107 protein-coding genes and 3 pseudogenes (2 of these 110 cut by a window edge) are annotated in these 115,343 nt (G+C 43.0%); 45 read left to right on the top strand and 65 right to left on the bottom strand.

Translation table 11 applies throughout. From position 1 onward, the window contains the following. The 9 genes from ACQQ5U_RS11830 to ACQQ5U_RS11790 form a co-directional block, all read right to left on the bottom strand. Window positions 1-485 carry the beginning of a protein kinase domain-containing protein gene (locus ACQQ5U_RS11830; RefSeq protein WP_437397750.1) on the bottom strand. It extends 2,284 nt beyond the left edge of the window, so only the first 485 of its 2,769 coding nucleotides appear in the window; it begins with the start codon at window positions 483-485; its stop codon lies beyond the left edge, outside the window. Between the two features lie 47 nt (window positions 486-532). Next, the gene (locus tag ACQQ5U_RS11825) at window positions 533-1,306 is read right to left on the bottom strand and encodes a tetratricopeptide repeat protein (RefSeq protein WP_437397749.1); all 774 of its coding nucleotides are present in this window, start codon (window positions 1,304-1,306) and stop codon (window positions 533-535) included. Between the two features lie 177 nt (window positions 1,307-1,483). Next, window positions 1,484-2,014, bottom strand: a complete 531-nt coding sequence (locus tag ACQQ5U_RS11820; protein WP_437397747.1) for a hypothetical protein — start codon at window positions 2,012-2,014, stop codon at window positions 1,484-1,486. Window positions 2,015-2,090: 76 nt separating this feature from the next. After that, a complete protein-coding gene (locus ACQQ5U_RS11815) occupies window positions 2,091-3,206 on the bottom strand; it encodes a hypothetical protein (protein WP_437397746.1) in 1,116 nt (371 codons plus the stop codon). Window positions 3,207-3,208: 2 nt separating this feature from the next. Beyond that, the gene (locus ACQQ5U_RS11810; RefSeq protein ID WP_421810694.1) at window positions 3,209-3,769 is read right to left on the bottom strand and encodes an RNA polymerase sigma factor; all 561 of its coding nucleotides are present in this window, start codon (window positions 3,767-3,769) and stop codon (window positions 3,209-3,211) included. 19 nt (window positions 3,770-3,788) lie between these two features. After that, window positions 3,789-4,643, bottom strand: a complete 855-nt coding sequence (locus tag ACQQ5U_RS11805) for an LEA type 2 family protein (RefSeq protein WP_437397744.1) — start codon at window positions 4,641-4,643, stop codon at window positions 3,789-3,791. 10 nt (window positions 4,644-4,653) lie between these two features. Beyond that, complete coding sequence (locus ACQQ5U_RS11800) at window positions 4,654-6,996, bottom strand: FHA domain-containing protein (RefSeq protein WP_437397742.1); 2,343 nt, start codon at window positions 6,994-6,996, stop codon at window positions 4,654-4,656. Between the two features lie 13 nt (window positions 6,997-7,009). Continuing rightward, window positions 7,010-7,840, bottom strand: a complete 831-nt coding sequence (locus ACQQ5U_RS11795) for a M48 family metallopeptidase (protein ID WP_437397740.1) — start codon at window positions 7,838-7,840, stop codon at window positions 7,010-7,012. A gap of 461 nt (window positions 7,841-8,301) precedes the next feature. Then, window positions 8,302-9,129 carry a universal stress protein gene (locus ACQQ5U_RS11790; protein WP_437397738.1) on the bottom strand — a complete coding sequence of 276 codons (828 nt, stop codon included), beginning with the start codon at window positions 9,127-9,129 and terminating at the stop codon, window positions 8,302-8,304. Between the two features lie 280 nt (window positions 9,130-9,409). On the opposite strand from ACQQ5U_RS11790, the gene ACQQ5U_RS11785 reads away from it, so the two are divergent. The 24 genes and pseudogenes from ACQQ5U_RS11785 (at window position 9,410) to ACQQ5U_RS11670 (ending at window position 32,873) form a co-directional block, all read left to right on the top strand. After that, window positions 9,410-10,276 carry a helix-turn-helix domain-containing protein gene (locus ACQQ5U_RS11785; RefSeq protein ID WP_437397737.1) on the top strand — a complete coding sequence of 289 codons (867 nt, stop codon included), beginning with the start codon at window positions 9,410-9,412 and terminating at the stop codon, window positions 10,274-10,276. Window positions 10,277-10,342: 66 nt separating this feature from the next. Beyond that, window positions 10,343-11,659 (top strand): TolC family protein, encoded by a 1,317-nt coding sequence (locus ACQQ5U_RS11780; protein ID WP_437397735.1) that lies wholly within the window; start codon window positions 10,343-10,345, stop codon window positions 11,657-11,659. A gap of 21 nt (window positions 11,660-11,680) precedes the next feature. After that, window positions 11,681-12,748: an HlyD family secretion protein gene (locus ACQQ5U_RS11775; protein ID WP_437397733.1), complete on the top strand. Its 1,068-nt coding sequence runs from the start codon at window positions 11,681-11,683 to the stop codon at window positions 12,746-12,748. A 1-nt stretch (window position 12,749) separates the two neighbouring features. Further along, the gene (locus ACQQ5U_RS11770; RefSeq protein ID WP_437397732.1) at window positions 12,750-14,357 is read left to right on the top strand and encodes an MFS transporter; all 1,608 of its coding nucleotides are present in this window, start codon (window positions 12,750-12,752) and stop codon (window positions 14,355-14,357) included. Between the two features lie 603 nt (window positions 14,358-14,960). Continuing rightward, the gene (locus ACQQ5U_RS11765; protein WP_437397730.1) at window positions 14,961-15,845 is read left to right on the top strand and encodes a helix-turn-helix domain-containing protein; all 885 of its coding nucleotides are present in this window, start codon (window positions 14,961-14,963) and stop codon (window positions 15,843-15,845) included. 168 nt (window positions 15,846-16,013) lie between these two features. Continuing rightward, entirely contained in the window at window positions 16,014-17,417 is a 1,404-nt protein-coding gene (locus tag ACQQ5U_RS11760) for an aldehyde dehydrogenase family protein (protein WP_437397728.1), read from the top strand. Window positions 17,418-17,461: 44 nt separating this feature from the next. Beyond that, window positions 17,462-18,556 (top strand): NAD(P)-dependent alcohol dehydrogenase, encoded by a 1,095-nt coding sequence (locus tag ACQQ5U_RS11755; RefSeq protein ID WP_437397726.1) that lies wholly within the window; start codon window positions 17,462-17,464, stop codon window positions 18,554-18,556. An 843-nt stretch (window positions 18,557-19,399) separates the two neighbouring features. Further along, window positions 19,400-19,990 (top strand): DUF6134 family protein, encoded by a 591-nt coding sequence (locus ACQQ5U_RS11750; protein WP_437397725.1) that lies wholly within the window; start codon window positions 19,400-19,402, stop codon window positions 19,988-19,990. Between the two features lie 489 nt (window positions 19,991-20,479). Continuing rightward, a complete protein-coding gene (locus tag ACQQ5U_RS11745) occupies window positions 20,480-20,905 on the top strand; it encodes a MarR family winged helix-turn-helix transcriptional regulator (protein ID WP_437397723.1) in 426 nt (141 codons plus the stop codon). A 265-nt stretch (window positions 20,906-21,170) separates the two neighbouring features. After that, window positions 21,171-21,872, top strand: coding sequence for a dienelactone hydrolase family protein (locus tag ACQQ5U_RS11740; protein WP_437397721.1), 702 nt, complete (start codon window positions 21,171-21,173; stop codon window positions 21,870-21,872). 25 nt (window positions 21,873-21,897) lie between these two features. Then, entirely contained in the window at window positions 21,898-22,941 is a 1,044-nt protein-coding gene (locus tag ACQQ5U_RS11735) for an NAD(P)-dependent alcohol dehydrogenase (protein WP_437397720.1), read from the top strand. 15 nt (window positions 22,942-22,956) lie between these two features. Further along, a complete protein-coding gene (locus tag ACQQ5U_RS11730; RefSeq protein ID WP_437397718.1) occupies window positions 22,957-23,730 on the top strand; it encodes an SDR family NAD(P)-dependent oxidoreductase in 774 nt (257 codons plus the stop codon). A gap of 233 nt (window positions 23,731-23,963) precedes the next feature. Next, window positions 23,964-24,965 carry a bestrophin family protein gene (locus ACQQ5U_RS11725; protein WP_437397716.1) on the top strand — a complete coding sequence of 334 codons (1,002 nt, stop codon included), beginning with the start codon at window positions 23,964-23,966 and terminating at the stop codon, window positions 24,963-24,965. Between the two features lie 117 nt (window positions 24,966-25,082). Further along, on the top strand, window positions 25,083-25,958 hold the full coding sequence (locus tag ACQQ5U_RS11720) for a helix-turn-helix domain-containing protein (protein WP_437397714.1): 876 nt from the start codon (window positions 25,083-25,085) through the stop codon (window positions 25,956-25,958). A gap of 107 nt (window positions 25,959-26,065) precedes the next feature. Further along, complete coding sequence (locus tag ACQQ5U_RS11715; RefSeq protein WP_437397713.1) at window positions 26,066-26,812, top strand: SDR family NAD(P)-dependent oxidoreductase; 747 nt, start codon at window positions 26,066-26,068, stop codon at window positions 26,810-26,812. A 40-nt stretch (window positions 26,813-26,852) separates the two neighbouring features. Then, the gene (locus ACQQ5U_RS11710) at window positions 26,853-27,608 is read left to right on the top strand and encodes an SDR family NAD(P)-dependent oxidoreductase (RefSeq protein WP_437397712.1); all 756 of its coding nucleotides are present in this window, start codon (window positions 26,853-26,855) and stop codon (window positions 27,606-27,608) included. A gap of 71 nt (window positions 27,609-27,679) precedes the next feature. Further along, window positions 27,680-28,435, top strand: a pseudogene (locus tag ACQQ5U_RS11705) (SDR family NAD(P)-dependent oxidoreductase). 180 nt (window positions 28,436-28,615) lie between these two features. Continuing rightward, entirely contained in the window at window positions 28,616-29,380 is a 765-nt protein-coding gene (locus ACQQ5U_RS11700) for an SDR family NAD(P)-dependent oxidoreductase (protein WP_437397710.1), read from the top strand. A 249-nt stretch (window positions 29,381-29,629) separates the two neighbouring features. Beyond that, entirely contained in the window at window positions 29,630-30,049 is a 420-nt protein-coding gene (locus tag ACQQ5U_RS11695) for an Ohr family peroxiredoxin (RefSeq protein ID WP_437397709.1), read from the top strand. Between the two features lie 86 nt (window positions 30,050-30,135). Beyond that, complete coding sequence (locus tag ACQQ5U_RS11690) at window positions 30,136-30,582, top strand: DoxX family protein (RefSeq protein WP_437397707.1); 447 nt, start codon at window positions 30,136-30,138, stop codon at window positions 30,580-30,582. Beyond that, window positions 30,575-31,015 (top strand): MarR family winged helix-turn-helix transcriptional regulator, encoded by a 441-nt coding sequence (locus tag ACQQ5U_RS11685; protein ID WP_437397706.1) that lies wholly within the window; start codon window positions 30,575-30,577, stop codon window positions 31,013-31,015. Before ACQQ5U_RS11690 ends, ACQQ5U_RS11685 begins: the two co-directional genes overlap by 8 nt. Window positions 31,016-31,251: 236 nt before the next feature. Beyond that, window positions 31,252-31,601: pseudogene (locus ACQQ5U_RS11680) on the top strand (aldo/keto reductase). Continuing rightward, window positions 31,555-32,187, top strand: a complete 633-nt coding sequence (locus tag ACQQ5U_RS11675; protein ID WP_437397705.1) for an aldo/keto reductase — start codon at window positions 31,555-31,557, stop codon at window positions 32,185-32,187. Before ACQQ5U_RS11680 ends, ACQQ5U_RS11675 begins: the two are co-directional and overlap by 47 nt. Window positions 32,188-32,240: 53 nt before the next feature. Further along, the gene (locus tag ACQQ5U_RS11670) at window positions 32,241-32,873 is read left to right on the top strand and encodes a nitroreductase family protein (RefSeq protein WP_437397703.1); all 633 of its coding nucleotides are present in this window, start codon (window positions 32,241-32,243) and stop codon (window positions 32,871-32,873) included. 91 nt (window positions 32,874-32,964) lie between these two features. On the opposite strand, the gene ACQQ5U_RS11665 is transcribed toward ACQQ5U_RS11670, so the two are convergent. The 7 genes from ACQQ5U_RS11665 to ACQQ5U_RS11635 form a co-directional block, all read right to left on the bottom strand. Continuing rightward, window positions 32,965-33,909: an NADP-dependent oxidoreductase gene (locus tag ACQQ5U_RS11665; protein ID WP_437397702.1), complete on the bottom strand. Its 945-nt coding sequence runs from the start codon at window positions 33,907-33,909 to the stop codon at window positions 32,965-32,967. A 12-nt stretch (window positions 33,910-33,921) separates the two neighbouring features. Further along, the gene (locus tag ACQQ5U_RS11660) at window positions 33,922-34,401 is read right to left on the bottom strand and encodes an SDR family oxidoreductase (protein WP_437397700.1); all 480 of its coding nucleotides are present in this window, start codon (window positions 34,399-34,401) and stop codon (window positions 33,922-33,924) included. Further along, on the bottom strand, window positions 34,308-34,676 hold the full coding sequence (locus ACQQ5U_RS11655) for an SDR family NAD(P)-dependent oxidoreductase (protein WP_437397699.1): 369 nt from the start codon (window positions 34,674-34,676) through the stop codon (window positions 34,308-34,310). The genes ACQQ5U_RS11660 and ACQQ5U_RS11655 overlap by 94 nt, the downstream gene beginning before the upstream one ends. Window positions 34,677-35,057: 381 nt before the next feature. Beyond that, a complete protein-coding gene (locus ACQQ5U_RS11650; RefSeq protein WP_437397697.1) occupies window positions 35,058-35,849 on the bottom strand; it encodes a TolC family protein in 792 nt (263 codons plus the stop codon). Between the two features lie 807 nt (window positions 35,850-36,656). Beyond that, window positions 36,657-37,244, bottom strand: coding sequence for an HD domain-containing protein (locus ACQQ5U_RS11645; RefSeq protein ID WP_437397696.1), 588 nt, complete (start codon window positions 37,242-37,244; stop codon window positions 36,657-36,659). Window positions 37,245-38,334: 1,090 nt separating this feature from the next. Then, the gene (locus ACQQ5U_RS11640; protein WP_437397694.1) at window positions 38,335-39,153 is read right to left on the bottom strand and encodes a universal stress protein; all 819 of its coding nucleotides are present in this window, start codon (window positions 39,151-39,153) and stop codon (window positions 38,335-38,337) included. A gap of 1,013 nt (window positions 39,154-40,166) precedes the next feature. After that, window positions 40,167-40,367, bottom strand: a complete 201-nt coding sequence (locus tag ACQQ5U_RS11635; RefSeq protein ID WP_437397693.1) for a hypothetical protein — start codon at window positions 40,365-40,367, stop codon at window positions 40,167-40,169. Window positions 40,368-40,880: 513 nt separating this feature from the next. Here ACQQ5U_RS11635 and ACQQ5U_RS11630 point away from each other — a divergent pair. Next, the gene (locus ACQQ5U_RS11630) at window positions 40,881-41,489 is read left to right on the top strand and encodes a glutaredoxin family protein (RefSeq protein ID WP_437397691.1); all 609 of its coding nucleotides are present in this window, start codon (window positions 40,881-40,883) and stop codon (window positions 41,487-41,489) included. A gap of 34 nt (window positions 41,490-41,523) precedes the next feature. Here ACQQ5U_RS11630 and ACQQ5U_RS11625 read toward each other — a convergent pair whose 3' ends face one another. Beyond that, a complete protein-coding gene (locus ACQQ5U_RS11625) occupies window positions 41,524-42,627 on the bottom strand; it encodes a hypothetical protein (protein ID WP_437397690.1) in 1,104 nt (367 codons plus the stop codon). 311 nt (window positions 42,628-42,938) lie between these two features. Here ACQQ5U_RS11625 and ACQQ5U_RS11620 point away from each other — a divergent pair, with 311 nt between their 5' ends. After that, entirely contained in the window at window positions 42,939-43,367 is a 429-nt protein-coding gene (locus tag ACQQ5U_RS11620) for a hypothetical protein (protein WP_437397688.1), read from the top strand. A gap of 388 nt (window positions 43,368-43,755) precedes the next feature. On the opposite strand, the gene ACQQ5U_RS11615 is transcribed toward ACQQ5U_RS11620, so the two are convergent. Then, window positions 43,756-46,035 carry a patatin-like phospholipase family protein gene (locus ACQQ5U_RS11615; RefSeq protein WP_437397686.1) on the bottom strand — a complete coding sequence of 760 codons (2,280 nt, stop codon included), beginning with the start codon at window positions 46,033-46,035 and terminating at the stop codon, window positions 43,756-43,758. Window positions 46,036-46,761: 726 nt separating this feature from the next. Between ACQQ5U_RS11615 and ACQQ5U_RS11610 the strand changes: the two genes are divergently transcribed. The 9 genes and pseudogenes from ACQQ5U_RS11610 to ACQQ5U_RS11570 all read left to right on the top strand — a co-directional run. Further along, entirely contained in the window at window positions 46,762-47,088 is a 327-nt protein-coding gene (locus ACQQ5U_RS11610) for an integrase core domain-containing protein (protein WP_437397684.1), read from the top strand. Between the two features lie 148 nt (window positions 47,089-47,236). Continuing rightward, window positions 47,237-47,545, top strand: a complete 309-nt coding sequence (locus ACQQ5U_RS11605; RefSeq protein ID WP_437397682.1) for a hypothetical protein — start codon at window positions 47,237-47,239, stop codon at window positions 47,543-47,545. Between the two features lie 287 nt (window positions 47,546-47,832). Beyond that, window positions 47,833-48,348: a hypothetical protein gene (locus tag ACQQ5U_RS11600; protein WP_437397680.1), complete on the top strand. Its 516-nt coding sequence runs from the start codon at window positions 47,833-47,835 to the stop codon at window positions 48,346-48,348. 533 nt (window positions 48,349-48,881) lie between these two features. Continuing rightward, complete coding sequence (locus tag ACQQ5U_RS11595) at window positions 48,882-49,496, top strand: helix-turn-helix domain-containing protein (protein ID WP_437397678.1); 615 nt, start codon at window positions 48,882-48,884, stop codon at window positions 49,494-49,496. Between the two features lie 100 nt (window positions 49,497-49,596). After that, the gene (locus tag ACQQ5U_RS11590) at window positions 49,597-51,531 is read left to right on the top strand and encodes an oleate hydratase (RefSeq protein ID WP_437397676.1); all 1,935 of its coding nucleotides are present in this window, start codon (window positions 49,597-49,599) and stop codon (window positions 51,529-51,531) included. Window position 51,532: 1 nt separating this feature from the next. After that, window positions 51,533-52,429 (top strand): 3-hydroxyacyl-CoA dehydrogenase, encoded by an 897-nt coding sequence (locus ACQQ5U_RS11585; protein WP_437397674.1) that lies wholly within the window; start codon window positions 51,533-51,535, stop codon window positions 52,427-52,429. Window positions 52,430-52,723: 294 nt separating this feature from the next. Then, window positions 52,724-53,122, top strand: coding sequence for a hypothetical protein (locus tag ACQQ5U_RS11580; protein WP_437397673.1), 399 nt, complete (start codon window positions 52,724-52,726; stop codon window positions 53,120-53,122). Beyond that, a complete protein-coding gene (locus ACQQ5U_RS11575; RefSeq protein WP_437397855.1) occupies window positions 53,098-53,355 on the top strand; it encodes a hypothetical protein in 258 nt (85 codons plus the stop codon). Before ACQQ5U_RS11580 ends, ACQQ5U_RS11575 begins: the two co-directional genes overlap by 25 nt. Next, window positions 53,328-53,495, top strand: a pseudogene (locus ACQQ5U_RS11570) (ATP-binding protein); the annotation flags it as partial. The gene ACQQ5U_RS11575 and the pseudogene ACQQ5U_RS11570, both read left to right, overlap by 28 nt. A 16-nt stretch (window positions 53,496-53,511) precedes the next feature. On the opposite strand, the gene ACQQ5U_RS11565 reads toward ACQQ5U_RS11570, so the two are convergent. Together ACQQ5U_RS11565 and ACQQ5U_RS11560 are read right to left on the bottom strand one after the other, a co-directional pair. Further along, complete coding sequence (locus ACQQ5U_RS11565; protein WP_437397672.1) at window positions 53,512-53,757, bottom strand: hypothetical protein; 246 nt, start codon at window positions 53,755-53,757, stop codon at window positions 53,512-53,514. A 167-nt stretch (window positions 53,758-53,924) separates the two neighbouring features. Further along, window positions 53,925-55,373, bottom strand: coding sequence for a hypothetical protein (locus ACQQ5U_RS11560; protein ID WP_437397671.1), 1,449 nt, complete (start codon window positions 55,371-55,373; stop codon window positions 53,925-53,927). 500 nt (window positions 55,374-55,873) lie between these two features. Between ACQQ5U_RS11560 and ACQQ5U_RS11555 the strand changes: the two genes are divergently transcribed. From ACQQ5U_RS11555 to ACQQ5U_RS11545, 3 genes are read left to right on the top strand one after another with little or no spacing between them, the layout of a single operon-like run. Next, entirely contained in the window at window positions 55,874-57,223 is a 1,350-nt protein-coding gene (locus ACQQ5U_RS11555; RefSeq protein ID WP_437397669.1) for an autotransporter outer membrane beta-barrel domain-containing protein, read from the top strand. 23 nt (window positions 57,224-57,246) lie between these two features. Continuing rightward, on the top strand, window positions 57,247-58,326 hold the full coding sequence (locus ACQQ5U_RS11550; protein WP_437397667.1) for an imelysin family protein: 1,080 nt from the start codon (window positions 57,247-57,249) through the stop codon (window positions 58,324-58,326). Window positions 58,327-58,342: 16 nt separating this feature from the next. Beyond that, window positions 58,343-59,755: a di-heme oxidoredictase family protein gene (locus ACQQ5U_RS11545; RefSeq protein WP_437397665.1), complete on the top strand. Its 1,413-nt coding sequence runs from the start codon at window positions 58,343-58,345 to the stop codon at window positions 59,753-59,755. 15 nt (window positions 59,756-59,770) lie between these two features. On the opposite strand, the gene ACQQ5U_RS11540 is transcribed toward ACQQ5U_RS11545, so the two are convergent. From ACQQ5U_RS11540 to ACQQ5U_RS11400, 29 genes are all read right to left on the bottom strand, one after another. Beyond that, a complete protein-coding gene (locus tag ACQQ5U_RS11540) occupies window positions 59,771-62,767 on the bottom strand; it encodes an efflux RND transporter permease subunit (protein ID WP_437397663.1) in 2,997 nt (998 codons plus the stop codon). A 1-nt stretch (window position 62,768) separates the two neighbouring features. Continuing rightward, complete coding sequence (locus ACQQ5U_RS11535; protein ID WP_437397661.1) at window positions 62,769-63,683, bottom strand: efflux RND transporter periplasmic adaptor subunit; 915 nt, start codon at window positions 63,681-63,683, stop codon at window positions 62,769-62,771. Between the two features lies 1 nt (window position 63,684). Next, window positions 63,685-63,996 (bottom strand): hypothetical protein, encoded by a 312-nt coding sequence (locus ACQQ5U_RS11530; RefSeq protein ID WP_437397660.1) that lies wholly within the window; start codon window positions 63,994-63,996, stop codon window positions 63,685-63,687. Further along, the gene (locus tag ACQQ5U_RS11525) at window positions 63,981-64,961 is read right to left on the bottom strand and encodes a TolC family protein (protein WP_437397659.1); all 981 of its coding nucleotides are present in this window, start codon (window positions 64,959-64,961) and stop codon (window positions 63,981-63,983) included. The genes ACQQ5U_RS11530 and ACQQ5U_RS11525 overlap by 16 nt, the downstream gene beginning before the upstream one ends. Before the next feature lie 128 nt (window positions 64,962-65,089). Then, window positions 65,090-65,665 carry a phosphatase PAP2 family protein gene (locus ACQQ5U_RS11520; protein ID WP_437397657.1) on the bottom strand — a complete coding sequence of 192 codons (576 nt, stop codon included), beginning with the start codon at window positions 65,663-65,665 and terminating at the stop codon, window positions 65,090-65,092. 18 nt (window positions 65,666-65,683) lie between these two features. Continuing rightward, window positions 65,684-66,343 carry an HD domain-containing protein gene (locus tag ACQQ5U_RS11515; protein WP_437397655.1) on the bottom strand — a complete coding sequence of 220 codons (660 nt, stop codon included), beginning with the start codon at window positions 66,341-66,343 and terminating at the stop codon, window positions 65,684-65,686. Next, entirely contained in the window at window positions 66,340-66,918 is a 579-nt protein-coding gene (locus ACQQ5U_RS11510; protein WP_437397654.1) for a phosphatase PAP2 family protein, read from the bottom strand. The genes ACQQ5U_RS11515 and ACQQ5U_RS11510 overlap by 4 nt, the downstream gene beginning before the upstream one ends. A gap of 98 nt (window positions 66,919-67,016) precedes the next feature. After that, window positions 67,017-67,919 carry a diacylglycerol/lipid kinase family protein gene (locus ACQQ5U_RS11505; RefSeq protein ID WP_437397652.1) on the bottom strand — a complete coding sequence of 301 codons (903 nt, stop codon included), beginning with the start codon at window positions 67,917-67,919 and terminating at the stop codon, window positions 67,017-67,019. Further along, the gene (locus tag ACQQ5U_RS11500; protein ID WP_437397650.1) at window positions 67,919-69,895 is read right to left on the bottom strand and encodes an LTA synthase family protein; all 1,977 of its coding nucleotides are present in this window, start codon (window positions 69,893-69,895) and stop codon (window positions 67,919-67,921) included. Before ACQQ5U_RS11500 ends, ACQQ5U_RS11505 begins: the two co-directional genes overlap by 1 nt. 94 nt (window positions 69,896-69,989) lie before the next feature. After that, complete coding sequence (locus tag ACQQ5U_RS11495) at window positions 69,990-70,517, bottom strand: hypothetical protein (protein ID WP_437397648.1); 528 nt, start codon at window positions 70,515-70,517, stop codon at window positions 69,990-69,992. Window positions 70,518-70,666: 149 nt separating this feature from the next. Next, complete coding sequence (locus tag ACQQ5U_RS11490; RefSeq protein WP_437397646.1) at window positions 70,667-71,134, bottom strand: PepSY-like domain-containing protein; 468 nt, start codon at window positions 71,132-71,134, stop codon at window positions 70,667-70,669. A gap of 121 nt (window positions 71,135-71,255) precedes the next feature. Further along, the gene (locus ACQQ5U_RS11485; RefSeq protein WP_437397644.1) at window positions 71,256-73,667 is read right to left on the bottom strand and encodes an outer membrane beta-barrel protein; all 2,412 of its coding nucleotides are present in this window, start codon (window positions 73,665-73,667) and stop codon (window positions 71,256-71,258) included. Between the two features lie 65 nt (window positions 73,668-73,732). Continuing rightward, a complete protein-coding gene (locus ACQQ5U_RS11480; protein ID WP_437397643.1) occupies window positions 73,733-74,986 on the bottom strand; it encodes a sensor histidine kinase in 1,254 nt (417 codons plus the stop codon). Between the two features lie 2 nt (window positions 74,987-74,988). Then, entirely contained in the window at window positions 74,989-75,663 is a 675-nt protein-coding gene (locus ACQQ5U_RS11475) for a response regulator transcription factor (protein ID WP_437397641.1), read from the bottom strand. A gap of 298 nt (window positions 75,664-75,961) precedes the next feature. Next, window positions 75,962-76,393: a putative quinol monooxygenase gene (locus ACQQ5U_RS11470; protein ID WP_437397639.1), complete on the bottom strand. Its 432-nt coding sequence runs from the start codon at window positions 76,391-76,393 to the stop codon at window positions 75,962-75,964. A 104-nt stretch (window positions 76,394-76,497) separates the two neighbouring features. Further along, window positions 76,498-76,857, bottom strand: coding sequence for a helix-turn-helix domain-containing protein (locus tag ACQQ5U_RS11465; protein WP_437397638.1), 360 nt, complete (start codon window positions 76,855-76,857; stop codon window positions 76,498-76,500). Between the two features lie 14 nt (window positions 76,858-76,871). After that, window positions 76,872-77,855 carry an aldo/keto reductase gene (locus ACQQ5U_RS11460; protein ID WP_437397636.1) on the bottom strand — a complete coding sequence of 328 codons (984 nt, stop codon included), beginning with the start codon at window positions 77,853-77,855 and terminating at the stop codon, window positions 76,872-76,874. A gap of 145 nt (window positions 77,856-78,000) precedes the next feature. Further along, window positions 78,001-80,235: a molybdopterin cofactor-binding domain-containing protein gene (locus tag ACQQ5U_RS11455; RefSeq protein ID WP_437397634.1), complete on the bottom strand. Its 2,235-nt coding sequence runs from the start codon at window positions 80,233-80,235 to the stop codon at window positions 78,001-78,003. Between the two features lie 39 nt (window positions 80,236-80,274). Next, on the bottom strand, window positions 80,275-82,536 hold the full coding sequence (locus ACQQ5U_RS11450; protein ID WP_437397633.1) for a molybdopterin cofactor-binding domain-containing protein: 2,262 nt from the start codon (window positions 82,534-82,536) through the stop codon (window positions 80,275-80,277). 19 nt (window positions 82,537-82,555) lie between these two features. Then, window positions 82,556-83,017 (bottom strand): (2Fe-2S)-binding protein, encoded by a 462-nt coding sequence (locus ACQQ5U_RS11445; protein ID WP_127137635.1) that lies wholly within the window; start codon window positions 83,015-83,017, stop codon window positions 82,556-82,558. Between the two features lie 92 nt (window positions 83,018-83,109). Further along, on the bottom strand, window positions 83,110-83,709 hold the full coding sequence (locus ACQQ5U_RS11440) for a flavodoxin family protein (RefSeq protein ID WP_437397631.1): 600 nt from the start codon (window positions 83,707-83,709) through the stop codon (window positions 83,110-83,112). 19 nt (window positions 83,710-83,728) lie between these two features. Next, window positions 83,729-84,214, bottom strand: coding sequence for a cupin domain-containing protein (locus tag ACQQ5U_RS11435; RefSeq protein ID WP_437397630.1), 486 nt, complete (start codon window positions 84,212-84,214; stop codon window positions 83,729-83,731). Next, window positions 84,204-85,280, bottom strand: coding sequence for an alpha/beta hydrolase (locus ACQQ5U_RS11430; RefSeq protein ID WP_437397628.1), 1,077 nt, complete (start codon window positions 85,278-85,280; stop codon window positions 84,204-84,206). Before ACQQ5U_RS11430 ends, ACQQ5U_RS11435 begins: the two co-directional genes overlap by 11 nt. Window positions 85,281-85,298: 18 nt before the next feature. After that, on the bottom strand, window positions 85,299-85,967 hold the full coding sequence (locus ACQQ5U_RS11425; protein ID WP_437397627.1) for a carboxymuconolactone decarboxylase family protein: 669 nt from the start codon (window positions 85,965-85,967) through the stop codon (window positions 85,299-85,301). Between the two features lie 231 nt (window positions 85,968-86,198). Then, window positions 86,199-88,349 (bottom strand): outer membrane protein assembly factor BamB family protein, encoded by a 2,151-nt coding sequence (locus ACQQ5U_RS11420; RefSeq protein ID WP_437397625.1) that lies wholly within the window; start codon window positions 88,347-88,349, stop codon window positions 86,199-86,201. A gap of 35 nt (window positions 88,350-88,384) precedes the next feature. Continuing rightward, on the bottom strand, window positions 88,385-90,013 hold the full coding sequence (locus ACQQ5U_RS11415) for a carboxylesterase/lipase family protein (protein ID WP_437397623.1): 1,629 nt from the start codon (window positions 90,011-90,013) through the stop codon (window positions 88,385-88,387). Window positions 90,014-90,117: 104 nt separating this feature from the next. Beyond that, the gene (locus tag ACQQ5U_RS11410) at window positions 90,118-90,567 is read right to left on the bottom strand and encodes a nuclear transport factor 2 family protein (protein ID WP_437397621.1); all 450 of its coding nucleotides are present in this window, start codon (window positions 90,565-90,567) and stop codon (window positions 90,118-90,120) included. A gap of 61 nt (window positions 90,568-90,628) precedes the next feature. Continuing rightward, entirely contained in the window at window positions 90,629-91,690 is a 1,062-nt protein-coding gene (locus ACQQ5U_RS11405; RefSeq protein WP_437397619.1) for an alpha/beta hydrolase, read from the bottom strand. A 25-nt stretch (window positions 91,691-91,715) separates the two neighbouring features. Beyond that, window positions 91,716-92,570: an aldo/keto reductase gene (locus ACQQ5U_RS11400; protein ID WP_437397617.1), complete on the bottom strand. Its 855-nt coding sequence runs from the start codon at window positions 92,568-92,570 to the stop codon at window positions 91,716-91,718. Between the two features lie 139 nt (window positions 92,571-92,709). On the opposite strand from ACQQ5U_RS11400, the gene ACQQ5U_RS11395 reads away from it, so the two are divergent. Further along, window positions 92,710-93,621, top strand: a complete 912-nt coding sequence (locus ACQQ5U_RS11395) for a helix-turn-helix domain-containing protein (RefSeq protein ID WP_437397616.1) — start codon at window positions 92,710-92,712, stop codon at window positions 93,619-93,621. 27 nt (window positions 93,622-93,648) lie between these two features. Here the strand turns inward: ACQQ5U_RS11395 and ACQQ5U_RS11390 are convergent, their stop codons facing one another. From ACQQ5U_RS11390 to ACQQ5U_RS11340, 11 genes are all read right to left on the bottom strand, one after another. Next, on the bottom strand, window positions 93,649-94,437 hold the full coding sequence (locus ACQQ5U_RS11390; RefSeq protein WP_437397614.1) for a DUF4138 domain-containing protein: 789 nt from the start codon (window positions 94,435-94,437) through the stop codon (window positions 93,649-93,651). A 2-nt stretch (window positions 94,438-94,439) separates the two neighbouring features. Further along, a complete protein-coding gene (gene traM, locus ACQQ5U_RS11385; protein ID WP_437397612.1) occupies window positions 94,440-95,351 on the bottom strand; it encodes a conjugative transposon protein TraM in 912 nt (303 codons plus the stop codon). Further along, on the bottom strand, window positions 95,332-95,958 hold the full coding sequence (locus ACQQ5U_RS11380) for a conjugal transfer protein TraK (protein WP_437397611.1): 627 nt from the start codon (window positions 95,956-95,958) through the stop codon (window positions 95,332-95,334). The genes traM and ACQQ5U_RS11380 overlap by 20 nt, the downstream gene beginning before the upstream one ends. A 10-nt stretch (window positions 95,959-95,968) precedes the next feature. Further along, window positions 95,969-96,808 (bottom strand): hypothetical protein, encoded by an 840-nt coding sequence (locus tag ACQQ5U_RS11375; RefSeq protein ID WP_437397609.1) that lies wholly within the window; start codon window positions 96,806-96,808, stop codon window positions 95,969-95,971. Next, window positions 96,808-97,413, bottom strand: coding sequence for a conjugal transfer protein (locus ACQQ5U_RS11370; protein WP_437397608.1), 606 nt, complete (start codon window positions 97,411-97,413; stop codon window positions 96,808-96,810). The genes ACQQ5U_RS11375 and ACQQ5U_RS11370 overlap by 1 nt, the downstream gene beginning before the upstream one ends. Before the next feature lie 7 nt (window positions 97,414-97,420). Continuing rightward, on the bottom strand, window positions 97,421-99,820 hold the full coding sequence (locus ACQQ5U_RS11365) for a TraG family conjugative transposon ATPase (RefSeq protein WP_437397606.1): 2,400 nt from the start codon (window positions 99,818-99,820) through the stop codon (window positions 97,421-97,423). Next, window positions 99,813-100,091, bottom strand: a complete 279-nt coding sequence (locus tag ACQQ5U_RS11360; protein WP_437397605.1) for a hypothetical protein — start codon at window positions 100,089-100,091, stop codon at window positions 99,813-99,815. Before ACQQ5U_RS11360 ends, ACQQ5U_RS11365 begins: the two co-directional genes overlap by 8 nt. Next, window positions 100,091-100,378 carry a hypothetical protein gene (locus tag ACQQ5U_RS11355; protein WP_228237712.1) on the bottom strand — a complete coding sequence of 96 codons (288 nt, stop codon included), beginning with the start codon at window positions 100,376-100,378 and terminating at the stop codon, window positions 100,091-100,093. Before ACQQ5U_RS11355 ends, ACQQ5U_RS11360 begins: the two co-directional genes overlap by 1 nt. A gap of 295 nt (window positions 100,379-100,673) precedes the next feature. Further along, window positions 100,674-101,333, bottom strand: coding sequence for an ATPase (locus tag ACQQ5U_RS11350; protein ID WP_090297690.1), 660 nt, complete (start codon window positions 101,331-101,333; stop codon window positions 100,674-100,676). Beyond that, window positions 101,330-101,869 carry a hypothetical protein gene (locus ACQQ5U_RS11345; RefSeq protein ID WP_090297693.1) on the bottom strand — a complete coding sequence of 180 codons (540 nt, stop codon included), beginning with the start codon at window positions 101,867-101,869 and terminating at the stop codon, window positions 101,330-101,332. The genes ACQQ5U_RS11350 and ACQQ5U_RS11345 overlap by 4 nt, the downstream gene beginning before the upstream one ends. A gap of 1 nt (window position 101,870) precedes the next feature. Next, a complete protein-coding gene (locus ACQQ5U_RS11340) occupies window positions 101,871-102,149 on the bottom strand; it encodes a helix-turn-helix domain-containing protein (RefSeq protein WP_437397603.1) in 279 nt (92 codons plus the stop codon). Window positions 102,150-102,601: 452 nt separating this feature from the next. On the opposite strand from ACQQ5U_RS11340, the gene ACQQ5U_RS11335 reads away from it, so the two are divergent. Beyond that, on the top strand, window positions 102,602-103,498 hold the full coding sequence (locus ACQQ5U_RS11335) for an NmrA family NAD(P)-binding protein (RefSeq protein ID WP_437397601.1): 897 nt from the start codon (window positions 102,602-102,604) through the stop codon (window positions 103,496-103,498). Between the two features lie 8 nt (window positions 103,499-103,506). After that, window positions 103,507-104,418 (top strand): helix-turn-helix domain-containing protein, encoded by a 912-nt coding sequence (locus ACQQ5U_RS11330; RefSeq protein WP_437397599.1) that lies wholly within the window; start codon window positions 103,507-103,509, stop codon window positions 104,416-104,418. Between the two features lie 82 nt (window positions 104,419-104,500). On the opposite strand, the gene ACQQ5U_RS11325 is transcribed toward ACQQ5U_RS11330, so the two are convergent. Next, window positions 104,501-105,340 (bottom strand): RteC domain-containing protein, encoded by an 840-nt coding sequence (locus ACQQ5U_RS11325; RefSeq protein WP_437397598.1) that lies wholly within the window; start codon window positions 105,338-105,340, stop codon window positions 104,501-104,503. Between the two features lie 12 nt (window positions 105,341-105,352). After that, a complete protein-coding gene (locus ACQQ5U_RS11320) occupies window positions 105,353-107,758 on the bottom strand; it encodes an aminotransferase class I/II-fold pyridoxal phosphate-dependent enzyme (RefSeq protein ID WP_437397596.1) in 2,406 nt (801 codons plus the stop codon). Between the two features lie 197 nt (window positions 107,759-107,955). Here ACQQ5U_RS11320 and ACQQ5U_RS11315 point away from each other — a divergent pair, with 197 nt between their 5' ends. The 4 genes from ACQQ5U_RS11315 (at window position 107,956) to ACQQ5U_RS11300 (ending at window position 110,166) form a co-directional block, all read left to right on the top strand. After that, entirely contained in the window at window positions 107,956-108,330 is a 375-nt protein-coding gene (locus ACQQ5U_RS11315) for a DUF7793 family protein (RefSeq protein WP_437397594.1), read from the top strand. A 57-nt stretch (window positions 108,331-108,387) separates the two neighbouring features. After that, window positions 108,388-109,314, top strand: coding sequence for a helix-turn-helix domain-containing protein (locus ACQQ5U_RS11310; RefSeq protein ID WP_437397592.1), 927 nt, complete (start codon window positions 108,388-108,390; stop codon window positions 109,312-109,314). Window positions 109,315-109,410: 96 nt separating this feature from the next. Then, window positions 109,411-109,860 (top strand): MauE/DoxX family redox-associated membrane protein, encoded by a 450-nt coding sequence (locus ACQQ5U_RS11305; protein WP_437397590.1) that lies wholly within the window; start codon window positions 109,411-109,413, stop codon window positions 109,858-109,860. 60 nt (window positions 109,861-109,920) lie between these two features. Beyond that, window positions 109,921-110,166, top strand: coding sequence for a DUF6520 family protein (locus tag ACQQ5U_RS11300; RefSeq protein WP_437397588.1), 246 nt, complete (start codon window positions 109,921-109,923; stop codon window positions 110,164-110,166). A 117-nt stretch (window positions 110,167-110,283) separates the two neighbouring features. On the opposite strand, the gene ACQQ5U_RS11295 is transcribed toward ACQQ5U_RS11300, so the two are convergent. The 3 genes in view from ACQQ5U_RS11295 to ACQQ5U_RS11285 are tightly spaced (at most 44 nt apart) and all read right to left on the bottom strand, a layout consistent with a single transcriptional unit that may run on beyond the window. Continuing rightward, window positions 110,284-112,596 (bottom strand): zinc-dependent metalloprotease, encoded by a 2,313-nt coding sequence (locus ACQQ5U_RS11295; RefSeq protein ID WP_437397586.1) that lies wholly within the window; start codon window positions 112,594-112,596, stop codon window positions 110,284-110,286. A gap of 44 nt (window positions 112,597-112,640) precedes the next feature. Next, complete coding sequence (locus ACQQ5U_RS11290) at window positions 112,641-114,074, bottom strand: RagB/SusD family nutrient uptake outer membrane protein (RefSeq protein WP_437397585.1); 1,434 nt, start codon at window positions 114,072-114,074, stop codon at window positions 112,641-112,643. 15 nt (window positions 114,075-114,089) lie between these two features. Beyond that, on the bottom strand, window positions 114,090-115,343 hold the final stretch of the coding sequence (locus ACQQ5U_RS11285; RefSeq protein ID WP_437397584.1) for a SusC/RagA family TonB-linked outer membrane protein. It continues 1,770 nt past the right edge of the window; the window shows 1,254 of its 3,024 coding nt (coding positions 1,771-3,024); its start codon lies beyond the right edge, outside the window — the gene reads right to left on this strand; it ends in the stop codon at window positions 114,090-114,092.

Genomic DNA, 115,343 nt, shown 5'->3' with positions numbered 1-115,343 from the left:
ACTTTGTTTCCTTTGCGGTCCTTGGAAAATAGTACGTTCCCAGGTTTTAAATCCCTGTGGACAATGCCCTGTTTGTGCAGATAATCCACCGCTTGGGCCACCTCCACGATAATGTTCTTTCCTTCTTCCAAAGAGAGCTTTCGGTGTATCGCATGGCCCAAGGTTCCTTCCCCGGCATACTCCATGATCAACACAGGATAATTCACGTTTCTGCCCATGGCATCCGTGTGGGTAATGTATTCCAGACCATAATAGGTGATAAGGTGGGTATGTGACAGCCCATCTATTTTGGAAAACTCCTGTTCCAAGCTGTATTTTTTCTGTCCGGTACTTCCCGAGGTACCCCTGGAAACAGCTTCTTTGTAGATTTTGAGGGCCACATATCTTCCTTCGGCATTGAGGTCCTTGGCCCTGAACACTTCGGCGAACCCGCCCTCAGCTATAAGGTCTTTTTCTGGATCCCACTGGTAATGTGATAGTTTCATGATGGTCGGCGTAGTTGAATTTGGTTGCTGATTGATGTTGATTTTAATTAACTTGCCTGTTGTATGTGGGTCACCATTTTGCAGGCATCGGCATTTCCCTGATCGCAGGCCTTTTTGTACCAAGCCTCGGCCTTACCAAGGTCTTTGGTCACTTCACTGCCATTGTAATAGAGGTTTCCCAGTGTTACATTGGCATCCATATATCCCAATTTGGAGGCTTTTCTCAGTAATTCCATGGCCTTGTCCACATTTTTCTTGGTACCCTGGGCCGAGAGATGCATGACCCCAAGGTTGAATACGGCCGGACCATATTCTTTTTTGGCCGATTTTTCAAAATAGCGCATGGCCTTTGGGTAATTTACCGGAGTGTTTTTACCAAAGTAATATTTACATCCTTGGGCAAAAAGAGCTTCTTTATTCTTTGGGAAGAACCAAATTATGGCCAGAACGGCAAGCAGTATCCATAGGGCATATCCCCATAGCCATTCGGTGAATTCTATTTTATAGGGCGGAAGAGGGGTTGGTAAAGCTCCGCTGGCCTGGAATTTTTTTATCTGCTCTTCATCCAGGTCATAATAGGTGTCGATACTTCCTTTTACCCCCAAAACATAACCATCATCCGTCATGTAGGCTCCCATAAAAATGTACAGGGATGTTGTTTTGTGGGCCAGGTAAAGGTCTTCGCCATTGGCACCTTTAATATCGACGTCAGTAATTTTATGGATTCGTTCGCTTTTTCCAAAAAGTCCTCCGATACGTCTTGCGGATGCAAGGTTGGGAACCAAGGAAAGCAAGGCGATCAGTAGTAGTAATTTTTTCATTTTGTGATGAGGTGTTAAGGTTGAAATTAGTGTTATATCTTCTTGTACCTGAACCTATTCGGCAGTCAGCATTAAAAATAGGTATATGAAACTTTTTATACCAACATTTTTAGACCTTGGTGTCAAATATGTTTTGGATTTATGAAATAGCCATATCGTGACTGGGTTATTTACGGATTATTCAGCCTCGGTTGGCAGTCTAACCGCAATGTTGTTTTCTCCCATGGAGGTTACCTGAAAAGGGTCCCTTACATTTTGGGATAACTCTTGCCAAATGGTACCCGCATTTTGTTTGGATTCAATTTGGATGGTAAGAATGCCATTCGAAAATGTTTTGGAGGTTTTTTTCGTTCCATTTTTCTTGGAGAGTTCATGGTACAGGTTTTCTACATTTTTGTCCCCATAGGTAACAGTGGCTATGGAAATCAATATTGTGTTCTTGCTTTTTTCCTTCTTGGAGCCGAACAAAATGCTCCCCACCTTTTCAACGGTTTCCTTGGCACCTTCAATGGTGCTGTCAATGCCCTCCACCGTTTGGTCAATGTCTTTGTTGGTTTTCTGGACAATTTGGTCCACTTGATCTACTCGTTCCGCAGTCTTAGCGGTCGTTCCCCGGCTCCCTCTTTTTGTGGCATCTGGATTTTGGGCATTTACAAAACCACAGAACAAACCAATTAGAAGAATTGTGTGTACTTTTTTGGATGTCATTTTTAATCGTTTTGGTTATACTTTCTATGGGTATATAACCGCAGATTGGCGAGGTCATCTTTTTTGGTGATTTTTTCTAAAAAATTATTTCGTAAACACCTTTCGGAAAGGATGGCCGGTCCATGAACATACGGGTTTCATTATTTTTGGTAAAATCGATTTGTTCTAGTGAGGTGGTTTCAGTAGCGTCAATGTTTAGGGGATAGAGCTCATTTTTATGAATAAGGTAATAAGAGTTCCCTTCGCTTTTTGAAACAACCATGACCGTAATGGAATCAATATCCATATTGGCATCAATGACCAACTGTTTTTTTTCATTCTGTTCCAAAAAGAAATAATTTTTATCCATGGATGAGTTCTCCGTAAGTGAAACGGTAAAACCGGAATAGGGCTGCGAATTTGCAATGAGGGGCATGACTTTCACTTGCACGCTCTCATCTTGAATTCCCCCAAAAGTGTATCCTTCTTGGACTTCTTCCAATGGATTTATGGTCGATGAAATGGCCAGATTGAACAATTTATCCCCATATTTTAAGTAATAGTTGTCTTTTTGATCTTTACCCATTTGTAATTGAAGGCCTGAAATCCCTGAATCCTCATATAAGACCAGTTCTTGGCCATTAAAAGTGTAGGTGAGCGATGAGGGCTGTCTAACCAGACGTATGGATTCCGATGGAAGTGATTTTCCGTTGGAGAAAGCAAATTGTGTTTCGTCTTGCGGGCTGCCACCCAATTCATCTTCGGGCAGTTCTTCTTTCTCTGTAACTTGGGTGTCGTTCTTTTTCAAAATGAGACTATCCACTGGCTGCGTTCGAACGGAGTCCACATCAACCACGTTGGGGGTGTCATTGCCAATAGGGTCGTTACCAGTTGATCTGAAGACGTAGAACAGGGTTCCCAACACAATACAGGCTGCCACGGCCCCGCTGTAGATGATCAGTCTACGGTATAGCCCTTTGGGCTTTTGCTCTCCAGACGCCTTATATTCGGCATACAAAAGGTCTAGCTTGGCCCTTAGTTTTCGGTCCTCCTTTGATTCAATGCCCTTGTAGATCTTTTTATATACCTCAAGCTCCTTTGCAAATTCTTTGTTTTCAGCTAACAGCTGTTCCACCTCACTTTTTTCATCATCATTAAGATGGCCGGTCAGGTGTTTGTCAATCAAATCAATATATCTCAATTCTTCCCTCATGGCTATTTTAAACGGATTATGACATCATAGGAGACTTCACCCCTTAGCTTTTGAAGACACCGTAATTTCTGTTGGCTGGCGGAACGGGCACTGGAGTAATTGAATCTTTCGGCTATATCCTCCATGCGCATCCCCAAAAATATGGTGGCCTCCAAAACAGATTTGCAGGGGTCCCCGACCTTTGCTAGAGCTTTTTCAAGGTATTCCCGGAGGTTTGGGCCCTTTCGGGTGATTTCCGGATCTATGGATTCATGGCCTTCTTGTGAAATACCAATCTCACTTTGTCTATTTTCATATTTTTTTCTACGGTTGAGTTGGTTGAGCCACTGTCGTTTCGAGATTTCAAACAGATAGGTGCTTATTTTGCTTCGGAGTTCATAGTTTCCGGCCATCACATTTTTATAGAATACGATAATGGCTTCCTGAAAAACATCCAAAGCATCATCTTCATTGCCGTTGTTCTGTCCTACCCAACTTTTTACCATGCCCATATGCTGGTACAGTTGCTGCAGACAATTCTCGTTCCCTTTCTTTAATTGGTCTATCAGTTCTTGGTCGGTCATCAAGGTTTTTCTGAAATGGCTATAATCCTATTTCCACACGGTCCTTTATGGGCACGTTGAATTCATACTCCTGAATTTTTATTTGGGCCTCGCCTAAAATAGTGAAATTCGCTTTTTGGTCGGTCAGCCAAGAGAACTTCATCTGTTTTAAAATATCAAAATTGCTCAAGGTAACATCAATGGGAATGGTAGTGGATTTTAGTGCTTCTTGGTAAAATGGTTCATCCATGGTCCACTCTGCCACTTTCCCTTTATTTTCATCCAAATAGAATTCAAGTTTCATGGTATTGATGGTATAGGCAATGGGCAATCTGTTCAGGGTCTCAACACCTAATTTTAACCGTGTTTTGCTCAGTGAGGGCAATTCATTGCTGGAAATGGACCGAATTTTAAAATTATTGCCGTAATCCAAATTTTTGCTGATTTCCTCCAAAATGGCCTTTTTGGTGTTCAGATGTATCTTGTCATCCAGTGCAATGGTGAAGGAATTCAGCAGAAAGCTCACCTTTCCATTGCCCTTGAGGGCAAATTCGGTGGAATCTGATGCCAATAATTCAGGATAAAAGGCATTAAGATTTTTGAGTGCTATCTCGCAGGTTACCGGTATTCGTATGGTATCATTGGCGGCGAGACTCATTTGTTCGTTTAAAAACCCTTTTCCTACCAAAGAATCCTTATAAAAAATCTCCATACTGGATTGCCTCAGTTTTGTTTTTACATTGTTGGGGTTGTATACCACGTAATCCAATCCCACCACCAATGCATCTTCCGTGAGTCCTTTAATGGTAACATGGTCTATGGCAACAAATTCTGGTTTTTTGCTACATGAGGTAAACAAAAGAAGTACTCCAAATACTAGTGTTATTTTTTTCATAGTGGTAGTTTTAAATACTGTCCTTCTTTTTAAGTGAAACATAGATCAAGACATAAAACATAACATTGAGTGCTGCGATGACCACCACGTTCATATCAAAACTGTTGAAGACATCACCGATCAACGTTCCATCATCCACCAACTTTTCATTGTACAGGTCGAGGAGTTGCACTGCTGAGGTTGAGGTGGTCTGTGTACCGACTTCTGGTGCAGGTAATGGCACAGAGGTCAAAACGGCTTGAACGGTGTCTGGATTGAATTCAGAAGCGGGGGAAGCATTGTCCTGCAAACGGGCAAAGCCCTCGGTGCCCCATCGGCCCAAAGTGAAAAAGCTCAAGATTTCCACCAAGGTATTGTTGATTTTTGTCATTACCCCGGCCAACATGATCTGTGGCATCAGTGCAATGGGCACTACGGTCATTACTTTCTCTGTGGTATTGAAGGCTGATGAAAGCCACAATCCAATCAGGGAGGCAGAAACCGAAATATAGAACATGAACAGCATGCTCTGGCCAAAAGGACGTAGGTACACTTCCTCAAAACCTTCATAGGTGTTTAATTTGAAATTGAGGTAGATGATGCTCACAAACAATACGGTCTGCACCAGGGCAATCAAGGAAAGTACCAGCCATTTGGAAAGGATGTAGGTATTGATGTTCAGGTTGAACATTCGCTCCCTTTTGTATACCGTAAGCTCACCAACAATCTCTTTTGCGGCATTGCTCACCCCAAACCAAACGGCAGAAATGGCCATCAAGAACATGACCCCAATCTGAAATTTGTTGAATACCAAGCAGACCAATGCCGCAATGATCACGGGTTGTGCCAATAACAGGGCCAAATTTCCCTTGTCATTGAGTTTGATGTTGAAATATCTTGAAACCAACCAATACAATTGTAGCCAGTACGAGTCGGGTTTTTCTTTTTTTACGTCTGGGTTGTTAACGGCCTTATATCCAACTTTGCCGGGTTTTTGGTAATAGGAGGTTACCGTGCCGATATCACTCATTTTACTGTAGACCTCTACAATGTTCTGGGCTTCAAAATGGGAAGTCAATAGGCTGGCCGGGCCTTGAAATACCTTGTGCCCCTGAACACCCAAAAATATGGCTTGGTCCACATAGTTGAGGTCTTCCGGTTTGTGGGTCACCATTACAATCGTGGTTCCAGAGTGGGCCAATTTTTTAAGGCTCTTCAGAAAACTTTCAATGGTCTCGGGATCTAGGGGAGAAGTGGGTTCGTCCAAAAACAGAATGGTGGGCTCGGTCAAAAGTTCCACCGCAATGGACACACGTTTGCGCTGTCCACCAGAAAGATTGCCCACTTTTATGATCCTGATGTCCTTTTCCTTGTCTTGGTCCAAATTGAGGTCCTTGATGACCTTATCAATCCTTTGGTTGATCTCTGATACGGCAGTATCATCCGGCAAACGTAGCTTTGCCGCGTAGAACAAAGTCTTGTATACCGTCAATTCTTTGTGGATGATATCGTCTTGGGGGACATAACCTATTTTCTTTTTGATGAGGCTGAAATTATCGGCCAATGACAATCCATGGATGAATACTTCCCCCGCCGTGGCCGGATTCTCCCCGTTCAAACATTTCAACAAGGTGGATTTTCCACACCCTGACGGTCCCATCAATGCCACAAAAGTGGAATGGGGAATGTTCAGGGACATGGCCTGCAATCCAATCTTGTTGTTGGGATATTTTTTTTGAATTGCCAATGCTCTTATGGCACTGCTTTCTTTCCTTAGGTCCTTGGCCCCGTCTTTAAGGGTAATGGTGTAAAATGATATGGTGACCGTATCACTGTCCTTGAACTTGGCCTTGGATTTCAACTCCTTTCCATTGAGATAGGTCTTATTGGTGGAGCCGAGGTCCTCGATCCAAAATTCACCCTGCGAATAGGAAATTATTGCATGTTCCCGGGTCACCGTGGGATCATCCAAAACAATGTCATTATTCTCGAGTCTACCAATTTTATAAGCTCCTTTGGATACAATTTTCTGTTTGAAGCCTTTGAACTCCTTTTGGGGTTCCGAGGATTTTGGAGCCTTTTCTTTTTGACCTTCAGCGGCTACTTTTAGTTTTTGTGATGCTATGGTAAAAACATCATCAGGTAACATCTTGACCCATGTATTTGGGGTGATCGGCTGTTGCCCAACCATGGTCCCATTGGAGCTTTCAAGGTCCATGATGTAGATTCCGTCCATCCTTGCTTCAATTTGGGCATGTTTTCTGGAAGCAAGTCGGCTGTCTATCTCAACATGGGCACCATGGCCTTTTCTCCCAATGGTGATAATTTCATTTTTAGACAGGGGAATGGACTGTCCGTTCCAGATGAGGTGCATTTCCGGTATCATTTTATTGGTCGATATAGGATTGGATGCATTTTTTGCGATGTTCCGCAAAAGGATGCGTAGAAGTCAATTTTGTAAGGAGATCTTGCTTTTGGTAGCGTTCCAATTTTTTGAAGAAATCCGCAAATCGGTTCACATCATATCCGGCGGCCTTGGCCAATTCAAACCCGACCTTGTCGGCTTCATATTCATCAATTTGATCAAATGGAGGGGAAAGGGTACTATTGATCTTATTGGCGATATCGGTGAAACCTTCCATACGGGTCATTCCCTCAAGGTCTGTGGAGAGCGTAAGTTTGGTTACTTTCCTTTGGGTGTGGAGTTTGTCCTCATGGGCCACTTCATGTCCTATGATGAACGCCAATTCATCGTACGAATCAATGAAGTTTAGCAGCCCAGTGGTAATGTATAGGTAACCGCCCAAGGTGGCAAAAGCATTTATTTCCTCGGATTTAAGGATGTTTATTCGGTAGGATATATCCTTTCGGGACACATTTTTAACGATACGTTGAAGTATTTCTTCAACTTTTGGTTTGGCAAAATGGTTGTTGTCCAATTGGCCAAGGGTAACATACCTGTTGTACATATCCCTTCCAATATTTTTTTTGGAATCACTGGAGATGTTCAGTGCAAAGTCCAACCAATTGTTCTCCACCTGTTTGTAAAAAAAAGCGGGTCCATCAAAGGCATGGCCACAATCCTGGAGCACCGTGGCATGTTCTATTTTTGTCGTGTAATCAGAAAGGGCCTCTTCCAATTTTTCAACGGAGATTTCCTGGGCCAAAGAAATCTGTAAAAAGCAGCAGCAGAAAATGGCCGATAGTGTGTGTCTCATGATGTTTTTAGTGTATATAACCAAAAATAACAAATGTCATCTTTTTTTTGTCAAGCATTTTAACTTTGTGCTTTCAAACGTGGTATTGTACTTCAGCCCAGCCAAGTTCTTGTCCTGGAAAAACCTTCCTCCATTGGAAAAGCTCTTAATTTAGGTACGGGAGCAAAGTACTGTAAAAGCTAATTTCGGTGTACTTATTGAGTAGGTCCATCCATGCCACTAAATAGTTATGAGATTCACAAAAAAATACAGTATTCAGAAATAACACTGCACTTTAGGATCAAGGGGGGATTAAATTAACACATGTTTCAAAGTATGTGCCACAAGGCCAAACTTCCTAAATCCAGAAGTTCGGAAAGGATTCTTTCCAGAAACCCACCATTTATGACAACTCCCCAATTAATATTCCATATGTAGAAACCATGAAATCCATTTAAATAGATATCACTATTTGGGAAGGCCTATTGATAAATACTTGTGTGTGCATAGGTCAACACAGGAATATCCGTATTCTCAATAATTCTTTCGGCACTTAAATGCGTATCCGTAATGTGGATTTTGTCACTGGATTTGTTGATCTTGATGGCTATTAAGTCAACCTTGGTTGTCATCAGTTTGTCAAGTACTCCAAGTTCAACGGTTTCATCATTCACAATATCCAATGCGGTATTCTTTAAATCATGGGTCTTACAAAAAACCTTCATTTTATTATGGGTATCTTTTGTGGAAAGCCAATTTTCTCGTGTATTGATATATAGTAAGTCTAACCTGGCGTTATTTAACTTTTGTAATAAAATTATATTTTCCATTGCCTTAGCCGGAACTCCGGTGAAATCAGTGACCAGGAGAATATTTTTAATCGATTTCAAGGGCAATTCGTTTTTTAGGCAAAAAATTGAGCCATTAGCATATCTCAATAAATCCCTGGTCGTAGAACCAATTTTATCTGGAATCATTCGCTTTTTAAACCCCATGATGGTATAGCGAATGTCCCTTTCGAAAGTTGCCTTGAGAATATTTGCTGATGCAGATCCTTCATTTATTTCAATATCGACATCGACCAAACGGTCATTCAACCCTTTAACGATGCTCTTCAACGATATCATTGCCTCCTGTGACAAGTCTTTGCGAAATGCCTTGATCTTGCCGGGGTCACCATATGAGAAATCTGGAAGATTGAGACAATGGAGTATTTTCAATTTATAATTCAATTGGTTTGCCATCTCACTCCCCAATCCCAGTGAATGTAATGCTTCTTCCGAAAAGTCAAAAGGAACTAAAATTTTCATAACCTATTACCTTATCAAACCAAAATTAAGTGTTATTGCCAGAAATAAACAAATAATGCCAAGAATAATCAAAGGAACCTACGTTAAGGTTAGGTTACTGAATGGTTGATTAAAATCTCCTTCCTTGTCCTGATTATGAAATCAACGGTCCTCATTGATTTATAATATTTAGCCATCTACAGTTTAAGACTTATGGATAATGTTTTTTATCAAGTAATTTAGTAGGTTGCAGATAAACTTCACTTCCACTTTTTCAAATTGTCTTATAACAAGTTTCAATATGCCCAATACCATCAACAACCAGGTTCGCTACATTAACGAAAAAAATCTACTCGACTATATTGGAAAAGGTAGGTCCTATCGGTCTACAAAAACATCCATTGTAATCGTTAGGAAAGGCCGCATTAAATTTATGAAATCGTTTGAAACAGTAACTCTTGCGGGGGGAAACATTTATTTTTTGTTTCCAAATGGTTTTTTTGAATTAAAAGAGACCAGTACAGACCTTGAAATTACCATTGTATCCATTGATATTGAACTTTTTTCGCAGCTTTCTTTTGAATTCAACAGACTTGAGGTATACCAATTTTTAATTTCCAATTATTCCAATAAGTTTATTATTTCCGAATCCGTAGTTACCGAATTAGACAAACTGACCGAAATATTACGACTCAATCTCCATAAAACGGAAAGTAAGTTCAGTTCCACCATCCTTTTAAATTTATTGAATGTTCTCGTTTATACTGTGTTTGAAGCTATCAATGCCCTCCAGAACTTTACAGGTTCGGGAATAATGGACCGAAAACAGGAATTGGTATTTGAATTCTTAAAACTGCTCTCCAACAATTATAAAAGGGAACGTAAGGTTTCATTTTACGCCCATAAGCTATCTGTAAGTTCGAGGTACCTGTCATCCACTATTAAAAGTGTTACCAAAAAAACGGCCAATCAAGTGATACACCAATACATTATTTCAGAAGCCAAGGTTTTGCTGACCTCATCAAATAAGAAAATTACTGAAATTGCTTCCGAGCTGAATTTTAACGATCAGTACTACTTTAGCAACTTTTTTAAAAAGCACACGGGATTGAATCCGTCCGGATTTAAAGAAAAAAACAAAAAAGAGTACAATTACACATCAATTTAGTTCTATTTACTATTTTTTTACCTTTATATAGGTTTTATTTTTGCAGAATATTATAAATTTATTATTATGCATAGCATAAAATACATCCTAAATCTCCTCTTCATTGCAACATATAGTGCGGGATTCACCCAAGAGGTGGTTCCAAAAATGTATACCGTTGATGAAATCGTCCAATTAGCTTTGGATAACAACCAAAAACTAAAGGTTTCGAAAAAATCAGTGGATATTGCACAACAGCAAACCAAAATTTATAGGCAGCTTCAATTACCTGATGTGTCTTTTGGCTCTACTGCCATGTACCTCGGTGATATTGCAATACTGGATAAGGATTTTTCCAAGCAAACCACAGTGGACATGCCACACTTTGGCAATACATTTTCCTTTCAGGCACAACAACTCATCTTTAAAGGAAACACTGTAAAAAACACCATAAAAATAGGCGCCTTACAGGAACAATTGGCCCTTTTGAATGCGGACAACGATGCACTTGACATAAAATTTTTAGTGATTTCAAACTATTTGGACCTATACAAGTTGTACAACCAAAAACAGGTGTTTGAAGAAAACATTAAATTGGCACAAAAACGGATTGACAATGTGACCAGTTTATACGATCAAGGTATGGTAACCCGCAATGAGATAGTACGTGGGGATTTACTTTTGGCCACCTTGAACCAGGCAGTTGTCACCATAGACAACAATATATCCATTTTAAACAACCAATTGACCTTTGCATTGGGACTGACACAGGACACCATCATCATTCCAGATGAGCAAACTTTAAAAACGGATTTTGCCATACAAGCCTTCGATAGCTATAAAGAAGAAGCATTGGCCAATCATCCATTGGTTAGATCTATACAATTACAAAGTGAAATGGCCGAAACAAGTTTGGCTATTACAAAATCTGAAAAATTACCTGTTTTGGCAGGGATAGCAGGGTATAACATGCAACGCCCGTTAACCAATTCCTTCCCAATAAACGATGTATACTTCAACAATTGGCAAGTGGGCATTTCGCTGACCTATAACATAGAATCCCTTTATAAAAATAACAAAAGGTCCGGATTGGAAAAACTTAAAATGGAACAGGTGTCAGAGGTAAAAACCTTAACGGAACAAAATTTGCATGTTGCGGTCAAAGCAGCTTATTTAAAATACAATGAAGCCATCTCGCAAAGGACCACTTATATGGAAAGTAAACACTTGGCCGAAGAAAATTATAAGATCATTGAAAAAAAGTACTTGAACCAGCTGGCCCTGATAACCGATATGCTGGATGCCAGTAATTCAAAATTGGAAGCCGAACTCCAATTTGTCAATTCAGAAATAAACATCATTTACGCCTACTACAACATTCTAAAGACAGTGGGAAATCTATAACCATTACAAATAGAGCATAAAATGTCCGATAGCAAAAAACAATCCAAACAAAAGGTTGGCAAAAACAAAAAAATAGTCTTTTTCACCAATCTCCTTATATTCACAGTCGCTCTGGTAGCACTATTTTTTGTTGTTAAATACTATTTCCACATTGGGGACAAAAATTTCACCAATGATGCACAAGTAGAGGCCTACATCAACCCAATCAACACACGGGTTTCTGCCTATATCAAAGAAATACGTTTTGAGGAAAACCAAAGAGTCAAAAAAGGGGATACCTTGGTCATATTGGATGATAGCGAAATAAAAGCCAAGCTGGCTCAGGCGGAAGCAGCTTATTTGAATGCATTGGCCGGTGAAAAAACCACCAAGTCATCGGTCAACACCATTGCGAACAACACATCGGTCATCGATGCCAATATTTCTGGGGCAGAGTCCAACCTTTGGAATGCCGAACAAAACCTTAAACGTTTTGAGGCCTTATTAAAGGACGAAGCCGTTACCCAACAACAATATGATGGGGTAAAAACACAATATGATGCGGCCAAAGCGCAATATGAATCTTTGTTGGGGCAACGCAAATCCATAGATTATTCACTCCTTGAAATGGATGGGAGAATAGAAATGAGCCAGGCAGGAATCAAGCAGGCAGAGGCAGCCCTTGAACTGGCAAAACTAAACTTGTCCTATACCATTATAACAGCTCCTTATGATGGGTATATGGGGCGTAGAATCATAAATGAGGGACAATTGCTGAATCCGAGCCAGCAAGTGGCAAGCATCGTTACAGATGACAAAAAATGGGTAATAGCCAATTTTAGGGAAACACAGATGGAAAATATCACTCTGGGCAGAAAAATGAATATTGAAGTGGATGCCTTGGGAGGTAAAAAATACCATGGCGTCGTCACTTCGATTTCCGCGGCAACAGGCTCTAAACTATCTTCCATTCCAGTGGATAATTCCACAGGCAACTTCGTAAAGGTTCAGCAACGCATCCCTGTTCGTATTGACTTTACAAAAGGTAATACGGAAGAAGATTTGGACTTGCTCAGAGTAGGTATGAACGTAGAGATTACCATAAAGTAGTATGTACAACAAAGGACTTTTTAAAGATTGGGTGCCCAAACCCGTTATGTTACTGCTCATTGTTCTTTACCTTTTCCCACTATTGGTGGTAAGCGGGATCTATACTGCAAACTTCAACGAAATGATGAATGATTTGGGGATCTATTCCGAGTATCTATCTTGGGCAAATTATGCATCGTTTATTGGAATGGGTGCCGCTTTACCCCTTTTATTGCGTTTCAAGATGCGTTTTAGAAGCAAGGAGCTCATGATAACCAGTTTATTGATGATTTCCCTGTTTTCCATGGTCATAGCAACCGTATCTAATCCTTATGTCATAATATTTTCAAATTTTGTGATCGGATACTTTAAAATCATAGCTCTTATTGAGCTTATCCTTCCCTTATTATTCATTCTAAGTCCAGATGGAAACAGGACCAAGTTTTATTCCGTTTTTTATCCTTTAAGTATCTCAACGGCCCAATTGAGTTCCTATTTATTTTCAACGATTGCATATAATTTGGAATGGCAAACAGTTTATGTCATCATGACAATCGTTTTATTGGTGTTGGTATTATTGTCCGTTGTTTTCATGCATGATTTACGATTTTCCAGAAAGCTCCCTCTATATTATATTCATTGGCCGAGCATTTTATTGTATGCGGTTTCGTTTTTTCTCCTAAGCTATGTGCTTGTTTTTTCCAAACAACAAGGTTGGTATACCTCACCCAGTATTCAGTACGCAACCATGGGCTTTGTTCTCTTTTTTGCCCTTTTCCTGTTCAAACAAAAAAAATTGAAACGACCTTTTGTTCCCCTAAGTATTTTTAGAAGTAAAAATTTTATCCAAGGATTTACCTTGCTAATGGGCTTAGGTATGTTTTTGGCATCGGCATCAATTCAAAACACATTCACGGTTGGTATTTTAGGTTATAATTCAACCACTAACAATTTATTGAACTATGCCATGGTCCCAGGAATCATATTAGGTGGTTTCTATGCATTTTACTGGTACAAAAAAAAATATCCGACAAAATTTTTAATCTTTTCGGGCATACTGTTCTATACACTGCACTTTGTGTTAATGTACTTTTTAATAAGCCCCCAGATAGAAATATCATACTTAGTGCTACCACAAATAATGAGGGGATTGGGTATGACCATACTGTTCATCAGTATATGGTACTATGCCTTGGATGGTTTCAATATGGATGAGACCTTAGCGGCCGTTGCGTTGACCATTGTTGTCCGTTCCGTTGTAAGTGTTGCTTTTGCCGGTGCCCTATATTCCTGGGCCTATTATAAATTACAACTACAGGGATTTGATAATTTAGCACATCATTTGGATGCCATAACATTGTCTCCGAGAGGTGGCGGTTTGGCAGTATATGGCAGGGCAAAACTACAGGCTATCCTGACCGCATCAAAAACATTGTATGGATATTCCATTATCGCGGGCATGATCCTTATGATCTATACCTTGGCACTGCGATTTGAAAACACACATTATCGCAGATTGATCTTGGTTCGAAAACTTGTAAAAGGAGAATCCATTAAAGGGTATAATGCGAGCGGGAGAAAGAACACGATCGAATCCATTTCCACAGGAGCCGGACCTATAACGGTATAAAGAATGTATAATATAATGTGATTTGAAATTCAAACAATTTTCTGTCCATAAAGTCAAACCAATGTGGTTTTATCAAGGAAATCACATGCTGTATGTGATGGATTCGGACAAAAAGATAGTAAATAAAAAAGCCTATCACCGTTAAAGAAGTATCAGAATGGATAAAATGGATTGATTTACGTTAATGTTGATTTCGATTGTTTGGAAATTGGTAACTTAGGAATCAGGACGTGCAAATCAATGGGTTTAGAAGAAATTTGAATGGCAAATGGATAAAATAACGAGATTGTAAAAAGTAGATCAATCCGTAAGGCATCCCTATTGTTATTTGCTTAAAACAGCAGTACTATGCAGAGCCTATCCAAAAACTATTCCATGTGGATATCAAATATTACGACCTAAATGGTTTTGAGCACTTTAGTTTCCCATTCAAGGGCAGTAAGACAAATAAAAGGTCAAAATCAATTTGAAGTATCGATGACATTTAGTTGCTTGTTCAACTTTTCGTTTTTTCAGCCTTTGGTAAAATAGGCCAAATGGAGAAGATCGATACTTAAGAAAGTGGTAATGAATCATTGAAATCTTTATTGTCCTAAATGCAACATGACACCAACTTATCGTATCAGGGAATTAATTGAATTTTGGGCCATAGAATATAGTGCTCAGGATGATTTTGTCTTTATAACCGAAGTGGATATAAATGAACAAACATTTCATTTCATACCAAATTACTACGCCTTTGGATTGGTCAAAGAGGGACTTTTAGAACTGGAAATCGATAATGTGTTCTATCAGGTTAAGCAAAATTCCCTATTCATCCATCGTCCCAACCAACTTATTGGAAGTGTGAAAATTTCAGAAGGCATTAAAATGTTCATTGTTTGTTTTAAAAAGGACTTTTTTGACAGCCTTAACGAAAATATTTTTACCGTAAAAAACCATTCTTTTTTAAGTGATGGCATTGCATCCTATATTCTACTTGAAAAAGAGGACAGGGATTCCTTGCTGCAGATTTATGGACATATTTTCCATCTGTACAAAAGTTTGCCAAAGAACAACGAAAAATACATAGCCAGAAGCCTTACTTCCGCACTGATCTATGAAACGGACAATATCCTTGCCAATTATATTGATTATTCCACTGCGGTTAGAAGCGAATCAGAAAAACTAACGCAAAATTTCAAGAATTTGGTTTATGAAAATTGTTTAAAGCACAGAAAAGTGTCCTTTTATGCCTCCAAACTGAATGTAAGTCCCGGTTATCTGTATTCCATTTTTAAGCGTACGACCAATAAATCCCCTTCCAGATTTATTCAATTACAATTGCTCAGTGAAGCCAAAAAGGAATTGAACACATCAGGGTCATCAATAACAGATATTGCTTCCCACCTCAACTTTAGTGATCCCTATTCTTTTAGCAAGTTCTTTAAAAAACATGTTGGATGTTCCCCTACGGAATATAGAATGAGATGTAATCAAAATAAATGATTTAGACATCCAAATACATGATTTGAACATTTCCTAACGCCCTTTAGGTCCTTACTTTTACATTAATCAATTTATTGTGTGTTTTTTGACAAATATGTAAAATCATAGGTTTTACAATGTCTATTTCACAGTTATAAAGAATTAACCCCCCTAAAGTATCAATAGATAATGAAAGCACAAGTATTACCATCAGTGGATATTGTTTCGGTCTTTAATCAGCAAAAAGCATATCAATATACACAAAGGATCACTACCGCCCGGGAGCGGATAGACCAATTGAGAAAATTGCAAAAGGGTTTAGGGACAATCCAATACGAATTGATCGAAGCAATGAGCAAGGATTTGGAACGGCCAGTTTTTGAAACAGTGGTTTTTGAACATTTGGGGCTAATCAAGATTATAGATGAGACTTGCGAAAATCTTGAGAAATGGATGGAACCGGAAATCAAACCTTCTTCCATTAAATCCGATGCGAACATTGAAATCAGGTATGAGTCCCGGGGGGTCGTTTTGATTATTGGCCCTTGGAACTTTCCATTTCTCTTGGTACTTGAGCCTTTGGTCGCTGCCATTGCCGCCGGTAATACCGTAATTGCCAAACCATCTGAAATGACCCCCAATGTGAGTAAAGTTGTTAAGAACCTTATCTCATCTGTTTTTGAACCCAAATTTGTCGCCGTTATAGAGGGTGGAATTCCAGAAACCACGGAATTATTGGCACTCCCCTTCGATCATATTTTCTTTACCGGTAGCCCAACAATCGGAAAGATCGTAATGGCTGCTGCAGCCAAAAACCTGACTTCGGTAACACTCGAACTGGGTGGTAAAAACCCTTTTATTGTGGATGCGGAGGCGAACTTGGAAAAAGCCGCTCAAACCCTTATCCACAAGACCACCATCAATGCAGGGCAACTTTGCCTGTCACCTGATTATGGTTTGATTCACCATAGCCAAGTGACCCAATTTGTGGCATTGGCCAGGAAAGCCATCAAAAAAATGTATTATAGCGAAGGAAAGTATGCGGAGCAAGATTCCTCAAAGATTATTAACCAAAAGAATTACAATCGTTTAAAATCCTTATTTGGTGATGCCGTTGAAAAAGGTGCCACCATTGTTGCAGGTGGAATTTTTGATGACCAAAAACTTCGAATAGAACCAACCCTTCTCACCAAGGTGGCGCCGAACAGCAAAATTTTGGAGGAAGAAATTTTCGGGCCGATATTCCCCATCCTGACCTATGATACCATTTGGGAAGCCATTGAATATGTAAACAGTAAACCAAAACCACTTGCGCTGTACCTGTTTAGCGATATCGAAGAAAATACGGAAAATGTAATAAAGATGACTTCCTCTGGAGGCGTCTGCATTAACGAGGCATTTGTTCATGCACTGGACTACCGCCTTCCTTTTGGTGGCGTAAACAATAGTGGTGTGGGTTCATATCATGGTAAATTTGGATTTATGGAATTGAGTCATGCAAAGAGTATTTTTTACGATCAGAGTAAAGAAGCCGACACCATGATGGCCCCACCATTCGAAGGAAAATTGGAACAACTGACCAATGCCCAATAAAACGAATAATTATCTAAACAATAGAATGTACAAATTAAAGCAAAATGGAAATAAAGGCAGCCGTCCTTTCAGGACTTAAAGAAGAATTTAAGGTGCGAGAGGTTCAACTAGACAATGAACTTCAGTCCAATGAAGTATTGGTTAAGATTGCTGGCTCTGGCATTTGTCATACAGATTTGGCCGTTCGAGATGGTTTTTTACCGTTTCCCACACCATCCATATTAGGACATGAAGGCTCAGGCATTGTAGAAAAGATAGGAAGTGCGGTATCGAAGGTCCAGATAGGTGATCATGTGGTGATGGCGCCTGCTTCCTGTGGCAGTTGCGAACCCTGTAGGTCCGGTCATCCATCTTATTGTGTCAATTTCTTACCGTTGAATTTTGGCCCTGGGAGAGTTGATGGATCCTGTCCTTATCATGACCATACCGGCCAAAATGTGAATGGAATGTTTTTTGGACAATCCTCCTTTGCAACATATTCCTTGGTAGCGGAAAGCGGTGTGGTAAAAGTGACCAAAGATGTTCCTATCGAATTATTGGGCCCATTAGGCTGTGGAATACAGACAGGGGCTGGAAGTGTATTGAACATTTTAAAACCTAATCCCGGAGAGAGCATAATCATCTTTGGTGTTGGTTCAGTTGGGTTATCGGGAATCATGGCTGCAAAAGCAGCAGGATGCACTACCATCATTGCAGTCGATCTATACGAAAGCAGGTTGGAAATGGCCATGGAGCTAGGTGCCACACACATCATTAACGCAAAGAACGAGAAGGCGGCCGATGTGGTTTTGAAAAGAATCATGCCCGGGGGCGTTCACTATGCCTTTGATACTACGGGAATCAACAGTGTTATCGTCGATGCCCTTTCCTCCTTACGATCCTTGGGCAAATTAGCCCTCGTAATTGTAGCTGGTGATAAACTTGATATAGACAATATGGTCCTAATGGGCAAATCCATTCATTACTCCATAGAAGGCGATAGTGTACCGGATGTGTTTATTCCCAAACTCATCAATATGTATCAAGCAGGTATATTCCCCTTCGATAAATTAGTGAAATATTATGACCTTGATGAAATCAATCAAGCCATTCATGATGCTGAGAAAGGGACCACCATTAAAGCAATATTGAAGATGTAACTTATTTCACCGTATAAAAATAGAAGAGTTTTCGACAGGGGCATGGGTTCAAAACAAGACTGGCTCAATGATCATGGATGTTCAAAAGAAATGAACAATGGATAAGGAAAAGCATTAAAAATGAATAGTATTTGACATTACCGACCTTTGGTGACAGGCAACTGGAGCGCACTGTTCGGTTTAAGGCTATAATCAAAATATTCAATCACCCATAACTATAGGTCCATCCTACCCCAAGAAAGGGTTCGGAAATATCTTTCATATAGAACGAGGTTGGGCCAACCCCTCCATTGGATACATAAGCAGGGGACCTTTCCATTCCTACAGTTTTCAAACAGATTCCCTGTCCCTGGACGCAATGAGCAAACTTCCATCCTACAATTAATGGATAAACTCACCGTTATAATTTTGGGGATATTAACAATTATCCATTAAAAATACGAATCAATTATATAAACATCATTTTACCATGGTCTAAAACCTAAATCAAGGCAAAGTCAATAAATCAACAACGAATTGTCCGAAGCTTTTCAGGTGATATTAAGAGTCTGTTTTTACCGTTGGATTCAAACAATCTAGATTACCCAATATAGGAATAAACTCAAATCGGCTTTTAAGACCTATTTGGATAAACCATAGGATACGGTCTATCCATTGGAATAACTCTATTTAAGGCCTCATCCATGCATACTTAAAAATCAAAGAATGCAACAAAAAAGCAGGACCAGCCAACAGGGAACAGAAATCAACAAACTGTGGCGAGCCATAATTATCCATCGGTTACATACAGCGTCTTTGGGCGATAATAATTAAATTGTAAACCGATTCAAAAATTCACATGATATGTCCGCCCGCTTTATTATAATCTTTTTCTTTTTAAGTGTCTTTGGCCATCAACCCGCCGACCATAAAACCCTTTATTTTGACATCTATTTTAAAGACGATTCTGTCGGTACCCTTAGAGCAACCCTAGACCCTAAGGGTTCAAAGGTCCAATATACCAGTATTACTTCGGTAAGCATCAAAATAATCAAACAGTTAAAAGTTGATTATGAGTATCTGGTTACCTTCGAAGATGGCTATCTTTCTGAGTCCAATGTGGATGTTCTGATAAACGAAAAAACACATACAGAAGCCTTTACAAAGTGGACGGGAAATCAGTATAAATTTGTTAAGGACCGAAAAAATGAAGCAATTATGGAAGAAAAGGTCCCATATTCCACCATTTTACTTTTCTTCAGTGAACCCAATAATGTGGAACAATGTTATTCTGAAATGGATGGCAGCATCAACACCATCGTTCCTTTGGGTGATCACCGGTATAAGAAAATCAACTCAAAGGGCAAGGAGAATATTTATCAATACCACAATGGGACATTGACGGAAGCCACCATCGATGGGATTGTTGATTTCAAGATCGTTAAAAGGAACTGAACCAACAATTCCATGGCGGGATGCAAAGAAACAAACTATACCGACATGTATGGTCCTCCTTTAATTTCAAGCCATGTAAAACAAATACAATCCTTAGACTTGAGAAGCCAGGCAACTTCCTAATAACCAATTTTCACAATACCATTCATCACTTATGATATGACCCCAGGAACGCTCGCCTCCCAGGGTCTCTATATTTTCGTGACCTTTACCTGTTTCAAGCGATCCTTCTGTCTTAAATCCATGGAATAATTTGTTGAAAATGTGTGCAAATCATACAATTAGTGCCATAAAATTATATCCTTCTATTTCTCTGTAGATTTTTTATTTCTTTTGAGGTCAAAAAGATGTAGTTAAATGTTTGTGCAGAAAAGGTAGGTGATGGCATACCCTATCCTATTTCAGGATAAATTTAAATCTATTAAATTGTATGCAGTTAAATTGTACACAATTTAGATTACTATATTTGTACGCAGATAGCAAAGTAAAATGACTAAAAAACCTTCATTAAACGAGCAGTTGTGCTTTAAACTATATGTATTATCGCGAAAGATTACTTTTTGTTACCAACCCGATTTTGAAAAGCTGGGAATTACCTATCTACAATATTTAATATTCCTGCTCTTTTGGGAAGCACAGGTCTGGAGTGTTAAAGAGCTGGGACAAAGACTGTCTCTTGACAGTGGCACGCTAACCCCTTTGCTGAAAAGGATGGAAGAGAAAGGCTGGGTCACCAGAGAAAGAGACACAAAAGATCAAAGAAGCGTAAAAATAGAACTTACGCCCGAAGGCGAAAAGATTCAACAACAGTCCGCGATTGTCCCGGAAAATTTAAAGAAGACCATACAAATACCCGACGAAAAAGTAGATGAGATCAAAGCACAATTGGATTATCTATTGACAGAGTTAAATTAAAATAAACCATATATCAAAAATCAGTTAAAATGCTATAAGAAATCTATAATACCGAGTTTGATATTACCATAGAAGTTGCTCTTGCTGGTCTCGATATGGAAATTGCAGAAGAGGTGATAAATCAAGCCCACCGGATGTATCCGTATTCCAACGCTACACAAGGAAAGTGGACCTGATGGTAAAAGAACTGGTAGAAAAATACATTATCTATTTTATAATCCTAAATAGAGAGCGGTAAAAAAATCTGATTATTTAAATTGAAGAAATGAAAAATCACGGTTTCAACACCCTTCAAGTTTCAGATGGTACCGAGGAAGATGCATATTTTGCCATCCCTGAAGAGGGCGAAAATTTTCCTGGTATCATCCTGTTACAAGAAGCTTTTGGCGTAAACCACCACATAAGAAGCGTGGCCGAACGCCTTTGTGTGGAAGGCTATGCAGTAATTGCACCTGATCTTTATCACAGGACGGCTCCCCGACTGGAAGTGCCGTACAGTGATTTTTCAGAGGCAATTGCCCATTACCAGTCTATCACCAAAGAAGGCCTTAAGCAGGATCTACAAGCGGTGTATGAATGCTTTCAGCAGATGAAAAACATCCGTAAAGACAAGATTGGCAGTATCGGTTTTTGTATGGGAGGCCGTGCATCTTTTCTGGCCAACGCCAGTTTACCGCTGGAAGCAGCGGTTTCCTATTATGGTGGCAGTATGCATCAATGGGCAGATGAGGCCCCCAATTTACACGGCGACCATTTGTTTTTTTGGGGCGGTATGGATGAGCATATTGCCACTGAACATATAGAAACCACCATTTCGGCGGTCAAAAATGCCGGAAAACCATATACCAATGTATTGTTTTCATATGCTGATCACGGTTTTCATTGTGATGAAAGGGAAAGCTATCATCCATTGGCAGCAAAAGAAGCCTGGGCCATGACCCTTGCCTTTTTCGATTCCAGATTATAATAATAAATATTAAAGAATAGCAGTTATGATTGCAACAAAAGGTTATGCAGCACCCACAGCCACTGAAACACTGAGTGCATTTGATTTTGAAAGACGAGAAGTGGGTCCCCACGATGTGCGTTTTGAAATCCTGTACTGTGGGGTGTGCCACAGCGACATTCATCAGGCCCGAAATGAATGGGGAAATACCATTTATCCTGTGGTACCCGGTCACGAAATCGTAGGCCGTGTGACCGAAGTGGGGGCACACGTTTCCAAATTTTCAATGGGAGATCTTGTAGCCGTAGGATGCCTGGTAGGTTCCTGCCGGGAATGTGACAATTGCAAAAAAGGATTGGAACAATACTGCCGTGTTGAGTCAGTATATACCTATAATTCAGAAGATAAAATTTCGGGGGGTGTGACCTATGGAGGGTATTCCAATCAGATTGTGGTGGATGAAAATTATGTTTTAAAAGTATCTGACAAGCTGCCTTTGGCCGGGGTGGCACCTTTACTATGTGCAGGTATCACGACCTATTCGCCTTTAAGACACTGGAAGGTGGGCAAAAGGCATCGGGTAGCGGTTGTAGGTCTGGGCGGTCTGGGCCATATGGCGGTAAAATTCGCAGCTTCATTTGGTGCTGAGGTCACGATGTTAAGCAGGTCTGCAGAAAAAGAAGAAGACGCCAAAAAATTAGGAGCCAGCCATTTTGTACTCACCAAAGATCCTGAACAAGTAAAAAAGATCAACAAAAGTTTTGATTTTATCGTGAATACTGTTTCTGCGCCACACGATTACAATATGTACCTCAACATGCTGGATACCGATGGCCTGATGATCTGCGTGGGTGCTCCACCCACTCCTATGCAAATAATGGGTTTTGGGTTATTGGGAGAACGCAGAAGTATTGCGGGCTCTGGTATTGGCGGAATTCCCGAAACGCAGGAAATGCTGGATTACTGTGCCGAACACAATATTACTTCTGAGGTGGAAATTATCCCGATGGATTATATCAACGATGCCTACGAACGCATGCTGAAAAGTGATGTGAAATACCGCTTCGTCATAGATATGGCAACCTTGTAACTCGGTGATTTTATTATGGAAAATTTATTTCTCAAAAATAAAAATGCGCTTGTCACAGGAGCCGGTACTGGGATAGGCCGGGCTATTGCAAAACGTCTTGCTGCAGAAGGTGCCCTTACGGCAGTGCACTACAGCAAAAGCAAGAAGGAAGCCGAAAACGTGGTTGCTGAAATTGAACAGGCCGGCGGAAAAGCTTTTACCGTTCAGGCAGATGTGCGTTCTGTAGCTGCTATTCAGGAAATGATGAGTCAGCTCATACAAGAATTTGCCAACCGGACAGACGATGCCCGGTTGGATATTTTGGTTAACAACGCTGGGGTTCCTTCCTTTTCTAATTCTATTGAAGAAACAACTGAAGCGGAATTTGATAATCTTTTTGCCGTGAATACTAAAGGGTTATTCTTTGTGACACAGGCAGCACTGAAATATATTCCTAAAGGTGGTCACATCATTAACATTTCTTCCTTAACGACCCGTGGAGCAAGTCCGGCACGTGCTGCTTACGCAGCCTCCAAGGCAGCTGTTAATTCGCTCTCCCTTTCTATGGCAAAAGATCTGGGTGAAAAGAAAATTTCGGTCAATGCCATACTTCCCGGATTTACGGAGACAAACCTGACTAAGGAACTTGTTGAAAACGTGGAAATAAAAAAATCCCTTGTGGCTACTACTGCTTTTGGCAGGGTGGGGCAACCGGAAGATATCGCCAATGCCGTGGCTTTGTTTTTATCACCGGATGCCGGCTGGATCACCGGACAACTTATAGATGTTAACGGAGGTACTAAACTTTAAGGGTGTATCCCAATCAGGACAATACTTATTTCCTCACTTTTCATATTGTTTGCTTTTTGTTACAACCTAGTTCTTAGTGATTATAATAGAATAAAAGCGGCATTTTATTTTTTCCCTTAGGATGCTGTATGTAATAATGGTTAGAAAAATTTTGAAAACTAAATCAAAATCAGATATTGTTGTTTTATAGGAAATAAATTATGATCATAACAAAAAGTATTAGTTTTAAAAGAATGCTTAAAAACACCGGGCATCATTTTTTATGGCTTATTCCATTAATGACGGGCATAGCCTTATTGTACCGTTTTAATATTATTAACTTTAAAATACCTTGGGTTCCAGTTTCGGTTATTGGCACGGCAGTGGCATTTTATGTAGGTTTTAAAAATAACCAATCCTATGATCGCTTATGGGAGGCCAGAAAAATTTGGGGTGGTATTGTGAACGATAGCCGGGCCTGGGGCATGATGGTTGATGGATTTATTACCAATTTATTTACAGCATCTAAATTGACTGAAGCAGAAATTCATGAAATCAAGCGGCGACTGATTTATAGACATATAGCTTGGTTATATGCACATAGAAGTCAATTATTGGTAAGTACATCCTGGGAACATATCAATCAATCCGGTATCCACGTTAGACGTGCAAAACGCTATCAGAATAAATTTGGTGTTGGTCTTATAGACGATAGCGAAACACGTAACCATTTAGAGGAGTTTTTGCAACCTGATGAACGGGAACGGTTGATCAATAATGCAAACACAGCCACCCAAATTATTAATGAACAGTCAAGGGATTTGACTAATTTAAGGGGGCAAGAAGTAATAGATGACTTTCGCCATGTGGAAATGGAAAACGTATTACGTACAATGTATGAACTGCAAGGGAAAAACGAGCGTATAAAAAAATTTCCACTACCAAGACAATATGCCAATATGAGCCGCTATTTTATTGGGATATTCATTGCTTTTTTACCTTTTAGTATGGTACCGGAAATGATTAATGTTGGTCAGTTGGGTTTTTGGTTATCTGTACTGGTGGTGTCATTGATAGGCTGGATTTATATTGCGATGGAATTAGTGGGTGATTATTCTGAAAATCCATTTTCAGGTATGCCTAGTGATATACCCATGTTATCGTTGTGTAGGATAATTGAAATTGATCTTCGTGAAATGTTGAATGAAACTGATTTACCTCCAAATATTAAAGCTAAAAATGGCGTTTTAATGTAGTATACCCTGTAGCAGGTGAAATTGAGTGAAAAAGACATTAAAATATCACTGTGGCAAAAATGGTTAAAAATAAGTAATTTACAGTGTTTAGCAATTTCGGAGCCAAAAAGCTTAACTATGATCACAGATTATTCCATCAAGGATATCATATCCTATAGAAAATTGGTTTGGTCAAACCAAAATGATTTTTTTTATTTAACTCATATTCCCAATAGTTTTGAAGCTTTTTCTTACCAACCGGATTTTTATTTATTCGGCATATTGGATGAGGGAAGTATTACAATCGAGATAAATTATACAACCTACACAGTAAAACCCGGATATTTATTGGTATACAAGCCTGAACAAATAATCAAGGTTCATCACATATCAAATAATACTAAGGGTGCTTTCTTTATGTTTACAAAAGGCTTTATAGAGAAAGATCATTTTCACAAAACCCGTCTTTCTTTTTATGATGTTGAACTATCAAATCCGTGTTTTGAGTTAACAACAAACGATTACGATTTTCTTCAAAAAATTTATGATCCCATAATTCAACTCTTGGGGAATTTATCTTCTAAGGTATGGAATGATTCGGCTAATAATTTGCTTGTAACATTACTATTAGAGTCAAATGCCCTTATTAAAAATTATACCAACTATTCCTTTGAGTTAATAACCGCTGAAGTTCAGATTTATAATAAGTTTAAAACATTGGTCTTAAAGCATTTTAAACAATACAGAAAGTTAAATTTCTATTCATCTTCATTAAATATAAGTGTAAACTACCTTTACAAGGTTGTAAAAAGACAATCCGGCTCTTCCCCTACTGAAATTTTAAATAAAAAGTTGGTGTCAGCTGCTCAAAACCTACTTCAATATTCTTCACAAACTATAAGCGAAATTGCCTTTGAATTTCATTTTGCAAGCTTGCAGTCTTTCAGTAAGTTTTTCAAGCAGCATACTAATTATTCGCCATCTTCCTATAGAATCTACGCTAGAAGCTTATAAATCTTTATTAATGTCAACTATTGGATAAGGTTTATAACAATATGGATAATTCTTAATTTTTTAAATATTCATAATTTAGAATCGTTTTTTTAAATAAATCACAAATTATGGAAAGATTAAAAGATAAAATTGCAATTATTACGGGTTCAGCACAAGGCATGGGAGAATCTCATGCTAGAACATTTATAAAAGAAGGGGCTAAAGTGGTCATGACCGACATAAACGAAGAGCGGGGACAGGAAATTGCAAGTGAGCTTGGCGAAAACGTCCTATTCATTAAGCACGATGTCACTAAACCTGAAGAATGGGAAAATGTAGTCAAGCGGGGCGAAGATAAATTTGGGCCCATCAATGTTCTGGTTAATAATGCCGGTATTCTAGGCCCTATTGCTCATACTAAAGATCTTTCACTGGAAGATTATAAAAGGGTATGCGATATTAATCAATATTCTGTTTTTTATGGAATGAAATTTACATTACCCTCCATGCTTAAAGCAGGAATTGGGTCAATAGTAAATATTTCCTCAATTGCTGGAATCGTGGCGATTTACGGGTATCCCAGTTTAGCATATATGGCGAGTAAATTTGCAATTAGGGGCATGACCAAAGCCACTGCCGTTGAATATGGCCCTAAAAATATTCGAGTGAATTCCGTTCATCCTGGTTTTATAAAGACACCTATGATGTCTGAGGCAACTAATGAAGAAGGAGGGGACGCTACTGCCATGATTCCTTTGGGAAGATTAGCTGAGACAGAAGAAGTAAGCAACCTGGTACTCTTTTTAGCATCAGATGAATCTTCTTATATGACCGGGACAGAACAGATTATTGATGCCGGTATGAGCATTCAATAATTTCAACAAAGATTTATCCAAATTAAACAACATAATAAAAATGAAGAGACTACAAGATAAAGTGGCTATCATCACCGGTGCCGCCAGTGGAATGGGTGCAGCAGAAGCTAAATTATTTGCCCAAAAAGGGGCGAAGGTACTTCTTACGGATATTCAGGAAGATAAGCTGAAACACGTAACACGGGAAATTCTGGATGAAGGGTTTACAGCAACATATATGGTGCAGGATGTTACTTCTAAAGATGGATGGGCAGAGGTGGCAAAAAAGGCATTGGAAAAATATGGCACCATAGATATATTAGTCAATAATGCTGGTATTACCGGGCCAGTTGGTGATTTTATGGAATTTACCTTTGAGGATTTTCAAAAAATTCTTGCCGTCAATTTACATAGTCAATATCTGGGCACCATGGCCGTTGCTCCCATAATGAAAGAGAAGGGCAAAGGATCGATAGTAAATATTTCATCCGTTACTGCCATGATTGCTTTTCCCAATTTAAACCCGGCATATCCTTCCTCAAAAGGGGGGGCTTTAATGTTAACCAAACAATCTGCAGCAGAGTTGGCCAAATATAACATTCGGGTAAATTCCATTCATCCCGGAATAATTCAGACACCCATGGCAAATTATCTTATTACAAGTCCGGATGCCGCAAGGGATGAATATGGGATTCCCCTGGGAAGGTTTGGAAAACCGGAAGAGGTAGCTAACGCGGTTCTCTTTTTAGCATCTGATGAAGCATCATTCGTAACAGGTGCAGAACTTGTTGTGGATGGAGGCCAGATAATTATATAATTCATTAGGTTCAGGATGTGAGGGAAATACAAGCTCAGCAAAAAAACTCAATATTTCAAAATAAGTATATAATGAAAAAATTCAAAAATAAGGTAGCGTTTATTACAGGAGGTGCTTCAGGTATTGGTAAAGCTTCGGCTATTGCTATAGCTAAAGAGGGTGCAAAAGTTGTAATCGCAGACTTGGAGCAGTCTAAACATGAAGCAGCATTAAATGAAATAAAACAAGCCGGCGACGGGGATGCCTTATTTATTGCAGTTGATGTTTCTGATGCAGAACAGGTAAAAAAGGCCATTGCTAGAACTGTTGAAACCTATGGCAAACTGGATATTGCTCTAAATAATGCAGGTATATCTGCAAATGGAGTTGCCTTTGCAGAAGATACGCCAGAATCCTTTGAAAAAGTAATGCAGGTTAACCTTAATGGTATAGCAAATGGTATGAGGTACCAGATAGCGCAGTTTCTTAAACAAGGGGGCGGAGTTATTGTAAATATGGGGTCAGCGATGGGCTCATTGCTCAACAAAATAATTCAGCGTACGTTTCTTCAAAGCATGGCGTACATGGCCTAACTAAAGCGGCTGCTGTTGAATACGGTAAAAAAAAACATCCGCATTAACGCAATTGCACCAGGTTATATCAATTCCCCTTTGTTAGAAAAACATTTTTCTGCTGAACAAATGGATAATGTTATAGCCCAACATCCAATTGGCCGATTGGGATCACCCGAGGAAATTGCGAATGTGTTTTTATTTTTGGCCTCTGACGATGCCAGTTTTATCACGGCAACAATACTATCTGTTGACGGCGGTTTAATAGCTTGGTAGCAAAAAGAGATTTCCTCTGGGATCTGCCTTGGAAAAGAAACCTTAGAAACAGATATCCTACCTTATGCCGGTTTGGATATGAAAGCAGGATAAAGAGGTATTTTGAAAATAAAGTAACGTGTACAAAGTGGTAATAAATGCTTCTACTTATTAAAAGGATAAATTAAAAAACATAATAAAATGAAAAAATTAGAAAACCAAGTGGCCCTTATAACAGGAGGAGCATCAGGCTTGGGTAAAATGCAGGCAGAACTATTTGCCAAAGAAGGTGCAAAAATAATCATTGCTGACCTTGATCCCGAAAAATCTGAAAAAACTGCCGAAGAAATCAATCAAAACGGAGGACAGGCAATAGGCGTAAGAGTCAATGTTACTGACAGTAAAAGCGTTGACCGACTGGTTGAAACAGCCCTTAAAGAATTTGGAAAAATAAGTATCCTTAGCAATACAGCTGGGGTCTTTGACAATTATAGCCCATTGACCCAAACGAGTTTTGAGGATTTTAAAAAGGTAATGTCAGTCAATGTTGATGGTATGTATATTGTCACCAAAGCAGTATTGGAAAATATGATTGGCAACAAACACGGAATCATCATAAATATTTCATCCGGTGCAGGCCTCATAGGTGGTGGTGGTGGCATAAGTTATACCACCTCAAAACACGCTGTTATCGGGTTTACCAAACAACTTAATGCCGAATTGGGACAACAGGGTATACGGGCAAATGCCATTGCACCCGGGTTAATACAAACCCCTATGGTCCAGGATTTAATAGATGATGAAAATTCCGGGATTATGGAAACCTTAAAAAAAATCCCTGCCGGAAGATATGGCCAACCGAAAGAGGTTGCTGATACGGCCCTATTTCTGGCCTCTGAAGATTCCAAATACATTTATGGGGCCGTTATCCCGGTAGATGGCGGTTTATTATCCACTTTGAGATAAATAATAGCAAACAACTTCTTACTGGTATTTATTACCTGCCAGGACCGGCATTATAAATTCTTTTGTATAGGAATAAAAGAATAATGAACAAAAATGTTTATATTTACATCGTGCACGATTTAGTTGTTTAAAATTTAAATTAAACAAAAAGCTTCTATTGCCACTGGCCAGAGTAGTAGATAGGAGACACAGAACGGCATAAGTTTTTAGCCTATTAATTAATATAAATTCAATAATAAATTCTAAAAAATGATTAAAGAAATCTATACCACCCGCGCTACGGCCAAGGGAGGAAGAGAAGGACATGTAAAATCTGAAAATGGCGAACTGGATGTAGATGTACGTGGCCCAGGTTCACCGGGCAATTACCTAAATCCTGAAATTATGTTTGCAGGAGGCTTTGCGGCCTGTTTTGACAATGCTATTATTGGTACCCTGAAAATCAAAAAAATAAAAGGAGCCACGCACGAGACTACAGTACAGGTTACCATTGGCGAAATTGAAAAGAATCAATATGGTTTTGAAATTACCATTGAGGTCGCTTTTGCGGGTCTGGATATGAAAACAGCAAATGAAGTTGTAGAGTATGCACATCAGATGTGCCCCTATTCCAACGCTACAAGAGGCAATGTAAAAGTGGATTTAGCGGTAAAAGAGCTAGTGAACTAAAACATCTCTAGGAAATTTAAAAACGATGTCGGGCAATGCTGCTCGACATCATTTTTTAAGATTATAATTTTTTAAAAAAATATTTAATGAAACCTTCAATTACAACAACCAAAACCCAGAATATTTTTAGAATTATCTTGGGAAGTTTTATGGTATTTGCGGCCATTGGCCATTTTACTTTTTTACGAGTTGAATGGCGGTCTCAAGTACCCAATTGGGTTCCCTTAGATAAAAATCTAGTGGTAATCCTTTCGGGAATAGTAGAACTCACGCTAGGTTTATCTATGCTATTTTTAACTAAGTATAAATCCTATGTGGGTTGGGCACTGGCACTTTTCTACCTATTGATATTTCCGGGGAATATTGCACAGTACATAAATAAAGAAGATTTTGCGGGCCTAAATTCAGATACTGCTAGATTTATCCGCCTATTGTTTCAACCTGTATTAATCGCTTGGGCCTTATGGAGTACGGGAGCCTGGAAAGCCTGGAGACAAAGCAGGTCGATCAAAAAACACAATCCGTATGAGTAAAGAACAATTAAAACTGGATAACCAATTTTGTTTCCCTATATACGCCGTTTCCCGTCTTATTACTAAAATATATAAACCTTTTTTGGATGATCTGGGACTCACCTACACCCAATATTTGGTAATGATGGTGTTGTGGGAAAAAGAAGGGGTTGCAGTAAACGAAATTTCCGAAAAGCTATTACTTGAATCCAATACCTTAACACCCGTCCTGAAAAGAATGGAAACAAATGGATTGTTGCAGCGAATCCGTTCCCGTAAAGATGAAAGGATGGTAACCTTAATACTCACGGAAAAAGGAAAAGACCTCATGCACGCTGCAAGTACAATTCCCGATCAATTAATTGCCAGTTTTGAAAGTGAAAATATAAACAAACAAGATGTTCTTAAAGTAAAGGATACCCTATGCGAATGGCTTGAGCATTTAAAAAAGTAACAATATCTTAGGCAAACCCAACATTAAAAATCTGATTACTAAAAATCAAATACCTCGGGGCTATCCCACGAGGTGAAAACAAAAAATCATTTTTCAGTCGAGGCATCCCATACGTATCGGAACAGGGAACTAGACCCTCTATAGGGATTTAAAATGAGTTATTGTGAAGAATATAGAACAAGTAAAAGTAGGAAGTCAGGGGTTGACCGTACCTGCCATAGGTCTGGTAGGTAGTAATGACGACTACTGCCGGAAATAATGTTTATGGTCAGTCAAACGAAAAAGAATTCATTGCCACCATTCATCGCTCGTTTGAGTTAGGGGGCAATTTGTTGGATACGGCAGATTTATATGAACCCTTACTCAATGAACGGTTGGTTGCAAAAGCCATTAAAGGCAAGAGGGAACAGTATATCATCGCCACAAAGTTTGGTTTTGAGATCAACGATGACGAGCAGCTAACGGGCAGGATCAATGGAAGCAAGAACTACGTTAGAAGGCGTTAGAACGTTCACTAAAAAATCTATCTACCGATTACATTGATCTGTATTATCTGCACCGTTTTGGATTCCCACACGCCCATTGAGGAAACTGTGGGTGAAATGGCTGCATTGGTCAAAGAAGGAAAAGTAAGGTACATCGGCCTTTCCGAAGTAGGATCGGAAACCATAAAAAAGGCACACGCCGTACATCCGCTTACTGCCGTACAGAGTGAATATTCCCTCTTCGAAAGACAAATTGAAGAATTGGGCATTATCAATACCCTAAATGAATTGGGGATTGGTCTTGTTGCCTACTCCCCTCTGGGCAGGGGCTTTTTGAGCGGATCAATCCAATCCCCTGATGACTTTGCCGATGATGATTTTAGAAAACAGATCCCTAAATATCAAGGTGCGCAATTTTTTAAAAATTTAGATTTGGTAAATGAAATCAAAAAAATGGCGACCAAAAAAAACAGTACTGCGGTACAACTGGCCATTGCCTGGATTATTGCCCAAGGACATTTGCCTATCCCGGGCACAAAACGCGTAAAATACTTAGAAGAAAATATTGACGCTACAAATGTAGTGCTTGCCCAGGACGATTTGGACCGTTTAGAAGCCATAATTCCTTTAGGAACAGTAACAGGGGCAAGATATGACGAAGCAGGAATGAAAGGCGTAAATGTTTAAAAACCAACTTTAACAAGAGATGTAAAAAACACATCAATAAATCAATATAAACTATGGAATTACTAAATAAGCTGAATTGGCGGTATGCCACCAAGGCAATGAACGGCCAAAAAGTACCGCAAGAAAAAATCGAAAATATTATTGAAGCTATTTCGCTAGCCCCAACTTCAAGTGGGTTACAGCCCTTTGAGGTCTATGTGATTACGAATCAAGAAGTAAAAGAAAAGATTAAACCAATTGCCTGGAATCAATCTGTGATCACAGATTGCTCGCATCTATTTGTGTTTGCTGCCTGGGATACCTATACTGCCGAGCGAATCAATAAACAGTTTGATCTGACCAACACCATTCGGGGATTTAAAAACGAGGGTTGGGAAAATTATCGCCAGCAGTTATTGAACAGTTACCCGCAAAGAGATGCAGAAGAAAATTTTCATCATGCGGCCAAACAAGCCTATATTGCGTTTTCTCAAGCCATAGCCGCCGCTGCTTTTGAAGGGGTTGACAGCACTCCGTTAGAAGGTTTTGACCCAGCAGCATTAGATGAAATTTTGGGTTTAAGGGAAAAGGGATTGAGAAGTTGTGTGATGCTTCCCGTGGGTTATAGACAGCCCGATAAAGACTGGTTAGTAAACCTCAAAAAAGTTAGAAAAAGCAGGGAAGATCTAATCACGGAAGTTGATTAGTAGATATTCTGAAAATCAAGAACCTGAGGATTGAACATTTACCCAATGTATAGCGATAGCCTTTAGTTTACAGGCTCTCGCTATACATTTTTTATGCGCTCTTGCTGATGTTTAAAACCACTTTCCCCCCCGGCTTTCCGTGCTCCTGATATTCCAATGCTTCCCGGGCCTCGTCTAAAGTAAACGTCTTGCTTATGTACGGGGACAGTATTTTTTTCTCAATAAAACCCTTCACGGCCTCCAATCGTTCTGTAAAGGGAAAACCTAAAATAAATTTTGCATCTACGCCATACTTTTCCATTAGTCCTTTATCGGGTTGTTCTGTCACAGAGGTCATAATAGCTCCTTTTCGAAGAACGGAATACGCCAGCTTGTATTCTTTGCCACCTACAGTATCTACCACCAGATCGTAATCTTTTAACAAATCGGGAGCCTCGTTTCTAGAACTGTCTATTACTTCATCTGCTCCGATTTTCCTTACCACATCCATATCTTTAGTATGCACCATGGTTGCGACATAGGCACCCATACTCTTGGCTAATTGTATAGCGGCCCGACCAATTCCGCCGGCACCACCTATAATCAAAACTTTACTGCCGGTTCCCAGATTGCCTACTTGAAGGCATAAGTAGGCACACACACTTACCGTAACAGAAGCCGCGGCAATTGCAGGACTTGTATTTTTTGGCATCAATGCAACGTTTTTTGATGGTGTAACCACATACTCTGCAAAAGCCCCGCTCCCTCCCAGTGAGGGGATAGCGCTACCAAATACTTCATCACCAATTTTAAAAGCGGTCACATTTTTGTCCTTTTCAACGACTACACCACAGAAATCACAGCCCAAGGTGGCCGGGAATGACAGGGACAGCATTTTTTTCTGACTGCCTCCCCGCATTTTCCAATCTACCGGATTTAATGCTGCATGATAAACTTTTACCAATACGCTACCTTCTTTTAATCCAGGTACAGGTGCATCTTTTGAGATCACCGTTACATCATTGTTTCCGTATCCCGTAATTTGAAGTGCTTTCATACTTATTTTGCTCTATTTTGCTGTAAGTCCGCCATCTGTAGGAAAGGGCACGCCCGTAATCAGGGAAGACTCATCCGAACATAGCCACAATGCGGCATTGGCCACCTCTTCGGGTTTGCCAAAACGTTTCATTGGCTGGTTGGCCCGGTATTGATCTAAAAATTTTGCAAACTCACCTTCTAAAAGTTCTGGAGTTTCGATAGCACCTGGGCAAATTGCATTTACACGTATCTCTTTTTCCGCATATTCTATGGCAGCTGTTTTTGTCATCCCTACCACCGCATGTTTGGAGGCAGAATAGGCAATCATATGAGGAGTGGCATCCAATCCTGCTGTAGAAGCCATATTTACAATAGAGCCTTTGCTGCCCTGTTTTAAAAATTGCTGCAGTTCATATTTCATGCATAAAAAGACACCTTTTTGATCGATAGCAACGGTACGGTCATATATATCTTCGGGAAATTCATGAATAGGAGCAGTGGTTCCCCCCACACCGGCATTGTTGAAAGCGGCATCCAAGCGGCCATAAACTTCAACTGTTTAGCAACCATTTGCTGAACGCTGTCGGTATCAGAAACATCAGTTTTTACAAACGTCGCTTCCCCGCCGGATTTCTTGATTTTCTGTACCATTTCATTACCGCCTTTTTCATCAAAATCGGCCACAACAACGCAAGCCCCTTCTTTGGCAAACAACAGTGCTGCAGCTTCCCCAATACCTGAGGCGGCTCCCGTTATAATAATAATTTTATTTTCTAATCTTTTCATAGCTAATTAATATCTACCTTCAAGTGATAACTACAATACGAATTAAGATCACTGGGGCTCCTCCCTAGTGATTGTTCAAGTGCTAAATTTGTTCTGTAAAAAAATATAAACACCCCACCAAGAGCAAAGGTACCAAATAGAAGCTTTTCTGAAAGCAGGTAAAAAGAAAAGTAAAATAGCTTTATATCCTTAAGATTGTTTTATAAAAAGTCATCGGCTTTCTGGATATAAGAAGTTTTACCACAATTATGAAAAATTTCAGCTCAAAACTAAAATTGTTACAAAAGTCAAATTAATCATCTTCTTTGTAAACATAATTATGGATAAATTATTTATAAACAAATTATTGGCAACCTTATTAATCTTATTTACAAAATTAAACTATTGTTTTAACTGACTATTGTTTTCCAAGATTTGGCCAAGGTCTTTTCCTAAAGGGATTTCCGGTTCGGTGAGCGCAATCGGCTCGGTCAGTTTCAAAATGTCCCGCTCGTCAAGTCCCAATAACAATTTCAAGGTGTTGGCCAAGGGGATGATATTGCTACGCGCTTCCAAAAGGTTGTTCTTGGCCGTGGCCACCTGTACTTTGGCAGCGGTGATATCGTAGTCAGTGAGGGTGCCCTGTTCGACCCTTTTTTGGATGTCGGCCACCGTCTCCTCGGCATTGCTCAAACGCTCTTGTTGTACCCTGACGATTTCCTGGGCGATGGCATAGTTGAAATACGCCTTTTTGGTGTTTTTTTCCACGGAATGCCGTATACCACGCGCCATCTCTTTTTGAAGGTCATTTCTTGTCCGGGACAGACGTTTATTGGCAAAGTTGAAGTTTGAGTATACAGGCAGCGACAGGCTGAGCGAACTGCTGTAATCGTTGTCAAAGCCAAGCTTTGTGGGACCACCGGTACCAAAAGGTTCCGGCAGAAAAATGACCTGTCTATCGATATTGCGGTTATAGCTTGCGTTCAATGACAGTTTTGGCAAAAAATTGCCCCTGGCCTCCCTTAGGGCAAATTCCGACGCCCTGCCCTGTTCCATGGCAATATTGACATCGGTGTTTTTTTCCAGTGCCATTTCAAGGGCATCGCCGAGACTGAGGGGAATACTGTCCTGTGCAAGGATTCCTTGACCCCAAACGAATGTAGTGAGCACAAAGAAAAGTTGATGTACCTTCATGTCTGTCTTTGTTTGATGGACCAAAATAATCCTTTCCCTTGGCAATATTTATGACTACGATCATCTTGTCACGGTATTCCACTCCCTTTCTTTCAATCAAGAAACAGGACTTGATTTTTTGATTGTCGAATCTCCGATGTGCCTATGTGCAAATCTTTAATTAAAAGTGGATTGAACTTTATTTAAAACTATGGACCTGGTGGATTTGCCTCGATATCACTGTTGCTCACGCCCTTGGTATCGAGTGACACAAACATAAATAAAGATGCTATGGCCCATATTTCCATGTTTGGGCACGATTTATGGGGTTGAAGTTGGCGTTTCGTTCCCTCGGCACCTGTATCGAAGGTAGTACGGAATGGCCATTGCGCGGTGTTTCACCATCGAGTCGTTGTCAAGCACACTGTCAAGCATCTTCTCGGTGCTGCACTCATGTATTTCCCTCAAAAAAACTTGACCTCGTCACAGGTCTTGCACTACTTTGAAAATCATTATTGCACAATTTTCTTAAATTCATATGTTTTATGCCATAGTCCTTACTTTAGATTGAGCCCAATGTTCGATCAGAAAACAGTCCGCTCATCAATATCTCCGCTTGTTTTAGCATTCCGGATAGATTTGGTTTACCATTCCATTTGTTGTTTGGGATACTTCTTTGTTCCATGTGCATCCACAAGGGACTTGAACATTGTTCAAAATTAACTCCTAACAATCCACAAGAATGATTAACCCTTCAATAAAGGAAATCCTACTCCCCCGCCTGCACAGATATTGGGGCTATACATTTTTAGTGATCTTTTGCCAAAATCATCTGTCCATCAAAAGGCTTTTAATGTTATTTTGTTTTATGGGATCCCAATTTTGTAGTGCATAGGATGTATAATACTGGTGTTCGTCCCGAAGAACTTCAATATTCCGTTGTGACCATTCCCCAAAGGAATATTCAACCACGCCACGTTTGGCAAGTTCTTGTCGAAGAGATTCAGCAGTTTCCCGATAACTTTCTTGACCGAAGTGCGAGCAGTCCGCATCTCGAATGATCTCTTCCAAAAGCCCCATCGGTTCATATCCCATTTTGGTGGCAGCAATCAAGGTTTCTACTTTTTTGATTTGATCCTCGGGATAATTGTGCTCCTCCAAAAAGACACGGGCCATTTCAATACTGGCATCCTCGTGCTTTTCCGGGTTTCTGATGTAACCAATGTCATGCAGCCATGCAGATAACAACAAGACTTCGGTATCCAAATCCGAAAGCGAGTAAAATTCCACCAGCTTCTTTACCGATTCAACTACATGTTGGGTATGTGTCAAATTATGGTACTTAAAATTAGGGTCCAAACTTGCCGTAAGTAGATTCTTGGCATGGTTTTCGGTCTGGCAAAGAATATAGGACATCGAAATCATATTTTGGTCTAACTTAATATTTCACAACAACACATTAAAGGACATTTTTTAACGGTTCAAACACATTGAGAAAAAGGATTCCTCGATTCTCTCGGGTGTTTGGGATAATTTAACAATTAATCTCCGGCATGTCAAACAGATATATTGGAAAAAAACAATCAGATATTTTCTTTTAACTAAAAATATTGGATTTTATTGCCCGAGAACTTTTCACCCATTTTTACAAATCTCAATTCAAACGACCATTATCCTTACTTTCCTTTTATCAAGTTCCCAACTCTTTCGTACAATGTAGTTCAAGTTAAAAATTGTGTCTAAAAATTGAGATATTCTATCGAAGAATTGTTTTACCTCAATGATAACCGTCATCCATGGCTGTCATAGGGCTATCTAAAATCCTAACGATAGTCCCATATGACATATTTTCAACTATTCCCTTTCCTCTACAGATTCTGTGGATTTCAGTTTGAAACCTTCAAAATACTTGAACAAATCCTAAAAAATTTGGTTCATATATAGGAGGTGCAGTTTTGTGACGAAACTCAACTTGTTCTCGATAAACTACAAATTTGATTTTCAAATACACAGATAACCCATAGAAGTTCCATTTTCATAAATGCGATTGGATTTTGATATCACAAAAGTATAGGTTGATCAGGTTCCATAAAATGATTTAGATCACTATGTAATTATCTTTATGGCCATACAAAATATAACTATAAATTTAATGCAGAGAAGTAGATTTATTTGAATATCAGGCGGTTGTGACGTAAAATCATGCAGCATCCCATCTAAGAAAACACTTGAACCGATTGGAGTTAGCCCAACACATCAATCCATGTCTTTTGAAGAAAAGGATAATTGGATCCAAATCATGATATTACCTATGCCCCATGGTCAAGGTCTTTAGGTTTTGCAACTACCCTATTCTTTCACGTTCCATAAAGGTAAATGGGTCCGGATATCCCCGAAGGCTCCTTCAAAAATAAATGTTTGATGAGGATTTCCATACCTGAGCTATGGATTATCATACATAAAAACCGGATAAACCGCCTTCCGTTTAATTTAAGACAGAAATCTTCTATAAGGGAATGGAAAGTAATGGGATATCCAGACCCGACGCCATAATACGTGTTTTGCTACGGTGCACAATGGATTCCCAAAATCCATACTGTTGGGGTACCATGATCAAAATATCAGCTTGAAATTCTTTTATCTCCTTTTCGATTTCCTTGATTACGTCATTCGACCTTACATTTTTGTAATAATAATTAATCCCTTGGAGTTGTTTGTCTATTTCATTGGACATAGACGAATCGGCATTTTCAGTTTTCAGTTCTTTAATAGTGGAATCAACGTTGAATATCTCAACTACCCCATTGAGTTTTTCTGCCGCTCCCCTAATCTTCGACAAAACCCTTTCAGGGATTTCCCGCTCTGAATCACAAGCAAATAACAGTTTTTGGGTGCCTTCAAATTTAGCATTAATAGGTACAGCAAGTATCGGTATATGAATCTTCTTGATAACCGATGTTGTAGTGTTACCCATAAGATCCTGTTCGAGCGATTTTTCATTCATTCCCAAAACGATCAAGCTTGCTTCTTCCTCTTTGATCAATTGCTTCAATCCATCCTCAATAATGGAAAAGAAAGATTCGAATTTAACTTCGATTTCATATTGTTTGGAAACTTGAATGCATCGATTCTTAAGCATTTCATCATTTTCATCCAATAACTTCTGAAAACTTTCGGCAGAGAGTTGAGAGTTAGCAGCATGGATGGGTAGCTTAAATGAATTATAAAGTACCAGTCTGGCACCTGCAATTTTTGCAATGGCTGCGGCATAATCCTCTGCGTTCTCTGCCAATTCGGAAAAGTCCGTTGCAACAATTATTGTCATGATGGATAGTTGATTTGTTTTTTGAAAAGTATTTTATGTTATAGTATTGTCTGTCAATGATTTCCGATTAATATAATATTCAAGTTGTTCATTACCAAAAGGCTTGGTCTCATATCCATTTGATCCAAAAAGGCCTATTCATTCCTAAACCTAAATGACCTACCTTCACCCTGGCGAACAGTAGCTTCATTTTTACTCTTTCAATTCTCTTGGCCTGAATTTTCTTTGTGAAATTCAATTGGAAAGAAGAGTCATTTCTTTAACATAGGAAAAATTATCTTCCGTACTTCACCCAGATTGAATTTGGTTTTCATGTACATGTTCAACTAAACCTGCAGAGTCAACATTGTTTCAGCTTTCCAATCCAACACCCTTCCCTCTTAATCCTATAAATTTAAAGCTTTTCGATATCTTTTTATCGTTCTCCGTGTACTTTAACAATGAATGTGGCATCTATATTGGGGTGGGAGTGGAAAAGTTCATGGAAGAAAGGATGAATGCCAGACTTTAGGCGAATATGACTTCCCCACTTTTATGGGGAAAACATCTATCACGAATCTAGTTGAGTTTCAAAAGCGCCCTTGGGGTCATTCCCATGGAGAGAATCCGTTCTTTTCGTGTGTTCCTGTCAAATTTCCAAATAAATCGGGTTCAAGGCAAAATTAAAATAGCTTAGGGTTTCCGCAAAAGAACAGGAAAGGTATGATACGTATTTTTCACTTCAACCTAAGCTAACCGACCATACTCCTTTTCTTTTTATGGATATGGCATAATCCACCCTCTTAATCTCGAACACACAATTATCATTCTTGTCCATTTTTCAAGGGTCAAGAACGAGGGGGCTTCCGTGAAGATTGAATGGCTGCCTTCGATTTTGGTCAGTCGATTTGTTGTACCAAAGTACGAAAAGTCATTGATTCAATGGCTTGGAAAGCTCTCGGTATATAAAATCCTGCTACATTCCATATCCCATGAACGTGAACAATCAATGCTTGTTCAAAATATAGCAATCATCAATCCGAAATATGCCTTCCGGTTTTCATGCTACAAGGATAGAGCGAGCATTTTAAACTATAAAAGGAGCCGATCACCAAATAATTATCGTCCGTCCCGAAAGCTTTTTCATATGGAGCATTCAAAAAGACTCCCAAGATGAGGATTCTTCTTTCAAGAGTTCGTCCTCCGAAATTCTCAAATTCCTTTTTGATAAACATGGGTTTATATTTCATAATCCGGCAATCAATTTCTCCCTCGATTTCTAAGACAATCCATAAAAAAGGAATAGGTCCATGGGTTGGGGCATATTTTTTCACACCTTACATTTCCTGGTCATTTCGATAAAAGGCATCATTGGACGGTCATTCCATGCTATCCATACATGGGGATGTCCACTGTTAAAGGAGATAAATGACAACTCCTCCTGCGATAAACCGGGTGCCTTGATCCGTATTAATCTACCCCTTGATAAGCGAAGTATCCCTGTACAGAGCGGTATAAATGTACTTGGACACTCCACTTTAGGACATAGTGAATGATGATGTCCACTTGGCATGTGCAATCCCTTGTGGTCATGTGAAATTTTAAAGGAATAATAATAGAAGTTTGAAATTCAAAAATGGGGAACTTCATTGATGGTATTTTACGTTTTGGTAATCCAGGAACATTTATTTTTTTAGTAATTTACCTAACAATCTTCTTTTATCAATCTATATAACAGTCAATCTCCTATGAAAACCCGTTTTATCCATTTTGTTTTTCTTATGTCCGGTCTTTTTTCCTTTTCACAGGCCGCCGTGGAAATCCTCGAAGAGGAAACCACGGACCATATGGTCTTCAAGGCAAAAAATACTTTGGACGAACCTGTGGAAATTACCTTTGAACTCAGTGAGGTCAGGGGATTGGAACATGATGGGCAACCCATTGTAAAGCTCGTGGGACCTGAAAAGACCGTATTGGTGGCCGAACTCAAAAAAATCGGAGGTCCCATAAGCTATGTCTACGGGTACAACCAGGTCCTTATGCCGGCCAAGATCTACGACCCCGAGGATTTCAAAAAGTTTGAACAGGGCATCGTGGTCTTCAGCAGGGATGGCTGCACGAGATGTGCCTATGCGACGGATTATCTGGTGCAGAACAAGGTGGACTTTACCCTGCTCAATTTCACCCAACACCCTGAATATGGAGCCTATATGTGGGACAAGCTCCGGGAACAAGGGGTCATCGGCAACCAAGTGGGCACCCCTGTGATCATGGTGAACGGTCGATTGAGCCATTCCCATGAGAACCTGAAACAGTTCGTCAAGACATTGAAACAATCCCAACGGGGCGGCAAATGACCCCTGTTGGGGTTCCATATGTTCCATTTCAGACTTAAGATTTGATCTGATGGACCTCCAGGGAACCCTTATCGCTCCCAATGGGATTATGGTACAGAGTATTTAGTACATTCCAAAAATTGGCACCGATCTCAAAGTCCCCTGTGCTGCCAAAGGCACCATATCCGTCGAAATTGGAGCCCAGGCCCAGGGCATAGCCGAGTTTGTTGACGATCATTTCGATTTCACTTTCATTATCGCTGAACGAACACTGCATCGTATCGAGACGGACCAGAATCACACCATTGATGCGACCTGCTGCATCATAATAACCACTTTTGATGGTTTCCCCCTGTAGGGTGAAAAACCCACTTCCACCACCATCTACGGATGCGCCGATGGCCATTCCATCCGCATCGAACAGGGGATCATTGTAAAGCGTTGTACAAATGGCATCCCCATTAACATCGTAAAACAATCGGTCTTCCTCCAGCAGGATCCCGACAACCACGTTGCCATCGTCAAAGATATAGGGTGTGTCCTCCAAGATATTGCCCACGGCATTGCCCGAGGCATCATAGGCCTGCCCCGATACCGTATGGTCATAGCCGATGACATTGTCGTCTTCATCGTATTCCAGTTCGATATCCTCATAGAAATATTCCGTTTCGGATCGGAACGAAACATCGCCGCAGCCACGGCTATTGTCAAAAGAATAGCCATAAGGGGCAACTTCTTCCTCCGCACCGAATATGATGCCCCTTGTGACATTGTCATCGGCCGTGTTGGCGATGCCCGTCCGGTCGAACAAGGTCATCCCCAATCGTTCCTCTATAAGGTCCAGGGTTTCCGGTACCAAGGACAGCCCGTTGATCTTTACCGGGACAAGGCCTTGGTCCTCGATGTCCCACCGTTTGAGTTTCCCATCGGTCAGCCCCATCAGGCCGCATCCGTTGCCATTATCCGGTATAGCGTTCCAAGGGAAGGCATCGGAATCAAGGTTGGAGATACGGAGGTTTTCCAATATTCCGTCATCCCCCACGATCTCTGTCCCCGATCCGTTGTCATCCTCATTGTTGCCACTTTCTCCACCTTCATCGCAAGAGTTTAGACTGGATATCAATAAGAAAAAGATTAAAATGGTATTTTTTGTTTTCATTGGTTTGAATCTATTTATAGCCATAAATTTAGGTAAATCTAAAGGAGAACAGAATCAATACAATTAAGCAATAGTTTAGCCTTTGTTATTTTTTTGAATCTCATAAATTCGTGGGGGTATAATTGATAAAAGTTAACATTTCTCCTGCTTATTTTTGTCCTTTCAAGATAAATAGCAAAAACCTTGATCTTCTCTTATAGGAAAGCTAAATGGTATTAAGTATTATTGTAGAAACAACCCTAAAATCGGGATATGCAGAAATAAGCTAAAAAATGTCATAGGAAAACCATGAGGTTAACTGTGAAATTTCCATGCGAATACTTTTGTTTGGCCAGACTGTTACCAATTCAAATCAAGGATTAAAATGTACCCCGGATTCAGTTGATCTAACTACGACCAAAGCCAGGTCTATCATACGGAATGCTTACAGATCAAGTCCTACCTTACCTTACCTTGCCTGGGGTCACTTGAAACAAAACCTGGTTACCTACGGCCGTCCTTCCCTTAGGACACCTACTTTTATACCGATCAGGACTGCCTCCCTGCCAAAATCCGGGGTATTGGGAGATACGCCGCCTTCCAAAAACATGGGCAACAAGATTTGGACACCAAGTATTCACATTGGGACATTGAACACTACAAAAGCACATAACATGAACTCTGTATTTTATAAAAACCTGATAGAAAAAATAAAAAGTGGGTGGTGTCCAAATGGGCCTTCGACCCCGATTTCTTTATAAAACTGGAAAAGGGTCAACAACTCCTATTTTTGTCGATTGGTTGCTTCCGTAACTGTGTTCCGGCCAATGAGATAATCAGGGCACAACCCCGAAAGGTATTTGTCCACCGGAACTGCGACAATATGGCCGTCCACTCTGATATTAACAGGCACTCTTCCTAGCTAAGGTCTCCATCCTACAGACGGCGTGGAAAAAAGGACAGGCCCTTTATCTCCATGACTGGGTGTATGTGGGTCGGTACCCGCATCATCAAGGATATGGCTGCCAATATGCACTATAACCCACAATTGGAGGAACTCCATAGACCTGAGATAAGGGTCTAGGCCCAAGGGTCGAAAGTTGTTGGACCACATTGAATCTGGGGATGGATTCCCGTTACGACAAGCCTTTAGTCCGAAAGATTAAAACGATAACCTACCCCTATAAACAGTCTAAGTTTGTCCACCTTGTTTATCCAGGATATATCAATATCCATAGGGCCCAACAGGGAATTGTTCGAAAAGGTGATACCCGAGGACACCACCATACTGGTTTCCTGTCGGTCATCCCAATTGTTCTTGGTCGAAAAAATGTTCCGGATAAAAGCATCCGCCCCATCAAAGCCTACCATTGCCAGATTCAAGTGGGGTGTGATATAGCTCTTACTGAAGAGCCGGTATTGGATCCCTGTATTGAACTTTATGAATTGATTCACGATGAGTTCCCCACCCTTCAGACCTGGCATGACATAATTTCTTGGACTGGGCTGTTCTTGGACGCCTCCAAGGAAATACGCTGCGCTAATGCCATAATCACTAGCAGAAATGGTATTGTCCTCATCCATGTCCTGCCACAATAAACCTCCAGATAGGCCCAGGATGGCAGTCACCTTATCATCAAGCAACAACCGTTTTTCAAAACGCATCTCCAGCTTATTATAGAGATTGGTTTCCCCTTTAAAATCAGAGCGGTCTGATTGGTAAAATACTACATTGGCCCTGCTGTACAATGAACGACTCAATTTACCCTTAAAATATGAACCATAGGTAGCATAAAATGGGGTATTCAGGCTATTGTATACATAATGTACCGATAGTTCGATGGTGTTGGAGTCGGACTTTTCCAGACTATAGGTATTATCATCAATTTTGGGATCCACCTTAGGAGTCAAATAATCATTTTGATATTTAACGCCAATTCCGAGATAGCTTCGCAAAGGAGTAAGGTTTCGATTGAATTGGTTGTCGAAGATGAAATGTCGATAATGAAAATCGTCTACATCCTGTCCGTCGATAAAGATGCTTTCTTCTGTAAGATGGCCATAGGCCTCTGAACGCCACCACCAATTTCTGTCCCCTCCAAAGTTCTTTTGGTGCTGCAATCTAAATCGAGGCTCCTCGGCAATATCCAAGCTTATAAGAGAACGTGAAGCCCCTCCAAGGATATTCCGACCTGTAAGATTCATGATAATCCCCACACCATTGTAGCTATCATAATGGAGCGCCCCTTTTACAATATGCTTGGATCGCTCATACCCACTAAGGATAAGGCCAGATTTTTTCTCCTTATAGGGATCAAAGGTTATATGACTGAAAAGGGTGGTCCCCATTGCGCGGTCGAACCGATCGAAGATATCCCTCTTGGCATATTTCTTATGAGCTACTAGATCGGTTCGGGCCCTTACCAAGGACATATTGGCTTTACTTATCCGTCTGTATATAACCGTGTCAAGTACGACACTGTCCGTCATTTGGGGCAGGTGAGGCGTTTCATGATGGAACGGTCGCAATCGTTTGGCCAGTGCAGATAGGGTATCCAGTTTGGAGAATGTGGCAATCTTGCCCTCTTCGTAAATGACATCACCATGATTAAAATCACCGGTTGAGTAGGTCAGATTTGGAACGTGGTCCAAAAGGATGTCGCAAAATGCCCTGTTCTCCGGGTTCCGTAGATTACTGTGTAACATTCCAGTTTGAAAAAGAAGTGTCGTAATATCATTCAATCTCTCCCTAGGTTCCATACCCCCTCCAACATCGCTACCGATAATGATGTCAGCATGCATATCCTTAGCTATGTTCACTGGAAAATTATTGAGTACTCCCCCATCCACCAATAAGGTATTCTGATAGGGAACAGGATAGAAAACACCTGGAATGGACATGCTCGACCTCAATGCCTGAGTGAGATTGCCATTATCCAAAATCACCTCCTTCCCGTTCACAATATCCGTGGCCACTGCACGAAAAGGAATGGGCAATTCATCAAAATCGGTAATGTTTCTTACCGGATAGGTCAAATCCGTTAAAAACACCCTAAGATAATGATCATTAAGTATATAGGGATTGACTTTTATTTTACCATTTTGCCGGTCAAAATTGACCAGATAACGATTGAATTCACTTTTCTCCTCCACTCCTACGTTCCGCATCGAAATGGTGCCTCCCATAAGTTTGTCCCAATCTGCAGAGTGGGCAATCTCTGCGATGCTATCTCCAGAATAACCCATAGCATAAAGTCCTCCAACAATACTGCCCATACTATTGCCGATTACCATATCGGGGACGATTCCCAAGGAATCCAAAGTTTGCAGTAAGGGAATATGTGCCAGTCCTTTGGCTCCGCCTCCACTAAGGACCAAAGCTACCTTTGGCCGATGTTGTTCCTGGGCACGGGTCAATAATAGTCCCATGAATAGAAACAGAATAATCAAATTGAAGGTTTTCAAATTAAAGACATACTGTGGACAGGAAAAATTAAGTACACATTTTTTGTGATTTGGAAACATGTTCAGTGATTAATGGGACAATCGCCCAAATATATCAAATATGTGACTACGTCAACTAAAAGTGTACTATTTTGATAACATGTAAAGAGACACTTTCAATATGGAAAAGACCAGGGAAATTGAGCATTACTAGAGGAACTTCAAACTAAGGGTACGGGAGTTCGCAAAAGATTATAGAAATGTCAAGGAGACCTGTGAAATGTTCAATGTTAGTAGGAGTTGCTATTTCAATCGGAAAAAAAACTTCTATAAACATGGAGCAGGAAGCCTTTTAAGGAAAAAGAGACAAGCTGATACCTCCCCCCAGATTCGAACCTGAAGACCAATCCATTGACTGCAAAATACTTACACCCAATACACCCTGACCAGATCATCTTTTAGGTCCATAGGAAAGCCAACACACTGTATATTAATTACTTACGACACTTTTTGAAGCTTGCACACCTATTTGCACAACATACCCAAAAAAGAGCTCTGGAGGATTTAATTTAACCCCCAATGATTTGTTTAAAGTACTTGTAAATCTTCAACTAAAAGTGGACTGAACTTGGTCTAAAGTTAAGTGATGGTTTTGTTATCTTCAAGGCTAGCCTTGAAGATGGATTCATTAACCATTTAAATCACTTAAAAATGACAAAGAAGAAGAACACGGAATCAATCGTAAAGGACATCAAGAGAAAGACAAGGCGGAAGTTCTCCGCCGAGGAGTTCGCCAACTATGTCTTGGGCCAGGGAATACGCCTTAGCATGGACGGTAAGGGAAGGGCCACGGACAATGCCTTTATCGAAAGGCTATGGAGAAACGTGAAATACGAAAAGATATACCTGAACCCGTCAAGGAACGGTATGGACCTTTATCTGTTATTGGCAGAGTACTTTGAATATTACAACCATGAAAGAAGACACCAGTCCATCGACTATGAAAGACCCATTGATCTATTTAAAAGAGCGGCTTGATAATTATATTAGTTTTGTAGAGAAACTGTCCTAAAGATTGGGGTATCTACACTTTGCTTATCAAATTGATAAACACAATAAGGTATTACTACCTTCAAAAGCATAAATTGAAATTAAATTTTATTACTCATTTTAAAAAAAATCAGATATGGAAAAAGTAAGAGTATTGGATCGACCAGAAGATTTCAAAAAATTAGGAATTAACCCAGATGTGGTTGAGCAATGGGAAGATGGCAGACGGCGGGATCAAGTTCCTGGAGCTATGGAAAACTGGTATTTTGATGCTATCATGGAAGATGGCACCAAGGTTGTAGTAGTGTTTCTCACCAAGCATGCAGACAAACGACAGCTCGCCACCAATTCACCTAATCTACGTATCCAAATCACTACGCCCGATGGTAAGCTGTTCGAGGATGCCATAACCGTTCCAATAGAAGAATCTGAAGTTCGAAAATGAGAATGTCATGTTCAGTTTGGCCCACATAGCTTCGTTGGTAATCTTGTAGATTATGATATTAAAGTAAAACCTGTAAATGGCATTGGATGCGATTTGCATTTGACGGTTTTGGTAAAACCATTCAGACCAAGTACAGGTTATGTAGCGTTTGGAGATGATGAAGCAAAAGAATACACTTGGCTATGTTTCCCAGAGGAAGTGTAACGGGAAATATCATTTATAATGGAAAAACACAGGAAGTGAAGGGAATGGCTTACCATGACCATCAGTTTCACAATACGGATTCTATGACCACGATACACCACTGGCTTTGGGGGCGCCAGTCGCTTGAAAGTTATACCGTTGTCATTTTTGATATTGTAGCTAATGAAAAGTATGGCTTCAAACAAATTCCTATCTTCGGTTTGATAAATAATAAAACTGGAGATGTTATTTTTAAAAATACAAAGAATGCCAAATGTGAAATCAATGAATTGTACTTACAGGAAGAATCGCAAAAGCTCCATCCTAAAGTAGTAAAATTTACCTATGAACACAACGGTATGAAAGTGGAATATACTATTAAATATAAAGAAGAAATTGAAGTCCGCACTTCTAAAGATATTTTTGGAAAGGAGGATGAAGAAGTCAAAGAAAAATTGGCAAAATTAGGACTTGACCCATCTTATATCCGTTATTACGCTGATGCGGAACTCGTGGTAACACAAGGTAATGAAGTGAAAAAAGAAGCAGGCGATATGATATACGAATATGCCTATTTCGGCAAACCCGATGAAAGAGCAAACATTAAGGTTAATAGTTAGGAAGAATGCTTCGGTATTGGTTCACTATTATAAAATTTCCGTTTTTAGTTTAAAACGGGAATTTTATAGATAAATATGAAAACTGCCCTAACCGTTATCAAGAGTTTTGTAAAATGGCGGGGTTACGTCTATATTGAAAATTCAAGCTTTCAATTCCGCAATAGCCAATTTTATTGGCTAATGCTAGGTTCCATCTAAATGGAAATTTTCGGCTTCGATTTTCCGCAACTTCGCAAAGCCCAAAATAGTTGTGCGTCATATAAAAATAAAATCATTTGTACCAAAATCTTAAACAGACACTTTCGTTTTATGGTGTGGCTTGTGATAAGCCTTACTATATTTCTTCAGGGAAATCAATTTTTCAATTTCCCGAAAACTCGTTCCGCATGGATTTTTATTCACTGTGCATCTGTACAAGTGGAAGAATGACAATGGAAATTGATGGTAACAATTATCATGTTGAACAAAATAGTTTTCTTGTTTCGGGACCATCTACCATTGTTCATTTTCGAAAGTTCAGTAAAGACTTCACAATGAAACTTCTTTTTTTTGAAAAAAATTTCTTACTCAAAAACATTTCCAATCCATTTATCATCGAAAAAATCGGGCTCTTCCAAAATGGTAATTATTCCATGTTAAGCGCACAGCCAAAAACCATTGAACATTTACTTGGCCTACTCGAATATTTAAAGCATAAAACCAAGTCCAACGGAAACTTTACCGATGAAATTATCCGTAGTATCATTTTTAATGTTTTGCTAGAAGTAGCCGAGATTACCCATCCGTCTGTAGTCGAGATTGAAAACAAGGATAAAACCATCCCTATGGTCCATTTAAAGTTTCGGGAATTGCTACAAGAACATATTTTAGAACAAAGATCGGTACAGTTTTATGCCGAACAATTGCATATTTCCAATAAATATTTGATTGAAGTGGTAAAAAAGGCAAGCGGCAGGACACCACATGAGGTAATTGATGAAACTCTATTAAAAGAGGCATATGTTCTGTTGGGAAACCCAGAATTTACCATTTCGGAAATCGCATTTCAGTTACATTTCAATTCTACATCTGCCTTTGGTCGATTCTTTAAAAGGCATGCTTCCATTTCTCCTTCAAATTATCGCACAAGGCAAAATTTAAGTTCGTGAAAAATTAAGCACACAAATACGGAATTTCGGGATACATACGAATTTAAGTACACAACTATCTTTGTGGTAAAATCTTGAAAACCCCAAAAAAAATAAAAAAATGAAAAGCATAACAGATAAGTTCGGTTCGCTTCTATCGAAATCAAAAGAGTATGGAAATGTAAACCACGAGCCGGATTCGAGTAAGGAAGTACAATTGAACACCAAGGAAAAAACCATGCCTTTTTCGGATCAGATTGGAAATTACCAAAGAAATATCGGTATTCCCCCAAAATCCTATGAGAACAGCAAAGTCTACATTGTAGGTAGTGGTATTGCGGGTATGTCGGCAGCATATTATTTTATACGAGATGGAAAGATTCCTGGCAAAAACATCATTTTCTTAGACCAATTGCATGTTGATGGCGGCTCTTTGGATGGTGCCGGAAATGCCGAAGACGGATATATTATCCGAGGTGGGAGGGAAATGGATATGACCTATGAGAATCTTTGGGACATGTTTCAGGATATTCCAGCCGAGGAACTTCCTGAACCGTACAGCGTATTGGACGAATACCGATTGGTAAACGACAATGACCCCAATTATTCCAAAGCCCGCTTGATTCACAACCAAGGTGAAATTCAGGATTTCAGCAAATTCGGACTGGAGCGAAAAGACCAATTGGCCATTGTGAAATTATTGTTGAAGAAAAAAGAAGATTTAGACGATTTAACGATTGAAGATTATTTTAGCCAAGAATTTTTAGACAGCAATTTTTGGTTCTTTTGGCGCACCATGTTCGCCTTTGAAAATTGGCACAGCCTATTGGAATGCAAACTGTACATGCACCGTTTTCTTCACGCCATTGATGGAATGAAAGATTTTTCCTGTCTGGTTTTCCCTAAATACAACCAATACGATACGTTCATTACGCCTTTGCGAAAACATTTAGAGTCAAAAGGCGTACAAATTCAGCTGAATACTTTGGTAAAAGATTTGGACATTCACAGTAATATCCATGGCAAAGTGGTGGAAGGCATCGTTACCGAACAAGATGGAAAGGAAGTGAGAATACCAATAAGGAAAGATGATTATGTTATTGTGACCACCGGTTCCATGACCGAGGACACGTTTTATGGAACAAACAAAACCGCACCGATTATAAAAATGGACAACGGTTCGAGCGGACAAAGTGCCGGATGGAAATTATGGAAAAATTTAGCGGCAAAATCCGAGATTTTTGGTCGCCCCGAAAAATTCTGTGGCGATATTGAAAAATCTTCTTGGGAATCAGCAACATTAACGTGTAAACCGTCTGCCTTTACCGAAAAGTTGAAAGAATATACCATTAACGACCCGTATTCAGGAAAAACTGCAACGGGAGGCATTATTACAATTACCGATTCTGATTGGCTAATGAGCTTTACCTGTAACCGTCAACCACACTTTCCTAATCAACCCGATGATGTTCTGGTTCTTTGGGTGTATTCATTATATATGGATAAAGAAGGAAATTATATTAAAAAACCTATGCCTCAATGTACAGGAGACGAAATACTGACTGAACTTTGCTATCACCTAGGCATTCTTGACCAAATTGATGATGTTATTGAAAATACCATTGTACACACCGCATTTATGCCCTACATAACTTCAATGTTTATGCCAAGGGCAAAGGGAGACAGACCAAATGTAGTTCCCGAGGGTTGTAAAAATTTAGGTTTGGTGGGACAATTTGTAGAGACCAACAACGATATTGTCTTTACCATGGAAAGTTCCGTTAGAACTGCCCGTATTGCCGTTTACGAACTGTTGAACCTGAACAAGCAAGTGCCTGATATCATACCGTTGCAATACGATATTAGACAGTTGTTGAAAGCCACAAAATCACTAAATGATTATAGACCAATCCCAGGTGAAAGCATCTTAAGGAAAATTTTGAAAGACAGTTATTTCGAGCATATCTTACCCGAAAGCGAAACATTGGAAGAAGAACATGAATCTTTCTTTCAAGAACAGTTTCATAAAATTCAAGAATGGATAAAGAACAAATAAAATGAATTATAAAAATATTACAATAGCTGGAAGTGGCGTATTAGGCTATCAAATTGCTTTCCAAACAGCATTTCACGGATTTAATGTCACCGTTTATGACATTAATGATGAAGTATTGGAAAAAGCAAAAGGCAAGTTTGAAATTATGAGTTCCGCATTTAAAAATGATTTGAATGCAAGTCAGGAACAATTGGATGATACATATCAAAAATTAAGGTACTCATCCAATTTAGAAGAGGCTGTAAAAGATGCCGACCTGCTGATTGAGGCCGCACCCGAAGACCCACAGATTAAAATAGGTTTTTATAAAAAACTGGCAAAAGTAGCTCCGGAAAAAACGGTGTTTGCCACTAATTCTTCCACACTCTTACCAAGTCAGTTCGCTTCCTCTACTGGAAGACCGGAGAAATTTGTTGCCCTGCATTTCGCCAACGAAATTTGGAAACACAATACCGCAGAAATTATGGGACACCCGACTACTTCGCCCAAAGTGTTCAACGATATGGTGGAGTTTGCAAAAAGAATTGGAATGTTGCCTTTGCCATTGCACAAAGAACAGCCCGGTTATATTCTCAATTCTTTACTTGTACCTCTTTTAGGTGCTGCACTCGATCTAGTTGTCAATGAAGTTGCCGACCCACCAACCGTGGATAAAACCTGGATGAAGGCTACAGGTGCTCCCGTAGGTCCATGTGCTATATTGGATGTTGTGGGCATTACAACAGCTTACAACATAAATAAAATGGCAGCCGAGAAAACACAGGATGCCAACAAGATAAAAGTGGTGAAATATTTAGAAGAAAATTTCATTAATAAAAATAAATTAGGCGTGGCCACTGGTGCAGGATTTTATACATACCCAAATCCGGCTTTTCAGAAAGAGGATTTTTTGAAGTAGAAAGAATAAATCGATTATTGGGGGATTATATTGTGTTGTCTTGGAGTTCGTTGACCAACAATTGGAATTCATGACGATAAGGATATGGTGGCCAAAGGTTTTAGCTATTTTTGAAAACTCACAATTTTCCGAATTCAACTGAATATAAAAAATACGAATGCACAACTGGAAACGCAGGACATAGTATACCACCTTCGCCGGGCCAAAGTGAGCATAGCTGGCCAGTGAAAGTGAGCCACTTTTGGATCTGATCTGCCTGTAATACGCCAAAGGTCTTTTTTTGTGAAAAGGACCATGGCGAACAAGCAGATAGACATGCAAAAAATAAAACGGATATTCAAGCTCCACACCTCAGGTGTGAGCAAGCGGCGGATAAGCCAGCAGTTGGGCATCTCCCGCAACACGGTGGCCAAGTACATCGATTTCTTCAAGCGCTACCGCCTGACGGCCTATGAGGTGGAGAAGATGACCATGGAGGAACTGCACGGCCTCTTCAAGGACGACCAAAGGCCAAAGAGCCCAAAGCTGGTAGAGCTACAGAGGTACTTTCCCTACTTTGACAAGGAAATAAGAAAGACCGGGGTAACCCGACAGTTGCTCTGGGAGGAATATTATGCCAAGCATCCCGATGGGTTCTGGCTCTCACAGTTCAAGTATTGGTACGCCGAATGGCAAAAGGAGACCTCCCCGTGATGCGGATGGAGCACAAGGCCGGCGACAAGCTTTTCATCGATTTTACGGGCAAGAAACTCACCATTGTCGACAGGGACACCGGGGAGCTCAAGGAACTGGAAGTATTCGTCTGCATACTGGGCAGTAGTCAGTATACCTACGTGGAGGCCTGTGGACTTTCAACAAAAAACTGGACAACATCAACAGGCATGCACTTATGGAGATCATCAAGGACCGTCACGGACAGAGATTGACCATTATTGCATCATAATTGACCGTATCAAAATGGCACGACATTATCGGGAAGAGAACACTGGCCGATGCCATACTCAACCGTTTGGTGCATACAGCGTACAGAATCGACATAAAAGGTGAATCGATGAGGGAAAATTGAAGAATAAGAACTAAGTTTAACCCAAGGACAGGTCAAATCCAAGCAGTTGATTTACACTGCTCACTTTCATCCGGTGCGGGTGGCTCAGTTTACCCGGCTCATCCACCATCACAGAACAAGAAGGAACCGATGTTGGCAAAGCTGGAACGATCCCACACCAAGTAAGGAATACGATGCGCTGATGTTTTGGGTGCCTTTCGGTAAATCCCAATGCAATTTGAATCCCTTTCTTTACCTTTGAAATCGCCGCCCAGCTTATCATGATTATTTCCAAAGAGTCGCGAAAAGGGCATTGGGGACATTCCCATTGAGGCAATCACTCAACGGCATCAATTCATCCTTCGTGGAAAAATGCAATACCTTCGGACAGAAATAACAGACTGGCCCCAAGACTAGGGGTGCTGATGTTCCCCACAGGAAAAACCCTAATCAATCCGACAAATTGAAGCGATAACCTACACCGATAAACGCCCTAATATCGTTAACTCCGTTGACCCAGGAAATATCAATATCAATTGGGTCCAATAGTGAATTATTGGAAAATGTGATCCCAGAGGAAACCACGGTGCTGGTATCCTGTCGGTCATCCCATCCATTGTTGGCGGTAAAAATAGAATCGGTAAAGCCATCCACATCGCCAAACCCAATGGTTGCCACATTCAAATGTGGTGAAATATAGGTTTTGGTAAAGATCCGGTATTGCAATCCGATATTGAACTTTACCAATTGGTTCACTATGAGTTCCCCATCCTTCAGTCCGGGCATGGTGAAATTTCTTGGGCTTGGATGTTCTTGGACACCCCCGAGGAAATAGGATGCGCTAATACCATAGTCCCTGGCCGAAACCGCATTGTTTCCACTTTTTTCCTGCCATGACAGCCCTCCGTGGGCACCCAAGACGGCAGTCCATTTATCCCCAAGCAACAACCTTTTCTCAAATCGAAGTTCAAGATTGCTGAAAAGATTGGTTTCCCCTTGGAAATTGGAGGCTTCATTCTGATAAAAAACAGCATTGGCCCTTCCATAGAGTGACCTACTGAACCTGCCTTTAAAGTAGGAGCCATATGTGGCATAAAAAGGTGTGTTCAAACTGTTGTATATATAATGTGCCGATAATTCAATGGTATTTACATTGGACTTTTCCAAACTATAGGTATTGTCATCGATCTTGGGATCCACCTTTGGGGTAAGGTAATCATTCCGGAAGCCAACCCCAATCCCAAGATAGCTTCGCAAAGGTGTCAAGTTCCGGTTCAATTGATTATCAAAAATAAAATGTCGATACCTAAAATTATCGACGTCCTGTCCCTGGATAAAGATACTTTCTTTGGTCAAATGACCGTAGATCTCCGATCGCCACCACCAATTCCTATCTCCCCCAAAGTTTTTTTGGTGTTGTATCCTAAAGCGTGGTTCCTCCGCAATGTCCAGGTTGATCAGGGAGCGTGAGGCCTGTCCAAGGATATTTCGACCGGTAAGGTTCAGGATAATGCCCACCCCATTGTAACTATCGTAGTGAAGGGCACCCTTGACAACGTGTTTCGAACGTTCATATCCACTTAGAATGAGTCCCGCTTTCTCCTCTTGATAGGGGTCAAAGGTAATGTGACTGAAAAGGGTAGTCCCCATGGCCCGGTCAAACCGATCAAAGATATCTTTCTTGGCATACTTCCGATGGGCCACAAGATCGGTTCGTGCCCTCACCAAGGAAAGATTTGCCTTGCTTATCCGCTTATAGATAACCGTATCCAGTACAATGCTGTCCGCTGCCCTGGCCAGTTGCGGTCTTTTGCGATGGTACGGTTCCAACCGTTGGGACAATTTGAACAATGCAGTGAGATTGTAGGTGGCAGACCTATTAATGGTAAGCCAATGCACTGTATATTAATTACTTACAACACTTTTTGGAGCATACACACCTATTTGCACAACAAACCCAAAAACGAGCTCTGGAGGATACAATTTGACCTCCAATGATTTGTTTAAAGTACTAAAAAAATGTTGAATTGATGTTATAGTAAAATCTACCCTTAATTGGATAAGATTTTGCATTTATCCTTGGCACAAAAAAAAATTAGTACCAAACCAAAAACAGATCGGTGAGATCTCTCTTTCTAAATTGTAGTAACAGAATGGTAAACATTATACCTATTCGATTGTTTGCAGCAAAAAATTACTGTCAACTTGAGAATTAAGTTTATTGAAAGGTGAACCGCTGCTCTAAATTCACCACTATATTTTTTAATGTATTACTAAGAGACCCTCCCAGAACTATCCTTAAAATTTTCCAGAAAATAACCTTCTTGTTATTTGTATTAAATCTAATTAAAATTAAATTTGCCAAAATTATCTTAACTAAGTCTAAATAAATACAAAAATTGAAACTACAAAAACTCCTTATAGCTGCTGCCATGTTAATAGTACAGGTAGCCATTTCACAGGAAACAGATTCCATTTCCATCCAAGAACTAAAGGCGCAACTCAAAAAGGAAATCCTGGAAGAACTTAAAAGTGACGAAGGAGAGGCAAAAGATGATCAGCTATTGCGATGGAGCAACTTTACTTTAAAAGGGTATAGTGTTGTGAACTACTATAACAACGATTATGACACCGACCCCAACTACAAAAGCAAATTTGACCCTGAAAGGCTAAACCTCTATTTATACTACCATTTTACAGACAAGATCAGTTTTAAATCCGAGATCGAGTTTGAGCATGGGGGCACTGGCGCTACCATCGAATACGATACGCAGGAGGAATTCGGAGAATTTGAACAAGAGATCGAAAAGGGTGGTGAAGTCAAATTGGAACAAGCCCATATCAATTTCCAGATGGTTCCCTATTTCAATATGAGGGTAGGAAGGATGAAGATGTATTTCGGCCTACACCAGAGCTTGGATGAACCTACCTCCTATTTCACCACTTATCGGCAAGAAATGGAAAATGAGATCTTACCCTTGGGTTGGTATGAAAATGGTTTGGAATTCTATGGGACATTTGCCAAGCGGTTCAATTACCGTGCCTATATAGTAAGCGGTTTGGACGCCAGTGGGTTCTCGTCAAGGGGATGGATCAAGAATGGTTACCAGACCAAATTTGATTTGGTCAATGCCGGATCCTTGGCCTTTGCCGGAAGGATAGACTATAAATTTGGGACCCATGAGGATACCTATGTGGGCATAGCAGGATATTTGAACGATGCCGCTGCCAACCGACCAAAAAACGACATGGAGGAAAGTGCCTATGTCAGTATCGTAGAGGCCCATATCACCTATAACGAGAACAATCTACGTTTCAATGCGATTGCCTTATATGGCAATCTGGAAAATTCGAACATCGTTTCCCAAAAGAATGCAAACCTATCCAACAAGCTGGGTGCCAAACGGACCCCGGTCGGAAAAAATGCCTTGGGCTTCTCGGTGGAAGCGGGGTACAACATCCTGTCCATGCTTGCACCAAAATCCAAACAACTGCTTTATCCCTTCATGAGATACGATTTTTATGATACCATGTACGATGTGGAAGGCAGTATAGTGGACAATCCAAGATGGGAACGAAATACCATAACAGGGGGATTCAACTGGTTTGTACACAAAAACATAGTCCTCAAGGCCCATTATGTCGATAGACGATTGGGTTCTGAAAACTATGATCGAACAACTTTGGAATATACTGGCAAAAAGCAACATGAACGCATTTTTGCCACTGGAATCGGATATAAATTTTAATGTAACAGAAAACACCAATAATTATGAAACTTAACAAGACAATTGCTATTCTTAGCACTTTTGGCCTTATGGGATTGGCATCCTGCAGTGACAATTCCGCTGATACCGAAACCATCGATACCTCAGCAGAACTCTATACCGAAGTTTTGACCGACCTTTCCGTGGATGTCATCACCCAAACGTATTTTGACCTATCGACCAATGCCTCTGCCATGAACGATCTTTCGGCTACCATCACCATTGGGGATGAAACGACCTTTTCGGCCCTTAAGGAGGCCTGGCAAGATACCCGTGCACCTTGGGAAAAAACCGAAGGCTTTTTATATGGACCGGTGGACACGGAAGGCATTGACCCTGCCATCGACTCCTGGCCCGTTGATGTCAATGCTATCAACAATATTCTAAATAGTGGCAACCCCATCACCTCAAGTCTTTTGGAGAGCAATAATGAAGCACGAGGTTTCCATACGATCGAATATTTCATTTGGGGACTTGACGGGGACAAAACAGCTGCCGAACTTACAGATAGGGAAATTGAATACCTACAGGCGGTCACACAGAACCTAAAGGAAAAAACAGCACAACTTTACGACGGTTGGACATCGTCAGGGGACTACTTTGCGGCCAATTTTATCCTGGCCGGGGAAAGTGGCTCCATCTATACATCCCAGAAGGACGCTTTGCAGGAAATCGTGGAAGGGCTTGCCATCATTGCAGATGAAGTGGCCAATGGAAAGATAGAAGAGCCATTGAACGGAAATAACGGGAGTGCCAAACCAGAGGCAGAGGAGTCCCGGTTCAGCAACAATTCCAAATTGGATTTTGCCAACAATATCAGAAGTATCCAGAACATTTATCTGGGAGATTATGACGGTAATTCCGGAAAGGGCATCACGGATGTCATAGTTACCGTGGATGCCGGCCTGGATGCCGAGGTAAAGGCTGCCATTACCGCAGGAATTACATCCATTGAAGCTATCCCAGGGACCTTTACAGACGCCATTGTCGACAATAGGTCCGAAGTTGAAAACGCACAGGAAAAGGTCTTGGAACTTCTCACGCTATTGGAAAGCAGGATTCTGCCCGCTATTTCAAATCTTTAAAAAAAAGGAATTCAAAATGCAGTACGGGTCGGATAAGAAACGGCAAGTGATGTACAGGTTACTCGTTATGGTAGCCTGTACATTTCTTTCAATTGGGTGTTCAAAAGAGGGCGACAACGGATATGTGGCCATCGAAACGGATCCCGGACGAATCAATGCAGGAGGCGAGACAACCGTCTTTTTGACTTCCAGTAATGCTTTCAGTACGCCCTCCCCGGCCTTGTCCGGAACAGAATTGGATCAACATCTGGATGGTGACTTTCAATTCGAGGCTGCATTCGTGACCGCCCCTGCACAGGTCAACGGGGGTATCGGACCCATTTTCAACAATTCCTCCTGCGTATCCTGTCATCCCCGTGACGGAAGATCACGCTTTCCCGCTGACATCAATGGTCTCAGTGGGTTTTTCCTTAGGGCAAGTGTGCCCGGACAAGATGGATTCGGGGGTGCAGTTCCCCTTCCAGGCTTTGGCACACAGATCCAGAACCAAGCCATATTTGGTTATGAGGCGGAAGCTCGATTTGAGGTAACTTATACCCCATTGGTCGAAACATTGGCCGATGGTTCCAGTGTAACGCTGCAACAGCCCATATACACCATCATCGATAGCTATATCGAGATACCGTCCAATGCGCTTTTCTCCCCACGGTTAGCCCCTCCTGTTTTTGGATTGGGTCTCTTGGAAGCCATCCCGGAAGCGACTCTTTTGACCCATGAGGACATTAACGATTCGGATGGGGACGGCATTTCGGGCAAAGCGAACTATGTCTATGACATTGAAACGCAAACCATGCAGATCGGTCGGTTTGGATGGAAGGCCAATACCTCTTCCATATTGGAACAATGTGTGGCCGCCTACAACCATGATATGGGTATCACCACCTCCTTTTTCCCAAAGGAAACCGGTCATGGACAGGCCAACGGTGATGATGGTTTAGGGGACGACCCTGAATTGAGTGATGAGATAGTGGAACAAGTCGTTTTCTATTGCAAAACATTAGGGGTGCCTGCGGCCCGCGGCATCGACCAAGCAACGGTCCAAAAAGGGGAACAATTGTTCAGTTCCATTGCCTGTGCCAGTTGTCACATTCCCAAAATGCAAACAGGACCCAGTAGCATTCCTGGTCTGGGCAACCAGACCATCTATCCCTATACCGATTTACTTTTGCACGACATGGGTGAGGGACTTGCGGACCATCGGCCTGATTATCTGGCCGATGGGAACGAATGGAAAACCAGACCCTTATGGGGCATAGGTTTGACCCAGGTCGTTAATGGCCATATGGACCTTTTGCACGATGGCCGGGCCAAGAACATTACCGAAGCCATTTTGTGGCACGGTGGGGAAGCAGAAGCCTCCAAACAAGCCTTTAAGGAGCTTTCGGCTACGGACCGCAATGCCCTTCTGGCCTTTATCAACTCCCTTTAAAAACAAACGGCATCCCTATTCCTTTAGATACTTGAGGATAATCGGTAATACGACCAATAGCAGGGGCAAGGCAAAAAGCAACCCACCGATCACCGCAATGGCAAGGGGTTGGTGCAACTGTGCACCTGCCCCTATTCCCAAGGCCAAGGGGATCAAGGCCATGATGGCGGCACTCGCCGTCATCAATTTGGGCCGCAGGCGCATGGCAATGGAATACTCGATCCGTTCCAAATGGGACATGGTAGCATCAAATTCCTGATACTGTCTATAGGTAAAGATGGCATTCTCCCCTATGATGCCCACTACCATGATGATGCCCATATAACTTCCCACATTTAGTGCCGTCCCAGTGACATATAGACTCAACAGGCAACCGGCAACCCCCAAAATGGCAATAAAAATAATGGCCAAGGCGATTTTTATCTTTCGGAACAGGAACAGAATCACCGTGAACACCAACAAAATGGCGGCAATCAAGATCATCATCAATTCTTTGAAGGCCTGTTGCTGTTGCTGGTAGTCCCCACCGTATTCGATATGGTAGCCCGGAGGCAGACTAATTTGACTTCCCAGGGAATTTCGAATATCCGCAAGGGTCGACCCAAGATCCCTATTGTTCAATCGTGCAGATACGATACCCAGGGATTTTTGGTTCTCCCTATTGATCTCGGCCACCCCTTTTCCGATGTGGATCTTGGCCAAGCTTTTAAGAGGAACAATGGCACCTCCAGGAAGTACCAAGGTGCTTTTTTCCACATCCCCGATCGATAACCTGTTGGTGTTGGGGAATACCAATCTAATATTTACCACCTGCTCCCTTTCGATGATCGAACTGATGACCAGACCTTGGATCTGTGTTTCCAACTGCGCCTGAAAATCGGCTGGTGTCATCCCAAATTGGGCCAGGGCAGGCACATTGGGTTCTATCAATATTTCGGGGCCCGCCAAGATGATACCATCACTGACATCGGCAGTACCCGGGATCTGTTCCACCAATGCCGCCGTTTCTTTGGACAAGGCTTCCAATTTCCCCACATCATCCCCAAAAATCTTGATTTCAATGGGTTGGGCGGAACTCATAAGATCCCCCAGCATGTCCCCTATGACCTGACCGAAGTCGACATTCAACTGGGGAACGGCCTTTTCGACCTTGCTGCGTATCTCATCCGAAACCTCTGCGGTGGACTTGGACCGATTCGATTTTAATTTGATCAAGTAATCCCCTCGGTTCGGTTCGGTGATAAAAAACCCCATCTGGGTACCCAATCGGGCCGAAAAAGCTTCCACTTCGGGCTGTTGGTCCAAAACCGTATTGACCACTTGCAACATCCTATCGGTCTCTTCCAAGGTGGTGCCCGCCGGACTGTAGAAATCCAAAACAATACTTCCCTCGTCCATCTCGGGCAAAAACCCAGACGCCAAGCGTGATGGGACCAACCAAAGGATCAAAAGGCAACCGAACACGAAAAGCCCTCCCACCAGGGGCCTCGTCAAGACTTTATGGATCCACCGGGTCCTGGGGACATGGGTTTTCAAAGCCTTGCCCTTTCCTGAAAAGAGCATGGACAGCACCGGAACGACTAACCAAGTGACCACAAAGGAACAGGCAAGGGCCACGATCATACTGTAGGCCATCACCTTGAAATAGGCCCCGGCCACTCCTGTCATCAATACAAAGGGAATAAAGATGACCATGGTACTCAACGAAGACCCCACCATGGCGGGGAACAAATGCTTGATGGCCTCCACGGCCCACCAGGATGGCTTTTGATTTGGATGGTCCTCACGAATCTTGTGTACCTGCTCCACAATGATCACCACATCATCGATCATCAGGCCAATGGCGGCCGCTATTGCCCCAAGGGTCATGATATTAAAGGTATATCCCATGAAATCCAGGACGATCAATGTCAAGGACAGGGAAATCGGAATGGTGAACAATACTACGGAACTGGCAGAAAAAGAACGGAGGAACACAATGACCACCAACAGGGCAAGCGCCAGTCCGATCCATAGTACATCCTTGATGCTGGCAATACTGGTTGTAACAAAATCAGCTTGTTTGTAATAGGGTTTCAACACCACTCCCTTAGGAATCATGGTGGATAGTTCCGAAACCTTTTTCTCAATATTGGCATTCACATCGATCAAGTTCGCATTGGGTTGCTTGATCACGGCGATCAAAGGTACATTTTTGCCGTTGGCCAAAATCTTGACATATTCCTTGGCCTCCGTAACCTTGACATCAGCAATGTCCTTCAACCGGATCAAGCGGGCCGGAGTGTTCAGGATGACCAAATTTTGAAGGTCATCCAAGGAATTGATGGCATTGTTGGTCAAGGTCAGGTACATACGGTTATAGTCCGTGGTATACCCATTGGATTGCAATATATTGGAATTGACCACCGCATTCTGAACCGAGGCAATGGAAATGCCCAAGGTTTGGATGGCGTAGGGCCTTAATTCGATCTGATACTCCTTGTCCTTACCTCCGATTATGGCGATATCGGAAACACCGGGAGTTGCGGCCAAATAAGGTTTGACTTGATACTTGGCAATTTTTTTCAAATCCACTTGGGATAGGTTTCCTTCCAGGGAATACCCCATGACGGGTAAAATGGAAGGGTTCATTTTCTCCACCGTGGTCACGGTATTGGGAAGTATACTCCCCTTGGACTGGTTGATAAAGGACTCGATTTGGGACTTTGCCGTATTGATATCCGTACTCCAGTCGACAAAAACCGAAATCTCACAACTCCCTCGAGAAGTAGTGCTACGAATGTATTGTAGCCCCTCGGTCTTCCTGATGATATTTTCCAAGGGGATGGTGACCGTGGTCATCATTTTATCCACGGGTTGTTGGCCTGCATCTGCGATCACCTTGATCTTGGGGAAGGTAATATCGGGAAACAGTCCCGTTTTGAGGTTCTGATAGGTAAAGCCCCCTCCTATTAGCAGCATCAGGGCAATGGCCAATACGGGAAACTTGAATTTGGCGTAGGGTATTATCATCTTATTGAACGGCTATCAAGGTTGAGTCCTGCATTTGGTAGGCCCCTTCGGTCAACACTTTATCGCCGACCTGCAAGGCATCTGAAATCACTTCGATCAGGGTGTCCGTTTTTAGGCCAAGTGTAACATTTTGTTTCACGGCGAGGGTATCATCAACCACCTTCATCACCCAGTAATCGGTCATCAGTTCATTGGACTGCAGGGCATTTACGGGCAATGCTTTGGCTCCTTTGCGTTCATGATCCAGTATCCTGACCTGTACGTTCAGGTTCTCTGGTAACGGCTCCTTTGGTAAGGCAATCAAAAAAATATGGGACTGGGGGATGGGATCCATAATGGGAAGGTTCCCAGAAATGTGGGCCGTAACGGTATTTCCGTTGCCCAAGATAATCTCACAGGGGGTCCCCACGGTTAGATCATGCTCATAAACAAAGGGTACATTGACCTGTACGACCAAGGATGACGGTTCGGAAATGGTGGCCAAAAGGTCCCCTTCCGCCACATAATCATTTTTTTGAACGTTCAATGCGGTAATGGTCCCCGTGCCATTACTGTACACACTGAGAGGTTGCGAGAATTTTTTAAGGGTGCTGTCGATCGTGACCGCTTCACGCAGTGCATCCTGTTCCTTGGTCCGCACTTGCGCAAAGGTCTGGCCCGCACGGATGCTACTCCCCAGTTCATGGGGCAACCAGGAAATATATCCGGTTACATTGGCACGTATATTCTCCTTTTTCTGGTAGACCGTGACCCCATTGAAGGTATGGTACTCGGCGATATCCTGTTGCACGACGGCCACAGCTTGGACCGCTATCGGTACGTTCATGCCATCCTTTTGGGAAGGATCATTTTTACAGGACCCAAGACAGCCCAATAGTACTAGGCACACCAGGGTACCCGTTCTCCATTTTTCCATATTACCAATTTGTATAATTGTATTGATTCATTAAAAGCCATAGGTTGGTCCTCGCCTGAAGTTTGGCAAACACGAGCAATTTGTAATTCTGTATAACATTGAGGTAATCGATGATCGATACCTGCCCTTGGACCAATTTACCCTTGAACAGTTCCAACAGTTGTTGTTGCCCTTGAAGCTGTCCCTCCATTTTACTGACATATTCCCGTTGTCCTGCGATTTGTTGTTGCAGACTTTCCAGATTGTTCCGGGTCTGGACCTCATTGTATTTCCGGTATTGGTCCAAGTTGTCCAACTTCAATCGGTTCTGCATGGTATTGTATTTTTTTGGTGCCCATCGTATATCGGTATGGTGAGCTTCAATCCGGCGCTCACCCCTACCCTTCGTTGCAGGTTGTTTAGGTCGACTGCGTTCAGGCCCGTATTGCCATATAGAGAAACCTGGGGCCGGTATTGGTTTTCGAACACTTCTTGGGCCGCCATGACCTGGAGGCTATCATTGACGTAACGCCTTTCGAATAGCAGGGAATCCTTAAGAGTTTCAGTCCGTATGACAGGTTCCGAAAGGGAATCCATGACCTGAAGGGGAACTCCGGCCATGTTGTACAATTGGGCATATAAGTTACTGTAATTGATCCCAATCTGTTCCAGTTCCAACTGACGGGTCTCGATATCGGACCGGACCAGTAGAAAGTCACCTTCGGACAACAGCCCCCTCTTTACCAAGACTTCCACGACCTTGAGCCTTGTCTGAAGATCCTTGATCAATTGGCCGGTAAAAGTCCTCTGGAGCTGGGATTGATAGGTCATGATATACACATCCGTCAAGTTTTTGACCATATTTTTGGTCAAGTCCTCCCCTGTCAGGGCCAAGGACTCGTTGGCCAATTGGTTCTGCAGGACCAGACGGTCTACTATGGCCTTGTTGAAGATATTCTTTGTGATGTTGACCTGAGCGGAATAAAGGCCTCCATTGGTGATGCCCACATCATATCCGATGGCCTGTACAGAGGGATTGGTGGTCACATCCACAAACTTCCCATTGGAATTGAAATAAGGGGCCACCATAATTTCAGATGTGGCATCGACCTGAAAGGCATTGTTCTGTGCCTTGATGATCTCCTCCTGTAACTGCCCCACTTGTTGAAGGTTTTCCACTTCAAGAAGGGATGGAGCATGTTGTTTGGCCTGTTCAAGGAAGAAATCCAAGGTCCCCTCTTGGGCCCTTACTCCTGCCATGGTGGCCATTAGAAAAATTAAATAAAGAATATATTTCATTTTCAAGATATTGTTGAATTCATCTGACTACGTGACGGTGTCGCATCCATTCATTACATTTTACGGAAACGGGCCGGATCCTACTTGACCAGTCTAACAATGGACAGGTATTCCTTAGACATCGATAGCTAGAACTTATAGACCACTCCAAGGGCGTAGGAACCGTCACCACTCTGGAAACTCATTTCAACATGTTCCTGCATATAGGGTGTTGTAAATAAATATGTCGTGGCAATTCCGGTCAAGGCACCACCAAGGACATCCCAGCCATCATGACGGTCATTGACCCCTTCTATCCTACTATAACCGACAAAGGCAGCAACGGCATAGGCAGGGATACCATACTTCCAACCATATCTTCGTTGCAAAAAAGAAGCGCCTTGGAAGGCGAATGACGTATGTCCCGAAGGAAAAGCATGTCCATCGGTCCTACCTTCGGGCCTTGGTTTGTTGATGGCATATTTCAGGATCCAAGTGGCCGTTAAGTTCGCCCCCACGGATTTCCCCAATTGCCAGAATCCCTCCTTATCCCCTTTGGCCAGAACGGTGACCAAAGAAAACGCAGTTGGGGCAAACTGTGCATAGTCCCCAATATGCTCAATGGTGGTCTCCCTAGCAATTTCCTCGGGTGAATCCAACTGTTGGGCCCTGACACCGGACAAGACCATCAAAAAAACAAGTATTGTAAATAAATTCTTTTTCATTTTAACTTGGTTTGATTTCTAATATGATTGTAGTTTTTGTTGTAATAGTTGGAGATTGGACTGTTTGACCGGTTCCAATATTTCCTTGCCGTACCGGGTAAAATAGGATTGCTCCCCCAAAAAGGAAATATTCAATTCCAACCATTCCTTTTCAGTATATCGGATTTTCCGGTACTGTTCCCATTCTGTGCGAAGACGTTGATTTTTGGCCATAAAGGAGGTCGTTCCCAAATGGAACAGATCGGCATCACATAGTATTTGTCCCTGAACATTTTGTGGGTTTTGGGGCAAGCGGGTCGCTTGGATACATTGGAGCACCACGTCCAATTTTGGTTCCGGATACCCCCAACGGCCCAAAAACTTCTTGGCCTCGGACCCACTTTGGTCCTCATGACCTTGAAAAGTCCAGGCATTGCCTACGTCATGGAAAAACGCTGCCAATAAGATGGGTTCCAGTTCCCCTTTGGAGAGGCCTTCGTACGATCCGATGCACTTCACATTTTCATACACTTCCAAGGTATGTCCCGCATTATGAAAGGACAGGGAAGCACAACGGCTTTTTTCCAAAAGGGACAAGCAATAATTCTTTGCCCTAATCAAGATATCCTCCATAGCATCACTATTCATTCCCGTCATCGGATGGCTTATATTTTTTCTTGTCCATACCCATTCGCTCAAAAAGTATAGTTGAACCCCATTAGGAAACTCCCATTGCCATCACTTGAAAAAACAAGTTCAACATGTTCCTTTTCACGGCGTGTGGTAAACAAATAGGAACTGCCTATGCCCACTACGGCTCCGGCAAGGACATCCCAACCGTCATGTTTATGTGCTGCAATTCGGCTAACTCCGGTCAAAGTTGCCAAGGCATATGCAGGAATCCCATAGGACCATCCATAGCGTTTTTGTAGAAAGGCCGCACTTTGAAAGGTAGTGGAGGTATGACCCGAGGGAAAGGCAAAATCGCCGTTCCCATAGGGCCTGGGTTTATTGATCACATATTTCATCCCTACGGTCACCGCTTGGTTCAGCACAAAGCCCTTGACAAATTGCCAACTGCCCTGTTGGTCCCCACCCACCAAGGTACCTGTCAAGGTTGCCGCGGGAAGGGAGAACAACAAAATATCCCCTGTGGTCTCCAAGGCTTGGTTCTGTGCCTTGGCCATAGTGATGGCCAAGGTCAAAAAAAGGCAAACCATGATTCCTTTTGCACTACCCCTATATATAGTTTCCTGAGGTTTACTGGTATCCATACTTTCGCATTAGAAGGGTGGAAATTCCACCGGATTATGGGACGAAAGTAGGGTTGAATTCTAAAGATAATTTTAAGTAAACGGGGGTGATCGGGAAATCAATCCTCTATTTTGGGAACGATGACCTCCAAAGTGGACGTCCTAAGGCCAATGGTTATAAAATCCCCTTCCATGGTATGGAATTCCCCGTCGATCTGAACCTCGAATGGCGTATGCTCCGAACGCTTCAGTTGGATTCCCTTTGTCTGAAAATATTGGGCTTCCTTTAGCAGGTGTGGCCTTCTCAGTAAAAGTAAAACCCCCAGCCATAACATTTTGAAGCGATTGATCTTGGAAATGATCATGACATCCAAAAGACCATCTTGAAGGCTGGCCTTGGGGGTCAGGCTCATGTGATAGCCCATCACGCTCGTATTGGAAACGAAGACCATGAATGGCTTGACCATCATCGACCGATCTTCAAGGGAAATCTGGATTTCCTGGGGCCGTTTCAATTCCCGAATTGAGGTGATGCATGCGCCGAGATACCCCATCAAGGTCCTTCTTTGTGAGGACTCGTAGTTTTTGATCACACTGGCATCGAAGCCTACCCCTGTATTGCTAAAAAAAAACCGATCATTGATGGTACCCGTATCAATGGTAATGGTATGCGGATTGCGCAATAGGGAAAGGGCCTGGCGCAGGTTTTTAGGAATATCGAGGTTGGAGGCAAGGCCATTTCCCGACCCCAAGGGAACAATTCCCAGAGGAATCGATGTGCCCAAAAGGCACGAGGCCACCTCGTTTATGGTCCCATCACCACCACAGGCCACGATGATGTCGGCCCCCTGTTCAATGGATTCCCTTGTCAACACCTCGGCATGTGACCTATATTCGGTATACTTTACCGTCAATTGATGGTAGCTCTTGATAAAGTACTGTTCCAAATGCTCCAAATGCAACCACCGTGTTCCTTTTCCCGCGATGGGATTGACAATGAAATGAATGTTACGGTATCCCATCAATCCTGAAGTTTGAGCCCTCCATGGGTATATAGGTAATCGGCCACTTGGTACCAGGAAACGGTACGCTCCAAAAAGGAAGTATCCGAGGGTACGCTCTTTAAGCTGTTATCGAATGGGTCCCATAGATACCCATTGGCATTTTTTTGGTCCCCCAAGACCATGAGACGATTCCCTTGCAGGAGACCCAATTTTCGATAGTTACCTATAAAAGCCCTTCCTTCATCAGGATTCATTTTCAGGACATCCTTCCCAAAAAGGTTCGAGGAGTATTCCCAACCCAACAGGCCAAAAAGTGTCGGGAACATATCGATTTGTGAACATTGGGTGTCGATCTTTTGAGCTTGCCCTTCGGACAGGTTCAGGATCATAGCGGGTATTCGATAGTTTTGGACATCCAATTCCCAGCGACCTGCACTACTGGCACAGTGGTCGCTCATGATCACAAAGACAGTATTTTTGAACCATGGCTTCTCTTTTGCCTTACGCAAAAAGTCGCCAATGGCAAAATCGGTGTATTTGACAGCGCCGTCCCGTCCCGTACCTGAAGGGATATCGATCTTTCCTTCGGGATAGGTATAGGGTTTATGGTTGGAAGTGGTCATGACAAAATCGAAAAAGGGTCTATTCCCGCTATGCGCCAAATCGGCTTCCTTCAGGACCTTGTTATAGATATCGGCATCACAGACCCCCCAGGCATTTTCAAAGGTGACCTCGTCATCATCGATATTGGTCCGCTTGGTATGGACCTTCTTATCCAAGAGAAAACCCCGCCCCCGGTCCACAATATTGAACCCATTGCCACCAAAAAAAGAGTTCATGTTGTCGAAATAGCCATCTCCCCCATAGAAAAAATTCCGTTCATATCCCTGTTGCCGAAATACTTCACCGATGGTGAACAGCCCGGTATTGTCCAACCGTTTTACGATGCTCCGTCCAGGCGTGGGCGGTATCGACAAGGTTATGGCCTCCATTCCACGAACCGTTCTGGTACCGGTGGCATACAGATTGGTGAAGAAAAGGCTTTCACCAGCCAGGGAATCCAAAACAGGTGTGATCCCCTTTTCGTTGCCAAAAGATCTTAGGAATTTACCACTAAGGCTTTCGATACAAATAAAGATCACATTGGGCTTTGCAACGCTTGCACTGCTGTCGGTGGGCACAATGGTCCGTAGGATGTCCTTTTCAGTTGGATGGGCAAAGGAAACCCCATCTTGGGTCAATTCTTTTTTCACTTGGGAAAAGGCCTTTTTATCATCCATGGTCCAATAGAATTCTGGATAAGGCAGTTCATTGTTGCGAAAAGCGGCAAAAAAGGAATAGATACCGGCTTTGGACAGTTCATTATTGTAGCGGTTCCCGGACCAATCCGCCTGTTCGTTGGCCAAGTAAGAAAGGGATAGTACCATCAGCAATATCCAAGGAAGGGCGGGCAAGGTCCTTTGCCTGAAATTCGTTCCGTGGGAGAAGGTCCTTTGGAACACCCCCAACTTGGACAACGCCAGAAAAGTCAAGGTGACCAACACCAAAAGGGTACCGATCAACAGGGGCAACGGATAGGATTCATTAATGTTCCGGACCACCTCATAGGTATAGATCAAATAATCCACTGCGATAAAATTGTACCGTCTATGGAACTCGTCCCAAAAGGTCAGTTCCCCAAAAAATGAAAAATAAATAATGACCAATCCCAGAAAAAAACCAAAATAGGTAAGGATACGGTCTACTAGGGAACCGTGCCATTTTTCGGCCACCAATGCCAGATAAACCAGATATGGGGCCACAAAAAAGGATAAGGTCGCCACATCAAAGACAAAACCTACCAAAAAGGTCCAAAAAAGAGAAAGGATACCTGTATCGGTCTCATGGAAATCCCAAATCAAAAAGACCACCCTTACGAGAAGGGAAAGGCCTAGAAAAATAAGTGCAAAGGCCCTCAAAAGGGCGAGTCGTGACGGGAAACAGGAAAGCGCCATGTTACTTTTTGGGGCAAACCTAAAGGGCAAATCTTAAGGAAATTTAAAGTTACCTCACTGTAAGATCTAGGTCAACAATATCGGTTCAAAATGATCAGTCGTTCTCAATAACGACCCTTGAGGTGAAACGATAATCGTCCGGTGGAATGAACAATATATTGGCATTCTCTTCAAAATAGATCCCAAACAGTTGTCCCTTGTCAATAATTTCAAAGATGTAGTGGGTTACATTGCCCATATTGCGTTCATAGATGCCACACACCATACCATCTGGAAAAGCTGCATCGATACGGTAACTCAATTCCTTGGGAACTTCCTCGGGACCCACTTCGAGCTCGAAATACCTTAGTTGCCCCTCAGGACTGTAACAAGCGGTCATGTCGTTGAACTTTTCCATATAAAAGGAAACCAACCAATCCCCATTAGGCTTTCTTTTCCACCGGGCACTCCGGCTGTTCAAAAACTTGGATCTGAAAGCTCCCCTTATCGCATCGGGAACTGTTGGGGAACAGGCATGGGCCAAAAGGAACACCATGGTTGCAGAGGCCCAAAGTCGAAAGGGAAACCTTGGAAAAGGTTGTACCCATAATCGTTCGGAATTCCTCATGGCCTCAACTGACATTATTAAAGGTTGGAACAGCTGTAGACCTGAAAACAAGTTTACCCGGCATGGTCAGGGACGGCGGGCCATCCACGTCCCCAAAAAAGTCGGGATGCAAAACATCCCGACCACATTCAAAAACCAAGTAACACTTTAAACCTAAACTTATATCAATCATGTTCTTCCTCTTCTTCCAATTCCTTTTTTTGGATCAAGGTCCCATTGGAATCGATCACCACTTCCACGCTTTCCTCTCCCTTCTCCATTTCAAATTCATACACCAAGCCCTTTTCCGTTTCCGAAACCTCCGCTTCTTCGACTTTATAACCAGGCAATTCCCTTTTTAAGGTTGTTGCAACAGTAGAGGGAATATCCTTTTCCTTAATTTCGTGTTCCGTTTCTTGCCAGTTCCCATTCTCGAGAAAGTTGGCCGAATACTCCATACCATCCATTTTGAATTCGGCTTCCCATTCCGTGTCGGATTCCTTTTCCCATTTCACTTTTTTTGCCCGCGGAAATTTTTTCTCAAAGGCAGCCTTTACCTTTTCGGGAACTGGGGAATTCCCCTTAAATGCAAATATTCCCAGTACCAAAACCGCAACAAGCGGCAATCCCATTACCAATCTTTTGTTCTTCATGACCTTTTAATTTTAAAGTTGATTAAAGCTACCAATGGAATCTAAAGATGGTTTAAAGGAAATCTAAAGTTCAAAAAATAATAAGGACTTGATTTCCAATGGAACCTTTTGGCATGATGGGCTACAACTTGTATTTAAATCCGATCCTAAAAATCTGGGTCTCGAAATAATTTTGGTAGAGCGCTGTAAATCCATTTTCCGATATTTGTTGGCGGATCCCGAACCTGTTGAGGATATCACTGGCGGAAAAGGTCAGTTCCGCCTTTTTGTCCCAAAGCTGTTTCTTGAGACCCAAATCAATGGAGGAACGTGAAAGTTCCTTGCCCTGGGGAATATTCTTGTCGGAATAATAAATCCCCGTCACCTGGATTGAAAAATCCTTGGGCAGGACCATTTCCGTGCTCACTTTGGCATTCCATGCATCGGCAGTTGATTTTTCGGTCGAAAAACTTCGCTCATAGGGAAACAAAAGGGTTCCTTGGTAGGCATCAATGGTGTTGGAAAACCAGTTAAATGTTCCGGAAACCTTCCAATTATTGGTGATGTCCTGTCCCATTAAAAGTTCCAATCCGGTATTGGTGGCCCTACCCGTATTTTGATAGATCCGGTTTACAATGTCATACTCAGGGTTTGAATTGTCAATACTATAAATTCGCATGTATTGGTCTTGGGTCATCCGATGGTAAACAGCGGAATACAAAGACCCACTCCCCCATGTATATTTGTGCGCCAGTTCCAAACTATTCGTAAACTGAGGGCGCAAATAGGGATTCCCTACTTTTAATAGTTCGGGGTCGTCATATTTTGGAAAAACCCTAAGTTCCGGCTCACCCGGACGATCAATTCTTCGATTGTAAAATGCCGAAATCTTGTTGTGGGCATTTAATTTATAGGTGAACCGCACGTTGGGAAACAGTTCAAAATAATCGTATTTGTCATTATTGGGATAATAGGCATTGGCCGGATCCAAATCATAGAAAACGTTGGTCTGTTCGGCACGAATTCCCGTTTCCACATCATATTTTTCTTTCTCCAGAACATAGTTCACATAACCGGCATACAAGTTTTCGCCCCAATCGGAAAACGTTCCCAGATCAGGATAGATAATGGATTGATTCCCCGGAGTGATCGTATAATCCACCGGCAATCTTCTGATCCGAAGTTTGGCCCCGAGTTCCAATCGCCCTGAACTCAAGGGGCGAACATAATCAGAAGCAAGGGATGTGGTATTCTCAATGGCACGGATGTTCGTCATATCCGTTCCGATCCTTACCGAAGAACTATCATTCAGGGAATAGGTTTCATCTTCCAATCCTTGGGTGTACTGGGCACTGGCACTTAACGTATGGCCTGGTTGTTCAAATTTATGTCTGTAATTTACCGTGGCATTGATAAAACGGGTTATTTCCTCCTCTTGCCAACTATAAAAACGATTTCTATTATTCGTATTTTGGTTGATGAAGGCAACTTGGGCCGAATCGATATGCCGCTCTCGGTCATAAAGTCCCGAAAAGGTGAAACTATTTTTGTCGTCCATCTCGTAATCAATTCCACCATTGACTATAGATCGGAATTGTTTTCTGTTCTCAGGTACCTGTGAAATAATGTTCCTGCCATCATCATAGTTACGCGTGGTAAACTCATTGTTGGGCAAAGCCTCTTGTAAAATGAATTCGGACTGAAGAAAATAATTCACCTTGTCCTTTCTATAATTTAAGTTGAGGCTGGTGATCACTTTCGGGTTGGCCGAAAAACTTCCTAGTTCCGTGGGTGTATCCGCCCGTCTTTTTCCAAGGGCACCCAGGCCAAATGAAAGTCCTACATCTCCATTCAACCCAGTCTGTTTTTCTTTTTTATAAATGATATTGACGATACCCGCAAATCCGTTGGCATCGTACTTGGCCGAGGGATTGTTGATGATTTCGATTTTTTCAATATTGGAGGCCGGAATATTGGCCAGACCTTTTTGATTTCCAAAACCTGTTAGACTGCTCTGTTTTCCATCGATGAGCACCACCACTTTATCACTTCCTCTTAAAATAACTTTGCCATCTTGATCAAAGGTTACTCCCGGGAGCGTTTTCATGGCATCCATGACCGAACCCCCGGATTGGGCAATGTTATCCTCCAGATTAAAGGATTTTTTATCGAGGGCCGCATTGGTAGTGGCCTGCCTACCCACCACCTCAACTTCTTCAAGCGATTGAGCATCAGGGGAAAGGGAAATGGTTCCCAGGTCAAATACGGTATTCAAACCGCCTGCCACAAGCTTTCGTTCCACCGTGGTAAAACCGATATAGGAAAAATCGAGCCTATAGTCCCCAATAGGTAGGTCCAAGATCTGGAACCGGCCATCTTCATCGGTAATCGCCCCGGTGATCAATTCACCATTGCCGTCGCCGTGCACGGCGACGTTGGCAAAGGCCAGGGGTGTTTTGGAATCGGCATCGACCAACTGGCCGCTAATGGAAATACTCTCTTGCGAGAATAGGGCTGGGATAGAAATGAAGAAATACAATAATTGCTTAAACATGGGATCAATTTTAAGGTCCGGTCCGAAATTAAGGGATAAACCTAAAGGAAATTTAAAGCTATGGTTTACAACCCAAAATCCACCGTGAACACATGCCTGCCTTCAAGGTATCGATACGTGACCTCAAATCCGTAGAGATCGCAGATCCTTTTGACCAATGCCAATCCCAGACCTGTCGCCTTGGCACCATCGGCCTCCCGGTAAAAACGATCATAAAGTTGTTCAGGTTGCTTTAAGGCCTGATGTCCCGAATTGGAAATGGCAATTTCCCTTGGACCTGATTTGACCAGAATGGCATTTTCCCCCTCACTATATTTAATGGCATTGGAAACCAAATTATTACAAAGAATATTGGCCAAATAGGGGTCCATGGGCACCACTATGGCATGAGAAACATCCAAGACCACGGCGTTGCTCGAAATCTCACTGAAATCCAATACAGTGTCCTCCATGAGCTTTGCGATATCCAAAGGTTCCACATTGCCGAACTGACTGTTCTCTATCTTGGTCAACAGGGTCAAACGCTTGGTCATCTGGGAAAGACGTTGGATATCCTTTTGGATGGAGGTCAATTGTTCAAATTGCCCTTCCTCCAAATCGAAGTCTGAATTGATGACATTCTCTATTTTGGCCTGTATGATCGCCAAAGGGGTCTGCATTTCATGGGAGACGTCCTCGGTATACTGTTTTAAGTTCCGATAATCCGATCGCACCTTATTGGTCAGCAGGGTAATTTCTGATTTGAGTTCGGAGAATTCCAAAATTTCACTATCGAGTAATGAAATGTTCGATTCAGAGGTAATCGAAAATTGCTTCATTTGTCTCAGATTGTGAAAAAAGGGATACCATATTTTTTGGTTTCGGGACCGGTTCAAATAAAAGAGGGAGACAAAGACCAGAAATATGATGATCAAATAGGATATCACCACGGCCATCAAGATGCTGTCCGACTCTACGACAAGGGCCCTGACGGTGATCATGTACGTTTCACCCTCTAGGGTTGAAAAAGTGGACAGTTCACGGAATTCCTCCATTTCATCTTGGGAAGGGTCGTAGATTACGGTATCCTTCAGAATTTCCTTGCCCATGACGGTCACTTTTTGAATTTCGACCATGGGCGGTAATTGGTACATGTTCCCATTGTCTAAAAACGAGCTTTCGATCCGGGCCTCTGTGGACCTAAGTTCCTCCTCGACCTCACCTTGAAGTAAGATCCTTAGGTAATAATAGAGTCCCAATGTACTGAGCAACATCAAGGTGAGACTGACCCAGAAGAAGGTGATGGAAGTTTTACGTATTAAAGGAATCTTCTTGGCCATTATCAATCCGCTATAAATTTATACCCACTACCGTAGGCCGTTTTAATGTATTTGGCCCCCGCTTCGGTCAATTTTTTTCGTAGGTTGTTGATATGCACATAGATAAAATCAAAATTATCGGCCAAATCACTGTTATCGCCCCAAAGATGTTCGGCAATGATCTCCTTGGACAGCACCCTACCCTTATTGGTAACAAAAAACAATAGCAAATCAAATTCCTTTTTGGTCAAAGCGAGGTCATTATTATCTACATAGGCTGTCCTTGACCGGGTATCAATGGAAATCTCATTGAATTCGATGCGATCCGATCCCCCGAACTTGCCCCTTCTCAACACGGCTTTGATCCTCGAATTAAGCTCTGCCAAATGAAAGGGTTTGGTCAAGTAATCATCCGCTCCCAAATCCAATCCTTCCAGTTTATCATCCAGAGAGTTGTTGGCTGAAATGATGATAGTCGGGGTCTCCGTACGATGCTTCTTCAATTGCTTGAGGATGTCCAGCCCACTTCCAGTGATCAGGTTGATATCCAGTACTAGAAGGTCATACTCATAGAGATCGATCTTGTACAAGGCCTCATGGTAATCAGACGCCCTTTCGCAAACATTGCCATCCCGTTCCAAATACACGGCAATGGAATCCAATAGTTCCAGTTCATCCTCTGCTATCAAGATTTTCATATCCTAAATTTAGGCTATAAAAATATATTTCAAATCTTTAGGAATTCTAAAGCCTTGGTCTCGGGGGGGGGGAATGTTTCAACTTTTGCAACCGACCTCCCTTTCAATCCTTCATGGACCAACCATTCCATTAACTTTACGAAAGGTTCAATATATTCATTTGTTTTGAGGGGTTGTCATTTAAATATGGTTTACCGTTCAGGGCCAATATTATGGTTTTATGTTGTGCTGAAATTATGTTTTTATGCTAAAGCATACAATTACAAGGAATTAAAACCAAAAAAGCTTTTAAAGGAGGTTAATCGTGACGGTTGATCTTGGCAAATAACTTTGACATACTCTCCCCATCGATAGCCTTCATATCGATCAATGCCAACGACTTTACCATATGCAAGGTACTGGTCTTATATTTCAGAAAATGGGGCGTTTTTAAATGGGACTGATAGGCCGCGGAATCTGCATAGATTTCCAAAAGCCTTATTTGATCCGGTCGTTCAGATTCCTGCATGGGATAGATACATAGTACCCCTGGTTCCAATCTAACGGATGCTTCCGATTCCTCCTTCAATATTTCAAGGTACTGATCGATATAATCATTGAAAATTACAATTTCCGCTATTCGGATAAGCATATTTGAAGGGTCCGTATTCACGGGAATATTTTTTGATGCATCTTGACCATGGACATTCATTGAAATAAAAAGAAGACATAGATAAAAAAAGGACCTCATGGTTCAAAATAAATTAGCTGCAATAAAATGTTCAAAGGTCACCTCAAGAACCAATCTCCAGAAAGGTATTTGGTGACTTATGATAAAAGTACTGTTTTATAGCATCATTCCCCACGAAATTGGACAGGCGATCGACCTTCCCTTTTTTTAAAAAAATGACTGAAGTGGTTGGGCTCCGAAAAACCAAGGGCGAAAGCAGTCTCGGTAATACTCCAATAGGTTTCCCGAAGCAATCGCTTTGCTTCCCTAAAAACACGGTCAGAGATGATCTGGGTCGTTGTTTTTCCCAAATGACGCTTTAGTACTCTGTTCAAATAATTGACATGCACCTTCAGGCTTTCCGCATAATACGAGGGACTTCGTTCCAAATGATGGTTCCTTTGCGCCGGGAATTGGTTTTCCAATAGACCCAGAAAACGTTGGACCAATTGGGCTGTGTTTGTATGCTGCTTTCCAATATCCATGAGAACCGTTCACCCTATTTACCTACCCTACTTTTCAAATGGGCCGGATAACGGTCTCCCACAATATCGATTTCCAGTAAGGCCCTTTGCAGCTCAGCCAAATCCTTTTCAGTCAACTTTACATCAACAGCCCCTATGTTCTCTTTTAAACGATGTGATTTCGTAGTTCCTGGAATGGGAACGATAAATGGTTTTTGTGCCAAAAGCCAGGCTATGGAAATCTGTGCAGGAGTGGCTTCCTTTACTAAGGCAATGGCATTCAATACATCAACCAACCCTTGATTGGCCTTTCTATTTTCTATGGAAAATCGGGGGACTATATTCCTAAAGTCATTTTCGGAAAATTGGGTTGTCCCATCTATCTTTCCGGTCAAAAACCCTTTGCCCAAGGGACTGAAGGGCACAAAACCGATTTGGAGTTCCTCCAGCACCGGTAGCACCTCCTTTTCGGGTTCTCTCCACCATAACGAATATTCACTCTGTAATGCCGTAACGGGCTGTTCGGCATGGGCCTTTCTAATGGATTCCACGCCTGCTTCGGAAAGCCCGAAGTACTTCACCTTACCTTCTTTAATGAGATCTTTGACTGTACCGGCCACATCTTCCATGGGCACCTTTGGGTCCACCCGGTGTTGGTAAAACAGATCGATGACGTCGGTGCGCAATCTTTTTAGGGATTCCTCTGCTACCTGTCGTATCCTTTCCGGGCGACTGTCCAAATCCTTTTTGGAATCCCCGTCCTTAAAACCGAACTTGGTGGCAATCACTACTTCATCCCGAACGGGTTCAAGAGCCTCCCCTACCAATATCTCATTTTCAAAAGGACCGTAAACTTCCGCCGTATCAAAAAAGGTCACCCCTTGCTCATAGGCTTCCCTGATCAATCGTATTCCCTGTCCCCTTTCGGTTGCAGGCCCATAACCAAAGCTGAGTCCCATGCATCCAAGTCCAATAGAAGATACCTCCAATCCTTCTTTTCCCAATACCCTTGATTCCATACACTTTTTTTTACAAAAATAAGGCTGAGGGCCTGCCTAAGAAGTATATAAAATACTGGTATTACTACCATTTTCACTTATATAAAAAAGGGAAAGAATAGAATCAAGGAAAGGAAATGGACCGACTACAATGGCAATCCAAAAATCAAATAGCAAAGGGCTGGTCGTATTGTCGCTTGCCAGTCTGTTGGTAAAGAGCATTTGCAAGGGCCGCAAATATCGGTGGGAACATGGGCTCTCCCAATCCTGTAGGGTCGATTTGGTTTTCCATAAAATGGATATCGATTTGTTTTGGTGCCTCCGTCATCCGAATCATACGATAGGTATCAAAGTTCTTTTTCATCGGAACCCCATCTTTAAAAGTCAATTCTCCATAAAGGGCATTTCCGATTCCATCCACGATACCTCCCTCGGCCAGGTTTTGTGCGGCATCTGGGTTGACCACGATCCCACAATCAAGGGCACAGGTTACCTTTTGGACCATGGGTCTTCCATTGTCCACCGCTAGATCAAGTACATGTGCTGCATAGGAATTGTGACAAAAATATGCGGAAACCCCTCTTTTATCTTTAGAGGGTCCGTCTTTCCATTGGCTCTTTTCCCGGACCAGTTCCAATACCCCGGCGTAGCGTTCGGGATCGTAGTCATTTCGTTCCCCAACCGGATTGTTCTTGGCCCTTTCCAACAACTCCAATCGAAAGGCTATCGGGTCTTTCCCTGCCAATTCGGCCACTTCGTCCAAAAAGGACTGTTCGACCCCGGCCATAAAATTGGAACGGGGCGCCCTGAAGGAACCAATGGTAATATTGGAGTTGATGGTCCAGCTTTCCGCTAGGTAGTTCTCCACGGCTCCTGCAGGGAACCTATTGGCATACAAGGGACTTTCCGGAATACCTCCGGCTTTGACATGGAACCCGATCAAATTGTTGTCCTTGTCCAATGCGGCACGGTAGGTGGCATGATAGGTGGAACGGTAGATTCCTCCTGTCATATCATCTTCCCGGGAATAGACCAACTTTACAGGGGCCTTGACCTCACGCGAGATCAAAGCGGCCTCGATGAGCCAATGGGCATAGGACCTACGTCCATATCCCCCACCCAATCGGGTCATTTGGATATCAATATTCTCAACGGGCATCCCCAAGCGTTCCGATAGTGCATGTTCCGTAAGTTCAGGTTTCTGCAAGGGTCCTTTCAGCAGGGCACTTTCGTTGGTGACATGGGCATAAAAATTCATCGGCTCCATACAATTGTGGGCCAAGAATGGTGCGGTATACGTTCGTTCCAATACTTTGTCCGCCCCTCGGAAAGCAGCTTCAGGGTCTCCGTCCCTTCGGGCAACGGTAGCTCCCTTTATTGCCATCTCTTCCATGCTTTGCCTATGCTTTTCACTGTTCTCCAAACCTGCAGGAATGGTCAAGGTCATCGCAGGACCTCCGTAGGGCACCCGTTCCTCCGTATAGGTCTCAAAAGGTTCCCAAAAAACCTCAACAGCCTTTTTGGCATTCATCACTTCCCATGTGGACTCCCCAACCACGGCCACCACCTCCAAAAAAGTACAGGTATCAAAATGCTGGCGGACATAATCATCCTCCAAAACCTTCACTTTGAACACCTCCTTGATTCCAGGCATGGTCTTGGCCTTTGAAGCATCAAAGGACTTTAATTTCATTCCAAAGGCAGGGGGATGAATGATCATGGCCACAAGCATCCCTTCCTCTTGGGTATCTATCCCGAACAAGGGTTGGCCAGTCACAATTTTTTTCGCATCCACATTTTTTTGGGATGTCCCTATGATCTTAAAATCGGAAATATCCTTTAGTTCCACGGACTCGGGCACAGGAAACTTTGCGGCGGCACTGGCAAATTCCCCGTATCCCGCGGATTTGCCACTGCCCTTATGGTGAAGGGTGCCAGACGAAGTTTCGACTTCCCCAACCGGCACGTTCCAGGCCTGTGCCGCAGCCTCTTTGAGCATTTGCCTTGCAGATGCCCCGGCCGTCCTCAAACCGTTCCAACCACGACGTATGGCTTGGCTTCCCCCTAAAAACTGAAAGGAAAAGGCCTCTGTATCCAAAGGGGCCTGCTCCACAATGACCTTGTCCCAGTCCACGTCGAGTTCCTCCGCCACGATCATGGGCATGGAAGTCTTGACATTCTGGCCTCCTTCCGGATTGGGGGACATGATGGTCACCATACCATTGTCACCGATCTTCAAAAATCCGTTGACCTGAAACCATTCCTTGGGCAATGCCTGAACCTCTTCCGGGGTCAATTTACAGGATGCAAGCCAGTTAAAACTCAACAACAAACCTCCACCAGCAAGCGCTGAACCTTTGATAAAAGAGCGTCTTGATAGTGCTGAAGAAGTTGTTGTCATGGTTACCCGTTTTATTTAAAAAATTTAGATTCGATAATCTTATCCGACCAAAGGAGGTCTGTCCGTAGCAAATGGTTGTCTATAATGCCTTCTGCCCGTAGCCTTATAAATGGCGTTGGACAAGGCTCCAAAAACAGGAGGGAAAGGAGGTTCCCCCATTCCTGTGGGATCAACTTCGTTTTTCACAAAATGGACCTCAATATGTTTTGGTGCCTCGGCATGTCGTATCATTTTATAGGTGTCAAAATTCTTTTGTTGTGGGCTACCATCCTTAAAGGTAAGTTCTCCGTACATGGCATTTCCCACACCGTCCACAATGGCGCCTTCGGCCATGTTCGAAGCGGCATCCGGATTGATCACTATACCACAGTCAATGGCACAGACAACTTTCTCCACTTTGGGGGTATCCCCGTCCATCACCACATCGACCACATGGGCGGCATAACTGTTGTGACAGAAATAAGCGGATACGCCTCTATGGGTTCCCGCGGGCACTTGGGACCAATTGGATTTTTCACGTACCAAACGTAATACCCCGGCCAAACGTTCAGGATCGTACTCATTGTTCTCCCCTACCGGATTGTCCTTGGCTCGCTGTAAAAGTTCCAATCGAAATTCAATGGGATCCTTGCCTGCCAATTCTGCCACCTCGTCCAAAAAGGCCTGTTCCACACCTGCCATGAAATTGGAGCGTGGTGCCCTAAAGGCCCCGATGGTAATATTGGAATTGATTTCCCACTGTTGCGCCAAATAATTGTCAACGGTACCTGCTGGGAACCGGTTGGCAAAAAGTGGTGTTTCGGGGATACCCCCTGCTTTGACCTGAAAGGCCACCAGATTGTTATTCTCATCCAAAGCCGCCTTATAGGTAGCCTGATAGGAAGGACGATAAATACCAAAGGTCATATCATCCTCCCGCGTATAGACCAACTTCACAGGAGCCTGCGCCTCTCTGGATATCAGGGCAGCTTCCACGGCATAATGGCCATAGGCCCGTCTTCCAAATCCACCACCCATTCGGGTCAATTCGATCTCAACATTTTCAACGGGCATGCCCAATCGGGCCGCTACGGTCGGAGCGGTCAATACCGGTGCCTGCAAAGGACCGGCCAATTTGGCCATATCCTCGGTCACATGGGCAAAAAAGTTCATGGGCTCCATACAATTGTGCGCCAAAAAGGGGCATGTGTACGAACGTTCCAACGTTTTGGCCGCTGAGGCATATACACCTTCTGGGTCGCCATCCTTACGGGTGGTCGTACCCGATCTGGTGGCCATTTCATCCATTTGGGCATAATGGCCCTCCGTACTTTCCAGTCCACTGGGAACCTCCACTTCCACTTGGGTACCAAAACGGTCCATTTTAAACTTGGAACCCGCAATGGGTTCCCATTGGACATCCAATTGTTTTTTGGCATTCATCACTTCCCAAGTACTCTTGCCCACAATGGCGACCACATCGGTAAAGGCATTGGTATCAAAATAGCCCCTGGCAAAATCCTCTTCCAAGGTCTTTATCTTAAAAACATTTGTGATGCCCGGCATGGACTCGACCCGCGACCCATCAAAGGATTTCAATTGGAGTCCAAAGGCCGGTGGATGGACCACCATGGCCACAAGGGCCCCATCAAACTGATAATCCAATCCGAACAAAGGTTTTCCGGTAATGATTTTCTGGTTCTCCACACTTTTTTGGGAAGTCCCGATAATGGTAAAATCCTTCACTTCCTTCAAGGAAACTTCTTCAGGGACCTCCAACTTTGACGCCTTTGAAGCCATCTCACCATACCCTGCGGACCTCTCCGAACCTGTATGGCTCAGCACTCCATTGGAAACGGTAATCTCAGATGCTGGAACCTGCCAGGTTTCCGCTGCTGCGGCCACCAACATTTGCTTTGCCGTTGCCCCGGCCATACGCAGGCCTTCCCAACGACGTCTAATGCCCTGGCTGCCTCCCGTGAACTGCCATCCATATTCCTCTTGATCAAAATTGGCCTGCTCGACCAAAACATTTTTCCAATCCACATCCAGTTCATCCGCCACGATCATGGGCATGGAGGTGATCACCCCTTGACCAAACTCCGGGTTTGGGGACATAATGGTCACTACCCCATTATCCCCTATTTTTAGGTAAGCATTCGTCTCAAACCATTCCTTGGGCATTTCCAATGCCGCCATGGTCTCCACGTCCTTGGGTTTGCAGGCATTCAATAGACTAAAGCCAAGCACCAGTCCGCCACTTGCCAAACTGGTGTTCCTAATAAAAGCCCTTCTCCCTATATGCGTTTTCATTACACTCATCTTATTGTCCTTTAATGGTCTATGTGTTACTTTCCGCAGCCAGTTTTACCGCTTTCTTGATCCTTATATAGGTCCCACAACGACAGATGTTCCCGTTCATGGCCATTTCTATCTCCTCATCACTGGGGTTAGGGTTCTTCTGCAATAGTGCTGAAGCCGTCATGATCTGTCCGGCCTGACAATACCCGCATTGGGGCACATCCACTTCCAACCATGCCTTCTGTACGGGATGATCCCCATTTTCCGATAAACCTTCAATGGTGGTGATTTCAGAATTCCCGACCATGGAAACCGTCAACATGCAAGATCTGGTCGCCGTACCGTCCAAATGAACGGTACAGGCACCACATTGGGCGATACCGCAGCCGTACTTGGTCCCGACCAAGTTCAGATGGTCCCGTAGGACCCATAACATGGGGGTACTGGGATCTACGTCCACCGTATGTGACTTCCCATTGATATTCAGATTGAAATTTGCCATAATCCTTTGTTTTTTATGAAAATAACTATTTTGTACCGAATAGACCTACTAAATTCAAACCCCTCCCTATTTTGGATAGGAGTTCCCTTTTTCTATTTTGATAACACTTGAAGTGCATGTAACCAAGATTCGACCATGCCTTCCACTTCTTTCTTGCGTTGCCCTTTAATTGCCAGGTAAATACCGTCCCGTTCACTACCACCTTTGATGGACAATTCCTTGAGCAAGGTACTACCCTGACAAAGTTTCATAATGGTCTGGATACAGCTTCCGAGACCATACCCTCCATTGGTATTAAAAGGTACGACAGTTTTTCCTTTTAGGTCATGGGACGAGAGAAAGCTTTTCATGGGTGGTGGCAACTGCATCCCCCAAGTGGGAAAACCTAGAAACACCATATCGTATTTTTCCATATCCAATCTATTCTTCAATGGGGGTAAATACCCTGTTCTGTTTTCCTCGGCCACCTGTTCCACAATGGCCCTATAATTTTCAGGATATGGGGTCACCAATGCCAAGGCTTCCAATCGCCCGCCCATTTTATTATGGATGATTTCAGCCAGGGTCTTCGTGTTCTGTGTACGGGAAAGATAAATGATCAATATCCGCTCGGGATCAACGGAACCTTTTTGGGCGGACAGGCCCTGAACCATCAACAACGATACCCATAAGACCAACATGCGTTTTGCCATTTCCCCCTTTTTTACGAACTTATTTTAGATAGATGTCATCCGTCACCTTGTCCAACCATTGTGTCGGGCCATCTATCCTACTGGTGATGGCCACCTGCACGAATTCTTCGTCCGTGCTCGCCCCATGCCAATGTGGGGTATTCGCAGGACATTTGACTGCATCCCCTTTCTTCAAAATCCTTTTCGGACTCCCTTCCTCTTGGTAAAACCCTTTCCCGGACAGGGTCAATATGATTTGTCCATTGGGATGGGAATGCCAATTGGTCCTGGCGCCAGGTTCAAAAGTGACACTGCCCACCGAGTTCTGGTTGAGGCTATCGGCATCCACCAACATTTGCAACCATGCGGTCCCAGTAAAATTAGCATTGGTGATCTTATTCCCCTTATCAAACACCCGTACCTGAGGCACATCTCCCTCCATCGAAACGGATGTTTCCTTTCTTTGTTGACAAGAGATCATGGCCAAACCCATAAGGATACTCCATAAAAACAGCTTACAGTTCATTGCTTTGGGAAATTTCAAGGTTGTTTCTATAAAATGCATCCAGTTTGTCCACCGCTTGATCCACATACTCCGGTTTCCAATAGGTTTGGATATGGGTGGCCCCATTGATCAAGAATAACTCCTTGGTCTTGGCATTGACGGCCTTTTCAAAGGCTTTGTCCGTCATATAATAGGTATCTGCCTTACTCCCGGCGATCATCAATAAGGGCTGATCGATCAATTCAATTTCATCGGTGGCATCCCAGGTTATGAGTTCCAATAAGCTGCTCATGGTATAGCCCCCACCCGAATTGGGATGGGCATGGGTTTTCCCATAATAGATATACCCTTCCCTATAGAGATCGAAGGGCATGGCAGCAATCTGTTCTTCCGTTAAGGGAGGTGTTCCTTTCCCTACATACAATACTTCCCCACCATTGGCTTCTTGTTCCCTTGCTTTGGAAGCTTGCTCCAACCGTTCTTGGATGCTCTCCACTTGGGATTTCAAGAAACCATTGCGTCGTACTTCTCCGGAATTGAACATGCTCAACGTGGCAACGGCCTTAAAGCGTTTGTCCGACTGTGCCGCCTTCAAGGAGTATCCACCTCCGCCACAAATGCCCAAAAGTCCAATGTTCCCTTGATCGACCCCTTTGTATTTGGAAATATAATCGGCCATCCCATGGATATCCTCCACACGATTGTGGGGTGTGTCCACATTTCTGGGTTCCCCTCCACTGGCACCCTGATAGGCGGCATCTGCGGCTATGGTCACAAAGCCCAGTTCCGCCAATCGTTGGGCATAAAGGCCCGCCACTTGTTCCTTTACCCCTCCATTGGGATGGGCCACCACCAGGGTGGGATACTTGTGTTCCGCATCAAAATTCGGTGGGGTATATACATTGGCGGCCACTGTAATGCCGGAACGTTCATAGGTCACCGGGTGTATGTTCACCGCTCCTCTTTTGTTTTCCATAATGGCACCTGCATATACCAATCCAAACGGATTCTGTAGCTGCTGTGCCCTTGTTTCCTCCACGGCCCCAATGATCATCATCATCAACATTAAAATTTGTGTCTTTTTCATCTCTTTTTCTTTACAATCTTATTCCCTTGCCGCCAAAACGGCTTCCAATACGTTATGGGCATCGTCGGCCTTTTCTTGATCGGCCGTTACCTCAATAAGTTTTACAAATTCCTCCAACTGTGCAGCCGTCAGACCGACATTCAGGGATATGTTCATATGACCTCTGAGCATCGGATCCAGATTGCCCAGGCTGGCAATGACTGAAATGGTCGTCAACTCCCGCTGAGCATAGGTCAATACATCCCTTTCAAACAGGTCTGCGAACAAATGCTCTTTCAGGAATACATCCATTTCTGGGGAAAATTGCTGATAGGCAGGTTTGGGCCCGTCCATTTTGGCCAACACCAATTCCTCCAAGGTCTCAATGCCCCTATCGTATTTGCTCCTAGAATCCACAATGGGTGAGGCCTCTTTGCCCCAATCATCCTGAATGCCCTGTTCCTTTCTCTTTTCGATCACCTCCAAAAAAGTCTGGAGTCCCCTGATACTTCTCGGAAAACCACTATAGGCATAGAGATGTACCAATACTTCCTTGATCTCGTTGACAGTCAACCCCTCATCCAAACCATGGTCCAGAGTCACCGAGAGCTCCTCCATTTTACCCTGCGCGGTGAAGGAAGCGATCTTGACAATACTCTTTTGCTTCTCGTCCAATAGTTCTGCGTTCCCAATCTCTATTTGCGCCATCAAACCCTGCAGGCCCGCCAGGCAACAAAAAAGACATACAATACTTTTCATTCGTTCCTTTCCCATAATCCTATTTCTTTGTTATTAATTCATTCATAATTCACTTTTTACCTCATTTCTAAGGATGTGGAAGCTTGGAATGCCCCAGCATCTTCTTGAGCCATAAAACCATTCCTCTGGGGCTTCCAATGCTTCCTACACCTAAAAAAGGTGTGTTCATCTTCCTGTCTCCTAAGGCAGTGCAAAGGCCATAATCGAACCGGATGGGTTTTCTTTGGTCCCTCCCACGGATAGGGCCACATACTGCTTTCCATCCACAAAATAGGAGCAAACGTTGGCATTGTTGGCCGCAGGTAATTCCTGTTCCCATACCTTTTTCCCCGTTTTCTTGTCAAAGGCCCATAATTTTTTATCATCGGCACCACTGATGAACACCAGGCCACCTGCGGTCACCATGGGTCCTGAACGCGCCAAAAGCCCTGTTTCTGGTCCTCCCTCCTCTTGCAGTTTTTCATCGTTCCCCAAGGGAATTTGCCATTCGTATTCCCCTGTGGTCAGGTTCAAGGCGTTCAAGGTGTTCCAAGGACCCTTCATGGCTGGATTGCCCGAAGGATCGCTCCATGTCCGATATGGGGTGATGTTCATATACCTCACTGGTTTTTCTTCCCCACTTCCTTCTATTTCATCCTCCGTAGCGGCATCTTGCAATTCGAACAAATAGGCCAAAACGCCCCGTTCCTCACGTTCTGTCAACACGCCTTTATAACCTGGCATCATCCCACCGCCTTGACGGATCTTGTCAAGGACCTCCGTTTCGGAGCGTCTGTCCTTGAGATCTACCAAGGTAGGAATAGTAGGCCCCACCCCTTTTTTATCCGCACCATGACAGGCCACGCAATGCTTTTCGTAGGTGACCCTTCCCAATTCGTATCGGGTATTGTTCTGTGCGGCAAAATGTTTGTCCGCATCCACAATGGTCTGTATTTCAGGGAGGTTGTTTCCCCTGATATAGAGGTAATCGGTATCTGGATCATAGGCCAGGCCTCCCCAGTTGGCCCCACCCCTTGTCGCTGGAAGGGAAAGCGTCCCTTTTAAATCTGGTGGTGTGAAGAGCCCCTCATATCGTACCGAACGGAACGTTTTCAATATGGAATCGTGATCGGCATCCGAATAATGGTTCAAATCTTCCTCCGTCATGGATTGCCGTACAAAGGGTGCGGGTTTCAAGGGGAAGGGTTGTGTTTCAAAGGCCACTTCACCGGGGAGATGGGATTCGGGCACCTTCCGCTCCTCGACAGGAAAGATGGGTTCCCCTGTTTCACGGTCCAAAACAAAGATGAAGCCATGTTTCGTGGCCTGGGCCACAGCATCGATTTCCTTGCCATCATGGTTGATGGTCACCAAATTGGGGGGACTGGCCAGATCGTAGTCCCATATATCATGGTGTACCGTCTGAAAATGCCATTTATAGTGTCCCGTTGTGGCATCCAAGGCCAACACACAATTGCCGTATAGGTTGGCACCGATCCTATCGGCCCCATAATAGTCATAGGAGGGGGATCCCAAGGCCAAGAAGACCATGCCCCTTTCCTTGTCGATGCTCATCCCTGCCCAACAATTTACGCCACCGGCATATTTATAGGCATCCGGTGGCCAGGTCTCATAGCCGGGTTCACCAGGATGGGGAATGGTATGGAAGGTCCATGCGAGCTCGCCCGTCCTCACATTATAGGCCCTGACATATCCTGGAGGTGCTCCATAAAAATCGGGCAATCTAGATCCAATGATGATCAAATCGTTGAATATACTTCCCGGTGTGGTCAAGGTGACCGATATTTCATCGGGATTGTCCCGAACGCCTACATTCAGGTTGACCTTGCCATTTTCACCAAAAGAAGTGACCGCTTTCCCCGTTTTGGCATCAATGGCGAACAAGTTGTTGCCCGCGGAATACAGGATACGCTTATCATCACCATCCTCCCAATAGGTCACGCCACGACTGGCAGCAGTGGGTTCATCCTCACCAAGGGCCTTGAAGGCCCAAATCTTTTCTCCGGTCGCTGCATTGATCGCATAAACCGTCTGGCTTCTGGAATTGGCATACATGATACCATCGATGATGATGGGATTTGCCTGGCTGGATACCACAGGCTCTTCCCCATCGGCCACGTCATCGGCATGAAAGGACCACACGTTCTCCAAATTGTTGACATTGGAAACCGTGATCTGCTCCAAAGGGGAATAGCTCGTTGCCTTGGCATCCGCTTTATACGCGGTCCATGTATTGTCCCATTCCGATTCCTCCTTTTTACAACCGGCCAGCACCAATAGCGCCAAAAGGCCCATTCCGTATGTTCTCCAATATTCCAATCTGATTTCCATGGTCGTGTTTTTCCTTAATTCTTTTTCCAAATCTTTTATATCCCCCTTGATTGTAATTTCTCCCGTATTTTCACCGCCTTTTCTATCAAATCCAATCGTGCTTTTCTGGGATCTATTTTGCCCACAGGCACACCATTTGACTGTATGTCCAATATCATATTGCTTTCAGGGGTGTATCCAGGCCATTGCGGCAAACCTTCCCCATTGGGGTTTCCGGTCTTGGCAAAATTGGCCCAATACGTATTCATGGTTTCTGCCAATTTCTCATCTTCCGCTGTCTTTTCGGGATTTCCCCAACGGGCATCCAGGGTATTGAACACATAGGATATATCGGTTCCATGTCCGGCGCCATAGGGCATCCGTTCCTTCATGGGATCGGAAACAAAATCAAAATGATAGAAATAGACCGGTTCTCCTGCGGCCACAAAGGTATTGGCCGTAAAACGTGCGGGTTCGGCCCATACCCAGTCCGTATTGAACTTGGCGATCACCTCCGCAAACTCCTTGTCCCCTTTGGGATCGTAAACAGATTTGGCTTCACCGCCCAAATCCCCGAACAGGGCAAAAAGTTCCTCCTTGGTACTGGAGTTGTTGACAAAACTGCCCCCGACCTCTGCACTGCAGGAACCGATCATCAAGGGCACTTTCGCCTGTCTGTTCGCTATATAGGCACTCTCAGCGGTCTCCACCACCAATGTACCGTCCAAAATAGGCCCTGAATAGATACGGGGACCTCCTTGTCCATCGGTCTCCTGGCCACCATCAACGATCTCCTCTACTGGGAGGGCACGCAGTTTTGCAAGGGCATCGGCATCCGTTCCCTCGACACCATGTTTTTTGGCAAAGTTGATCCCAATGGTCTCCGCGGACTCTTTATAGAAAATATCCGCATTCTCTTCACGGATCGGCCTACCGGTCAACACCCCGTCCCTGGCCCCACCGGAATGGCTTATGGCCTTATCAAACAAACCTAGTGCATCGGGAATTGTCATCAAGGAATGTACCGATACCCCTCCTGCCGAAAATCCAAATATCGTCACGTTTTCCGGGTCGCCCCCAAAGGCACCTATATTGCGCTGCAACCATTGCAGGGCAGCGATCTGGTCCATATAGGCATAGCTGCCCTTGGCTTCCCCGGGATGCTCGTCACTAAGGGCTGGAAAGGCAAAATGGCCCAATCGGCCCAACCGATAGTTGAAGGTGATCAAGACGACCCCTTGCTCCGCAAAGGCATCGCCGGCAATTCCGGCCCCGGAACCACTCCCACCTGTAAATCCACCACCATGGATCCAAACCATGACCGGCAACTTATCCTTGGCCGTGGCATCGGCTGGCTTCCATATGTTCAGGTACAGACAATCTTCTGATGAGCCTTCGACAATACTACCAGGTGCTCCGCCCCATCCGGACTGCGCACAATCAGGGCCGTAAGTAGAGGCCTCACGTACTCCAGTCCAAGCTGATACGGGTTGTGGGGGGCGCCAACGAAACTCCCCGACGGGCGGTGCCGCATAGGGTATCCCCTTAAAACTGACCACATCATTGACTTGAACCCCTTTCAGGATACCCGACTCCGTGGTCACCAAATCGGTATCTTGCCCCTTTTGTTGGGCCCCCATCACCACACTGAACAGCAATAGCAAACCCATAATACTTTTTTTCATTTGTTTTTCTTTATTTAATGTGCTCTAATTGTATTACCCCAACCCCTTGGATGAACGTTGTCCATATGCTCTCGGGTCTAAAAGATTTAGTGAACCCTGTCGGTTCAATGTTCGATTTGATGGGTATCCCGGACACTGCTGAACGTGAGATCCAACAATTTCCAGGCATCCCCCTCCTTTTTATAGAATTCGGTGGCCGTAAACTCATTGGATACATCATTGCCGCGTACATGGGCTTCCAAGGTGATCCGGTTCCAGAGGATAGCGGTATCGTCCCCGAAGGTTTCCACGGCCACATCGTGCACTATGGTATTTTTGTACCAAATACTGCCGCTCTCAATGATTTCCAATTCGCGATCTTTTTTCCAAGAACCGCTCATATGGACGAATTTGGACTTGTCGTGGAAGAGCTCGGCCAATCGATCTACATCCTTATCGGCCATCCATTGCCATTTGGCCTTGGACAGCTCCTTTATCTCATTTGTAATATCGGAATCCTGCGCCCAAAGGTTGCCCATGGTACAGCACAGAAAAATCAGTAAAAGTCGTTTCATGGTGTTTGTGTTTTAGTTTATTTTTAAATGTCAATTCAATTCTTGTGCACTAAGACCTGCATCAATCAAGGCCCTTTTCCTTCAACCAGGCCGACATGAGATCGGCCACCTCAATATTGTTCAGGTCCGAAAAGGGAAAGTGGGTGTTCCCTTTGATGCCCACTTCGGGCAGGTGCACCACGGTGACATCCCCGCCATATTTGTTGACCACATCCCTCCATTTGCGGGCCATTTCCAAACGAACGCGCCAACCATCCGTTCCCGGATTGGGATCATACGTTTCTGGTATAAAGTCCCCATAATAAATGACGATGGGGATTTTGGTCAAATTCATGAATTCCTCCTTGGGAATCCCAAAAGCCTGCAATTCTCCGGCGGAGCTTGCCAAGGGTCCCGGCACCTCTCCCTCCGGAAAAAGAAAACCGGAACCTGGCTCATAGGAAACGATGGCCTTGACATGTGGGTTCTTAAGGGCCGTTGACCACCCGAATCCCCCGGAATGGGAATGGGTCACCAGTATGCCGTCCCCGATACGATCGAACAGCTTTGAGGTAGCCTCTGTGATCGCCTCAATATCAAAGCCTCCAATATTGGGGGTCATCTGACGAAAATATTGGTTCAGGGTTTCCTCATCCTTGGCGAACTGTACCCCTGGAAAATAATCGGGCCAAACCCCCACCCTGAAAATGTTGAACCAAAACTGTTCATCCGGGGTAGGCGTGATGGTCGCTTCCGCCATACTCTTTCCGGCCCGGCCCCTTCTTGGCTGATCGATGATATAGGTACTGAACCCCCTGCGCAAGAATATGTTCTGATACCCCTCGCGTCCATCGGGCGTAGTTTCCCAAGTCTTGGAAAACTGTCCGATACCGTGCCACATCACCAAGGGATATTTACGTGCATCGGCCGGGACTTGATAGAATACATAGGCATGGTCCCCATGATAGGTCTGACCTTCCGGGGTGCGTTTAATGGCATCGAAAGTTCCTGGATTGCTCTTTACGGTTCCCCCGACGGCAAAGCTCCCTTGGTCCTGCAGCAAAATGGGCTTTTGTTGGGCCCAACCCCCTACCAGGGTCATCATCAGTACGAAGGTCGATAGTAGTGTCCTTAATTTTTTCATGCGTATTGTTTATTGTTGCTAACCGTTATGTGAGTTCCAGTTTTCGTTCCCCCAGCCATTTTACCATATTGGGATCCCTAAGGTCAAAAAAGCTGCTTGATTTCATATCCAGCCCTTTCAGCACCTCCATATCATTTGAATCAATTTCAAAATCGAAAATGTCGATATTCTCCTCCATACGGTGTCGATGTGCCGATTTGGGAATGGCCACGATCTCGCGTTGCACCAGCCAACGCAGGACCACTTGGGCTATGGACTTGTTGTACTTGTCCCCTATTTCGGCCAAAAGTGGATTTTTGAACAAGCCGTTCTTTCCTTCGGCAAAAGGTCCCCATGCTTCCATCTGAATATGGTTCTCCCTTAAAAAGTCATGGATGTCATATTGTTGGTGAAAGGGATGGGTCTCCATTTGGTTCACAGCTGGCACAATCTCATTGTGCACCATTAGGTCCATCACTCGGTCAGGATGAAAATTGCTCACCCCGATGGCCCGAATCCGTCCTTGCTTGTACAGTTCCTCCATGGCCCGCCAGGAACCGTGCACATCCCCCATGGGCTGGTGGATCAAATAGAGGTCCAAATAGTCCAATTGCAACAACTCCATGGAATGGTCAAAAGCCTTTAAGGTTCCATCATAGCCATGGGACTGTATCCATAGTTTGGTCGTGATGAACAGCTCCTCCCTAGGCACCCCACTTTTTTTGATGGCGGCCCCTACGGCGGCCTCGTTAAAATAGGAAGCTGCGGTATCGATCAAGCGATATCCGGTATCAATGGCATTGAGCACAATTTGTTCACATTCCTCCAAATCGGGTATTTGAAAAACCCCGAATCCCAAAAGGGGCATTTCGACCCCATTGTTCAATTGTATCTTCTTCATGATACAAATGTCGGAACAGAAAGAGGCTCATTTTGTACCAAAAATACTGGAAGTAGTACCATTTTTACTGAATTCCAATCCCTTGATATGCAACCCTTTTGAAATTTTCTAACTTTGTTAACACTAAATAAGAAAGGATATGGAAGGCATGTACAGGTTCGAGAGCATTAATGACTATAATATACTGAATAATCACAAGACGTTACACCCTTTGGTGAATGTTTTGGATCTGTCATTGGCCAATCCCAGGGATTGGGACGGCAACAAAAAGGTACGGCTCTATTTTGGTTTCTACTGTGTTTTCCTTAAGGAGTTCAAAGGCTGTGACCTTCGGTATGGACGACAATATTACGACTATCAGGAAGGCACCTTGTTGTTTGTTTCCCCAGGCCAGATCATGGACGTTGAAACTGATGGCCAGATATACCAGCCCATAGGACATGTATTGGCCTTTCACCCTGATCTGATCCATGGTACCGCCTTGGGCCAAAACATTGATTCCTATAATTTCTTTGGATACCACACCAATGAGGCCTTGCATATTTCCGATGAGGAAAGGGAAATCGTCATGGACTGTCTTTCCAAAATCAAATACGAATTGAACAAAGGGGTGGACAAGCACAGTAAAAAGCTGATCGCTTCCAATATAGAGCTCTTTCTGAACTACTGTGACCGCTTCTATGACCGTCAGTTCATCACCAGGGACAACGAGAACAAAGGGGTCTTGGAAAAATTCGAGGCCAAGATGAAAAACTATTTCAATTCGGATGCCCCCCAAAAACTGGGATTGCCCACGGTAACCTATTTTGCCGATGAACTGAACCTGTCCGCCAATTACTTTGGTGACCTCGTCAAAAATGAAACGGGAAAATCCGCAAAGGACCATATCCAGGATTATATGATCGAAATTGCCAAGAAGAAAACTTTCAATACCGATAAATCCGTAAGTGAGATTGCCTATGAACTGGGCTTCAAATACCCCCAACATTTTAACCGTTTCTTTAAAAAACAGGTAGGCTATACCCCCAATGAATATCGCATGTTGAATTAGACCACTCAACAAAGGTCCCTTAATTCCTTATTTGACCGAAAGTTCCAGTCGCCTACTCCCCTGCCTTTCAAGGAGCACTATTTTCATGCGTTCATGGGCACCGGTTACATATTTGGGATATACATGGACAAACCGATAGGTGGAACCGCTTTTGAGGGTTTCCGGTTGTTGGAACCTAAGGAGGGGCTCCAATGGGGTCTCTTGATACGATGTCTTACTTTTTGGACTGCCATTGATCCGAAGGATATCCAAGGTTTCAAGGTCATAATCGATTCCCGATTTGTTTCGCAGCTCGAAAACCAAGAACATTTCATCGCCCTGATATACCTTTTTTTCAAGTCGCAATTGCATACCCTTGCGTCTAACCGTTCCCATGTTTGCCCCATTTTGTTCTTGGAGCAGTTGTTCCATTAGGGCCAAGCGTGTACCATCTTTGACCACGGTATCCAATTTCCGGGTCGTTATAGGACGTACCCTTCCCAAACTGTGTTGTTCATTGAGAAATAGATGCGTTCGCGTTAACCAATCTTTATAGACCACTTTAAACTCATAGGCATATCCGTCCATGGTCATCACCCATAGATTGGTCGCTGTCCCTTCGATGGCCTGCAATAGTCCAAAATATTGTGCTTCTTCCCTATCATAGGAGAAGACCGCATTTTCATTGCCGGTTATGGCCTGCTTTATAGGGCTGGGAAAAAAAAGGGCGACATTCATCTGGTCATTGGCGTAAAGGGTATCCAAGGCTTGTTGGCCCCACACGAATGGGCCCAAACCAAAGGCAATAAGACTAATAAGTAAACTCCTGATTTTCATGTTCACGATTTTAATAAGAATTGATAATGGTCTATAATCTTCACCTTAACGGCCCGATGGTCACGTTGAAAGATGCGTTTGATCCCATTGAGCCGGGGCAGGCCGGGTACATTGATTTCATCCAGGCCTTCATCCAAGGTCCGGTCCAACATTTCGCCCTTGAGTCGGTTCCTGACATAGATACCCTCCCTTCCGTCCTGGGCATCATGGGCCTTTAGTTTCAATGGAAATCCTCCAAAGCCTTTCAGCTCCACCAAGACACGGTTGGGCCTGATCTTTACAAACCCATAGAGCCGGGTTCCCCTCGGAACCTTAATCCCATCGAGATCAACAGATTCGGACAACCGCAGGTCCAAACGTTGTCCATCCCTTAGGGTTTGATCGCCATCCACATAGGCCTTGATCTCAAGATGGTCCAAGGCAGGATCAAGGGGACTTGATGCATAAAAAAGTTGATGGGACAAGGACAGGGCCGCAGCGGTCGGGGCCGAAACCAGTTTAGGTCCCACAGCTTCCGATATATCGTCATGACTCGGTGTTCTCTCGATGACCTCTATCGGCTCTGGTGGTTCCTCCCTATTTATTGAAAAGGAATTGGAGGCATACACACTATCAATGACACGTTGCTTTTCATATTCCATATAGTCGGGGTTGAAATAGCCCTTGTCATCGATCATGTGTTCCGGATATATGGGAGGAGCGGTAACCTCGCGTTCCTCTTTAAGGGCTTCCAGGGCCCTTAGTTTACTATCGTAATCGACCTGGTTCTCTTCCAGATCGGGAATGGGAATCCGTTCGGGATCCAGTTCCGGTTCCTTGTCCTTTCCAAAGGTCATGATACCATAGAAGGCAATGAACAGTACCACACATACCATGACCAGGACAAATACAATTTTATTCTTTTGGGCTTTCATAGGCTTCCAGTTTACGAAGTGAGTTTTCAAAAAAATCAGTGATCAACAATCCATGCGGATTGTGCGGAAAGTTCCGTTCGACCTGCAACAAATGGCCCGAAGTGACCAGTTCATAGGTATCGGTTACGGAACCTCTGTGGATTTGTAATACAATGCGAGTTTGAAAAGCCATGTTCATTCCTTCCATCTTGATCTTCGACTCGATACGCTCCACTTTTTGGACGAGGGAATATTGCAACAACCGATTATAGAAACCATCTGCTTTCTTTTGTTGGTATACCTCGGCCACGGAGTTGTTTCCGAGCCAAAGGGCCTTTTCCATATGGGTTTCATAACTTCCGGCTTCCACACCATAGAACCACTGATGGAACCGTTCCAAATGGGCCAGGGCCTCCACTTCCAAGTGTTGACGTTGGGCCACCCATTGCAACGGGATGACCTCCCCTTCCCCATTGACCACAAAGGCATGGTCCAAACCATTCTGGTGTATTTTGGCTACCACGATAATGGAAACCGAACATACCAACCCTGAGACGATGACCACGGAAAGGACCACCCAGCGGTTCAACCGCAATACCTGCACTATATTTTTAAAAGGCGTTTTCATAGACTTCAATTTAACCGGTGAACAATCGAAGGGTAAAGCTCGTGGCCCTTCGATACAATTTAAATTTGAGCAACACGATAAAGCCAATGGTCCCGAGTTCAATGATGGAGGCAAAGAATTCACTCCCAAAATCAAAACCAAAGAGGTTCCCCCAGAAATTGGTACTGATCTCCGTGTAGAGGTTATTGACGAACACATTGACCAAAAAGAAGGCGGGCACCAACATGTACACCGCCGCGTACAACTTAAAAAACTGATAGGCCAGGGGACGAAACTTTTCAAAGACAGCCAAGCTGATGACCAAGGGAAAAAAGGCCTGTAGGATCCCCAATAGGAAATACCGCTCTGCAAGGAACAAAGGATAGATGAACAGGTCCATCAACCAAAGCAAGACCCCGATGATAAAGGCCAAAACTTTCAATCCATACAAGGGGGTGACCAAGGCCTCATATAACAATGCCATAGCTTTTTTTGCGGCTTCCAAGGCACCCACACCCCGTTCCAGGTCCACATCCTGTAGCTGCAATGGGAGGAGTGCCGGAGCCGTGTCCCTATATTCAGTTTCAATGGCGACCAAGATCCCATCGAACACTCCCAAGACCTCAGTGGAAAAGATGACCAAGAGCACCACCAAAAAATTCTTGGCAAGTTCCGTTGGGGAAAGGCCCCAAGTATGGCCATCGGTGGAAGCTATCCCCTCATTGTATTTCTTCAATATATTGATCAAAAAGAACAGGACGGCCATGGCTTTCATTCCCACAATCGTATACTGTGAAAAATCACTGTCCTTGATGGTCTGGAAGACCGCGTCCACATATTCCAATCCTATGCCCAAAAAGTATCCTGTCATCAGTACTGCGTTTCCCGGTTATTGATAATATCCTGCATCCTGCGAAAGGAGATGATCTCCCGATAGCGCCTGACCTTGACCTCAAGCTCCGCAACCATTTCTTGGGACTGCACTTTTTTTTCCATCAAAATGGCCGTGCGCTCCGCATCGGACATCTTCAAAAAATCACTGGACAGGATCTGGTTCACAAAATCCAGGTCATCAATGGCCGTATCCATGATCTGTTCAAAGGCTCCGGATACATGTTCCACCTCCCCTGCCTTGATATAGGGGGAGTTCAAAATATCACGTAGATCATCCTGCACCGTTTGAAACAAAATCTCGTTGTTCCGCACCAATTCACGCACCGCCTTCAATTGCTTAATGGCGTTGTTTACCTTGTCAATGTTTTCCTTTTGTTCCTTCAAAAAGGCCACGGTCTTCAAGAGTTCCGAAGTCTGCTTGGCCGATTCCAGCAGAGACTTGGTCATACTGATAAAGTTCGTATTGTCATACACCGGCATCCCCTGGGCCGTAGCACGACCGGGCAGGTATAAAGTCAAGGACAGTATCAAAATCAATAACCTAGAGTTGTTCCCTAAGGCTTGTTTCCAATCTATTCTCATATTATTTTTATTGTTGATTTATAAATTCCGTAATGGCCCGTTCCATATTCCCAAACTGTTCAAAGAGTTCCATAAGCTGATCATGTTCCACCCCATCGGTAAGATAGGCCGCATAGACCTCAGGGGGGACCTCCAAGCGATAGACATTGCTCTCCTTCCCGATCTTGATAAAGATTTCGGTGTATTTGCGTTTCCCAGTAAGATTGTTCCTAAGGGACTTCAATTGATTGAGATCATGGCTTGACAGGTTCAATCGCCTTACCAGTTCATCATATCCCTTCTCGTTCCGTAAACTGTACACGACCTGCGTATTCTCCAGGATACTTGCCGAAGTGGCATTTTCAGGTAACTGGTTGATGGATTGTAGGATGATTCCAATGGCCCCGTTCTGTTTTCGGATGGCCTGGTAATAGAACTCCACACTCTCCAATACATGGGGAAACTTCAACTGCTTGGCAAACTCATCGAATAGGATAATGCCTCTTTCCGAACGGTTTCGCCAAATGGTACGTTGGATGGCCGACTTGATCAATTTGAGCATTACGGACAGGATTTCCTTATTGTCTCGCACCTCGTCCAACTCAAAGACAATTAAACGTTTGTCCTCTATTTTATAGGTCTGGTCTTCTGCCACATGGAACAGAAAACTGTACAGTCCCCCGTCCACATATTCGGAAAGAATGTGCAAAAATCCATAGACATTGAAATCGGGTTCCTGCACTCGGGTCTCCTCGATCAAGGTATCCTTGTGCTTATCCACGAACTCATATAGGGAAGCCAAGGAATGCCCCTCCCTGACCGTATCATAGTAGTACAACAACACTTTTTTCAAGGCCACTTCCTTGGATTTGGTCACTTGGGTTTCCGCCAAGAGCTCCAAAAGAAACAGGGCCAGATCTTCCAAACGTTCAGGGGTCAAATCTGACTGTTCTGAAATGTAAAAGGGATTGATGCCCAGATTCTTCCCCTGTTCGTATCTCAGGATGATATGATCATCGGGATACAATTGGGCAAATTTGGCATAGGAACCCCCTAGATCGATAATGACCAGTCGTACATCGGCCTCAAAGTATTGACGTAGGATATTATTGGCCAAGAAGGATTTCCCTTCCCCTGTCGGGGCGAATATGGCAAAGTTCCGGGCCTTGATACGCCGTTTCCCCTTATCCCATATATCCTTGACCACAGGAATATTGTACTGTCTATCGTTAAAAACGATTCCTGTTTCATCCGAGCGGTAATTCGTGTTATTGATATAGAGACAAAGGTCTGCCTTTAGGTCCATCACAAAAAGATCTTCATTGGAAAAGTTGGAAGCATGGCTGGGATAGGAGTTCAAAAAATAATGTGTGCGCTCCTCCCCATGGGGATGATAGGGTCGAATATCCAGTTCCTTCAATTGGGCCTTGATGCCAGAAGCAACGCGCTTCAACACCCCAACTTCCAAATGCCAAAAAACAATATTCACATGGCCACGAACGATCCGTGCGGTATCATCCCCATTGATCCTGTCCAAGATATGTTGGACCTTGTTGCGAACCACTTTGTTCTGGGAACCAAAATTGGAGCTCTTGGAGAGTTCCTCTATTTTCTTGTCCAATAGTTTACGCCATTGATGGGTATCGTCCAGATAAAGGATTTGGTTGATGATATGGTTTTCCCCCAACTCCAGTCCCAGACCGTCCAAGAAACCCTTATGAAAACTGAATCCGTCCGAACTGAATTTCCCATTGGGCACACTGCTTTGCACGGTTTCACCAAAACATTCTTCATTGTTGATGGCCATCACATCAAAATAATGGTCACCAATTTCCAATGGGCCTTTTCCTAGCTGGATATCCGTATCAAAATCAAGATTGTATCCATTGAAATAATCCTGGGTATGCTCCAATATTACTTCAGGTTCCATGGGAACCATGGATACGTTGTTAGAGTTGTTGACATAGGATACGGCATCATTCACGGCGGTCACAAATTCCGCTACCTGCACATCCAGTTTACGGTGCAATCCTTTCTCCACTTTTCGAAAGGGATTGACATATTTAGTGGCCTTAATGGCTTTATCAAGAGGAAGTACAAAGAAGAGATAACTCTGATGGTCCAAATGCTCCCTACCTAAAAAATAATCATGGGTAGCCTTTGCCAGAAAGGTATCCCTTGGAAGGTTCCTAGCATCGTAACCTTTCTTTTGGTATACATCCTGTTTATGGATAACAGTACCCACGGGCAAGGATTTAAAGGCTTGGAACCACATCCCGTGCAGCTCCTCAAAATCCTCATCAGAAAGGGAGTATATCTCAGGCAATGTTACTTCATAACATAACACCACATTGCCATTGCTCCCAAAGACCACATGGTTCTGGATATCCAGAATGGGGTGATATGCATTGAAATTGAGTTTAGACATAGTCAAAGGGGTTCAATTGTTTTAGGCTTATGGTCTTGGGAAAGGTTTGCACTACCTTCAATTGGAAAGGTTTCATCACCCACTGCAACAATGCCCCATAGAGCAGGGCATTGAAGAGCAGTAGACCCACGATGACACCAAAATGAAACGAAAAAATGATGATCAAAAGCGAACAGATGATAGACACCATCATCAGGGCAAACAGGGGAATGGACAGTCCCATGATCATGGCCCGCTTTCGTATATTTCTATAGACCTCGAACTGTTTCATCAGACCACGATTCCGATGAGATAGGTAAAGATGCCAACCACTGCACCGGCGATTAACACAAATACCAAGACACGGGTAATGCCCCTTTTTAGGTCAGCATTTTCCCCAAAGAAATGTCCGGCATTGAAAAGGAAACCCACCAAAAAGATGACCCCAAGGATGATAGGAAATATGGCCCGAATGGTATCGGAAATGTCATTGACCGAATCCTCGATACCCCCGATCTGGGCCAAAACGGCACTGGAGGTAAAAAGCAATAATAAGGTGATGAAGAAAGATTTTCGCATATCGTAAACGTTTAAGGGTTAGACGATTATTGATATGTGAAAAGTACATGAAATTATACTACAAATAACTGATAATCAGTTATTTGTGAATATCATTAAAACTACATTCAAATAGCCTCAATTGGTCTGGAATCCATGCAGAATTTATGTGTCAATGACCAGTCCTTGTTCATAAGTGCCATCTGGGTCCCATCACAAAAGCCTAAAAACGTCAAATGGTACCGATCAGGACATCAAAATATGTCATAGTATCACCCATTTCCAACTTTCATTTGACGACAATGGTAAAACCTTATTATCTTTTGTCTCTGCAGTCCTTATCGAAACCTACAAGATTGAAGAGTTCCCTCATTCTTGATCTTACCCGGTTCCCATATCTTGCCTCTAGCTCCTGCGCATTGAGATTGGTAGTGGCATGGGTCTTCAACCTATGGTCCGTGAACAGTTCGTATCGAGACAACAGAATCTCCCCCATGACATTGCACTCCTTTCCAAAATGGACCCCATCGGGCTCGACACCCATATCGTCAAAACAAAAGGATTGGTTGTTTCCATAATCCCCAATGATCTTAAAGCCCAAATGGTTGAAACCGAAGACAATGTTCCTTGAGGGTATTACCTCATAAGGTCTTTGGTGGGGCACCATGAACTTGAACAGTTTCATCAGACTGGTCTTCCCACAGCCTACAGGACCTGAGAGAAGAAGGCCTTTATCCACATCGATATCGAGCTGTTTACACCGTTCCTTGTCCTGGATGAAGTAGAGGCTGAGTTTATAAAGGATTTCCCTATCCTCCCTATATATCCTGAACTTTTTGCCAAACAGGAGCTTACCCTTGGCATCAAGATAGACCAGTATCTTATCAAAATCGTATTTGATTTCCCTGCCCTTCAAGGAGCCCAGTTCATAACTTATGGCACCTTCGGTGATGATATGTGGGGCCTTAAAATTCATAGCGGTTCGTTGTAGTCCTTGTCCTTGCTGGTCCGTAAGTTGTCCCGGTATGGGACGGCGGGGGGGTGCTTGGATTTGTTTTCATCAACCTGTAACTCTTCCATTTTTATTTTTTTCCGTTTCTGCCCGTTTGTATTGTTTTTTATTGTTTGTATTTGTTTGTTTATAGGTACCAATGCTTGTCCAATGCTTGTCCCAATTTCGGTACGGTGCTGGTCCACTGCTTGTCCAGTACTTGTCCCAAAATCGAACATCTTGATCCGGCTGCCCTTATAGGGATTGTGGGATGGGGAATACAGAATATAGTTCCAATGGCTGAGCTCTCGGATGCAGCGGTGATAGGTCGATTTGGACCCGATTTTGGCATAGGCCATGGCCTCTTCCCTACTGATGTAGAAATCGGCCACGAAATAATTTTGGTTCCACAATTGGAAGAGCCCGATATACAAACTGATATGGGTCGGGTTCAAACGGTTGTCCTTGGCAAACTGGGCAAACACCCCGTTCAAGTGTTTGATATAATTGACGTCTTCCACCCTAAATTCGGTTATGGACCTTGTTCTGTTCCAACACTCCCATGATTTCGTGGTATTCGTAGTAAAGGACCCCTCCTATTTTGGTATAAGGTAATGTCCCGTTGATTCGAAGGTTTTGGAGCGTACCGGGCGATATGCCCAACAGTTCCCTGACTTCATTGGATTTGAGCCATTTTTTGCCCTGTTGTCCATTTTGGTCCTTCAATAATGCTTTGATGTCCTCCAAGAGTTCCACTTTGAACTCCATGAGATCTTCTGAGGTGATGATGGTCGCTCCCATAGTTTTTCTAGTTTTTAAAAAAGACCACCGCGTTGGGTTCAATCAATTTGGTGGTCCTTCCACTGATTTGACTTTCACTGCAAAACTCATGAAGGAATTTGAAAAAAAGTACATAGTTGGTACCAACTTGGTAACGATTCTTTCACATATTAAAAGGGTTTATTTATGACCATTTGAATCTTTCGGGAATACGAGATTTTTTAAAATCAGAAACTATGGGACAAAAAATGTTCCTAAAACAAAAATTCCCAAGTTGGTACCAAGTTGGGAATTATTGCATACATCTTTAAGTTAGGGCTAGATCTGGACTCATAAGTCCTGGCCAAATACATGGGTTGCGCACTGACAAGGGAAAAACTGTCCATTTAACTACAAAAAACTGAAGTTCGGTTCATTCTAGGTGTAGTTATATGAGCAATTTTGAAAGTGTAAATCATCATTAATCCGAAATCATGAAAATTACCATAACAGGGTCCTTGGGACATATTGGAAAACCTTTGACAAAAAACTTAATTGACCAAGGCCATGAGGTCACAGTAATCAGCAGCAGTCCCATCCGAAGTACAGTCATCAAGCAAATGGGGGCAATCCCATCCATAGGGAGTCTCGAGGATGTCGGTTTCTTGACTGAGAGCTTTATAGGGGCCGATGCCGTTTTCACCATGGTTCCTCCCAACAATTATTTTGACCCGAATTTGGACCTTATTGCCTATTATGCCCGATTGGGGAACAATTATGCAAAGGCACTTTCAGAGGCAGGAATCAAACGTGCCGTCAATCTCAGTACCATAGGAGGGCATTTGGAAAAAGGGAGCGGCATCCTTAAAGGAGCCTATCATGTGGAGCAGACCTTGAATACCTTACGGCCGGAAGTGGCGGTAACCCACGTAAGGCCCACCTCGTTTTATTACAATCTTTATGGTTATATAGAAAGCATAAAATCCGAAGGGGCAATCTTTGCCAATCATGGAACCAGGCCCATCCCATGGGTTTCCCCATTTGATATTGCCCGGACCGTGGCTGAGGAGCTTACGGAGATCGATGGTGGCACACGCTTTCGATATGTGGTCAGCGAGGAACTCACCGGGGATGAAACTGCACGTATCTTGGGGGAAGCCCTCGGAATCCCCAATCTATCCTGGAAGATCATAACGGACGACATGGTATCGGACCAGCTGAAATCCATCGGCATGAACCTGACCATTGCCGAAGGGCTAACCGAAATGTACGCCGCATTGCAGACGGGCCTTTTGACCGAGCATTACCGGAAGAACAAACCGGAACTGGGAAAGGTCAAACTAAGGGATTTCGCCAAAGAGTTTACGGAGGTTTATCAAAATAACCATTAACTTGGTGTATGGATAACAATGCACCCTACAGATTCCGTACCATTGGTGATTATCATCAATTCAGGGGCTTGCCGGCCCCTGAACATCCCTTGGTAAGCGTCATCAACTTTGATTCCATTATCCTGGGCCAAGAGGAACCCGACCGAATTGTTTCCTCCTTTTATACCATTGCCCTAAAGCGCCATCCCGGCGCCTGGCTAAAATACGGTCAACAGGAATATGACTTTAACGAAGGGGTAATGCTTTTTATGGCTCCGGAGCAAGTGTTCGGTGTCAGTGGGAACATAGAGGAAAAACCAACAGGATGGATGTTGCTGGTTCATCCTGATTTTTTATGGAACACTCCTTTATCGAAATCCATAAAGCGCTATGAATACTTTGACTATGCTGCCAATGAAGCACTGTTCCTTTCCAAAAAAGAAGAAGAGTCCATTATTGGGATGCTCAAAAACATTCAAGGGGAGTACCATACCAATATTGATTATTTTAGCCATGACATCATTATTGCTCAATTGGAACTCCTTTTTTCCTATGCCCAACGATTTTACAACAGACAGTTTATCACTCGGCGTATAGCCCATAACAAGATTGTCGAACGGTTGGAAAACCTTTTGAACTCCTATTTTGAGGAGGAAACCTACCAGGTCAAGGGCATCCCAACGGTCCAGCAGGTAGCGGATTGGTTGCACGTATCCCCGAAGTACCTTAGCGGTCTCTTGAAGCAGATCACGGGACAGTCCACCCAACAGCATATCCAAAACAAGCTCATTGAAAAGGCCAAGGAAAGGTTGTCCACCGGTTCAATGACCGTAAGTGAAATTGCCTATGAGCTTGGCTTTGAGCACCCACAGTCCTTCAGTAAACTGTTCAAGGCCAAAACAGACCAATCACCTTCGGTATTTCGATCAAGATTCAATTAAAAATATCCTGTCCGTCTATGACAGCTATAATCCATGAATCGATATTTTTTTATCCCGATACGTGAATCACGGTAGTCAAGGACTATTCATCAAGGCTTTCCATACGTTGGTGCAACATATCGATAAGTTTGTCCAAGAACCTTGTTTTACTGGTCTTACGTGATCGTATATCGATAAAGGTGTGGTAATAATTTCCAAGGTCCACATTATAAAAATGTTCAAAGTGGGAAGCCAGTTCCTTGATGTCCACAGTACCACTGTTGATGGCATTACTGGCATGGAGGGCATAAAGAAGTTCAATAAGATCCGTCTTGCTACCGGTCCAGAACAGTTTTGAAGGTTTTTCCATAGTCATGGTCTTTTGGGGTTCTAAATTGTTTTGTAGGTCATCCACCTCCTTTCTCAGGTATACGATGAGCATGTCATAGGCCATGATCGTTGCCACGGTACCATCCTGACAGGTGGAGAACTGGTCATCGATCAAAAAGTGGAAGGATTCGAGGGGAAGCCTAAGGTCTCGGTTCCCCCTGACAAAATATTGTTCATCCAGGGACATGGCCCCTCTTCGGTAATAGTTATAGAATTCCAGATTGTCATTGAAAAATGTCTGGAACTTATCGATCTGGTGCTGAAGGTATTTGATCTGCGCCGCATTGTTGCCCCTTGGACGCTTGCTCTCAATATTGAACAATCTGACATAATAGATCAGCTTGCTAAAGATTTGTGGCTTGACGTGTTTAAAAAAGTAGATCTCATCCGCTTGGCTTTCAAAGGTTTTGCCAATGATCTGCTTTTGGAGTTTACGGATGCTCTTCTCCACGAGTACGATTCCCTTTTCCGCTTTGAAAAGGATATCCCCGTTCCCGCTTTCCAAGGCATCCAATTGGCCTTCAAATTCCGATAGCAGCTTTTGGTATTTCATGACGATTATCCATTAATGCTGACCTTCCATGATCCCGAGCAATTCCAGGATGAAATTGTCATTGGTCTGGAGATAGGCATATTTTTTCTCAACAGTTGCACCAAGTTTCCGTTTCTCAAAGGCTGCGGTCAACCCAAAATCGATTTTGGGAATGCCCAATCCAATGGCCCGTTCAATGGTCCGGTAAAGCAACTGGCGATAAATGGCAAACTCTTCCAGACCGTCATAATCCATACCTACAAAAGCAGGGACATAGACTTGCTTCAAGTTGGTATAGCAGAACATTACACCCAATATCTTTTCAGGTTCGTCCAATGAACAAAGGACAATAAACTCCCACAAATGGTTTTCTTTCATCTTGTCAAACAGGGAGTCCGGAAAGGAAAAGGTATTGAGCCCCAAATTTCTTGACTGTACTTCCCCAAATAAGGATTTGACCTGTTCAAGTTCAGATTTGGATAGCTTAGGAAGAACTATGGTCTTTGCCCTATCGAGATACGGCTGGACATCCTTTCGGAAATGTCTTCTGTTTCTGGAGGACAATCTTTGCAAATAATCTTCCATCGAATCCACCTCCTTCAAGTCAACAGAACAGGAATTGGGCATCTGTACCCTTAAAAATCCCTGACCGTAAAGCGGTTCATTCCATGACGTTTGTTCACCAAAGTCCCTTAACACGGTCATCTTGGACCCTGACTGGAGTTCCAGTTTTTCCAAGGTTTCCAATAGCTTGTTCCTTGCCTCCATGCCCAAGGCATGTGATGCATTCCAATACAAGTGATCTCCTTCCGTGAACAAACAGCCTAGGGACAGGACCGTGGATGACAAATGGTAGGGGTCGGTTTTCCTTTCCTCCTCAATGGCAACAGAAATTTGTGTTTGTGCCAACATATCATCCTTCCAAAGGGAAAGGGTCACAAAAGTCATCAATACGGGTATCCCATCAGTATCCTTTATGACCACATATCGAAACAACCAATTATGTTCTTTCCTAGGGTTGCCATGAAACACTTCCTCCAAAAACTTCAGGGCATCCCAATCATAGACCCCTTGCCCACCTAAACTTTGGTTCCACTCTTCCTTTTCAATTTGATCAATGGTATCGAATACTTCAACGGTAAGTTCAGAGGATACTTTCGGTCTACTTAGGGTCTTTGGTTCCATTTTAAAGGCGTGGAATACCCTTTGGGCATCGGTCTGGGTATCTTCCAATGCCTTTGGAAAATGATATTCCATGGCGTCCACCAATTCTTTGATTTCCTCTTTTTGGTTATGCCTTGAAATCGTAATCCTTACACCTGTATTCTTTACAGGTACTGCAGGAAAGATCCCGAGGTTGACAAAGAAGCCCTCCCCCATCAAACGGTTCACAAAATTGTACCCTGTTTTGGGCATACCGGTCCCGATATAGAACACCGGTGATTCATTTATATCGATCAAGGGAAGTTCCGTTATCGAAAGGCAATCATTGAAAAAATCGATGCGTTCCCTCAATTCTTGTTGTAGTCCATAAATCTCAGTGGATAGATGGATCTGTGCAGATGCTATGGCTGCGGCAACCGAAGCAGGTTCCAATTGGGCGGAGAAGGTCAAGGGCCCACCAAAGGTCTTGATCTTGTCGTACATGGAAGCATTGGAACACGCCAGAACAGCCCCGCTGGCCCCAAAGGTTTTGCTCAGTGTCCCGAACAGCAATACATTTTCGGGCAATTCTCCTAGCTGGTCCAACACATATCCGGTACCATTCCTTCCCACCCAACTCATACCATGTACATCATCAAAATAAAAATGTAACTGTGGATATTTCTTTGCCAATCCCATCAGCTCTTTGACTGGGGCATAGTCCCCATACATGGAATAAATGCCATCGGCCATGTACCAAATCCGTCCCTTTGAATGTTGATACTTCTTGATCTTGTCCTCCAACATCTCCAAATGGTTGTGTCGGATCATCTCGATGGGCACACTCCGTGTCTTTAGCATTTTGGCCGCATTCTGTACACTCCAATGGACTTGGTGGTCCAAAATGATTACGTCTTCATCGTCCACTGCACTGGGGATGACCCCTAAGTGCCCGAGGGTACTGTTTTTTGTAATGACAATGGGATAGCCGTACATTTCGGAAATAGAGTTTTCCAATTCTTCATATAACGGATTGGAGATATAGGATTTGGATAACGGAAATTGTGTCCCATAGCTATCAATGGCCTCTTTGGCGGCCTTTTTTAATCTGGGATCCTGTTCCAATCCCAAGTAACCCGTAGTACCAAAGTGGTACAGTTCCTTCCCCTCTACCTCAATGGTCCTGCCCGAAAAGGATGTTCCCCCTGCATAAAGGTGCAGTACCCCAGCGTTCTTGGCATCAGTAAATACCTCATGTACGGTGTTTAAAAAATTGTGGTGTTTGATCTTTGCCATTTTGTTTGATTTAAATTGTACTAAAAAGTAATGGCATTTGTAAGATTAGATGCTATCTAATAATGATATACTCCGTTTCAATCAAGCATTATTCCGTTTAAGTCAAGTCAAATACCTTTATTTAAGGGTAATGAATCTATTGACCGAATCGAGTTCCATTAATTTTGTAAATTCAAGGTTTTACCAGTTTTCACCACATGAAAAAATCACATGAAAACAAATTCGCCATTTATTTGCTGACCGATGAGTTGCTGCACATCATATACAAAAAAGACCATTGTATCGACCTAAAGGCTGCGCAACTTATCGTGAGGGACCGGATGATGCTCCAAAATGGCCGGGAAATGCCCGTGCTCTGTGATATTCGTGAAGTAAGAAGGGTCAATAAACCGGCCCGGGACTATTTGGCCTTGGAGGGTTCACAATGGGTTAAGGCCTTAGCCTTCTTGATCGATCCCCCGGTAACAGATGTGATCAGCTCCATTTATCTATGGACCCATGCCCAGTCGGTCCCCACCCGTTCCTTTGTTAAAAAATCAGAGGCCTTGGCCTTTTTAAAATCCATAAAATGAACCATGCTTCCAGACATATAAAGAGACTCCAGCTATTAAATACAAATCCTGACAACCATGCCGAACAATGACGATTTTAGGGTAAAGCGCATCCAAAGGATGCTTCTGGAAATGGCCCGAGGCAATTTCTTTTACAGCTTGGAACCCACCCATAAGAATGATAATGTCGCATCCTTGGTCGTAATGCTCAATATGGTCAACGAGGAAGTCAGGGCCTCCTTTATCCATCAAGGGTTTGCCAACGCACACAACACCCCACAATGCATCATCCAACTTTCATTCCTGATGGATACCGATGGCACTATCGAAATGGTCACCAACAGTACGTGCTCGCTATTATCAGCATTGCCAAAAGAGATCATTGGAAAACCAATTACCGATTTTATGACCGAGGGTTCCCAAAAGGTATGGGCGAAGAAGATGGTCAAACATTTGAAAAGGGAACGTTCTGAAACTGTCCAGTTTTTGGAGTTCATTACCAAAGAAGGGCTCTTGTTGGGCAAGGATTGCCATATATCCGTATTCCAATCCTTAGATGGGAGTGGGCAGAAAATACTATTGGACACGGTCTTCTTCTCCAAGGGAGAGCCCTTTGGGACGGAGTTGCCCAAAAAGACGCTCAAAGTGACCAAAGGCATAAAAGAGCCCAAAGTCACGTTGACTCCTGAGGATATCGAAATGATCAGGGATGTCCATGATATGATCATCAACAATTTGGACAAGGATTTACCCTTGTTAAAAGATCTTGCCCTACAAATGGGCACGAACGAGTACAAATTGAAGTATGGGTTCAAACAACTCTATGGTACTACCATATTTCGGTTCCTTACCCATGAACGTTTAAGAAAGACCAAAACCTTGATCCAACACAGCAACTTATCCTTGAAAGAAATCGCCCATTTGACCGGCTTCAAAAGTGCGGCCCATTTCTCCAGGGCATTTAGGGACAAGTATGGTAAATCACCCAGTGATTTAAGGGGGTAACACCCTCGAAATGGGCAAATTAATCCGTTTGGGTCAAGGAATGCTCCGTTTCAAGTAAATCGGACTCCCGAACTTTGTCATATCAATCCAAAAGATATGTCAAACCGAGGAATATACCCGAAGCTCATTTACCTATTCAGCCTTTTGTTGACTGTGTTGTTCGTGTATACAGCTACAAGCAAATTGATGCACTTGGATACCTTCCAAACAAGGTTGGAGCAGATGCCTTTCATTTCAGGTTATGCCCATTTAATTTCATGGAGTGTGCCCTTTCTCGAATTGGTGATCGCCGGCCTATTGTGGTTCCCTAAATTCCGAACTATGGCATTTTTCACAAGTTTTATCCTATTGGGGCTTTTCACTACCTATATCATAATAGTTCTAAAGTTCAGTGATTCCATCCCCTGCTCTTGTGGTGGGATCATTTCGGCCTTGGGATGGAGGGACCATATCCTGTTCAATACTGCTTTTATGCTCATGAGTTTGTTAGGAATCATTTGGTCAAACAAACACTACAATATACAAGCACATCAAAATACTACGTAGGGAAAGGGGAAGCCGAAAACCTAGAAAAGAGTAGGCATTCAAGAATAAATATGATGTATTATGAAATCTAAATTTTTAAAACTTGTTTTACCGGCCTTCGCCCTTTTGTTGGCGGTTGGCCTTGCCTTTGCCACTGAGGAAAAACCAGTGGTGCAACAAGCCCATTATTTACATCCAATCAATGGTTGGCAAACTGTCAACGTTGAAGATGCATGTTTTACTGGAAGCAATATGGCTTGTAAGTATGACATTTACCAGTTGTATGCCGAGGAATCAGAGTCCAGTCAAGCGCTGTACAAAAATTAAGCAATTGATCTTTGACCATTTTTAAAGAAAGGTGCCTTTAGCAGGCACCTTTTTAACTAATTCAAACAACTTCCATGAAATAAAAGATTCTATATCCATGAAATATTTTAAATACCACTAAAGCGCTCCATTAATTTTTTTCAAGCACAATTTCCAATGGCCAATAGCCGTCATATTTCCCTTCTTTTTTAAACCCATTTCGATATCTGCTTTCAAATCCAACAGTAGTTGGATGAAAATCCCCTTTGTATAGTCCGATTGGGATGTAAACTTTTCATTTGCATTGAATCCGGTATTCTTTTTTCCCAATTGACCGACCACCCCATCTATATACGTCATCTGAAGCTCTTGCCTCCTTCGGTCCACATGGGCAATATCCTCATGGATTTCCTTGAAAAGGCCTGATTGCAACCTAATCAGAAATTCTTCGACCAATCCTTCTTGACCCATAAGTATTTCCATGTGCTCCATTCGTTTTAACCTATTGGCAATGATCAAATCCATCACCAAGTACTGCTGGTACCGGAGTACCTCATCAGAATGGGTGGTGTACTTCAAACCATTAAAAAATACGGGGCGGGTCAACCATTCCAGAGTATCAAAAGCATTGGTCAATAGAAAATCCAATCCTTCCAACTGGTCCTCCCACGGAATGGGTACATAGGGATCTCCGAGTTGTTGTATGGATTGGTACTGAACCTCATACCCCCCGATAAGGGTCATAACCTGTTTCATATGATTGCTCCATAACTCAACCGTTCTTTGGTAAAGCCTCAACAACCTTGCATTATCAGGTTGGTCTTCTGTCGCCTTAGGAATGAGTGCAATGACCCGTTTCATATTGTTCAAGGCCATTGCTGTACTGCGAACTGGATTATTGGTCTCCACTACTTCATTGGTAAATGAAGGTCCCAAATCCTCCAATTGATTAACATTAAACCGATACCAAGGGATCGCATCCTGCCACAGAATCATCTGTTCCAACTCAGCTTGCCTCATGGCCTTTGATTCCCCTACTGGAAACTCCGTATAGGCCCATTTGATATTATATATATCTGTCGGGCCCACACCTTGTATCAACAGGGATGGGGGTATGCTGTCTTCTGGCTGTGGTAGATTGTTGGCCCTTGTATAGTTCATCACACTGGGGGTATGCCCCATGGTCCGCAACCAAAGACTGTCATTCATCTTGTTCCAAGGATAGGCACCCTCCCCAAAATTACCATCCAACATTCCGAAGATATGTCCTGCTTCATGGGAAGCAATCTGTTGGTACAAAGCCCCTACCAGATCATCGGGGAAAGGAAAGCGTTGTGCCCGTTTATCCAATGGAGCGGCCCGTACAAAGTACTTTTCAGATACGGTCTGCACCGAAGCACCCATAAAGATGTCCCCACGTAAAATCTCCCCTGAACGCTCATCAACGATATACCCAATCGCAGCTCCAAAATCCTCATCTTCCATTCCTCTTGTATATTTCTTCTGGGACCAATACACTATATTGGAATGGATACTATGAGCCTGCCATTCGTCCAAGCTATCCATCTCCTTGACCACCAAAGCATCCTTAAAACCTGCAGATTCAAAAGCGGGTAACCACTCCTCTATCCCTGCCTTGATATAGGGTCGCCATTTCTTGGGCACCTCTGATGAAATCAAAAAACCAATGGGCTTTACGGGAACACTTATCTTCTGGTTCTTGAATTTCTTTTTAAGGTTCCAACGAAGGATATTGGCTGGCCGATTCTTCAATCCAAAATGGAAGCCCCCGTCCTGCTGCTCATTAAAAAACCCCATCCGATAATCGAACCGTCTTCCCTCCATAGGTTTTCCCAAAGCGCAAAAGCCATAGAACAAGGGAACCGACACCTTGGATTTTGACTTTACCATCCCCCTTAAGACCTTGAAGAGGACTTCATCATCCCCATTTTTCGAATCCAGAACCAACGACATGTGGGATATGGCATTTCCTATGGAAACCCCAAAAGCTTGAGGCCATTCGATATCCTGTAGCAATATGACATCCGTAATATTGACACAAAACCAATCAGCTTCCCCACAGGACTTCTGCAAGGGCAGAATGGCCAAGACATTCTCCTTTAGGGGAAGTCGGTCAACAATGGGAAGGTTTATTCCTGCCGAAGATGAAATGCGCTGTTGTTTTAAGAGCATTTTGTCCTTGTGCAATGACCAGACCACCTGCATATAACTGCGTCTCATGGTATCATAGCATACAAACAACATGGGTTGGTCCAATACTTCTCTTGGAATGTTAAGGTACAATTGATCACCCTCCATAAAAGCATTCAAAAAAGAAGTCTTGTTTCCAATGACATTGATTGGTTCATACTTCGGCATATCCGATACGGTGGCAAAAGATTTTGCCGACAGATGTAGGGATAGCAATATAAATAGCAAGAAATTCCTCATAATTCTCTATTGATTCAAATTCAAAAAGTGTTTTTTATAAGAAACTAATAGCCTGGATTTTGAGGTAAAAGGTTCGGGTTTGTATCCAGTTCAGTTTCCGGAATGGGAAGTAAAACATCGGTAGACCTCCAATTGTCCTTTTTGGCGCCCATTACTTCATTTGCTCTTCCCGTCCGCTTTAGATCAAACCATCGGTGCCCTTGTTCCGTAAAGAGTTCGACTCTTCGCTCCTGCAGTATAGCCTCCAAAAGTTCACTTTGTGTATTTGCAACTATGTCCTGTAAACCAGCACGGTTTCTAATGGAATTAAGATCGGTCCGTGCGCCAACATTATTCTCCAAATGCACCCTGGCCTCTGCCCGGATCAAGTATTGTTCCGAGCAACGAAACACAATGGAATATTCCACGGAAGTGGTTTCATTGGCATCGGCCCTATACTTGTTGGCATAATGCAATGTGATGGTTTCATCCGCATCGGACACACTTCCAACCCATTGATCCAGTCTTAAATCCCCAACCTCAAAAGAATCCAATAAGTCATCCGTCAAAGCATAAGTTTGGCCTGGAACCGATGGAATGATCAACTGAGTAGCTTCATAAGTGTTTCTGCCCTCCTCTGGCTTTAGTTGCCAAATGGTTTCAGGGGAATCCTTCAGGAAAACTTGGTCCAGATCAGTCTCCAAAGGGAAGACAGCGATAAGTTCTGTGGCCATTTCATCCGCCATCTCCCAATTTTCAACATACAGGTACATTCGGGATAATAGAGCCATCGCCGCATGCAGATCCGGCACTACCCTTTCATTGGAAGAAGGCTCAAAACCCTCCAATAATATAATGGCCTCCTCAAGGTCAGCTATGATCCTGCTGTATACCTCCGCTTCGGGCATGCGCGATACCTTATTATTCTCCAAATAATCAGTGTCCGCAATAAATGGGACATCCCCATAAAGCAAAACCAATAAACTATGGAAATAGGCCCGGACAAATAAGGCCTGTCCCTTGGCACTGTTTATTTCCACTGTGGTCAGGTCGGATGATTTTTCAACACCTTCAATAATGGCATTGGCACTGTATATCACATTATATGCCTGTCTCCACCACGCAAGAACGACGTCATTTTCTGCCATCAGGTTATGATTGTACATTTGGAGGTAATCGGCACTGAACCCATAATAATCCAACCCATCGCCATAGATGCCCATTGCAGGTGTCAAGCCTGTTATTCCAGATACCAAACCCTGTTCCTCCCTCATGCTATAATAAAGGTTGGCCAAAGCGGACTCCACCGTAGCGGGGTCTCTAAAAACTGTCTCCGAAATCAAAGTGTTCCTCGGCGGGTCCACATCCAAAAAATCCGAACAAGCCGACACTAACAATCCCAACCAAAGAAGGACCAAGTTGAAGAAAACGGATTTAAGGTGTAAACCGGAACCCATTGCATTCATTTGATTATCTGTATATTTTCTAAAGATTTTCATACTGCTTTTTTTACATTAAAAACTTACTTGAAGGCCTAGTGAAATCTGTCTTAAAGGAGGAAGTCGAAGCCCAGAAGGCTGTTCGGGATCGGGGCCATTGTAGCCCGTGATGGTCCAAAGGTTTTGGCCTTGTACGTAGACATTGACATCCAGGCCATCCTTTAAGGAAGGGACATTGTAGTTTAAGTAAATATTTCTTAAACGGATAAAGGAAGCATCCGATACAGCTGCATTGCTTTCCTTTTGGAATCCGTCCAATCCTCCGGTAGGTGCCAAACCACTGAATGCTCTTTGAACGGACACCATATCACCTGGATTTTGCCAACGATCAAATAGTGCCACCGGTCCATTTTCTTTAAAACCAGGAGTGGCTCTAAATCGTGTGGTATTGAATGCCCTTTGCTTTTTGAATTGAAAAAAAGCATCCAGTGTAAAGTTTCCAAGGCGAAGTGTATTTCCCAAACCACCATAAAACTTTGGGGCAAGGTCTTCAATCCATTGGCGGTCCTCAGTGCTGCTAATCGCCCCATCCCCATTATAATCTTCAAACTGATATAAACCAGTTTCCGAATCAACACCCATGGCGTGGTACAACTTAACAATGGTCAAGGGCTCTCCTACGATGTATTGGTTTACAAATGTGGATGATTCCAGACCATCAAATGCCACCAACCTATTTTTAGGGATGGTCAGGTTAAAGGTCGTGGACCAGCTTACCGTCGAGGATTGAATGTTAATAGTTCGAAGATCTACTTCAAGGCCTGAATTCTCAACAAGGGCATCAAAATTTCCTGTCAGTTCAGTAAACCCTGTTGTAGCAGCTAAGGGAATGCCGACCAATTGATTGGAAGAACGGTTTCGGTACCATGCCGTATTCAGCAAAAGTCGGTCATTGAAGAACCCCAATTCCAAGGCAATTTCCAATTTCTTGTTTTCCTCCCAACCGAACTGTGGATTAAAAATCCCGGTCGGTTCCAATGCAGTGACCCCATCATAATCGTTACCTGATACCGAATAGGTATCCAAGTATTGGTAATCCCCAATATTATCACTTCCCGTTGTTCCATAACTGGCGCGCAGTTTGCCATAACTCAATATCGAGTGTTCCCCAAATATGTTTTCTTCAGAAAAGATCCAGGCCACACCCAAGGCACCAAAGTTTCCAAACTGTTTACCTGGCCCAAAACGGGAGGATCCATCCCTACGGCCTGTTAGGTTGAGGATATAGCGATCCAACACCTTTAGATTGATACGGCCAAACACAGCATT

This window comes from Flagellimonas lutimaris (genome assembly GCF_051494225.1).
GTDB lineage: Bacteria > Bacteroidota > Bacteroidia > Flavobacteriales > Flavobacteriaceae > Flagellimonas > Flagellimonas lutimaris_A.
This window is presented reverse-complemented; position numbering and strand designations above follow the sequence as displayed.

Excerpts from the sequence above, each read along its gene's own strand:
- ACQQ5U_RS11825 (WP_437397749.1), bottom strand. The coding sequence starts at position 1,306 with ATGAAAAAATTACTACTACTGATCGCCTTGCTTTCCTTGGTTCCCAAC.
- ACQQ5U_RS11820 (WP_437397747.1), bottom strand. The coding sequence starts at position 2,014 with ATGACATCCAAAAAAGTACACACAATTCTTCTAATTGGTTTGTTCTGT.
- ACQQ5U_RS11815 (WP_437397746.1), bottom strand. The coding sequence starts at position 3,206 with ATGAGGGAAGAATTGAGATATATTGATTTGATTGACAAACACCTGACC.
- ACQQ5U_RS11810 (WP_421810694.1), bottom strand. The coding sequence starts at position 3,769 with ATGACCGACCAAGAACTGATAGACCAATTAAAGAAAGGGAACGAGAAT.
- ACQQ5U_RS11805 (WP_437397744.1), bottom strand. The coding sequence starts at position 4,643 with ATGAAAAAAATAACACTAGTATTTGGAGTACTTCTTTTGTTTACCTCA.
- ACQQ5U_RS11800 (WP_437397742.1), bottom strand. The coding sequence starts at position 6,996 with ATGCACCTCATCTGGAACGGACAGTCCATTCCCCTGTCTAAAAATGAA.
- ACQQ5U_RS11795 (WP_437397740.1), bottom strand. The coding sequence starts at position 7,840 with ATGAGACACACACTATCGGCCATTTTCTGCTGCTGCTTTTTACAGATT.
- ACQQ5U_RS11790 (WP_437397738.1), bottom strand. The coding sequence starts at position 9,129 with ATGAAAATTTTAGTTCCTTTTGACTTTTCGGAAGAAGCATTACATTCA.
- ACQQ5U_RS11785 (WP_437397737.1), top strand. The coding sequence starts at position 9,410 with ATGCCCAATACCATCAACAACCAGGTTCGCTACATTAACGAAAAAAAT.
- ACQQ5U_RS11780 (WP_437397735.1), top strand. The coding sequence starts at position 10,343 with ATGCATAGCATAAAATACATCCTAAATCTCCTCTTCATTGCAACATAT.
- ACQQ5U_RS11775 (WP_437397733.1), top strand. The coding sequence starts at position 11,681 with ATGTCCGATAGCAAAAAACAATCCAAACAAAAGGTTGGCAAAAACAAA.
- ACQQ5U_RS11770 (WP_437397732.1), top strand. The coding sequence starts at position 12,750 with ATGTACAACAAAGGACTTTTTAAAGATTGGGTGCCCAAACCCGTTATG.
- ACQQ5U_RS11765 (WP_437397730.1), top strand. The coding sequence starts at position 14,961 with ATGACACCAACTTATCGTATCAGGGAATTAATTGAATTTTGGGCCATA.
- ACQQ5U_RS11760 (WP_437397728.1), top strand. The coding sequence starts at position 16,014 with ATGAAAGCACAAGTATTACCATCAGTGGATATTGTTTCGGTCTTTAAT.
- ACQQ5U_RS11755 (WP_437397726.1), top strand. The coding sequence starts at position 17,462 with ATGGAAATAAAGGCAGCCGTCCTTTCAGGACTTAAAGAAGAATTTAAG.
- ACQQ5U_RS11750 (WP_437397725.1), top strand. The coding sequence starts at position 19,400 with ATGTCCGCCCGCTTTATTATAATCTTTTTCTTTTTAAGTGTCTTTGGC.
- ACQQ5U_RS11745 (WP_437397723.1), top strand. The coding sequence starts at position 20,480 with ATGACTAAAAAACCTTCATTAAACGAGCAGTTGTGCTTTAAACTATAT.
- ACQQ5U_RS11740 (WP_437397721.1), top strand. The coding sequence starts at position 21,171 with ATGAAAAATCACGGTTTCAACACCCTTCAAGTTTCAGATGGTACCGAG.
- ACQQ5U_RS11735 (WP_437397720.1), top strand. The coding sequence starts at position 21,898 with ATGATTGCAACAAAAGGTTATGCAGCACCCACAGCCACTGAAACACTG.
- ACQQ5U_RS11730 (WP_437397718.1), top strand. The coding sequence starts at position 22,957 with ATGGAAAATTTATTTCTCAAAAATAAAAATGCGCTTGTCACAGGAGCC.
- ACQQ5U_RS11725 (WP_437397716.1), top strand. The coding sequence starts at position 23,964 with ATGCTTAAAAACACCGGGCATCATTTTTTATGGCTTATTCCATTAATG.
- ACQQ5U_RS11720 (WP_437397714.1), top strand. The coding sequence starts at position 25,083 with ATGATCACAGATTATTCCATCAAGGATATCATATCCTATAGAAAATTG.
- ACQQ5U_RS11715 (WP_437397713.1), top strand. The coding sequence starts at position 26,066 with ATGGAAAGATTAAAAGATAAAATTGCAATTATTACGGGTTCAGCACAA.
- ACQQ5U_RS11710 (WP_437397712.1), top strand. The coding sequence starts at position 26,853 with ATGAAGAGACTACAAGATAAAGTGGCTATCATCACCGGTGCCGCCAGT.
- ACQQ5U_RS11700 (WP_437397710.1), top strand. The coding sequence starts at position 28,616 with ATGAAAAAATTAGAAAACCAAGTGGCCCTTATAACAGGAGGAGCATCA.
- ACQQ5U_RS11695 (WP_437397709.1), top strand. The coding sequence starts at position 29,630 with ATGATTAAAGAAATCTATACCACCCGCGCTACGGCCAAGGGAGGAAGA.
- ACQQ5U_RS11690 (WP_437397707.1), top strand. The coding sequence starts at position 30,136 with ATGAAACCTTCAATTACAACAACCAAAACCCAGAATATTTTTAGAATT.
- ACQQ5U_RS11685 (WP_437397706.1), top strand. The coding sequence starts at position 30,575 with ATGAGTAAAGAACAATTAAAACTGGATAACCAATTTTGTTTCCCTATA.
- ACQQ5U_RS11670 (WP_437397703.1), top strand. The coding sequence starts at position 32,241 with ATGGAATTACTAAATAAGCTGAATTGGCGGTATGCCACCAAGGCAATG.
- ACQQ5U_RS11665 (WP_437397702.1), bottom strand. The coding sequence starts at position 33,909 with ATGAAAGCACTTCAAATTACGGGATACGGAAACAATGATGTAACGGTG.
- ACQQ5U_RS11655 (WP_437397699.1), bottom strand. The coding sequence starts at position 34,676 with ATGAAAAGATTAGAAAATAAAATTATTATTATAACGGGAGCCGCCTCA.
- ACQQ5U_RS11650 (WP_437397697.1), bottom strand. The coding sequence starts at position 35,849 with ATGAAGGTACATCAACTTTTCTTTGTGCTCACTACATTCGTTTGGGGT.
- ACQQ5U_RS11645 (WP_437397696.1), bottom strand. The coding sequence starts at position 37,244 with ATGTCCTATATTCTTTGCCAGACCGAAAACCATGCCAAGAATCTACTT.
- ACQQ5U_RS11640 (WP_437397694.1), bottom strand. The coding sequence starts at position 39,153 with ATGACAATAATTGTTGCAACGGACTTTTCCGAATTGGCAGAGAACGCA.
- ACQQ5U_RS11635 (WP_437397693.1), bottom strand. The coding sequence starts at position 40,367 with ATGTTTATCAAAAAGGAATTTGAGAATTTCGGAGGACGAACTCTTGAA.
- ACQQ5U_RS11630 (WP_437397691.1), top strand. The coding sequence starts at position 40,881 with ATGAAAACCCGTTTTATCCATTTTGTTTTTCTTATGTCCGGTCTTTTT.
- ACQQ5U_RS11625 (WP_437397690.1), bottom strand. The coding sequence starts at position 42,627 with ATGAAAACAAAAAATACCATTTTAATCTTTTTCTTATTGATATCCAGT.
- ACQQ5U_RS11620 (WP_437397688.1), top strand. The coding sequence starts at position 42,939 with ATGCGAATACTTTTGTTTGGCCAGACTGTTACCAATTCAAATCAAGGA.
- ACQQ5U_RS11615 (WP_437397686.1), bottom strand. The coding sequence starts at position 46,035 with ATGGGACTATTATTGACCCGTGCCCAGGAACAACATCGGCCAAAGGTA.
- ACQQ5U_RS11610 (WP_437397684.1), top strand. The coding sequence starts at position 46,762 with ATGACAAAGAAGAAGAACACGGAATCAATCGTAAAGGACATCAAGAGA.
- ACQQ5U_RS11605 (WP_437397682.1), top strand. The coding sequence starts at position 47,237 with ATGGAAAAAGTAAGAGTATTGGATCGACCAGAAGATTTCAAAAAATTA.
- ACQQ5U_RS11600 (WP_437397680.1), top strand. The coding sequence starts at position 47,833 with ATGACCACGATACACCACTGGCTTTGGGGGCGCCAGTCGCTTGAAAGT.
- ACQQ5U_RS11595 (WP_437397678.1), top strand. The coding sequence starts at position 48,882 with ATGAAACTTCTTTTTTTTGAAAAAAATTTCTTACTCAAAAACATTTCC.
- ACQQ5U_RS11590 (WP_437397676.1), top strand. The coding sequence starts at position 49,597 with ATGAAAAGCATAACAGATAAGTTCGGTTCGCTTCTATCGAAATCAAAA.
- ACQQ5U_RS11585 (WP_437397674.1), top strand. The coding sequence starts at position 51,533 with ATGAATTATAAAAATATTACAATAGCTGGAAGTGGCGTATTAGGCTAT.
- ACQQ5U_RS11580 (WP_437397673.1), top strand. The coding sequence starts at position 52,724 with ATGGCGAACAAGCAGATAGACATGCAAAAAATAAAACGGATATTCAAG.
- ACQQ5U_RS11575 (WP_437397855.1), top strand. The coding sequence starts at position 53,098 with ATGGCAAAAGGAGACCTCCCCGTGATGCGGATGGAGCACAAGGCCGGC.
- ACQQ5U_RS11565 (WP_437397672.1), bottom strand. The coding sequence starts at position 53,757 with ATGATAAGCTGGGCGGCGATTTCAAAGGTAAAGAAAGGGATTCAAATT.
- ACQQ5U_RS11550 (WP_437397667.1), top strand. The coding sequence starts at position 57,247 with ATGAAACTTAACAAGACAATTGCTATTCTTAGCACTTTTGGCCTTATG.
- ACQQ5U_RS11545 (WP_437397665.1), top strand. The coding sequence starts at position 58,343 with ATGCAGTACGGGTCGGATAAGAAACGGCAAGTGATGTACAGGTTACTC.
- ACQQ5U_RS11540 (WP_437397663.1), bottom strand. The coding sequence starts at position 62,767 with ATGATAATACCCTACGCCAAATTCAAGTTTCCCGTATTGGCCATTGCC.
- ACQQ5U_RS11535 (WP_437397661.1), bottom strand. The coding sequence starts at position 63,683 with ATGGAAAAATGGAGAACGGGTACCCTGGTGTGCCTAGTACTATTGGGC.
- ACQQ5U_RS11530 (WP_437397660.1), bottom strand. The coding sequence starts at position 63,996 with ATGCAGAACCGATTGAAGTTGGACAACTTGGACCAATACCGGAAATAC.
- ACQQ5U_RS11525 (WP_437397659.1), bottom strand. The coding sequence starts at position 64,961 with ATGAAATATATTCTTTATTTAATTTTTCTAATGGCCACCATGGCAGGA.
- ACQQ5U_RS11520 (WP_437397657.1), bottom strand. The coding sequence starts at position 65,665 with ATGAAAAAGAATTTATTTACAATACTTGTTTTTTTGATGGTCTTGTCC.
- ACQQ5U_RS11510 (WP_437397654.1), bottom strand. The coding sequence starts at position 66,918 with ATGGATACCAGTAAACCTCAGGAAACTATATATAGGGGTAGTGCAAAA.
- ACQQ5U_RS11505 (WP_437397652.1), bottom strand. The coding sequence starts at position 67,919 with ATGGGATACCGTAACATTCATTTCATTGTCAATCCCATCGCGGGAAAA.
- ACQQ5U_RS11500 (WP_437397650.1), bottom strand. The coding sequence starts at position 69,895 with ATGGCGCTTTCCTGTTTCCCGTCACGACTCGCCCTTTTGAGGGCCTTT.
- ACQQ5U_RS11495 (WP_437397648.1), bottom strand. The coding sequence starts at position 70,517 with ATGTCAGTTGAGGCCATGAGGAATTCCGAACGATTATGGGTACAACCT.
- ACQQ5U_RS11490 (WP_437397646.1), bottom strand. The coding sequence starts at position 71,134 with ATGAAGAACAAAAGATTGGTAATGGGATTGCCGCTTGTTGCGGTTTTG.
- ACQQ5U_RS11485 (WP_437397644.1), bottom strand. The coding sequence starts at position 73,667 with ATGTTTAAGCAATTATTGTATTTCTTCATTTCTATCCCAGCCCTATTC.
- ACQQ5U_RS11480 (WP_437397643.1), bottom strand. The coding sequence starts at position 74,986 with ATGGCCAAGAAGATTCCTTTAATACGTAAAACTTCCATCACCTTCTTC.
- ACQQ5U_RS11475 (WP_437397641.1), bottom strand. The coding sequence starts at position 75,663 with ATGAAAATCTTGATAGCAGAGGATGAACTGGAACTATTGGATTCCATT.
- ACQQ5U_RS11470 (WP_437397639.1), bottom strand. The coding sequence starts at position 76,393 with ATGAGGTCCTTTTTTTATCTATGTCTTCTTTTTATTTCAATGAATGTC.
- ACQQ5U_RS11465 (WP_437397638.1), bottom strand. The coding sequence starts at position 76,857 with ATGGATATTGGAAAGCAGCATACAAACACAGCCCAATTGGTCCAACGT.
- ACQQ5U_RS11460 (WP_437397636.1), bottom strand. The coding sequence starts at position 77,855 with ATGGAATCAAGGGTATTGGGAAAAGAAGGATTGGAGGTATCTTCTATT.
- ACQQ5U_RS11455 (WP_437397634.1), bottom strand. The coding sequence starts at position 80,235 with ATGACAACAACTTCTTCAGCACTATCAAGACGCTCTTTTATCAAAGGT.
- ACQQ5U_RS11450 (WP_437397633.1), bottom strand. The coding sequence starts at position 82,536 with ATGAGTGTAATGAAAACGCATATAGGGAGAAGGGCTTTTATTAGGAAC.
- ACQQ5U_RS11445 (WP_127137635.1), bottom strand. The coding sequence starts at position 83,017 with ATGGCAAATTTCAATCTGAATATCAATGGGAAGTCACATACGGTGGAC.
- ACQQ5U_RS11440 (WP_437397631.1), bottom strand. The coding sequence starts at position 83,709 with ATGGCAAAACGCATGTTGGTCTTATGGGTATCGTTGTTGATGGTTCAG.
- ACQQ5U_RS11435 (WP_437397630.1), bottom strand. The coding sequence starts at position 84,214 with ATGAACTGTAAGCTGTTTTTATGGAGTATCCTTATGGGTTTGGCCATG.
- ACQQ5U_RS11430 (WP_437397628.1), bottom strand. The coding sequence starts at position 85,280 with ATGAAAAAGACACAAATTTTAATGTTGATGATGATGATCATTGGGGCC.
- ACQQ5U_RS11425 (WP_437397627.1), bottom strand. The coding sequence starts at position 85,967 with ATGGCGCAAATAGAGATTGGGAACGCAGAACTATTGGACGAGAAGCAA.
- ACQQ5U_RS11420 (WP_437397625.1), bottom strand. The coding sequence starts at position 88,349 with ATGGAAATCAGATTGGAATATTGGAGAACATACGGAATGGGCCTTTTG.
- ACQQ5U_RS11415 (WP_437397623.1), bottom strand. The coding sequence starts at position 90,013 with ATGAAAAAAAGTATTATGGGTTTGCTATTGCTGTTCAGTGTGGTGATG.
- ACQQ5U_RS11410 (WP_437397621.1), bottom strand. The coding sequence starts at position 90,567 with ATGAAACGACTTTTACTGATTTTTCTGTGCTGTACCATGGGCAACCTT.
- ACQQ5U_RS11405 (WP_437397619.1), bottom strand. The coding sequence starts at position 91,690 with ATGAAAAAATTAAGGACACTACTATCGACCTTCGTACTGATGATGACC.
- ACQQ5U_RS11400 (WP_437397617.1), bottom strand. The coding sequence starts at position 92,570 with ATGAAGAAGATACAATTGAACAATGGGGTCGAAATGCCCCTTTTGGGA.
- ACQQ5U_RS11395 (WP_437397616.1), top strand. The coding sequence starts at position 92,710 with ATGGAAGGCATGTACAGGTTCGAGAGCATTAATGACTATAATATACTG.
- ACQQ5U_RS11390 (WP_437397614.1), bottom strand. The coding sequence starts at position 94,437 with ATGAAAATCAGGAGTTTACTTATTAGTCTTATTGCCTTTGGTTTGGGC.
- traM (WP_437397612.1), bottom strand. The coding sequence starts at position 95,351 with ATGAAAGCCCAAAAGAATAAAATTGTATTTGTCCTGGTCATGGTATGT.
- ACQQ5U_RS11380 (WP_437397611.1), bottom strand. The coding sequence starts at position 95,958 with ATGAAAACGCCTTTTAAAAATATAGTGCAGGTATTGCGGTTGAACCGC.
- ACQQ5U_RS11375 (WP_437397609.1), bottom strand. The coding sequence starts at position 96,808 with ATGACAGGATACTTTTTGGGCATAGGATTGGAATATGTGGACGCGGTC.
- ACQQ5U_RS11370 (WP_437397608.1), bottom strand. The coding sequence starts at position 97,413 with ATGAGAATAGATTGGAAACAAGCCTTAGGGAACAACTCTAGGTTATTG.
- ACQQ5U_RS11365 (WP_437397606.1), bottom strand. The coding sequence starts at position 99,820 with ATGTCTAAACTCAATTTCAATGCATATCACCCCATTCTGGATATCCAG.
- ACQQ5U_RS11360 (WP_437397605.1), bottom strand. The coding sequence starts at position 100,091 with ATGAAACAGTTCGAGGTCTATAGAAATATACGAAAGCGGGCCATGATC.
- ACQQ5U_RS11355 (WP_228237712.1), bottom strand. The coding sequence starts at position 100,378 with ATGCGAAAATCTTTCTTCATCACCTTATTATTGCTTTTTACCTCCAGT.
- ACQQ5U_RS11350 (WP_090297690.1), bottom strand. The coding sequence starts at position 101,333 with ATGAATTTTAAGGCCCCACATATCATCACCGAAGGTGCCATAAGTTAT.
- ACQQ5U_RS11340 (WP_437397603.1), bottom strand. The coding sequence starts at position 102,149 with ATGGGAGCGACCATCATCACCTCAGAAGATCTCATGGAGTTCAAAGTG.
- ACQQ5U_RS11335 (WP_437397601.1), top strand. The coding sequence starts at position 102,602 with ATGAAAATTACCATAACAGGGTCCTTGGGACATATTGGAAAACCTTTG.
- ACQQ5U_RS11330 (WP_437397599.1), top strand. The coding sequence starts at position 103,507 with ATGGATAACAATGCACCCTACAGATTCCGTACCATTGGTGATTATCAT.
- ACQQ5U_RS11325 (WP_437397598.1), bottom strand. The coding sequence starts at position 105,340 with ATGAAATACCAAAAGCTGCTATCGGAATTTGAAGGCCAATTGGATGCC.
- ACQQ5U_RS11320 (WP_437397596.1), bottom strand. The coding sequence starts at position 107,758 with ATGGCAAAGATCAAACACCACAATTTTTTAAACACCGTACATGAGGTA.
- ACQQ5U_RS11315 (WP_437397594.1), top strand. The coding sequence starts at position 107,956 with ATGAAAAAATCACATGAAAACAAATTCGCCATTTATTTGCTGACCGAT.
- ACQQ5U_RS11310 (WP_437397592.1), top strand. The coding sequence starts at position 108,388 with ATGCCGAACAATGACGATTTTAGGGTAAAGCGCATCCAAAGGATGCTT.
- ACQQ5U_RS11305 (WP_437397590.1), top strand. The coding sequence starts at position 109,411 with ATGTCAAACCGAGGAATATACCCGAAGCTCATTTACCTATTCAGCCTT.
- ACQQ5U_RS11300 (WP_437397588.1), top strand. The coding sequence starts at position 109,921 with ATGAAATCTAAATTTTTAAAACTTGTTTTACCGGCCTTCGCCCTTTTG.
- ACQQ5U_RS11295 (WP_437397586.1), bottom strand. The coding sequence starts at position 112,596 with ATGAGGAATTTCTTGCTATTTATATTGCTATCCCTACATCTGTCGGCA.
- ACQQ5U_RS11290 (WP_437397585.1), bottom strand. The coding sequence starts at position 114,074 with ATGAAAATCTTTAGAAAATATACAGATAATCAAATGAATGCAATGGGT.